96 protein-coding genes, 4 tRNA genes and 1 other RNA gene (1 of these 101 cut by a window edge) are annotated in these 115,108 nt (G+C 60.3%); 35 read left to right on the top strand and 66 right to left on the bottom strand.

Annotated elements, in window-relative coordinates; all coding sequences use genetic code 11:
• Nucleotides 1–1,019, bottom strand: the 5' portion of a protein-coding gene (locus DTJ15_RS05985; RefSeq protein WP_182041017.1) for an alkene reductase. The gene continues 67 nt to the left of window position 1, outside the view; 1,019 of the gene's 1,086 nt are visible here — the first part of the coding sequence; it begins with the start codon at nucleotides 1,017–1,019; its stop codon lies beyond the left edge, outside the window.
• Between the two features lie 160 nt (nucleotides 1,020–1,179).
• Between DTJ15_RS05985 and DTJ15_RS05980 the strand changes: the two genes are divergently transcribed.
• Entirely contained in the window at nucleotides 1,180–1,506 is a 327-nt protein-coding gene (locus DTJ15_RS05980) for a helix-turn-helix transcriptional regulator (protein ID WP_103765261.1), read from the top strand.
• A gap of 23 nt (nucleotides 1,507–1,529) precedes the next feature.
• Here DTJ15_RS05980 and DTJ15_RS05975 read toward each other — a convergent pair whose 3' ends face one another.
• Nucleotides 1,530–1,940, bottom strand: a complete 411-nt coding sequence (locus DTJ15_RS05975; protein ID WP_249109649.1) for a DUF6476 family protein — start codon at nucleotides 1,938–1,940, stop codon at nucleotides 1,530–1,532.
• Between DTJ15_RS05975 and DTJ15_RS05970 the strand changes: the two genes are divergently transcribed.
• Both DTJ15_RS05970 and rpoH read left to right on the top strand, forming a co-directional pair.
• Nucleotides 1,939–2,940: an RluA family pseudouridine synthase gene (locus DTJ15_RS05970; RefSeq protein WP_081562808.1), complete on the top strand. Its 1,002-nt coding sequence runs from the start codon at nucleotides 1,939–1,941 to the stop codon at nucleotides 2,938–2,940. The genes DTJ15_RS05975 and DTJ15_RS05970 overlap by 2 nt on opposite strands.
• A 227-nt stretch (nucleotides 2,941–3,167) precedes the next feature.
• Nucleotides 3,168–4,091 carry an RNA polymerase sigma factor RpoH gene (rpoH, locus tag DTJ15_RS05965; protein ID WP_043558106.1) on the top strand — a complete coding sequence of 308 codons (924 nt, stop codon included), beginning with the start codon at nucleotides 3,168–3,170 and terminating at the stop codon, nucleotides 4,089–4,091.
• 152 nt (nucleotides 4,092–4,243) lie between these two features.
• Here rpoH and DTJ15_RS05960 read toward each other — a convergent pair whose 3' ends face one another.
• Both DTJ15_RS05960 and gap read right to left on the bottom strand, forming a co-directional pair.
• The gene (locus tag DTJ15_RS05960) at nucleotides 4,244–5,437 is read right to left on the bottom strand and encodes a phosphoglycerate kinase (RefSeq protein ID WP_043558103.1); all 1,194 of its coding nucleotides are present in this window, start codon (nucleotides 5,435–5,437) and stop codon (nucleotides 4,244–4,246) included.
• 2 nt (nucleotides 5,438–5,439) lie between these two features.
• Nucleotides 5,440–6,462 carry a type I glyceraldehyde-3-phosphate dehydrogenase gene (gap, locus tag DTJ15_RS05955; protein ID WP_103765262.1) on the bottom strand — a complete coding sequence of 341 codons (1,023 nt, stop codon included), beginning with the start codon at nucleotides 6,460–6,462 and terminating at the stop codon, nucleotides 5,440–5,442.
• Between the two features lie 143 nt (nucleotides 6,463–6,605).
• Here gap and DTJ15_RS05950 point away from each other — a divergent pair, with 143 nt between their 5' ends.
• Both DTJ15_RS05950 and DTJ15_RS05945 read left to right on the top strand, forming a co-directional pair.
• Nucleotides 6,606–7,079: a hypothetical protein gene (locus DTJ15_RS05950; RefSeq protein ID WP_081562809.1), complete on the top strand. Its 474-nt coding sequence runs from the start codon at nucleotides 6,606–6,608 to the stop codon at nucleotides 7,077–7,079.
• Complete coding sequence (locus tag DTJ15_RS05945; RefSeq protein ID WP_086431311.1) at nucleotides 7,069–8,619, top strand: glycosyltransferase family 2 protein; 1,551 nt, start codon at nucleotides 7,069–7,071, stop codon at nucleotides 8,617–8,619. The genes DTJ15_RS05950 and DTJ15_RS05945 overlap by 11 nt, the downstream gene beginning before the upstream one ends.
• Nucleotides 8,620–8,640: 21 nt before the next feature.
• On the opposite strand, the gene DTJ15_RS05940 is transcribed toward DTJ15_RS05945, so the two are convergent.
• The 6 genes from DTJ15_RS05940 to hpnH form a co-directional block, all read right to left on the bottom strand.
• The gene (locus DTJ15_RS05940; protein WP_143539921.1) at nucleotides 8,641–9,621 is read right to left on the bottom strand and encodes a hypothetical protein; all 981 of its coding nucleotides are present in this window, start codon (nucleotides 9,619–9,621) and stop codon (nucleotides 8,641–8,643) included.
• A gap of 172 nt (nucleotides 9,622–9,793) precedes the next feature.
• Nucleotides 9,794–10,156 (bottom strand): arsenate reductase, encoded by a 363-nt coding sequence (locus DTJ15_RS05935; protein WP_043558089.1) that lies wholly within the window; start codon nucleotides 10,154–10,156, stop codon nucleotides 9,794–9,796.
• 93 nt (nucleotides 10,157–10,249) lie between these two features.
• Nucleotides 10,250–10,324: transfer RNA gene (locus tag DTJ15_RS05930), tRNA-Thr, on the bottom strand.
• A gap of 56 nt (nucleotides 10,325–10,380) precedes the next feature.
• Nucleotides 10,381–10,794: an RNA polymerase-binding protein DksA gene (dksA, locus tag DTJ15_RS05925; protein ID WP_043558086.1), complete on the bottom strand. Its 414-nt coding sequence runs from the start codon at nucleotides 10,792–10,794 to the stop codon at nucleotides 10,381–10,383.
• 285 nt (nucleotides 10,795–11,079) lie between these two features.
• The gene (locus tag DTJ15_RS05920; RefSeq protein ID WP_043558084.1) at nucleotides 11,080–12,372 is read right to left on the bottom strand and encodes a hemolysin family protein; all 1,293 of its coding nucleotides are present in this window, start codon (nucleotides 12,370–12,372) and stop codon (nucleotides 11,080–11,082) included.
• A 75-nt stretch (nucleotides 12,373–12,447) separates the two neighbouring features.
• The gene (gene hpnH / locus DTJ15_RS05915; protein ID WP_043558082.1) at nucleotides 12,448–13,647 is read right to left on the bottom strand and encodes an adenosyl-hopene transferase HpnH; all 1,200 of its coding nucleotides are present in this window, start codon (nucleotides 13,645–13,647) and stop codon (nucleotides 12,448–12,450) included.
• A 357-nt stretch (nucleotides 13,648–14,004) separates the two neighbouring features.
• On the opposite strand from hpnH, the gene DTJ15_RS05910 reads away from it, so the two are divergent.
• From DTJ15_RS05910 to hpnK, 4 genes are all read left to right on the top strand, one after another.
• Entirely contained in the window at nucleotides 14,005–14,661 is a 657-nt protein-coding gene (locus tag DTJ15_RS05910; protein WP_166651580.1) for an ABC transporter substrate-binding protein, read from the top strand.
• Nucleotides 14,662–14,833: 172 nt separating this feature from the next.
• Nucleotides 14,834–16,009: a bacteriohopanetetrol glucosamine biosynthesis glycosyltransferase HpnI gene (gene hpnI / locus DTJ15_RS05905; protein ID WP_103765264.1), complete on the top strand. Its 1,176-nt coding sequence runs from the start codon at nucleotides 14,834–14,836 to the stop codon at nucleotides 16,007–16,009.
• Between the two features lie 83 nt (nucleotides 16,010–16,092).
• Nucleotides 16,093–17,517: a hopanoid biosynthesis associated radical SAM protein HpnJ gene (hpnJ, locus tag DTJ15_RS05900; RefSeq protein ID WP_043558074.1), complete on the top strand. Its 1,425-nt coding sequence runs from the start codon at nucleotides 16,093–16,095 to the stop codon at nucleotides 17,515–17,517.
• Between the two features lie 158 nt (nucleotides 17,518–17,675).
• Nucleotides 17,676–18,512, top strand: a complete 837-nt coding sequence (gene hpnK, locus DTJ15_RS05895) for a hopanoid biosynthesis-associated protein HpnK (protein WP_043558072.1) — start codon at nucleotides 17,676–17,678, stop codon at nucleotides 18,510–18,512.
• An 81-nt stretch (nucleotides 18,513–18,593) separates the two neighbouring features.
• On the opposite strand, the gene DTJ15_RS05890 is transcribed toward hpnK, so the two are convergent.
• Entirely contained in the window at nucleotides 18,594–19,580 is a 987-nt protein-coding gene (locus DTJ15_RS05890) for an adenosine kinase (RefSeq protein ID WP_103765266.1), read from the bottom strand.
• Nucleotides 19,581–19,831: 251 nt separating this feature from the next.
• Between DTJ15_RS05890 and DTJ15_RS05885 the strand changes: the two genes are divergently transcribed.
• Nucleotides 19,832–20,332 (top strand): polymer-forming cytoskeletal protein, encoded by a 501-nt coding sequence (locus tag DTJ15_RS05885; protein ID WP_227656499.1) that lies wholly within the window; start codon nucleotides 19,832–19,834, stop codon nucleotides 20,330–20,332.
• 94 nt (nucleotides 20,333–20,426) lie between these two features.
• Here DTJ15_RS05885 and DTJ15_RS05880 read toward each other — a convergent pair whose 3' ends face one another.
• From DTJ15_RS05880 to tsaE, 6 genes are all read right to left on the bottom strand, one after another.
• Nucleotides 20,427–21,113, bottom strand: coding sequence for a GcrA family cell cycle regulator (locus tag DTJ15_RS05880; RefSeq protein WP_249103291.1), 687 nt, complete (start codon nucleotides 21,111–21,113; stop codon nucleotides 20,427–20,429).
• A gap of 146 nt (nucleotides 21,114–21,259) precedes the next feature.
• On the bottom strand, nucleotides 21,260–22,450 hold the full coding sequence (rnd, locus tag DTJ15_RS05875) for a ribonuclease D (protein WP_249109648.1): 1,191 nt from the start codon (nucleotides 22,448–22,450) through the stop codon (nucleotides 21,260–21,262).
• A 121-nt stretch (nucleotides 22,451–22,571) separates the two neighbouring features.
• Nucleotides 22,572–22,901: a thioredoxin TrxA gene (gene trxA / locus DTJ15_RS05870; protein WP_043558061.1), complete on the bottom strand. Its 330-nt coding sequence runs from the start codon at nucleotides 22,899–22,901 to the stop codon at nucleotides 22,572–22,574.
• A 243-nt stretch (nucleotides 22,902–23,144) separates the two neighbouring features.
• Nucleotides 23,145–26,858 (bottom strand): double-strand break repair helicase AddA, encoded by a 3,714-nt coding sequence (gene addA, locus DTJ15_RS05865; protein WP_249109647.1) that lies wholly within the window; start codon nucleotides 26,856–26,858, stop codon nucleotides 23,145–23,147.
• A gap of 2 nt (nucleotides 26,859–26,860) precedes the next feature.
• Entirely contained in the window at nucleotides 26,861–29,932 is a 3,072-nt protein-coding gene (gene addB, locus DTJ15_RS05860) for a double-strand break repair protein AddB (RefSeq protein ID WP_249109646.1), read from the bottom strand.
• Entirely contained in the window at nucleotides 29,932–30,402 is a 471-nt protein-coding gene (gene tsaE, locus DTJ15_RS05855) for a tRNA (adenosine(37)-N6)-threonylcarbamoyltransferase complex ATPase subunit type 1 TsaE (protein WP_283162675.1), read from the bottom strand. The genes addB and tsaE overlap by 1 nt, the downstream gene beginning before the upstream one ends.
• A 190-nt stretch (nucleotides 30,403–30,592) precedes the next feature.
• Here tsaE and DTJ15_RS05850 point away from each other — a divergent pair, with 190 nt between their 5' ends.
• A complete protein-coding gene (locus tag DTJ15_RS05850; protein WP_249103295.1) occupies nucleotides 30,593–31,621 on the top strand; it encodes an NAD(P)/FAD-dependent oxidoreductase in 1,029 nt (342 codons plus the stop codon).
• A gap of 87 nt (nucleotides 31,622–31,708) precedes the next feature.
• Here DTJ15_RS05850 and DTJ15_RS05845 read toward each other — a convergent pair whose 3' ends face one another.
• Nucleotides 31,709–32,002 (bottom strand): putative quinol monooxygenase, encoded by a 294-nt coding sequence (locus tag DTJ15_RS05845; RefSeq protein WP_043558466.1) that lies wholly within the window; start codon nucleotides 32,000–32,002, stop codon nucleotides 31,709–31,711.
• A 135-nt stretch (nucleotides 32,003–32,137) separates the two neighbouring features.
• Nucleotides 32,138–33,958: a translational GTPase TypA gene (typA, locus tag DTJ15_RS05840; protein ID WP_043558056.1), complete on the bottom strand. Its 1,821-nt coding sequence runs from the start codon at nucleotides 33,956–33,958 to the stop codon at nucleotides 32,138–32,140.
• A 153-nt stretch (nucleotides 33,959–34,111) separates the two neighbouring features.
• Here typA and queF point away from each other — a divergent pair, with 153 nt between their 5' ends.
• Nucleotides 34,112–34,600, top strand: a complete 489-nt coding sequence (gene queF / locus DTJ15_RS05835) for a preQ(1) synthase (protein WP_043558053.1) — start codon at nucleotides 34,112–34,114, stop codon at nucleotides 34,598–34,600.
• A 9-nt stretch (nucleotides 34,601–34,609) separates the two neighbouring features.
• Here queF and DTJ15_RS05830 read toward each other — a convergent pair whose 3' ends face one another.
• The 6 genes from DTJ15_RS05830 to DTJ15_RS05805 all read right to left on the bottom strand — a co-directional run bounded on the left by DTJ15_RS05830 (nucleotide 34,610) and on the right by DTJ15_RS05805 (nucleotide 40,924).
• A complete protein-coding gene (locus DTJ15_RS05830; RefSeq protein ID WP_249109645.1) occupies nucleotides 34,610–35,959 on the bottom strand; it encodes an outer membrane beta-barrel protein in 1,350 nt (449 codons plus the stop codon).
• A gap of 168 nt (nucleotides 35,960–36,127) precedes the next feature.
• Nucleotides 36,128–37,660: a carbohydrate porin gene (locus DTJ15_RS05825; RefSeq protein WP_249109644.1), complete on the bottom strand. Its 1,533-nt coding sequence runs from the start codon at nucleotides 37,658–37,660 to the stop codon at nucleotides 36,128–36,130.
• Nucleotides 37,661–37,912: 252 nt separating this feature from the next.
• The gene (locus tag DTJ15_RS05820; protein ID WP_081562820.1) at nucleotides 37,913–39,478 is read right to left on the bottom strand and encodes a peptide MFS transporter; all 1,566 of its coding nucleotides are present in this window, start codon (nucleotides 39,476–39,478) and stop codon (nucleotides 37,913–37,915) included.
• A gap of 58 nt (nucleotides 39,479–39,536) precedes the next feature.
• A complete protein-coding gene (locus DTJ15_RS05815; RefSeq protein WP_156878828.1) occupies nucleotides 39,537–39,683 on the bottom strand; it encodes a hypothetical protein in 147 nt (48 codons plus the stop codon).
• A gap of 153 nt (nucleotides 39,684–39,836) precedes the next feature.
• Entirely contained in the window at nucleotides 39,837–40,766 is a 930-nt protein-coding gene (locus DTJ15_RS05810; RefSeq protein WP_043558046.1) for a DnaJ C-terminal domain-containing protein, read from the bottom strand.
• A complete protein-coding gene (locus tag DTJ15_RS05805) occupies nucleotides 40,766–40,924 on the bottom strand; it encodes a hypothetical protein (protein WP_166651579.1) in 159 nt (52 codons plus the stop codon). Before DTJ15_RS05805 ends, DTJ15_RS05810 begins: the two co-directional genes overlap by 1 nt.
• Nucleotides 40,925–41,043: 119 nt before the next feature.
• Here DTJ15_RS05805 and DTJ15_RS05800 point away from each other — a divergent pair, with 119 nt between their 5' ends.
• Entirely contained in the window at nucleotides 41,044–42,006 is a 963-nt protein-coding gene (locus tag DTJ15_RS05800; RefSeq protein ID WP_249109643.1) for a glycosyl transferase, read from the top strand.
• On the opposite strand, the gene DTJ15_RS05795 is transcribed toward DTJ15_RS05800, so the two are convergent.
• The 4 genes from DTJ15_RS05795 to DTJ15_RS05780 form a co-directional block, all read right to left on the bottom strand.
• On the bottom strand, nucleotides 42,003–43,511 hold the full coding sequence (locus DTJ15_RS05795; RefSeq protein WP_249085860.1) for an efflux transporter outer membrane subunit: 1,509 nt from the start codon (nucleotides 43,509–43,511) through the stop codon (nucleotides 42,003–42,005). The two genes, DTJ15_RS05800 and DTJ15_RS05795, sit on opposite strands and share 4 nt — an antisense overlap.
• 1 nt (nucleotide 43,512) lies before the next feature.
• On the bottom strand, nucleotides 43,513–44,424 hold the full coding sequence (locus tag DTJ15_RS05790) for an HlyD family secretion protein (RefSeq protein ID WP_043558041.1): 912 nt from the start codon (nucleotides 44,422–44,424) through the stop codon (nucleotides 43,513–43,515).
• 14 nt (nucleotides 44,425–44,438) lie between these two features.
• Nucleotides 44,439–44,633 carry a DUF1656 domain-containing protein gene (locus DTJ15_RS05785; protein WP_043558458.1) on the bottom strand — a complete coding sequence of 65 codons (195 nt, stop codon included), beginning with the start codon at nucleotides 44,631–44,633 and terminating at the stop codon, nucleotides 44,439–44,441.
• A gap of 348 nt (nucleotides 44,634–44,981) precedes the next feature.
• Nucleotides 44,982–45,425, bottom strand: coding sequence for a hypothetical protein (locus tag DTJ15_RS05780; protein WP_043558039.1), 444 nt, complete (start codon nucleotides 45,423–45,425; stop codon nucleotides 44,982–44,984).
• A 354-nt stretch (nucleotides 45,426–45,779) separates the two neighbouring features.
• Between DTJ15_RS05780 and DTJ15_RS05775 the strand changes: the two genes are divergently transcribed.
• The 6 genes from DTJ15_RS05775 to DTJ15_RS05750 all read left to right on the top strand — a co-directional run bounded on the left by DTJ15_RS05775 (nucleotide 45,780) and on the right by DTJ15_RS05750 (nucleotide 50,742).
• Nucleotides 45,780–46,898, top strand: a complete 1,119-nt coding sequence (locus tag DTJ15_RS05775; protein ID WP_227656498.1) for an extracellular solute-binding protein — start codon at nucleotides 45,780–45,782, stop codon at nucleotides 46,896–46,898.
• Nucleotides 46,895–47,389: a YcgN family cysteine cluster protein gene (locus tag DTJ15_RS05770; RefSeq protein WP_043558037.1), complete on the top strand. Its 495-nt coding sequence runs from the start codon at nucleotides 46,895–46,897 to the stop codon at nucleotides 47,387–47,389. The genes DTJ15_RS05775 and DTJ15_RS05770 overlap by 4 nt, the downstream gene beginning before the upstream one ends.
• 7 nt (nucleotides 47,390–47,396) lie before the next feature.
• A complete protein-coding gene (locus tag DTJ15_RS05765) occupies nucleotides 47,397–48,068 on the top strand; it encodes a M48 family metallopeptidase (RefSeq protein WP_166651578.1) in 672 nt (223 codons plus the stop codon).
• A gap of 16 nt (nucleotides 48,069–48,084) precedes the next feature.
• A tRNA-Leu gene (locus DTJ15_RS05760) sits at nucleotides 48,085–48,171 on the top strand.
• Nucleotides 48,172–48,284: 113 nt separating this feature from the next.
• A complete protein-coding gene (locus tag DTJ15_RS05755; protein ID WP_249109642.1) occupies nucleotides 48,285–49,952 on the top strand; it encodes an ATP-dependent endonuclease in 1,668 nt (555 codons plus the stop codon).
• 31 nt (nucleotides 49,953–49,983) lie between these two features.
• A complete protein-coding gene (locus DTJ15_RS05750; protein ID WP_249109641.1) occupies nucleotides 49,984–50,742 on the top strand; it encodes a tetratricopeptide repeat protein in 759 nt (252 codons plus the stop codon).
• Between the two features lie 24 nt (nucleotides 50,743–50,766).
• Here DTJ15_RS05750 and DTJ15_RS05745 read toward each other — a convergent pair whose 3' ends face one another.
• From DTJ15_RS05745 to rplM, 3 genes are all read right to left on the bottom strand, one after another.
• A complete protein-coding gene (locus tag DTJ15_RS05745) occupies nucleotides 50,767–51,852 on the bottom strand; it encodes a branched-chain amino acid aminotransferase (RefSeq protein ID WP_249109640.1) in 1,086 nt (361 codons plus the stop codon).
• Nucleotides 51,853–52,066: 214 nt separating this feature from the next.
• The gene (gene rpsI / locus DTJ15_RS05740; RefSeq protein ID WP_043558030.1) at nucleotides 52,067–52,570 is read right to left on the bottom strand and encodes a 30S ribosomal protein S9; all 504 of its coding nucleotides are present in this window, start codon (nucleotides 52,568–52,570) and stop codon (nucleotides 52,067–52,069) included.
• A gap of 11 nt (nucleotides 52,571–52,581) precedes the next feature.
• Nucleotides 52,582–53,052 carry a 50S ribosomal protein L13 gene (gene rplM / locus DTJ15_RS05735; protein ID WP_043558027.1) on the bottom strand — a complete coding sequence of 157 codons (471 nt, stop codon included), beginning with the start codon at nucleotides 53,050–53,052 and terminating at the stop codon, nucleotides 52,582–52,584.
• Between the two features lie 355 nt (nucleotides 53,053–53,407).
• On the opposite strand from rplM, the gene DTJ15_RS05730 reads away from it, so the two are divergent.
• Nucleotides 53,408–55,063 carry a hypothetical protein gene (locus tag DTJ15_RS05730; RefSeq protein ID WP_249089514.1) on the top strand — a complete coding sequence of 552 codons (1,656 nt, stop codon included), beginning with the start codon at nucleotides 53,408–53,410 and terminating at the stop codon, nucleotides 55,061–55,063.
• 53 nt (nucleotides 55,064–55,116) lie between these two features.
• On the opposite strand, the gene DTJ15_RS05725 is transcribed toward DTJ15_RS05730, so the two are convergent.
• A tRNA-His gene (locus tag DTJ15_RS05725) sits at nucleotides 55,117–55,192 on the bottom strand.
• 274 nt (nucleotides 55,193–55,466) lie between these two features.
• Here DTJ15_RS05725 and DTJ15_RS05720 point away from each other — a divergent pair.
• A complete protein-coding gene (locus tag DTJ15_RS05720; RefSeq protein ID WP_043558022.1) occupies nucleotides 55,467–56,921 on the top strand; it encodes a SulP family inorganic anion transporter in 1,455 nt (484 codons plus the stop codon).
• Nucleotides 56,922–56,990: 69 nt separating this feature from the next.
• Here DTJ15_RS05720 and hflX read toward each other — a convergent pair whose 3' ends face one another.
• The 7 genes from hflX to DTJ15_RS05685 all read right to left on the bottom strand — a co-directional run bounded on the left by hflX (nucleotide 56,991) and on the right by DTJ15_RS05685 (nucleotide 64,629).
• The gene (gene hflX / locus DTJ15_RS05715; protein ID WP_249085865.1) at nucleotides 56,991–58,313 is read right to left on the bottom strand and encodes a GTPase HflX; all 1,323 of its coding nucleotides are present in this window, start codon (nucleotides 58,311–58,313) and stop codon (nucleotides 56,991–56,993) included.
• Nucleotides 58,314–58,419: 106 nt separating this feature from the next.
• Entirely contained in the window at nucleotides 58,420–58,647 is a 228-nt protein-coding gene (gene hfq / locus DTJ15_RS05710; RefSeq protein WP_081563414.1) for an RNA chaperone Hfq, read from the bottom strand.
• Nucleotides 58,648–58,658: 11 nt separating this feature from the next.
• Nucleotides 58,659–60,086, bottom strand: a complete 1,428-nt coding sequence (locus DTJ15_RS05705) for a sigma-54 dependent transcriptional regulator (protein WP_248630674.1) — start codon at nucleotides 60,084–60,086, stop codon at nucleotides 58,659–58,661.
• 9 nt (nucleotides 60,087–60,095) lie between these two features.
• Nucleotides 60,096–62,453: an ATP-binding protein gene (locus DTJ15_RS05700; protein ID WP_081562827.1), complete on the bottom strand. Its 2,358-nt coding sequence runs from the start codon at nucleotides 62,451–62,453 to the stop codon at nucleotides 60,096–60,098.
• A gap of 17 nt (nucleotides 62,454–62,470) precedes the next feature.
• A complete protein-coding gene (locus DTJ15_RS05695) occupies nucleotides 62,471–63,211 on the bottom strand; it encodes a helix-turn-helix domain-containing protein (RefSeq protein WP_043558012.1) in 741 nt (246 codons plus the stop codon).
• Nucleotides 63,211–64,260, bottom strand: a complete 1,050-nt coding sequence (gene dusB, locus DTJ15_RS05690; RefSeq protein WP_249109639.1) for a tRNA dihydrouridine synthase DusB — start codon at nucleotides 64,258–64,260, stop codon at nucleotides 63,211–63,213. Before dusB ends, DTJ15_RS05695 begins: the two co-directional genes overlap by 1 nt.
• 87 nt (nucleotides 64,261–64,347) lie before the next feature.
• Nucleotides 64,348–64,629, bottom strand: coding sequence for a hypothetical protein (locus DTJ15_RS05685; protein ID WP_043558447.1), 282 nt, complete (start codon nucleotides 64,627–64,629; stop codon nucleotides 64,348–64,350).
• A gap of 139 nt (nucleotides 64,630–64,768) precedes the next feature.
• Between DTJ15_RS05685 and DTJ15_RS05680 the strand changes: the two genes are divergently transcribed.
• A complete protein-coding gene (locus tag DTJ15_RS05680; RefSeq protein WP_043558005.1) occupies nucleotides 64,769–65,827 on the top strand; it encodes a quinone-dependent dihydroorotate dehydrogenase in 1,059 nt (352 codons plus the stop codon).
• A 30-nt stretch (nucleotides 65,828–65,857) separates the two neighbouring features.
• On the top strand, nucleotides 65,858–67,384 hold the full coding sequence (locus DTJ15_RS05675; RefSeq protein ID WP_043558002.1) for a glycosyltransferase family 2 protein: 1,527 nt from the start codon (nucleotides 65,858–65,860) through the stop codon (nucleotides 67,382–67,384).
• A gap of 99 nt (nucleotides 67,385–67,483) precedes the next feature.
• Here DTJ15_RS05675 and DTJ15_RS05670 read toward each other — a convergent pair whose 3' ends face one another.
• From DTJ15_RS05670 to DTJ15_RS05645, 6 genes are all read right to left on the bottom strand, one after another.
• Entirely contained in the window at nucleotides 67,484–68,914 is a 1,431-nt protein-coding gene (locus tag DTJ15_RS05670) for a sugar porter family MFS transporter (protein ID WP_043557999.1), read from the bottom strand.
• 115 nt (nucleotides 68,915–69,029) lie between these two features.
• Nucleotides 69,030–70,430 carry a sugar porter family MFS transporter gene (locus tag DTJ15_RS05665; protein ID WP_052348889.1) on the bottom strand — a complete coding sequence of 467 codons (1,401 nt, stop codon included), beginning with the start codon at nucleotides 70,428–70,430 and terminating at the stop codon, nucleotides 69,030–69,032.
• Nucleotides 70,431–70,621: 191 nt separating this feature from the next.
• Nucleotides 70,622–71,143 (bottom strand): Fur family transcriptional regulator, encoded by a 522-nt coding sequence (locus DTJ15_RS05660; protein ID WP_043558441.1) that lies wholly within the window; start codon nucleotides 71,141–71,143, stop codon nucleotides 70,622–70,624.
• A 26-nt stretch (nucleotides 71,144–71,169) separates the two neighbouring features.
• Nucleotides 71,170–72,102: an RNase adapter RapZ gene (rapZ, locus tag DTJ15_RS05655; protein WP_373364573.1), complete on the bottom strand. Its 933-nt coding sequence runs from the start codon at nucleotides 72,100–72,102 to the stop codon at nucleotides 71,170–71,172.
• Between the two features lie 96 nt (nucleotides 72,103–72,198).
• A complete protein-coding gene (locus DTJ15_RS05650; protein WP_081562831.1) occupies nucleotides 72,199–73,947 on the bottom strand; it encodes a sensor histidine kinase in 1,749 nt (582 codons plus the stop codon).
• A gap of 59 nt (nucleotides 73,948–74,006) precedes the next feature.
• Nucleotides 74,007–74,783 carry a response regulator transcription factor gene (locus DTJ15_RS05645; protein ID WP_081562832.1) on the bottom strand — a complete coding sequence of 259 codons (777 nt, stop codon included), beginning with the start codon at nucleotides 74,781–74,783 and terminating at the stop codon, nucleotides 74,007–74,009.
• A 367-nt stretch (nucleotides 74,784–75,150) separates the two neighbouring features.
• Between DTJ15_RS05645 and DTJ15_RS05640 the strand changes: the two genes are divergently transcribed.
• The 4 genes from DTJ15_RS05640 (at nucleotide 75,151) to infC (ending at nucleotide 79,597) form a co-directional block, all read left to right on the top strand.
• A complete protein-coding gene (locus DTJ15_RS05640) occupies nucleotides 75,151–75,789 on the top strand; it encodes a nucleotide exchange factor GrpE (protein ID WP_052348887.1) in 639 nt (212 codons plus the stop codon).
• A gap of 26 nt (nucleotides 75,790–75,815) precedes the next feature.
• Nucleotides 75,816–76,775, top strand: coding sequence for a glycosyltransferase family 9 protein (locus DTJ15_RS05635; protein ID WP_081562833.1), 960 nt, complete (start codon nucleotides 75,816–75,818; stop codon nucleotides 76,773–76,775).
• A gap of 200 nt (nucleotides 76,776–76,975) precedes the next feature.
• Nucleotides 76,976–78,922 (top strand): threonine--tRNA ligase, encoded by a 1,947-nt coding sequence (gene thrS / locus DTJ15_RS05630; protein WP_043557991.1) that lies wholly within the window; start codon nucleotides 76,976–76,978, stop codon nucleotides 78,920–78,922.
• Between the two features lie 114 nt (nucleotides 78,923–79,036).
• The gene (infC, locus tag DTJ15_RS05625) at nucleotides 79,037–79,597 is read left to right on the top strand and encodes a translation initiation factor IF-3 (protein ID WP_043557988.1); all 561 of its coding nucleotides are present in this window, start codon (nucleotides 79,037–79,039) and stop codon (nucleotides 79,595–79,597) included.
• Nucleotides 79,598–79,748: 151 nt separating this feature from the next.
• On the opposite strand, the gene metF is transcribed toward infC, so the two are convergent.
• Both metF and DTJ15_RS05615 read right to left on the bottom strand, forming a co-directional pair.
• Nucleotides 79,749–80,627 carry a methylenetetrahydrofolate reductase [NAD(P)H] gene (gene metF / locus DTJ15_RS05620; protein WP_043557985.1) on the bottom strand — a complete coding sequence of 293 codons (879 nt, stop codon included), beginning with the start codon at nucleotides 80,625–80,627 and terminating at the stop codon, nucleotides 79,749–79,751.
• A 26-nt stretch (nucleotides 80,628–80,653) separates the two neighbouring features.
• Complete coding sequence (locus DTJ15_RS05615; protein WP_043557984.1) at nucleotides 80,654–81,622, bottom strand: metalloregulator ArsR/SmtB family transcription factor; 969 nt, start codon at nucleotides 81,620–81,622, stop codon at nucleotides 80,654–80,656.
• Between the two features lie 277 nt (nucleotides 81,623–81,899).
• Between DTJ15_RS05615 and metE the strand changes: the two genes are divergently transcribed.
• Nucleotides 81,900–84,230: a 5-methyltetrahydropteroyltriglutamate--homocysteine S-methyltransferase gene (gene metE / locus DTJ15_RS05610; RefSeq protein ID WP_249109638.1), complete on the top strand. Its 2,331-nt coding sequence runs from the start codon at nucleotides 81,900–81,902 to the stop codon at nucleotides 84,228–84,230.
• 168 nt (nucleotides 84,231–84,398) lie between these two features.
• Here metE and DTJ15_RS05605 read toward each other — a convergent pair whose 3' ends face one another.
• Nucleotides 84,399–84,953, bottom strand: a complete 555-nt coding sequence (locus DTJ15_RS05605; RefSeq protein ID WP_249085870.1) for an MliC family protein — start codon at nucleotides 84,951–84,953, stop codon at nucleotides 84,399–84,401.
• Nucleotides 84,943–85,473: a hypothetical protein gene (locus DTJ15_RS05600; protein WP_043558433.1), complete on the bottom strand. Its 531-nt coding sequence runs from the start codon at nucleotides 85,471–85,473 to the stop codon at nucleotides 84,943–84,945. The genes DTJ15_RS05605 and DTJ15_RS05600 overlap by 11 nt, the downstream gene beginning before the upstream one ends.
• A gap of 148 nt (nucleotides 85,474–85,621) precedes the next feature.
• Between DTJ15_RS05600 and DTJ15_RS05595 the strand changes: the two genes are divergently transcribed.
• Nucleotides 85,622–88,354: a pitrilysin family protein gene (locus tag DTJ15_RS05595; RefSeq protein WP_103765301.1), complete on the top strand. Its 2,733-nt coding sequence runs from the start codon at nucleotides 85,622–85,624 to the stop codon at nucleotides 88,352–88,354.
• 99 nt (nucleotides 88,355–88,453) lie between these two features.
• On the opposite strand, the gene DTJ15_RS05590 is transcribed toward DTJ15_RS05595, so the two are convergent.
• The 6 genes from DTJ15_RS05590 to aroA all read right to left on the bottom strand — a co-directional run bounded on the left by DTJ15_RS05590 (nucleotide 88,454) and on the right by aroA (nucleotide 100,086).
• A complete protein-coding gene (locus tag DTJ15_RS05590) occupies nucleotides 88,454–89,488 on the bottom strand; it encodes a glycosyltransferase (protein ID WP_081562839.1) in 1,035 nt (344 codons plus the stop codon).
• 31 nt (nucleotides 89,489–89,519) lie between these two features.
• Nucleotides 89,520–92,528 carry a glycosyltransferase gene (locus DTJ15_RS05585; RefSeq protein WP_248461072.1) on the bottom strand — a complete coding sequence of 1,003 codons (3,009 nt, stop codon included), beginning with the start codon at nucleotides 92,526–92,528 and terminating at the stop codon, nucleotides 89,520–89,522.
• Nucleotides 92,529–92,536: 8 nt separating this feature from the next.
• Nucleotides 92,537–95,914 carry a glycosyltransferase gene (locus tag DTJ15_RS05580; RefSeq protein ID WP_249109637.1) on the bottom strand — a complete coding sequence of 1,126 codons (3,378 nt, stop codon included), beginning with the start codon at nucleotides 95,912–95,914 and terminating at the stop codon, nucleotides 92,537–92,539.
• 229 nt (nucleotides 95,915–96,143) lie between these two features.
• Nucleotides 96,144–97,853: a 30S ribosomal protein S1 gene (gene rpsA / locus DTJ15_RS05575; protein WP_043558429.1), complete on the bottom strand. Its 1,710-nt coding sequence runs from the start codon at nucleotides 97,851–97,853 to the stop codon at nucleotides 96,144–96,146.
• 254 nt (nucleotides 97,854–98,107) lie between these two features.
• Nucleotides 98,108–98,761, bottom strand: a complete 654-nt coding sequence (locus DTJ15_RS05570) for a d(CMP) kinase (RefSeq protein ID WP_181005183.1) — start codon at nucleotides 98,759–98,761, stop codon at nucleotides 98,108–98,110.
• Nucleotides 98,758–100,086 carry a 3-phosphoshikimate 1-carboxyvinyltransferase gene (gene aroA, locus DTJ15_RS05565; RefSeq protein ID WP_249109636.1) on the bottom strand — a complete coding sequence of 443 codons (1,329 nt, stop codon included), beginning with the start codon at nucleotides 100,084–100,086 and terminating at the stop codon, nucleotides 98,758–98,760. The genes DTJ15_RS05570 and aroA overlap by 4 nt, the downstream gene beginning before the upstream one ends.
• Nucleotides 100,087–100,309: 223 nt before the next feature.
• On the opposite strand from aroA, the gene DTJ15_RS05560 reads away from it, so the two are divergent.
• On the top strand, nucleotides 100,310–100,627 hold the full coding sequence (locus tag DTJ15_RS05560; RefSeq protein WP_043558425.1) for a TIGR02300 family protein: 318 nt from the start codon (nucleotides 100,310–100,312) through the stop codon (nucleotides 100,625–100,627).
• A gap of 79 nt (nucleotides 100,628–100,706) precedes the next feature.
• Nucleotides 100,707–101,273 (top strand): hypothetical protein, encoded by a 567-nt coding sequence (locus DTJ15_RS05555; protein WP_249109634.1) that lies wholly within the window; start codon nucleotides 100,707–100,709, stop codon nucleotides 101,271–101,273.
• On the opposite strand, the gene DTJ15_RS05550 is transcribed toward DTJ15_RS05555, so the two are convergent.
• The 8 genes from DTJ15_RS05550 to DTJ15_RS05515 form a co-directional block, all read right to left on the bottom strand.
• Complete coding sequence (locus tag DTJ15_RS05550) at nucleotides 101,209–101,961, bottom strand: SDR family oxidoreductase (RefSeq protein ID WP_249109724.1); 753 nt, start codon at nucleotides 101,959–101,961, stop codon at nucleotides 101,209–101,211. The genes DTJ15_RS05555 and DTJ15_RS05550 overlap by 65 nt on opposite strands.
• Nucleotides 101,962–101,963: 2 nt before the next feature.
• Nucleotides 101,964–102,530, bottom strand: coding sequence for a recombination mediator RecR (recR, locus tag DTJ15_RS05545; protein WP_043557970.1), 567 nt, complete (start codon nucleotides 102,528–102,530; stop codon nucleotides 101,964–101,966).
• 57 nt (nucleotides 102,531–102,587) lie between these two features.
• A complete protein-coding gene (locus DTJ15_RS05540) occupies nucleotides 102,588–102,911 on the bottom strand; it encodes a YbaB/EbfC family nucleoid-associated protein (protein WP_043557969.1) in 324 nt (107 codons plus the stop codon).
• A gap of 54 nt (nucleotides 102,912–102,965) precedes the next feature.
• Nucleotides 102,966–105,053 carry a DNA polymerase III subunit gamma/tau gene (locus DTJ15_RS05535; RefSeq protein ID WP_249109633.1) on the bottom strand — a complete coding sequence of 696 codons (2,088 nt, stop codon included), beginning with the start codon at nucleotides 105,051–105,053 and terminating at the stop codon, nucleotides 102,966–102,968.
• 76 nt (nucleotides 105,054–105,129) lie between these two features.
• An RNA gene (gene ffs, locus DTJ15_RS05530) (signal recognition particle sRNA small type) lies at nucleotides 105,130–105,226 on the bottom strand.
• A 70-nt stretch (nucleotides 105,227–105,296) separates the two neighbouring features.
• Nucleotides 105,297–107,120 carry a gamma-glutamyltransferase gene (gene ggt / locus DTJ15_RS05525; RefSeq protein WP_408902172.1) on the bottom strand — a complete coding sequence of 608 codons (1,824 nt, stop codon included), beginning with the start codon at nucleotides 107,118–107,120 and terminating at the stop codon, nucleotides 105,297–105,299.
• 29 nt (nucleotides 107,121–107,149) lie between these two features.
• A complete protein-coding gene (gene map / locus DTJ15_RS05520; RefSeq protein WP_043557966.1) occupies nucleotides 107,150–107,950 on the bottom strand; it encodes a type I methionyl aminopeptidase in 801 nt (266 codons plus the stop codon).
• Nucleotides 107,951–108,163: 213 nt separating this feature from the next.
• Nucleotides 108,164–109,162 carry a D-alanyl-D-alanine carboxypeptidase family protein gene (locus DTJ15_RS05515; RefSeq protein WP_052348884.1) on the bottom strand — a complete coding sequence of 333 codons (999 nt, stop codon included), beginning with the start codon at nucleotides 109,160–109,162 and terminating at the stop codon, nucleotides 108,164–108,166.
• A 319-nt stretch (nucleotides 109,163–109,481) separates the two neighbouring features.
• Between DTJ15_RS05515 and clpS the strand changes: the two genes are divergently transcribed.
• Together clpS and clpA are read left to right on the top strand one after the other, a co-directional pair.
• Nucleotides 109,482–109,862: an ATP-dependent Clp protease adapter ClpS gene (gene clpS, locus DTJ15_RS05510; RefSeq protein WP_227431527.1), complete on the top strand. Its 381-nt coding sequence runs from the start codon at nucleotides 109,482–109,484 to the stop codon at nucleotides 109,860–109,862.
• An 83-nt stretch (nucleotides 109,863–109,945) separates the two neighbouring features.
• Nucleotides 109,946–112,276, top strand: coding sequence for an ATP-dependent Clp protease ATP-binding subunit ClpA (clpA, locus tag DTJ15_RS05505; protein ID WP_249109631.1), 2,331 nt, complete (start codon nucleotides 109,946–109,948; stop codon nucleotides 112,274–112,276).
• 19 nt (nucleotides 112,277–112,295) lie between these two features.
• Here clpA and DTJ15_RS05500 read toward each other — a convergent pair whose 3' ends face one another.
• Nucleotides 112,296–112,793, bottom strand: coding sequence for a DUF3465 domain-containing protein (locus DTJ15_RS05500; RefSeq protein ID WP_154981118.1), 498 nt, complete (start codon nucleotides 112,791–112,793; stop codon nucleotides 112,296–112,298).
• Nucleotides 112,794–112,975: 182 nt separating this feature from the next.
• Here DTJ15_RS05500 and DTJ15_RS05495 point away from each other — a divergent pair, with 182 nt between their 5' ends.
• Both DTJ15_RS05495 and DTJ15_RS05490 read left to right on the top strand, forming a co-directional pair.
• The gene (locus DTJ15_RS05495; protein WP_249109629.1) at nucleotides 112,976–113,995 is read left to right on the top strand and encodes an MBL fold metallo-hydrolase; all 1,020 of its coding nucleotides are present in this window, start codon (nucleotides 112,976–112,978) and stop codon (nucleotides 113,993–113,995) included.
• A gap of 160 nt (nucleotides 113,996–114,155) precedes the next feature.
• Nucleotides 114,156–114,950: an N-acetylmuramoyl-L-alanine amidase-like domain-containing protein gene (locus DTJ15_RS05490; RefSeq protein ID WP_249109628.1), complete on the top strand. Its 795-nt coding sequence runs from the start codon at nucleotides 114,156–114,158 to the stop codon at nucleotides 114,948–114,950.
• Between the two features lie 47 nt (nucleotides 114,951–114,997).
• Here the strand turns inward: DTJ15_RS05490 and DTJ15_RS05485 are convergent.
• A tRNA-Met gene (locus DTJ15_RS05485) sits at nucleotides 114,998–115,074 on the bottom strand.
• Nucleotides 115,075–115,108 lie beyond the last annotated feature (34 nt).

The raw sequence follows: 115,108 nt of genomic DNA, 5'->3' as shown, positions 1-115,108 counted from the left end.
TCATCCTGAAGCGGCAGATCGTCCTTCAGGCGGCGCACGAGGTCCGGGTTGGCAATATAGGCACGACCAAAGCTGATGGCGTCAGCCCTGCCATCCGCCACGGCCTTCAGGGCCTCATCCCGTGTATATTCCTGATTCAGCACCAGTGGACGGGTAAAGACCTTGCGGATTTCCGGTGACAGTTTCGGCTGCTCCGTGGCCCCGCCAAACGTGAAGGTGCTGGACGGGTTGGACTCACGGAGTTCCAGCCAGGCCACGCCCAGATCATTCAGCATCTTTGCCGCCGGGATGAAGACGGCCTCCGGGTTGCTGTCAATCGTGCCCTGCACTTCCCCGTTCGGGGAGAGGCGAACGCCGACATGCTCGGCCCCAACTTCCTTGATGACGGCTTCCGTCACTTCACGCAGCAGACGCAGACGGTTCTCGACAGACCCGCCATAGGCGTCCGTCCGGTGATTGGTGCCATCCCGCAGGAACTCATCCAGCAGATAGCCATTGGCAGAATGAATCTGCACGCCATCAAACCCGGCCTTCATCGCATTGCGGGCAGCCCTGGCGTAATCCTCGATGATGCCCGGAATCTCGTCCAGACGCAGCGCACGGGCTTCCTCATAAGGAGCCTTGCCCTCGTAGGTGTGGATGTGCCCGGGTGCCGTGGAAGGAGACGGTGCCACCGGCTGCTCCCCGGTCGTGGAGGAATGGACCATCCGCCCCATGTGCCAGAGCTGGCAGACAATCCTGCCACCCTTCTCATGCACGGCATCGGTGACAGTCTTCCAGCCCTTCACCTGCTCCTCATTCCAGATGCCCGTGGCATAGGCCCAGCCAAGCCCCTGACGGGAAATGCCCACCGCCTCGGAGATGATCAGACCGGCACTGGCCCGCTGGCCATAATACTCCGCCATGATGGGGGTCGGGACGGCATCCTTGCCTGCCCTTGCCCGTGTGAGCGGTGCCATGACGACACGGTTGGCCGCCTTGATGGACCCGAAGGAGATGGGATCGAAAAGTGTTGGCATGGTGTTTTCTCCTGAAAAACATGACCAGACAGATGACGGAGACAGGGACACATGGTGTCACCGCCCGTTCTTCTCAAACGCTAACACTTCCCTTTTGTTCTATCAACATAGAACAATGAAACCTTGACAAACAGCCCCCCGACTCCCGATACACGATCTCATGGCTGCGCTGTATCATCACCCCGCCCCGGAAGACATCACCCTCCTGCTCCTTCTGCGGGCCGTGGCGGACCCTGTCCGTCTGGGCATCATCTGCCACCTGCACGGCCTGAAGGAAGCCAACTGCACGACCCTTCTGCGTGGCAGGCCAAAATCAAGCATGTCGCACCATTTTCAGGTCCTGCGGGAGGCCGGCATCCTGCACACCCGTGTGGAAGGGGTCCAGCACCGCAACACGCTCCGTCTTGACGTGCTGGAGGACCGCTTCCCCGGCCTGATGGCCTCCATCCTGCGGGAATGTCCGACAGAGTTTCCAGAAAAAGACTGACCCTCCAGCGAGGGCCGTCCCCATCAATGAGCGGCAGGCCCCGTCAGGTCCAGCTCTGCCACAAGGCGGGCCTGTTCCGGCTGCCAGAGCAGGATGCGGGCATCGCCCTGCCCTGTCTTGAGCGTGACGGCCAGAAGGCCATCAGGGCGGGCCGTGACGGCCATGACCTGCTCATCCGCCTGCCTGGGCAGCTTCAGCAGGGCTGGCCCTGCCAGAGAAGCAGGCCCTGCCGCCGCCCGTGAAAGCCCGGAAGCCGCCGGAGCGGGTGAAGCCGAAGAGTGGTTCATCATCCGATGAATGATGATTCCCACCAGCAGGACCGTCCCCAGAATGATCATCACCCCCATGATGATGACAGCCGCCACCAGAGCCCTGGGCGTGCGTGGCGGGTTCGACTCGCTGTTTTGTCCCGGCTCGACTAGATTGGGGGCCATGTCCGACTCACTCATCTCCGATTCCCTCCCTGCGGATGCGCCCGCTCTCTTCTCATTCACCATCACGCCCGAGCAGACAGGGCAGCGGGCCGACCGTATGCTGGCAGACGCCATCGGTACCCTCTCCCGCTCCCGTGTCAAAGCCCTGATTGAGACGGGCCACCTTACCTGCAACGGCACGCCCCGGCGAGACCCCGCCTTCGCCCTGCGAGAGGGAATGACGCTGGAGCTGCGCCTGCCCCCGCCAGAACCGGCCCGCCCGCAGGCCGAAAGCATCCCGCTGGACATCCTCTTTGAGGACAGGGACCTCATCGTGCTGGACAAACCAGCCGGGCTGGTCGTCCACCCCGCCCCCGGCAATGAAACAGGTACACTCGTCAATGCCCTTCTTGGCCATTGCGGGCCGGACTTTGAAGGGATTGGCGGGGAAAAACGCCCCGGCATCGTCCATCGGCTGGACAAGGACACATCCGGCGTGATGGTCGTTGCAAAAACCCCCCTCGCCCATGAAGCCCTGTCCGAAGCCTTTGCGACCCGTACGATGGAACGGGCCTATCTCGCCCTGGCGTGGGGCCTCCTTCCGCCTTCAGGCGAGTTTGAAGGGGCGATCGGACGGGATAAGCGGGACCGCAAGCGCATGGCCGTCGTCCCTAATGGCGGCAAACACGCCCTGACACGCTTCACGACGAAAGAAACTTTTCATGCGGGGGTATCGCTCGTGGAGTGCCGGCTGGCCACGGGACGGACGCATCAGATCCGTGTCCACCTGTCCCATAATGGCCACCCCCTGCTGGGCGACCCGGTCTATCTGCGTCGTGTCCCGGCAGCGGCCCGCAAACTGCCCGTGAACGTGCGCCATCAGGCTCTCGACTTCCCCCGTCAGGCCCTTCATGCCGCCACTCTGGGTTTTACCCACCCACGAACAAAGGAAGAACTGCTTTTTTCCGCCCCTCTCCCTGATGATCTCCAGACCCTGATTGAAGCTCTCTCGGAAGGGTGAACCACCTGACTTTTTATTAAGTTTGACTCTCGGCAGGAATCAATTAAAGAATAATAGGACGAAAAAAGTCCTATAAAGAATGGACATGTCTCTATTGCCTTATTTGCGATGGAGATACGGCCTGACCGGCGTTAAAATGCAGGCGCTGGTCTCATCGTTCCTGTAAGGGATAGGCTGGTATGATCTGCCCGCCTCTTCCCCAGTCGGGTGCAAGGAGTCGAAGTCGCATGAAGTCTCCCTCAACTCTTCCCGCCATCGGCCCGGAGACCAACCTTTCCCGTTATCTTCAGGAAATCCGGCGGTTCCCCCTTCTCACCTCCGAGCAGGAACTCGCTCTTGCCCGCCGCTGGCGTGACAAACACGACAGCACGGCGGCTCATGAACTGGTAACATCCCACCTGCGCCTTGTTGCCAAGATTGCCATGAGTTACCGGGGCTATGGTCTGCCTGTCAGCGAACTGATCAGCGAGGGCAATATCGGCATGATGCAGGCTGTCCGCCGTTTTGACCCGGAGCGAGGCTTCCGGCTGGCGACCTATGCCATGTGGTGGATCAGGGCAGCCATTCAGGAGTACATCCTGCACAGCTGGTCTCTGGTGAAAATGGGCACGACCGCTGCCCAGAAGAAGCTCTTCTTCAACCTCCGCCGCCTGAAAGGGCAGATGCAGGCTTATGAGGAAGGCGACCTGCAGCCAGAGCAGATTGATCATATTGCCAAAACACTGGGCGTGCCGGAGCAGGATGTCATCTCCATGAACCGCCGCCTTACGGCACCTGACCACAGCCTGAACGCCCCGCTCCGTGCAGATGGCGAGCAGGAATGGCAGGACTGGCTTGTGGACCAGAACGAGAATCAGGAAGACACGCTGGCCGAAAGCGAGGACATGAGCGGGCGCAAGGCTCTGCTTGCCGAAGCCATGCAGACGCTCAATGACCGTGAGCGCCACATTCTGACAGAACGCCGCCTGAAGGAAGACCCCTCCACGCTGGAAGAACTCTCCCATCATTACGGTGTCTCCCGTGAGCGCATCCGTCAGATTGAAGCCCGTGCCATGGAAAAATTGCAGAAAGCCATGGCCTCCGCCGTCAAGGAACGCCGCAGGGAACAGGGCTTCTCCGAAGAAGAGGTGGCCGAAAAAGTCAAAGCCTGATCCCCACCTCCTCCTTCAGAACTGCACTGAACAGAACGCAGCGGGGCCATACCCTGGCTGCGTTTTTTCATGCAACAGGAAGAAACAGTAGACACAAAAAAGGCGGCGTCCCGAAGGACACCGCCTCTCCCGTAAAACCAGCGAAACCGATCTTACTTGGCGCGCAGCACCTCAACACCCGGAAGGGTCTTACCCTCCAGCCATTCGAGGAAGGCACCGCCAGCCGTGGAGACATAGCTCATACGGTCAGCCACGCCAGCGTGACGCAGGGCAGAAACGGTGTCACCACCGCCAGCCACTGTCAGCAGCTTGCCTTCTTCGGTCAGCTTGGCAGCGGCACGGGCCACTTCCACGGTTGCCTTGTCGAAAGGCTCGATCTCGAAAGCACCCAGCGGACCGTTCCAGACAAGAGTCTTCAGGTCAGCAAGATGTTTGGAGATCAGCTCGGCTGTCTTCGGGCCAGCATCAAGGATCATGGTGTCTTCCGGCACCTTGTCCACCGGCACAACCTCGGAGGCGGCACCTGCCTTGAACTCACGGGCCACGACGGCATCCACCGGCAGGACCAGCTTGCAGCCTTTTTCCTTGGCGCGGGCGGCAATCTTGCGAGCCGTCTCATGCATGTCGGATTCCTGGAGGGACTTGCCAACCTTCACGCCTTCAGCAGCGAGGAAGGTGTTGGCCATGGCCCCACCAATGAACAGAACATCCACCTTGTCCAGCACGTTGCCGATCAGGTCCAGCTTCGTGGAAATCTTGGACCCGCCAATCACGGCGCCGACAGGGCGCTTCGGGCTTTCCAGCGCAGCGGAAAGAGCCTTCAGCTCAGCTTCCATCAGGCGACCAGCATAGGCCGGCAGCAGATGGGCCACGCCCTCTGTGGAAGCATGGGCACGGTGGGCAGCAGAGAAAGCATCATCCACATAGATGTCCCCGTTGGCAGCCAGTGCCTTGGAGAATTCGGGATCGTTCTTCTCTTCCTCAGCGTGGAAACGTGTATTCTCCAGCAGGAGAACCCCGCCATCCTTCAGCGCATCCACAGCCTCTTTGGCCTTGGGGCCCACGCAGTCCGCAGCGAAGGCGACCGGGCGGCCAAGCAGCTCACCCAGACGTTTGCCAACCGGTGCCAGCGACATCTCGGGAACGACCTTGCCCTTGGGCCGGTCGAAATGGCTGAGAAGGATGACCTTGGCCCCCTTCTCAGTCAGCTCACGGATGGTCGGCAGCACACGCTCGATACGGGTCGTATCGGTAATGGCACCCTCATGCATGGGGACATTCAGGTCAGCGCGGAGAAGTACGCGTTTGCCACGTACCTCCGCCTTATCAAGCGTGCGAAAAGCCATGATCAGAGTTTCCCGAACAGAGATGCCGTGTCGGACATACGGTTGGAGAAGCCCCACTCATTGTCGTACCAGGCACAGATACGGACCAGCTCACCACCATCAACCAGCGCTGTCTGCGTGGCATCAAAGGTGGAGGAGAACGGAACGTGGTTGAAGTCGTGGCTCACCAGCGGCTCCGTGTTGTAGCCGAGGATGCCCTTCAGGCGGCCTTCGGAAGCCTCACGGATGGCCTCGTTGACCTCCTCGACGGAGGACGGCTTGCGCTTCGGCACGAAGTCCAGGGAGACGAGGGAGACGTTCGGCGTCGGCACGCGGATGGCCGTGCCGTCCAGCTTGCCCTTGAGCTGCGGCAGAACCAGACCAACGGCACGGGCAGCACCCGTGGATGTCGGAATGATGTTGACAGCAGCGGCACGGGCACGACGGGGATCCTTGTGCAGCGTGTCGATGGTGCGCTGGTCACCTGTGTAGGAGTGGACGGTCACCATGTAACCACGCTCGATGCCGAACTTTTCATCCAGCACGGAAGCAACCGGGGAGAGACAGTTCGTCGTGCAGGAAGCGTTGGAGACGATCTGCATGCCCGGCTTCAGGGCGTCGTTGTTCACGCCGTACACGATCGTGGCGTCAGCATCCTTGCCCGGAGCAGAAACCAGCACATGCTTGGCACCGGCCTTCAGCAGGGCAGAAGCCTTGTCACGGGCCGTGAAGAGGCCTGTGCATTCCATGGCCACATCAACACCCTGGAGCGGAATCTCTTCCGGGTTGCGCTGGGCTGTCACCTTGATCGGACCGATGGTGCGGCCCTGGTGGGTCTTGATGAGCAGATCACCATTGACGACCTCGACCTCAGCCGGCAGACGACCATGAACGGTATCGTACTTCAGAAGGTGAGCGTTGGCCTCCACGGAGCCGAGATCGTTGATCAGAACCGGCTCGACGTCAGTGCGCCCGCTTTCGATGATGCCACGAAGAACCAGACGCCCGATACGTCCGAACCCGTTGATTGCAATTTTAACGGCCATTGGTCGCTTCCTCCGTAATTGGTAGCTAAAGGACTCCTTATCCATAGCACCACTGCCAGAGAGCAACAGAGGGAAAATGAAGTTTTTGAAGCAGCCCTGCTTCCCTCTTGCGTCATGCCCGGCTTCCTGTAACCTGTTGTTTTATGATGGCTCTCTCTGTCCCCCGCTCTCTTCTGCGATTCCGCTCCACTGCCCTGCTTCTGCTGACGGCGTCCCTCTGCGGCTGCAATCCCATCGATCAACGCACGTTCGATGCGCAGGCTGGCAGGCCTCCCAGAACGGCCACCCCGGCCCTGCCTGCTCCCGCCCCGGAAAAACCGGCCTTTCTCCAGATTGCTGGCGGCACGCCAGAACGGGATTACGGGCCAGCGGTGGAGAAAGCCACCAAACTTGCACTGGGCCGCAAGAGCAACATCCTGTTCATCATCCAGGGCATGGCTCCCATGCAGCAGACGCCTGAGGCCGAGAGGCAGTCCCTCCAGCAGCTGACAGAGACGCTCGTCAACCCGGTCGCCAGCCATGTTCTGGCAGCCGGTGCCCGCCCCATCCAGCTGGAGATGAAAGTCGGCTCCAGCCCGACCGTCCAGAACAACATGGTCCGTATTTATGTCCGATAGGCACCCCCGTCTCACATGTGCCGTCCTTCTCAAGCAGGCAGACCATACCCTGCCGGGGTGGCTGGCATGGCACCTGGCCCTCGGGATTGAGCATATCGCCATCATTGATGCTGGCGCTTTTGATAATGTGCGGCAGATTGTCCAGAGTCTCCAGCAGGACTGGCCCCTCTCATGGCACCCGGTGGAGCTCCGGGAAGAGCTGAGCCCGGAAGGACGGCGCCTTGAGCTGACCCGGCAGGCCATCACCCACCTCCGGCAGATCACCCAGAACATGCCTCGGGACGTCCAGGAGGAAGCGGAGGGCGACACCATTCCCGTAGAGGACTGGATCATCATTCTGGATGCGGATGAATATCTGTCTCCTACCCGCGAACTGGCACGCCTGTTCCCCCCATCCACGGATGAAATCGCTGCCATGGCCATACATTGGCGGATTTATGGCAGCGCCGGGCATGTTCAGCCTCCTCCGGGGCATGTGGTGGCCAACCATCTCTGGCACGCCATGCCCTCTTTTGCCGATCACCGGTTCGTCCGGCTCATGGCCCGGCTGGACCAGCTGCCCACCCCAGCCAGACTGACCGATGCGCATATGCTGGGCCTGCTGCCGGAGCAGATCATCCGGGCGGATGGAGAGCCCTACCAGCCCGACAGGGAAACCCTTCCAGAAAAACCCTGGGCCGGTGGCTGCATCCAGCATTACATCTGTGCACTGGCCCATGGTGAGGACGAACTGCCTCCCCCCATGCGGGCCCACTACAACCGCAACGAGCAGGTCACCCCTCCACAGGAACGTGACCTCCGGGCCATGCGCGTGCTCTCCAACCGGATGCGGGAAAGCGCACTGAAGGCGGGGCTCTCCCGTTTGCAGAAGCTCGTGGAGCCGCAGCTTGAAGAAGCACGTCTGCATTATCAGGAAGATGCCACAGCACTGGGCATCCGGGACCTTGTGCAGCACGGAACCTTCCAGTACGAGCGGATACGCCCCTCCACCCAGAGTGGCCTGCTGCTGAACAACCAGTTTTCAGCCCGCTATGAAGCCGGACAGACCGTCCTTCTCCGCTTCCCTGAGGGCAGACTCCTGACGGGGGACCAGTCGGACCACCACGAACCACTCATCGGGTTCTGGCTGAAGAGCACTCCGCATCTTCTCACTCTCCATGAGCAGGACAGGTCATCCTTCACACTTGGAGATGCACCCTGCCCGTTTGGCATGGCCAGCCTGCGCATCACCTTCAACACACAGAGGCAGGCCATCCATCTGCCACACGAAACAGGCCATGCCAACATGCCGCTGGAGCTGATACCGACCAGCACAGCGCCTGCCTGCCTCTTCACACCGCTACCCCCCGTTGATGAGCCGGAGGGCCTGAGCGTGCACGGGCTGCTCACATGGCTTGCCGGGCACCCCGGCCTTCCACCACATGACCTGGCACGGGCACTGCTTCTGCTATCTCCGGATTCTGCTCAACATTTGCACAATCTGGCTCCCATGCTGGGGGAATTTCTTCCATTACGGCCCCGGCCTGAATTCCTGCCCTGAGGCCCCACAGGAAAGGGGGGCTCAGCCCCCCTGAAAAAGATGGTGCAGGCCCCACAGGCTGGCTGCAACCAGCCCCCCGCCGAGACACAGCCCTGCCAGAAACAGAAAAAGTGGTGATGGGGAACTGGTCTCCCCGGGACGCTCTGCCAGGGCAGCAAGACTGGCCCGCAAGGCTGCCAGCTCTTCCTGATGTGCCCGCTCTTCATCCTGATGCTGCCGCACCACGCTGCTCTGCTGCCTTATGAAGGTCGCCGCCTCCACAGTCGTCCGGAAAAAACAGTCGACCATATGCGGCAGAATGGCAGAAGGCAGCCCATCATCTGCTGCGGCGTCATAGACCAGAACACGATAGGCCGGACAGTGCAGCAGCGCCTTCATGAACATGGCGGACTCCGTCTCCACCGCCTGTGCACCGGCAATGACCAGAAAAACGATATCCTCTTCCACCCCATGCAGAGACTGGCCTGCTGCCCCATCACCCTGCACGGCACGGAATGTCACGTTCCGTTCTGTCCAGAAACCACCAAGGGCCTGCTCCATGCTCTTCAGCCGGTCCACCCCGACACCAATACCCAGCAGCAGCATCCGCGCCCCTTCACGGGTTGGAAAGCTGCGCCGCTGGGGCGGCGTCCCTCGCAGAAACTGCAACAGCTCTTCCCGCTGCCTGTCGGCCTTCTCTTCTGCATCCCGCCCGACGGCCAGAACCTCAAAACGGGGCATGACCTGTCCCTGATGCAGATGCGCCCTCAACAGGCCGCAGACACGCACACGTTCTCCCGCATGAAGCCCGTCTCCCTCCAGCAGGGAAGGGGAGATGTCCAGCAGAATGGCCGTGCCCGTCTTTTCATCCAGCAGGGGCGTACTTTCCCGACGGCGCCAATGGTCCGGCCGCACCTCCCCAATCACCCCTCTGACAGTAACGGGCATCTGCCAGTCTTCAAAACGGGCGCATATCTCCGAAAGGCGGCGTCGGAACAGGAGCTGTACCTGCTCGGGCGCCATGACAGGAAAACCCTTTTCCGGCCTCACCGAAGGAGCCACAGAGGACCGCCGTGAAAACACCTCCATAACTGCACCTCCTTCTCAAAAATAAAGGCCCCGAAACTGGAGCCTTCTCTATCATCTCATGAACGGAACGGCGAAGAGCCTTCCCTGCATGCCTGAAAAACCATGGTCAGGCTGTCGGAGCGAACAGCCCTTCATAAAGCTCGGGCCGGAACCCCACCGTAACGGTCTTTCCGCTCTCAAGCACAGGGCGACGCACCAGGGTTGGATGCTCCAGCATCAGCGCCACGGCACGGGCTTGTGTCAGGTCCTGCTTCTGTGCCTCATCAAGACGGCGAAATGTCAGGCTGGAACGATTGAGCAGCTTCTCCCACCCTACAGCCTCAACCCAACCTTCCAGCAGGGCAGCTGTCAGCCCGTCCTTGCGAACATCATGATAGCGGACGGGAATCCCCCGGTCCTCGAGCCACTTCATGGCCTTCTTCACCGTAGAACAGGTCTTGATCCCGTACAGGACAACCGTATCAACCATAATGACCGTGCCTCTCCAGCAAGGAAACAGAAGACATCATATTATCAGGAAAAAACAGGAGACAGATAAGAGGCTTCATCAAAAACTGAAGAATGGTGCTGCTGGCGAGGATTGAACTCGCGACCTCTCCCTTACCAAGGGAGTGCTCTACCACTGAGCTACAGCAGCACTGCTGTCCCATGGCGGGTTAACTAACCTGTTCGCCCCCGCCATGCAACCCCTAATCAGTCGTCCCGATAAATCTTTTCGTGCCGCTCGTGCCGTTCCTGCGCCTCCAGCGACAGGGTGGCAATCGGACGGGCCTCCAGACGCTGGAGCCCTATCGGCTCACCCGTTTCCTCACAGTAACCGTAAGAACCATCCTCAATCCGGGCCAGAGCCATGTCGATCTTGATGATGAGTTTGCGGGCACGGTCCCGGGTCCGCAGCTCGAAAGCCCGGTCCGTCTCCACGGTGGCACGGTCTGTCAGATCAGCCTCACGTATCCCACCCTCGGAAAGGCTGGCCAGAGTTTCCCCCGCCTCCTTGAGAAGGTCCATCCGCCAATGCAGCAGCTTCTGCCGGAAATAGGCAAGCTGCCGTTCATTCATGAACTCTTCATCATCGGAAGGGCGATAGTCAGGTGAAAGCGTGATCATGCAGAACTCCCTCTCGCAGAGCTTCCCTCACCTCACCGCTCCAAAGCGAGACGGGCAGAGAAGTCGGATGCCCGGGTTATATCGACCCCACCAGATAACGCCAAGACAGAGAACCGCTTTTTTTTAAATGGATACTCCCTGTCATCCCCAGAATATTGGCAGATTCCTCCTTCCCCTATTTTATGAAATATAATTCACAAGAGACATTCATTGTGAATTTACAAAAATTATACTTGTAATTTAATCCATATTAACTGATTTTCCCCAGCATATAAGGGGGATTTTTCAGTTCTTCGCCAAGGCCCAACGGCTGGCCCGGACCCGCAGAACACGCCGCCGCTCCATTTCCAGCACCTCAAAAAGCCAGCCAGAGAAAACCACCTTGTCCCCCTTGGCAGGCACCCGACGCAACAGGGCCATGAGAGCCCCTCCCAGAGTATGATAACGGCCATCATCCGGTGGTACGGCGATATCCAGACGGACACAGACATCATCAATCGGCATGGTGCCATCAAGGATATATTCCTCCTTGCCACCGGATTCAGAATTTTTCTGTGCGGCCACGTCCAGCGCCTCATCACCAATAATGGCCTCGAACACATCAGAGGGGGTCACGATCCCTTCGAAAGAGCCATACTCATCAAAGACAAACACGATCCCGAGGGAAATCCCCTTGAGGCGCTCGATCATCCCCTGTGCGGTCAGACTGTCCGGAATGGCAGGCGGGGTCCGCAATACAGCGTCCACGGACAGGGGCAGACCCAGCAGAAGCCTGTCCATCACATCCTTGGCCAGCATGACACCGACAGGATGGTCCACATCACCATCACAGACCACAATGCGCCCGTAAGATGACTGGCGCAGTTTCCTGGCCAGTGTTTCCTCATCAGCATTGCGATCGACCCAGAACAGCTCGTTGCGGGGAGTCATGATGGCCCGGACGGGGCGATCCGCCAGACGGAGCAGACGCTCGATGATGGCCCGCTCCTCCGTTTCCAGTATTCCGGCCTGCATCCCCTCCTGGAGGACAGCCTTCAGCTCTTCCTCCGTCACCGTCACACGGGGCATGGAGCCAAGGCCGATCAGCCGCAGGACCATGTCCGTCGTTTTGCTCAGCAGCCAGACGACCGGCCTCGTACACCAGGCCAGCACCACCAGGGTGGATGAAAGATGGATGGCAATGGTTTCCGGGCGCCGCAGGGCTATCTGCTTCGGCACAAGCTCACCAAAGACGAGCATGGCAAAAGTGATCGCCGCCACGACACTGATGATGGCCAGCTCCCCCGCAAAAGGCTGTGGAATGGCCAGATGTTCAAAAAAATGCTGAACTCCCTCCTCCAGCTGGCTGCCCCCGAAGGCACCTTCCAGAATGGAGACCAGGGTCATGCCGATCTGCACTGTCGGCAGGAAATTCTGAGGGTTTTCAGCCAGCTTCAACGCCCGCTCCGCACCGGCAACCTTTTTCTGTGCCAGATTGGAGAGCCGGGCCCGCTTGGCCGAAATAAGCGCAAGCTCCCCCGTGGCGAAAACGCCATTAAGGAAAATCAGAAGAACAATTGTCAGGACAGGAATCATCATGAGGCCATCCTGCCCTGATCTGCCCCATGCCACAAGGACAGACGGGACAGTCAGGGCAGGAAGACAGGGCGTGCCTTACTTGGCAGCCGGAGCAGCCGGGCCTTCCATACGGCCATTGATGCGGACACGCGGCCCACGGGCCGGCTTCTTGCCGCTTTTGGCTTCTTCGCCTTCGATACGTTCGAGCTGGCGGGCCACTTCATCATCGTAGCCATAAGAGGCCGGACGCTGGTTGGCCAGAGAGATTTCCGGAGCCATCGGCTTTTCCGTCTCCGGTCCCTGAAGAGCCACCTTGATGAAGTGCAGCGGGCGGCGGACCGCGTCCATCACGGCCGTGGACTCGTACCCGGAATGGACCATGCAGTCGGCGCATTTTTCATAAGCACCTGTGCCGTACTGGTCCCAGGCCGTGTCGTCCATCAGCTCCTTGAAGGTCTTGGCATAGCCTTCACCCAGCAGGTAGCAGGGGCGCTGCCAGCCAAACACGGTACGCAGCGGCTTGCCCCACGGCGTGCAGTGATAGGTCTCGTTCCCGGCCAGGAAGTTCAGGAACAGCGGGGACTGCGTGAACCGCCATTTGTGGCCCTTGCCAAGGCGGAAGATGTCACGGAACAGCGTCTTGGTCTTCTGGCGGTTCAGGAAGTGTTCCTGATCCGGCGCACGCTCATAGGCGTAACCCGGAGCCGTCATCACGCCATCCACGCCCAGCTTCATGACCTCATCAAAAAAGGCAGCCACACGCTCGGGCTTCACACCATCAAAAAGGGTGCAGTTGATGGAAACACGGAAGCCCTTGGACTTGGCAAGCTTGATGGCCTTGACCGCACGCTCGTACACGCCTTCCTGACAGACGGACGAATCGTGCATCTGCTGGTCACCGTCCAGATGGACATCCCATGAGAAGAAAGGAGACGGCTTGTAGTCGTCGATCTTCTTCTCCAGCAGAAGGGCGTTGGTGCAGAGATAGACATACTTCTTGCGGGCCACCAGACCTTCAATGATCTGCGGCATCTCCTTGTGCAGCAGCGGCTCGCCACCGGCCACGGCGATCACAGGGGCGCCCGCCTCGGTATCAGCATCCATGCACTCCTGATAGCTCATGCGCTGATTGAGGATCTTTGCGGGGTAATCAATCTTGCCACAACCTGCGCAAGCCAGATTGCAGCGGAACAGCGGCTCAAGCATCAGCACCAGCGGATAGCGCTTGCGTCCTGTCAGGTGCTGCTTGAGAACGTACCGTCCAACTCGGACAGCCTGCATCAATGGTACGGCCATTATAATCCTCTGATCATTCTCTCCATCGGGGCTGCATCACGGTATCAGGACACCCGTGCCCAGCCATGGAACATCCCTCCATGACCGGGACCCACCACGAAACCTGCCGGTTCCTTCGCAGAAGCAGCCGGGAATTGCAAGCACAAGAGAAGCTCCCTCCCCTGGTTGTCACAGGCTCCCGGCACCACATGCACCCGCTATAACGCCGACAGACTCGTTCATTCAATGATAATGCGCTATACTGCCGCCCCGACTGTAGCAGATTCACCACAGTGACGCGGCATCCTACAGGGACCCCGTGCCAAGAGTCTCATGGCCTCTTGCATGGACAGGAACATAGGAGGAAAGAACATGCACATGAAACGTTGTCTTATGTTTTCCATCAGCATGATGGCCTTGCTGGCAGGCGTCCCCGCCGCCATCGCCCCTATCTCCGCCCATGCGGCCGGGCGCACCCCCGCCGCCGCCCCGGCAGGGGCAGCCACACCACAGGCCCCGATCAGTGGCCTCTACAAAGCACTTGAGCAGTCCGAACATTCCGGGGCTGGCATCGGCAAGCGCAGCGCCATGATCGCCCCGCTGGTTGACCAGGCCTTCGACATGGATGCCATCCTCAAGCGTTCGGTCGGCCTGCATTATGACCAGCTCTCCGCTGATGAACGCAGTGCCCTCATCAATGCTTTCAAGCGGTTCACCGTGGCCCGCTATGCCTCCACGTTCAAGCCTGGGACGAATGCCGTTTTCACTGTCAGCCAGACTACGGAAGAAGATGGACGCACCATCGTCCACACGACCATCGGCAACAGGAATGACTCCGCCGAATCAGCCACACCCATTGACTATGTGATGGTCAAAGGCCCGAATGGCTGGCGCATCGTGGACATCCTGCTGGATGGCCATATCAGCCAGGTTGCCGCCCAGCGTTCCGACTTCAAGACCATTTTCAGCCAGAGTGGCGCCAATGGCCTGGCTCGTACGCTGACAAAGAAAGCGGATGATTTTCTACAAGACTAAAACCGGATTGCATGGCTTTTTTCTTTCCAGCTCTCTCTGACAACGTATCAGGCCATCAGAAACGTCATGACATGGCTGGCAGAGCTGTTCTGCCAGCCAGGCAGACGACCATGATACCCCTCTGCGGAGCTCTTCCACACCAGTTCCATCATTCCTGCGGACACTCCTGCTGATGCCCTCACTGCTTGCGATCGCCTCTGCCGTAAGCGGCATCTTTTCACTGGCTGGGCATCTCCAGGGGGCCATCGGCACCGGGCTGCTGCACCGTTTCCGCCGGACAGCCCATATTCCCGATGAAACATTGAGCCCCCTGCACCATGATGGCACCCTGCCAGCCGTAACCATCATGAAACCCCTTCACGGGGACGAGCCGCTGCTGGAAGAGGCTCTGGAAAGTTTCTTCAGGCAGGATTATCCGGCGCCCCATCAGATCGTCTTCGGCCTTCAGGATGAACACGACCCGGCACTGGCCGTCGTCCGGCGCCTCCAGAAGCGCTACCCCGAACGGGACATATCTGTCGTCATCGACCAGACAGAGCACGGCCCCAACCGCAAGGTGGGCAATCTCATCAACATGTTTCCTGCCTGTAAACATGATGTCCTGATCATTTCTGATTCCGACATCCATGTCAGCGCAGACTACACGGCCAGCATCGTACGGGCACTCCAGCAAGACGGCGTGCAGCTTGCCACAACCCTCTATGCAGGCCTGCCCGCCAGCAACACGCTCGTCCGCAAGCTGGGGGCATGTGGCATAAATACAAACTTCCTTCCCGGTGTCATGATGTCCCGCCTCATGGGGCGGCAGGACTGCCTGGGGGCCACCATGGCCCTGCGGCGCAAGCATCTGGAAGACATCGGCGGACTGGAAGCTCTTGTCCAGCATGTGGCTGATGACGCCGTGCTGGGGCAGCTCATCCGCCACAATGGCGGCAGAATTGCCCTGGCACCCACCATCTGCCAGACAACCGTTGCCGAAACGGGCCTGGGGGCCCTCTTCCAGCATGAACTGCGCTGGGGACGGACTGTCCGCAGTGTGGAGCCTGTCGGTTATGGTCTTTCCGCCCTCCAGCTGCCGCTCTTCTGGGGCAGTCTCTGTGTCCTTTTTGCACCAGCCCGGTTTTTTTCCTGGGCACTGCTGGGCGGGGGGCTGCTCTGCCGCAGTGCCATGACATGCCACATCGGACGGCTGACAAACTGCGCCATGCCCGGCCTTTTCCCCCATCTCATCTTCCGGGACTGGCTGTCGGCCGCTGTCATGGTTGGCAGCGCCCGTGGCACGCAGGTGACCTGGCGGGGGCAGTCGCTGCACATCTCCCGTGGCAAAAAACTTCCGAAGTCCCTATAACAAGCTCAATTAACCTTGTGTGCCCCTTTTCCCGTCAACGAAACCGGCGTTGACAGGCCCGACATTATCAGGAGTGTCCGTTCATGTTGAGAACACTGTTTCTGCAGCCCCCATCTTTTGATGGCTTTGATGGCGGTGCTGGCTCACGCTACCAGGCAAAGCGGGAAATCCGCTCCTTCTGGTACCCCACGTGGCTGGCCCAGCCTGCAGCAATGGTGCCTGGCTCACGCCTGATCGACGCTCCCCCGGCCAAGATGGGCATGGGCCCCATCCTTGAGGATGTGAAGAATCGTGATCTGGTGATCATGCACACCTCCACGCCGTCCTTCCCGTCTGACGTCCGTGTGGCCAAGATGCTGAAGGAAACCAACCCGAAGCTGAAGATCGGCATGGTCGGAGCCAAGGTGGCTGTCCAGCCTGACGAAAGCCTTGCACAGGGCAGCCCGATCGACTTCGTGGCCCGCAATGAATTCGACTTTACCATCAAGGAAATTGCCGAAGGCAAGCCCCTTGCCGAGGTGGATGGCATCACATGGCGCAATGAGAATGGTGAGATCATCACCAACAAGGACCGCGCCATGATTGAAGACATGGACAGCCTGCCTTTCGTGACGGAAGTGTACAAGCGTGACCTGAGAATTGAAGATTACTTCATCGGTTACCTGAAACACCCGTACATCTCCATTTACACGGGCCGTGGGTGCAAGTCCCGCTGCACCTTCTGCCTCTGGCCGCAGACAGTGGGCGGGCATCGCTACCGCACACGCAGCCCGGAGCATGTGGCAGCCGAGATCAGGCTTGCCATGAAATATTTCCCGCAGGTGAAGGAATTCTTCTTTGATGATGACACCTTCACCGATGACCTGCCCCGTGCCGAGGCCATCGCCCGGGAGCTTGGCAAGCTGGGCGTGACGTGGTCCTGCAATGCCAAGGCCAATGTGCCTTACGACACGCTGAAGGTGCTGCGGGACAATGGGCTGCGCCTGCTTCTTGTCGGGTATGAAAGCGGCAACCAGCAGATCCTGCACAACATCAAGAAGGGCATGCGCATCGAAACGGCCCGTGAATTCACGAAAAACTGCCACAAGCTGGGCATCAAGATTCACGGAACATTCATCGTTGGCCTGCCGGGTGAGACAAAAGAAACCATCCGTGAGACCATCGAATATGCCAAGGAGATTGACCCGCACACCATGCAGGTGTCTCTGGCAGCTCCCTATCCGGGGACCTTCCTGCACAAGCAGGCCTCTGAAAATGGCTGGCTGAATGAAGACGAGGCTGAGCTGATTGATGAGAACGGCGTGCAGATCGCCCCGCTGCATTACCCGCATCTCTCCCATACGGAAATCTTCAAGAGCGTGGAAACCTTCTACAAGGAGTTCTACTTCCGCCCCTCCAAAATTTTCGCCATCGTCAAGGAAATGATTACGGACCCACAGATGCTCAAACGCCGCCTGCGTGAGGGTGTGGAATTCTTCCAGTTCCTCCGTCAGCGTCACTCCTCCTGACACTGGCCTGAAGCGACTGAACAGGGAAAAGGCGGCCTCACCAGAGGCCGCCTTTTTCATGACATGCCCTGACATTCACATAAGAGCCTGATTGAGGCATCATGCGGGCCCACTGCCACACAGGGCCACCCTCTCACCTTCCTCCCACGAGCCAGACCATGACAGTTTCCTCCCCCCGCCGCGTCATTTTCTCTGCTGATGATTTCGGCATGAGCGTGGAAGTCAATGAAGCAATCGAGGAAGCCCACCGCAACGGTCTCCTCAGCACAGCCAGCCTCATGGTGGCCGCCCCTGCCTTTGAGGATGCCCTGCGGCGGGCAAAAAGACTGCCCAACCTGCGGTTGGGGCTTCATCTGGTCGTCATTGAAGGGGATTCCCTGCTGCACCTCCCCATCATTACGGACCAGAAGGGCTGGTTTGGCAGCAATCAGCTACAGCTGGGCCTCCAGTATTTTTTCTCGCCCACCACACGTGCTGCCCTGAAAAAGGAAATCCATGCCCAGTTTGAGCAGTTCGCCCGTACAGGCCTGCAACTGGATCATGCCAATGCCCACAAACACATGCACCTGCACCCAACCATCGGGCAGATGATGATCCAGACGGGCAGAACCTACGGACTGCGAGCCATCCGCACTCCCATGGAACCTGCCGGCCCACTGGGGGAAACGCCCAGCCTTGGCGACCAGGCCCTGGAGCAGTGGACCCGTGTCCTGCGCCACCAGATTCGCCGCGCTGGCATGAAAACCAATGATTCCTGCTTTGGCCTGCGCTGGTCCGGCCATATGACACCAGAACGCATCCACAGACTGATCCCACAACTGCCATCTGGTATCAGTGAAATCTATTTTCATCCGGCAAAAGGCCAGAACAGCCAGATGGCAAGCCTCATGCCCGGCTATCAGCCCGAACAGGAACTCGCCACACTCACGAGCCCTGCGACAAGAGAGCTGCTCGCTGCCCACAACATACAGACCACCACATGGGGTGCTCTCTGACCCTCCCCATCCACAACCTTCAAAAAAGGCCAGCCCTCGAACCGCAGGGCTGGCCCTTTCTCTATCCCGGCTGCATGAGCCTCAGGCTTTCAAGGCGAAGCCTTCATCAGGGCGGCCTCCAAGACGGGCAATGACATGGCCTGCGGCCTCATTCCCCAGCGTGGCGCACTCCACCAGAGACCGCTTCCGGCCATATCCAGCCAGAAAGCCAGCAGCGAAAGCATCCCCGGCCCCCGTCGTATCAACAACCTTCACAGGCTTTGTCGGAACATCATGCCGTGTAGCACCAGCCTGCACGACAGCCCCTTTCTCACCCCGTGTCACGACACCCAGCGCCACATCCCCAGAGAGAGCCTTCAGGGCCTCATCAAAATCTTCCGTCTCGTAAAGGGCCAGGATTTCCCCTTCATTGGCAAACAGGATATCAACCGATTCCGACACAAAAGAACGGAACGCCGCCTGATGACGCTGGATGCAGAACGCATCTGAGAGTGTCAGGGCCACTTTGCGCCCCGCCTCATGGGCCAGACGGGCAGCCTGATAGAACGCCTCCTGCGCCTGCGGACGATCGAACAGATACCCCTCCAGATAGGTGATGGCCGAGCCAGACACGACATCGGCCATCACATCCTGCGGGGTGAACTCCACACAGGCGCCCAGATAGGTGAACATGGTACGCTGACCATCCGGCGTAATCAGCACAATGCAACGGGCCGTCGGGATTCCCTCTTCCCCGGCGAGCGGAACAGACGGAAAGGCAATGCCCTGCGCCTTCATGTCAGACGTGAACTCTTCACCAGCCCTGTCAGCAGCTACCTTGCCCAGATAGGCCGTTTTCGTTCCCATACGGGCAGCCACAACGGCACTGTTGGCAGCCGAGCCCCCACCGGCCACCTGCTCGACACGAATACGCTGTTCGATCCGTGCCATCGTGGGGGCATCAATCAGGGTCATGCTGCCCGGAGTGGCACCAAACTCGGCCAGCATCTCGCTGCTGACGGTGGCCAGCACATCCACAATGGCATTGCCAATGCAGAGAAGGTCATATCTGGGAGCAGTGGAAGACATAAACGGCGACTTTCTTTCGTTTTCAGGCGATCAGCCTGATACCATAACGCCCGTGGCGGGCATATCAATGCCTCTTTGCCACCCGGCATTGACAGGTTATGAAAAAGCCCCCTTTACTGGTCCCGCCACCTGGCCAGAAACATCTTCTGGCTCTATCCGGGTCGTACACCTGCTGGAACGGTGTTCCGGCATCATGTTTCAACCGCTCTGCCGTGATGCAGCCCACTCCAACCACCCGACCAAAGGAAATCATGTCTCTTCCCACGCCTCCCTCCCCCATGCCCGGTTCTGCGCCCCGCCAACGGGCTTCCTCCAGCCGCTTCAGTGGTCAGGACAAAGGCGGCTACACCGATAATGCCCGTACGCTGGTTGTCCATAATGGCATCACCATCCGTGGTACTGTCGAAAACATCGAACGCCTCATCATTGAAGGCACGCTTGAGGTAGACCACCTCACCGTCAAGGAGCTCGCCATCGCCCCAGACGGCTGCTTCCGTGGCAAGGTCGAGGCAGGAAGTGCAGAAGTCTCCGGTACGCTGGAGGGCGAACTGACCGTTCGCAACACGCTCACCATTCGGGCCAGCGGACGCCTGCTTGGTGATGCGGAATGCCGTCGCCTGCAGGTGGAAGAAGGCGGGCAGATCACCGGCAAGCTGGGCATGATCACCGCACCACTGCCTGGCACGAAAGACCATCCCCACAACCACCCCCATGAAACGGCCGAGGCCCCAGCAGGCAAGCCCAAGGGCTGACCTGCCCCCTCATCATCTGGAAACGGAAAAGGCTGCCATTCCTGCACGGGATGGCAGCCTTTTTCATGACAGCCCGCAAGCCGCAGTCACGCTCTCAGTGACGACGATCCCGAATCTTCACATAAGCAATGGCGGCATGTTCCGCACAATAAGGCTTGCCGGGCAGTGGTGTGGCACCGCAGAAATGGAAGTCTGGCGTGCCGGGATCTCCGAGAGGCCACTGGCATGTCGGCCCCTGCCGCAAGGTGCGATCGATCGTATCACGCACACGCCGCGGCGGAGCCACCTTACGCTGGGCGACCGGCGCTGCCGGACGTGCCGCTGGCTCGGCTGCTTTGGGATTTTCAGCAGGAGCCGCTGCAGCTGCTTTCGGAGCTGATGCCTTGGCTGGCTTTTCGGCTCCGGCCGGTCTGTCCGCCTTGACACTGGCTGGTTTTGCCGGCTCCTCCGCAGCAGCAGGAGACACTTTCACCACCTTGGGAGCCGCAGCCTTTTTCTTCTCCACAGGCTTGGCAGGCGCTGCGGAGGCGGCCTTCTCCTCCACAGCCTCAGATGTGGCCTCGGCCTTGCGGGTCCGGGTACGTGCCGGTTTGGCAGAGCCCTCCGCCGCGGCCTTGTTGCGGATGGGAGACGGACGAGGCGGCAACCCAAGGCGATGAGCCTTGCCAACGACCGCATTCTTCGTAATAGAAAGCTGACGGCCAATCTCAGCCGTTGAGAGACCCTGCTCCCAAAGCTCCTTGAGCCGCGCGATCAGCTCATCTGTCCATTCCATAGCCATCCACGTTTTCTCCACTCGTTCCCACAGCACACAGCCATGGCGGTCTCCCACCATGCTTAGCAGAAACCGGGCCAACCCAAAACCGGCCCCATCTCCTCACCTGCCGTGTGGCTCATCCACCAGCGCAGTTTCCGGGCAACAGGGCTTCATCCCCTGTCCACGACCTGCAACTGGCCTTTACTGACAAACAGAACCTTCTCCCCCCGGAGCAGGGCCTGCGCCTCATGCCCGAACAGTTCGGCCCGCCACCCTTTGAGGACCGGCAGGTCCGTCTCCCCCTGCGCCAGACGCTCCAGCTCATCCGAGGAGGCAATCAGCCGGGCTGCCACGCGCCCTTCCTCACTCCGGGCCGTAAGAAGAACCTTGAGCAGAGCCAGCACACCGGAAGGCGCACGGGGCCGCTCCGCCTTGCGTTTGTGCGGCAGTTCCGGCCGCTCGCTCTCCGGGCACTGCTCCCCCTGCTGTACGGCAGCCAGCAGATCACGCCCCAGATCACTTCTGGCAAAATCAGCCGTGACACCACGGATCCGTGCCAACGTCCCGCTATCATGCGGACGGGCCACGGCAATCTCCAGCAGGCTTTCATCACGAATGATTCGCTGGCGGGGCACATCCGCCTGCTGGGCCGCTTCTTCCCGCCATGCAACCACCTCCCGCAGGACAGCCAGTACCTTCCTGTTGCCTGTGCGGGGTTTCAGCTTCATCCAGAGCCCTCTGGGATCCGGCCGGAAGAGGCTGACTTCCCCCAAAGCCGCAAGCTCATCCTTCACCCAGGGCAGGCGGCCCTGTTCCTCCAGCTGGCCCAACAGCTTTTCATAAATGACCCGCAGATGGGTCACATCCGCACTGGCGTAGGCGATCTGCGCCTTTGAAAGAGGCCGGGCTGCCCAGTCGCTGAAACGGTGTGACTTGTCGATGCCCTGGCCTGTCATGGCAGACACGAGATTGTCATACCCGACCTGCTCACCAAACCCGGCCACCATGGCCGCTACCTGCGTATCAAACACATTGACGGGCAGCTGGTCGAATAAATGGAGGAAAATCTCAAGGTCCTGCCGGGCAGCATGAAAAACCTTCACGCACGCAGGCTCTGCCAGAAGAGCCGCCAAGGGAGACAGGTCAATGCCCGGCACACAGGCATCAATCAGGGCAACATCCTCACAACCACCAAGCTGGACAAGGCACAGGCGGGGCCAGTAGGTTCTTTCCCGCACAAACTCCGTATCCACCGTCACGAACGGTTCGTGACGCAGCTTCTCACAGAGGGATGCTACCCCAGCCGAGGTAGTGATCATGACAGGGGCAGGAAAATCGGGCTTTTTTGACATGGCGGCCATTCTACACCGTCTGCCGGAAACTGACCATCTCCCTCATGCGCTCCCCCTTTATGAAAACGGCCCGGCAGCAGGGTAACCCCTGCCATCCGGGCCTCATGCCATCCGCCATGGCAAAACGGCATCAATCGATATGGGCCTCCAGCCATGCCTTGAGCTGGCTCTTCGGCAGGGCGCCCATCTGCTGGGCAACCGGCTTGCCTGCCTTGAAGAGGATCATCGTCGGAATGCTGCGCACACCGAAGGTCGTCGGGGTCTCCGGGTTGGAGTCGATATCCACCTTTGCCACCGTGACACGGCCCTTGTAATCCCTGCCGATCTCATCCAGCGCCGGGGCAATCATACGGCAAGGACCGCACCATTCTGCCCAGAAATCCACCAGAACAAATCCCTCAGCCTTCAGGACATCCGCCTCAAAGCTCTGATCCGTCACAGCTACTGTATGCTCGCTCATGATATGATCCTTCCCCACACAAACACGATCTCACCTGTAGTGTCTCTGCCATAGATCAGACGCAGTGACCAGCAGCACACCCCACCATGACCGGGGCCTCATACGCCCTCATGCAATCATGACTTCTCCGGTACTGTTACCTTCGCAGATGGACCATCTACTTGAGAAACAGGTATTGCCGTGCAGCGTAATATGTTTTCTCTATGATAAACAGAGGGTAACAGACATCATGCCATGCCCCGGTCATCGGGGGAGGTTTTCCTGTGCATCCAGCAGAGACTCCGGCAGCGCCGTCACGGCAGGCCCATCCACCCAGACAATGAAACACCGCACGGGACAATGGGAATACAGCCCCTGCATGACACGCCGGTAGCTGGCCATCTGCCCCAGATAGGCCGATGGTACACGCTCCGGCCGGGATGGGGGGCGGCCCGTCTTGTAATCGCAAAGCCAGACCGTCTGTCCATCAAAGCGGAAGCGGTCCACCTGCCCCAGCACGACCCGACCCGACCCGTCCCCCGGGCGGCCCAGCGTACCGGACACACCCTGCTCGGCCCGGCTCCCCGGCCCGAAAAGCGGCGCAAGAACATCCATCTCCACGACAGAAACCACATGCCCTGCCAGACTGGTCACGTCCTCCTCCGCCAACCCCGGCATGGTATGCCGCAGCCATGCTTCGGCCTTCAGCCGCCGCTCTGATGCGGGCAGGTCCGGCAGGAACTGGAGCAGCCTGTGGACCAGCGTCCCCCGCTCCATGGCATCCTGACGGCGACGGGCCGGCTGTGGAATGACCAGCCCCTCCCGCATGATCTCCAAAGGGGACCGGGCCGCAGGCAATGGCCCATAGGCCGCCGCTTCCGGTCGGCTTGGGGCCAGAGGACGGGCCAGGGCATCCTCATGGGGGGCAGGGGTCACCTGCCAGTCCGGTGCCTGTCCCATCCAGGCAGGCAGAGCAGGCCGGACCGGCGCCGCATCGGGACGTATCCCCGCTACTGCCGAAGCCATGACGGGCATCTCCAGCACAAGACTTTCCCCCTCCCAGTCTCCTGCGAAAGGTTCATCCTTCACCGTCAATCCCATCCGGAAGAGACTCTCCAGATCATCATGCCCATCCCCGGACGAACCGACAGCCTCCTCTCCCAGTTGCTCTTTCAGACGGTTCATGCCAGCCAGACAATGATCATACCAACAGCTCTGACTGCTGTTCTTCTTTGGCTTCCAGCCACAGATGAGCAGCGCATCACTGGCACGTGTCAGGGCCACGTAGAGCAGACGGTTCTTCTCCTCCTTCTGGCGGGCCTGCTGGTGTGCCAGAAGCTCCCGTGTCCGCTCCGTCCCCATCTTGACCTGTGGTATCCAGAGCGGCCCATGTAACGCATCATCCGCAAGGCCACCCTCCGGCATATCGGCATCCAGCTCTGTCCAGAGCAGAGGGTCAGGCCGGCCAGCCGTACCTGTCATATCAGGCAGAATGACCAGACGGGCCTGCAACCCCTTGGACCGATGGACCGTCATGATGCGCACGGCATCAATCTCGGCCTCCACCTCACGCTTGCTCTCCACCGTACTGGCACGCAGCCAGTGCAGGAAACCCTGGAGGGATGGCGGATGCTGGGTTTCATATGTCAGGGCGACCGTCAACAGTTCATCCACCGGTTCGGCAGCTTCAGCACCAAGACGGGCCAGAAGGCGGGTCCGTCCCCCCTGCACACCCAGCGCCTGCATGAGAATCTCGTAGGGTGAATCATAATCCACACGTTTGTAGAGGGCCTGCAACCGCTCCCATGCCGCCCGCCATTCCGGCCGCTCCTCATGCCGCCGGGCCAGAAGACTCCAGAGCGGCATCCCGCCCCGCCCCAGCTCACGCCGCTGCCCATCCGCCGTGGCCAGGGCCATGAGAGACTCATCACTCAACCCACCAAGGGGGGATGTCAACACGCTGGCAAGGCTCAGATCATCCTGCGGCAGAAGCAGCGCATCACAGAGGGTCATCAGGTCCTGCACGGCTGGCTGCTCCACCAGCCCGCTGCTGATGAAGCTGGCCACCGGCACATCCCGTGCCTTCAGGGCCCGAATCAGCGCCCGCAGGAAGGCGGAGCGCTTGGGCACCAGAATCATCACCTCTCCGGCCTTCAGCGGGGCCGTGTCCGACTGGAGCGGACGGCCGATCTGCGCCCGTATATGCGTGGCCAGCGCATCGGCCAGACGCTGCTGGGTGCTACGCTGATCCTCGTTCTTCTCCGGTGCACGCCATGGATCAGGCACTTCTCCGGCTGTCCCATCCACAGGTACCAGAGGCCACAGCTCCACACGCCCCCCACCACCGGACCGGGCCGAACGGTGGATGAGCCTGCCATCTTCCCCCGGCTCCCGCAGGCCGTCCCGTGCAGCCTCTCCCGCAAAAACGGCATCAACAAATTTCAGAACCGGCGAGAGGGACCGGAACGACACATTGAGCTGAGGTTCCTCCCAGAGAAGACCGGCATTCTTCACACGGCGAGCGAATTCCTGCCGCCATTTGTGGAACTGTTCCGGCTCTGCGCCCTGGAAACTGTAGATGGACTGCTTGAAATCCCCCACCGCAAAGATGGTCCGGGGACGAGGCATGTCCTCCCGCACGCCGGAACCAGAGAAAAAATCTGTCGTCAGGGCCCCGGCAATTTCCCATTGCAGGCCGGAATTGTCCTGCACCTCATCCAGCAGAAGATGATCTATACCGCCATCCAGCTTGTACAGCACCCATGCTGCCCCCGGCTCCCGCAGGACAGCCCTCGTCCGGGCGATCAGATCATTATAATCGACCGTGCCACGGTTTCTTTTCTCATCGGCAAAACGCCCCATGACCGGCAGGGCAAGGGACAGAAAAGCCGTGTTGATCTCCAGAAGCCGCTGGATACGGATACGCTCCTGCATCTCCTGCTGGCGTCTGGCTTCATCCAGAAGACGCTGTACCAAATCGGGGGCCGCCTTGCGGGCCTTGGCCCCCAGATGGCGGCTCATGTCCATGACCCCGCCTTCCTTCGTGAACAGGAGCGACAGCAGGAAGGCATCATCCCGCTCGGCAGGATTGTCACACTCCAGCCATCTCAGGAACGTTTCGAACTTTTCCCTTTTGGAAGGCGCCAGCTGCGGCAAAGCTGCCTGAATGTCCGCCCGCCATGCCGCTTCATCTTCCAGCTGGCAGGCTTCGACCTTCAGAATCTCTGAAAACTCGCTCCCTACATCAAGAAGCCCCTGATAGGCCTCTTGCACCCGCTCCGGCCACATCTCCCAAAGCCGCAACAGGGGCTGAAGCAGACCTGACTGAGCATTGAACTGCCCAAGCAGGCCCATCAGCCTGTCAAAACCGGTCAGGCCTGCCAGAACCTGCACAGGGTCCTGATTCTGCGCCAGACTGTCCTCCAGCGCACGGCGAAGGGCCATCTGTCCGTCCGCCTCTTCCATCAAGACGAAATGCGGGTCCAGCTCTGCCTCCAGTGGGAAGCGCCGCAGAAGGGACTGGCAGAAGGCATGAATGGTTTCAATCTGCAAACCGCCCGGCGCATCCAGCACTTTCAGGAACAGCCCACGGGCACACTCCCGCGTAGCAGCCGTGTTGGGCACATCCAGTGCAGTCAGTGCCTCTCCCAGTCTTTCATCTGAAAGAGACACCCAGCGACCGAGATGGCTTTGCAGACGATGCGCCATCTCAGCGGCAGCGGCTTTCGTATAGGTCAGGCACAGGATGCGGGAAGGCTCCGACCCGTCCAGAAGGACAGGCTGCCCATCCTCACCAATCTGTTCCAGTGGCAGCATGAGACGTAACAGCCGGTCAATCAGCAGCTTTGTCTTCCCCGACCCTGCCGAGGCCGACACAAAGACGGAAGCAATGGGATTCGACGCCTTTTTCTGTGCCGCATTGGCCTCTTTCAGGGCCCGTTGATGGTTATCCTGTCCCTGTGATGCAAGCTGGATCATTCTTAATCGTCTCCTGCCAGACGCCATTCCGCCACACGGGCAAGCTGGGTGTAATCGCTGTAACGGTGCTCTTTCCCTGCCCATGGCTGAGACCGGTAAGGCCGGGATGGATCGTCATAATCCGTCAGAAGAGTCCGCAGCTGCTCAAGAGCCGGGCCAACCAGATCACCCAGCGTCACTTCTGCCCTCACGGAGGGAATGACCACTTCCTTGCCGGGTTCCTCTCCGCCGCTCAGTTTCCAATAGGCCAACGCGTCCGTTTCCACGGCAGGCAGGCCTTCGAAAGCACCCTCCTTCAGAAAGGCAGCCTCCAGCACCAGCTGGGATGACCAGCCTGCGATCACCTCGTTGCTTTCAGGGGGTGTTCCTGTCTTGTAATCAAGGATGCGCCCCGTGGTGTCCTCCTGCCCCGGCGTATTCCACAGATCAATCCGGTCGGCCCGTCCTGTAATATGGAAGTCACCACCCGGCAGGCCCCGTAGCGTATATGCCAGAGAGACCTCTGTGTGAGACGTACAGTTCAACCGCCCTACACGACGCCACTCCTCCTGCGCCAGTACCCAGTCGGCAATACGATGCAGGCGAGGCCGCCACCAGCTGGCAAGAGCCGGATTCACCAGGGCATCATCAAGGGCATCATCAAAATGACGGTGCAGAATCTGTGCCGCATGATCCGGCCATGTACCGGGATGCTCCCTGATCATGCGCTCCAGAGCCGTATGGACGATCTTCCCGTAATCGGCGTGTTCCGCCCCTTCTTCCAGCGGGGCCAGAACCTTCAGCCCCAGCACATGACGGGCATAGATGGTGTAGGGGTCCAGCTTGAGCGTATCCAGCTGGGTAATGCTCAGCCGCCGGGGGCGCAGAGGCAGGGGAGGCCGTGGCTCGGGGGGGGCTACGGGCTTTGCCTCCCCGGCAGGCATGTCCAGCATGGTCTGCCACGCCAGTGCCGGGTGAACGGGAAGCGTGATCTGCCTCCCTTCCAGAAACGCTGAAAGGCGCATCAGCCACCGGGCCGGGACGGCGGGTGACCCTTCCCGCCGCTGGGCATTGGACAGGATGACCTGCTCCGACGACAGGGCAGCAGATACAAAGTCATGCGCCTGTGCACCAATCCGCCGCTCCGGTGACGGCAGGCCGACACGCTGGCGCATCGGGCGGCTCATCCACGGGCCGGATTCCGCTGCGGGAGGCCAGCTGCCTTCATTCAGCCCTCCCAGAATGACGGTATCAAAAGCCAGCAGGCGGGCTTCCAGCACGCCATAGATGGAGATTCGGGGATGGGCGAGTTCCACACCCCCCTGGTAGCCCCGCAGCCCTGTCAAAGTCTTGCCCGCCATGCTGGCCGTCAGAAACCCCTCCAGTGCTCTCAGGGGCTGGGGTGGCAAGTCCCCCGTATGGCTCATCAGCTCCACGAAATGCCGGGACAGGGCCCCGCCATCTTCCCCCAGCCAAAGACGGGACCCAGGGCGGGGCTGGTCAGCCTCGTACCCCTCACCCTCCACCGCTGCGAGCTGTTCGGCTGTCTCCAGAAGGGCAGCCAGAAGCTCTGGCACACGGGCGGTTGACTCCAGCCCCAGCAGGGGCCTGAACGCTTCTTCCATCCTGTCCAGAAATATTGCGAGGCGTTCCGGGCTGTCTGGTGCATCGGCCTGATAGCCATTATCCGTCTGCTGCGCCTCCTGCAAAGCCTCAAGAGCATGGCGCAGTCCATCCAGCCCCGGCTGGGGAGCCGGCCCCCGTAGCAGCCGCCTTTCCAGAAGGCGGGCACTAGCCCGGGCACGGCCGGGACTCCCCCCCAGAGCTGCCAGCGGATGCTTGAGAACGGACAGCAATGCCACCGGGCTGAACCGGGCCGTCACGGCCTGGGCGATCAGCCGCAGGAATACGGCCGCAGGGGTACGGACCAGCGGCTCTCCTGCACTATCATCCGCATGGATACCAAAACGCAGAAGCTCCGCCCGGACACGGTCGGCCAAACCACGATCCGGCGTCACAAGAGCACCGGAACGCCCCGGCTGGCTGGCCACGTCCCGCAGGATCAGGGCAATGGCCTGCGCTTCCTGCTGCGAATCCGCTGCTGGCAGCAGACTGATGCCAGAAGGACGGACATCACCCACCGGCTGCCCCCAGCAGGCAATGCCTGCCTCTGGCAACATGACATGCTGGAAAAGATTTTCCCGCTCCGGCCGCAGCGGATATCCCCATATGGCAATATCCGCCCGATTTATCCCGGCCCGGGACAGGAATTCACGAAACAGGGCCTGTGGATGGGTGGGAGGAAGCTGGTTCCACCACTCATCCTCCATGCCGCAATCCAGCCCCTGAAAGACCACCATGCCTCGTGGCAGGACCGCCACAGCCTCCAGCGCCGTGGTCACCCCGGCAGACCCATCCACAAAGCCTACGGCCCAGAGCGGATAATCCGGCGGCATATCCGCCCAGAGGCGGGCCTGCGCCTCAATCAGGGCGACCTGACGGGCCATGATGTTGCTACGCTCTTCCTCCCGTAGAATGGCAGGCCATGCTTCCGTGACGATCCGAAGGAACTCCAGCGTCTTCTGCCAGTGTCCGGCAAAATCATCAGCCACGGCTTTCGGCAGGGCTTCATATAAGTCCACACCATTCCGCTCGGCATCATCCATCAGCTCTGCCAGAGCCTGCGCCAGCGGCCAGACCCGGTCGATCGTACCGCCGTCCCGGCCTGATACGGTCGTGAAAAAAGGTGCCGCCAGAATCAGCCGGGCCAGAATGGCCAGCCGGAAAACCGGTCCCACAGAAGGCGGAACAGTCTCATCAACCGTCATGGGAAACAGGCTCTGCTGCTCCACATCTCCCAGAGCCACGATGGCAGGCAGCAGGGCCGGACGGCCATCCAGAACCCGCAGGAAGGCTTCCATCAAGGCACGGGCCACACGGCGGCCAGGCACCAGAATCGTGCCATTGTCACCACCGCTGCGCCCGTCCGGGCCAGCCTCCACCCCCACACGCTCCAGCCAGTTCTGCACGACCGTATCCAGAAACGGACAGGATGCCGGAATGGTTGCAATATTGAGCGGATGTGCCTGTCCCATCAGCCTTTCCTCCTTTCAGAAAAAGAGGACAGGGCCTTCAACCGTTCCTCCGGCCAGCCATGCAGGGTCACGATGCGGGCCTCCTCGCCGGTCCCCTGCGCAAATGTCAGATGCAGGGCCCCGGCTGGCAGCATATCCTCAGCACGATCGGGCCACTCCACCAACATGATGCTTTCACAGGCATCATCCCATGAGAGTTCATAAAGTTCATCCGGCCCGGAAAGTCGCCAGAGGTCATAATGGAACACCGTTCCGGCTTTCGTCTCGTAAGGCTGGACAAGCGCAAAGGTCGGGCTGGGGACCTCCAGAGCCTCATCACCAGCCATATGGCGGATCAGTGCCCGGGCAAACGTACTTTTGCCGGCTCCCATCTCACCCTGAAGGGCCACACAGTCCCCCTGTCGCACCATGTCCGCAAGATGCCGTGCCAGAAGCACTGTCTGCTGCTGAGAAGAAAGATGCACGTCCATCAGACACAACGCCCCGTATCGCTACCCGTAACAGGCGCCAGCATTGCTGAAGCCTCCCCCGGACACAAGAGGGAGCCCCACAACCCCCGGCCGTTTCTCTCAGCAGAACCAGCCAATGGGGCCTGTTCCAGGCTCACATGGCCAAACAAACCTCTACTCGAGCGGCAAAAAAATGCTTATGAATACCAGCATGACACATGCAGCTTCTTCCCACACGACAGATGTCGCCATCATTGGCGCAGGCCCCACGGCACTTTTTGCCGCCTTTGAATGCCGGATGTTACGCTTGGACTGCATCCTGACGGATGTTCTGGACAGTGTGGGCGGGCAATGTGCGGCCCTGTACCCGGAAAAACCGATCTACGACATTCCGGCCCATCCCTCCATCACCGGAGGTGACCTGATTGCCGCCCTTGAAGAGCAGATCGCTCCCTTCAACGTGCCCCGCCTTCTCGGCAGCCGGGTCAGCCATCTGGAAGGTGGGCCGGGGGCCTTCACCCTGAAGAATGAGCGTGGCGATACTATCCATGCCAAGGCCATCATCATCGCTGCCGGTGCTGGTGCCTTCGGGCCAAACCGCCCTCCGCTGGACGGGCTGGACGCTTATGAGCGCAGCGGGGCCGTGCAGTATTATGTGAAAAAACGGGCCGACTTCACCGGCAGGCGCATCGTCGTGGCCGGGGGCGGAGATTCTGCGCTGGACTGGGCCCTCTCCCTCTCCGACATTGCCGAAAAAGTCTATCTCGTCCACCGGCGGGACCGCTTCCGTGGGGCACCGGAGACACTGGCGCAGATCGAGGCCAAGATCACCGCCGGGGCCATCGAAAAAGCCGTTCCCTACCAGCTGCACGGCCTGAAGGGCGAAAACGGCCAGCTGACCCATGTGGACCTCATCGCCATGGATGACACGGTCCGCTCTCTGGAAGCGGACGTGCTGCTGCCTTTCTACGGTCTCTCAACCGACCTTGGCCCGGTGGCCGCATGGGGGCTGGAGACACAGCGCAGCACCATCCCCGTGAATCCCGCCACCATGCAGACCAGTCTGGAAGGCATCTTCGCCATTGGCGACGTGGCCCAGTATCCCGGCAAGATGAAGCTGATCCTTCAGGGCTTCTCGGAGGGAGCCGTGGCCGCCCATGCGGCCCACCATGTCGCCCATCCTGACAAGGCCCTGCGCTTTGAACATTCCACAAGCCGGGGCCAGCCGGGCACGCCCTGATACGGCTCCCCCACCCACCGCCCATGAAAAAAGCAGGTGCCCTATGACGGGACACCTGCTTTTTTTCGTCTGCCGGATGGTCCCCGTTCAGGCAACGCCCTTCAGGAACACGACCCTGGAGGCACCACCTTCAACAAGGGTTTCGATGGCCTTGTTGAACACACGGCCATGCTCGGTCCCCATATGGGCCTTGAAGGCCGCCTCATCCCGGTAGCTTTCCTCGACATGGAACAGGTCCGGCTCATCTTCCAGCGTGTACACCACGAACCGCACGCAACCCGGCTCGGCCCGCACGTTCTCGGCCAGAGCCGTCAGCAGGCTGGCCACCTTCTCCCGGTGGCCGGGCAGGGCTTTCATGGTCGCATAGAGACTCTTGGTCATGACATTTTCCCTTCTTCCCTTGTGAAGCCCCGCCATCATGCCACAGAGGGGCAGACATCTGATACAGCCTGACATGGAAAAAGGCCGGAGCAGACGCCCCGGCCTTTTTCATGACCCAAAACGGAAGTCCGGGCCTCAGCCCTTCGCACCACGGGCGGCACGCTTGCGCTCGTGCGGGTCCAGATAACGCTTGCGCAGACGGATGGCAGACGGCGTGACCTCCACCAGCTCATCATCCTCGATGTAGGCAATGGCCTGCTCGAGGCTCATCTTGCGGGGCGGAACCAGCACGACGGCATCATCCTTGCCGGAGGCACGCATGTTCGTGAGCTTCTTCTCACGCACGGCGTTCACTTCCAGATCATTCTCACGGGAATGCTCACCGAGGATCATGCCGGTGTAGATCTTCTCACCCGCATCCACGAAGAGCGTCCCACGATCCTGAAGGGAGAAAAGCGCATACGGAGTCGTCGCACCATCCTCGGCAGAGATCAGGGAGCCGTTGCGGCGGCCTTCAATCGCACCAGCATGCGGCTGGTAGGAGTGGAAGAGACGGTTCATCAGACCGGACCCGCGGGTATCGGTCAGGAACTCGCCGTGATAGCCGATCAGACCACGGGAGGGGATCATGAAGGTCAGGCGGACCTTGTCACCACCGGACTGACGCATGTCCTGCATTACGCCCTTGCGCAGGGACATCTTCTCCACGACCACGCCGGAATAAGGCTCGTCCACATCGATGACGACTTCCTCGAACGGCTCTTCCTGCTCACCCGTTTCCGGATTCTCACGGAACAGCACACGGGGACGGCCGATGGTCAGCTCGAACCCCTCACGGCGCATGTTCTCGATCAGCACGCCCAGCTGCAGCTCACCACGACCGGCAACCTCGAAAGCCTCGCTTTCCGGGCTGTCCGTCACCTTGATGGCCACGTTGCCTTCCGTCTCCTTGAAGAGACGGTCACGGATCTGGCGGGACGTCACCTTCTTGCCCTCACGACCACCCAGCGGACCATCATTGATGCGGAAGGTCATGGAAAGGGTCGGCGGGTCGATCGGTGTGGAGGGCAGCGGCTCCTCGATGGACGGCTCGGCCAGCGTGTCGGGAATGGTGGCCTCGGAGAGACCGGCAATGGCCACGATGTCACCCGCTTCGGCTTCCTCGACGGGCACACGGTCCAGACCACGGAAGGACAGAAGCTTGGTGATGCGGCCTGTCTCGACCACGCTGCCATCAGCCCGCAGGGCACGGATGGGCATGTTCACCTTCGCACGGCCCTGCTCGATGCGGCCTGTCAGGATACGGCCAAGGAAGTTGTCGCTCTCCAGAATGGTGGAGACCATGGCGAACGGCTTGTCCTTGTCCAGGCCCGGGCTGGGCACATGCTTCAGGACGAGGTCGAACAGCGGGTGCAGGTTCTCACGGGGGCCTTCCAGCTCCGTATCCGCCCAGCCCTGGCGGCCGGACGCATACAGCATCGGGAAGTCCAGCTGCTCGTCATTGGCGCCGAGGGCGGCGAAGAGGTCGAACACCTCGTCATGCACCTCGTCCGGGCGGGCGTCGCCACGGTCCACCTTGTTGACGACAACCATCGGGCGCAGACCACGGGCCAGGGCCTTGCCCAGCACGAACTTGGTCTGCGGCAGGGCACCTTCGGCGGCATCCACCAGAATCACGGCCCCATCGACCATGCTCAGGATGCGCTCCACCTCACCACCGAAGTCGGCATGGCCCGGGGTGTCGATGATGTTGATGCGGGTGTTCTTCCACACGACGGAAGTACATTTGGCCAGGATGGTAATCCCGCGCTCACGCTCGAGATCATTGCTGTCCATCGCACGCTCGGTGACGGCCTGATTCTCACGGAAAGTGCCGGACTGCTGGAGCAGCTGATCCACGAGTGTTGTTTTCCCATGATCGACATGGGCAATAATGGCAATGTTACGGATGTCCATGGACGATCTTTCAGGAAGTGACAGATTGGGACAGAATGGTGCCCTTACTGCACCGAAACTGATTTTTTTGCAAATCCGAACCGTGTATCAAGCCATGCAGCATCGTATTTCATGCCTTCATCTTTCTCATTCCAGCAGAAAAGGAGCCGTTTCATGACCACCCATCCCCCCAAAGGCCCCACCGCCCCCGGCACGGAAAGCCTCAGCCAGCTTGGCCGACAGACCGTACAGCCGGAGTCGCCTGAAACCGCCGAGCTGGAGCGTGTCCCGGCTCCCCATAAAGGGCGGCGTTATGTTGTCCGTTTCACCGCTCCGGAATTCACCTCCCTTTGCCCGGTGACGGGACAGCCGGACTTTGCCCATATCGTCATCGACTACATCCCACGGGACTGGATCGTGGAGAGCAAGTCCCTCAAGCTCTACCTCACCAGTTTCCGCAATCACGGAGCCTTCCATGAAGACTGCTCGGTAACCATCGCCACACGCCTTGTCGAACTGCTGGACCCGGAATGGCTGCGCATCGGGGCCTACTGGTACCCTCGTGGCGGGATGCCGATCGACGTCTTCTGGCAGACAGGCCCCGCCCCGGACGATGTCTGGATTCCCGCACAGGATGTGCCCGGATACCGGGGGCGTGGCTGAAATTCCCCCTCAGAAACCGAGCGTCACGTCTCCGCCAATCAGAATACGGTTCTGATGCCGGAAATCCGCAAAAGGCCGGGTGTTGTTCAACGAACGGTCAAACCGGATTTCCGGACGGATCTGAAGCAGCTTGACATGATGGCCGATATTCGGCCGCCACACGGCATTGAAGGACAGGTCGCCATACGTCGTTGCCGGGGCGCTGTAGGTCCGGGCGGGCAGGCCGAGCAGTGACCGGCCATAGCCTGTGTCCTCCGGGTACTGCACGACAAACTGGCCCGTGCTGTCCCGATAGACTTCCGCCCGGGCATTGAAGGTCAGGGTGGATGTTGCCGCATAGGCTCCCCAGATGACGCCGCTCCATGTATTGGCATCCAGCCCCTCATCATGAACCTGCGTGGCCTCGGCTGTCAGGCTCCATTTGGGGTTGATCTGCCATGTGGCGCTGAGGTCGTTCCAGAAACGCTGCGCCTCATGCGCCCTGTGGCTGCCCAGCGCACGGCGGGGGTCTTCCGGCCCGACACGCAGCAGATAGGTCAGGGACAGGGCACCTCCTGCCAGCTGGCTGGCATTGAAGCCCACATAACCGGCCGGTTCGCCATTGTTGTTGCCCCGGCCAAATGATTTCTGGTTCCCGGCATCCATCCCGAACAGAACAGCGTAATGCGAATTCAGGTGCCACTGCCCATAGAAGCCGACATGCTCGAACGGATTGGAATACTGCGCCGTATAGGACATGGTGTAGAAGGCCCGCCCTGCCGGATTCAGCACCTCCACCCCCATGGGGGAGGACAGGATGCCCAGCTGCATATCCAGCCCGTCTTTCGTCAGCCACGGCATATGCAGGGCGATGTTGGCCTGAATGGGGGTAAGCTGGTAGCGGTGATGATCCAGCCAGCGGTCTGAAATCCCCGTGATGACGTAAGCTCTGGCATCAGAACCATAAAGCATCTGGATGTTCGCCCCCAGCCCGTAACCGTCACCAATCGGGTCAACGGGTTTGGTGATGGTCAGGGCGACCTGATTGAGCATCCCCGTATCACTGTGGGACTGGAGAAGCTGACCGAAATTCATGCCATTTCCAGGATGGCCGGTATTGGCCATGGCCCCGCCCTCAATCTGGAAACCGACATCAATGTCGGAAAACCAGCTCTTCCCGGCCGGTGCGGCAGGCTGGACGGCACTGGGGGCCGCCACCGGGGCAGGTGATGGAGCTGCCGGAACGGAAGAAGAGGACGTGCCGGCCAGCGTGGCCTGAACGGGGCCCCCCTGCTCGCTGGGAGCGGCCTGTGCGCCTTCCAGCCATGACACAGCTCCACCGCACACCCCGACCACCAGAAGATACTGCCAATACCGCATTGAGCCACCCCACCTATTGTTCCGGTATCGTAAGTATATCCACCTTCTGAAAAGCGGGACAATATCCAGAACAGACAGAATGGGATGAAAAGTGATATTCTGCTGCCGAAAATGAAAAAAGGCCGTCCCAAAGACGACCTTTTGTGACCTGCAGCAGGCGGGATGACCTCAGAAAGAAATGGCTGATTCCAGATCAATCAGCATGGCATCCTTGTACCGTTTCAGAGCACCGGGACTCCAGAGATACTGCAAGCCGGGCCGCAGCAGCAGCCAGCGTGTGGGCCAGTATCCATAATTGAGTTCGATGGCTTCTTCCGAATGCGGAGCATACAGCCCGGCACCCCGGCCCGTGTGCTGGAGATGTTCGATCCAGTGTGTGACCTTCGGATTGGCCCAGAGGGCCTTCATGCCAAGGCTGATTGTATCATTGGGGCGGCTGGCGAACGTTCCCTTCCGGGTAATACCCGCCGTCACAAAATAGGGCGCAATGGCCGTGCGGGGATCGCCCCATGTGAAGGAGGCAAAAAACGCCGTTCCCCGGTGCGGGTCCGCTCCATCCCGCTGCAACATGCGGTCAAACTGGAACCACCCACCAAACCGGCCCCTCACCTTAGAGACGGGCGCATCCTGCGCCGCAGAAGCCGGAATGTAATATGTTCCCATCTGGCCATAGACGTTCTTGACCTCGGACGTATCCCAATAGCCGCCGATCTTCACGTTCGTCTGTAACGGGCCGCTATAATCATCCGTCCCGCCCCGATGCCAGCCCAGCTGGAACGGCAGATAGGTACCTGTCGCCCCGTGCAGGTTCATCTTCCAGCCATTCCGCACGCCGGTGATCGTCGGGTCCACACTGTAGGCCCCGAACTGCACCAGATAATGGTCATTCCCCGCCGGATACAGCTTGATCCACGCACCGGGATGGGCCGTCGGATAGAAGCCGTAACCCGAATTCATGGCAATGGACTGCGGCATCCCGCAGATGCCGTTGTTCTGGAACTGGCAGTACAGGTTGGCCCCCCAATAGGTGGAAGACTGCTCGAAGTCATTCTCCGTGTTGATCTCACCAACCTCGGTATGTACGTACTTGTTCCAGTGCATTTCCCAGCTGAGGCGGCCAAGGCGCATGGTCTCACCGGCCCCGTAAATTTCCATCGGGCTGTCAACAGCCGGCAACGTGTTTCCCAGCCCGGCCCCCTGACGGGCCAGTGTCAGGAAGTGCAGTGTGCCCGCATTGAAGGCAACGCCCAGCAGCTTCTTCAGGTTGAAATCCAGAGACAGGGCCTCTTCATCCGCATAGCGGACCGCACGGGATTTCCCCCCGAACGGATTGCCTGCGGTGTCCTGAAAGTAACGCCCGCCGATCGTCACGCCATGATCGGCCAGCCAGCTCCGTGCGCCCCAGGGGTCACCAAAAAACCCATCCTGATTGGCAAAATCGTGCCAGCTGTTGGGGAAAAGCCCCTTCTGCTTCTCTGGTGAAGCCTGCTCACTGGCCCCGCGGGAGAAGACGTCACCCGGGATCGGGAGAGGCACGGACCCGAAAGCACGCTGCTCATCCCTTGCAGGCGCACCGTAATTCCGCTCCTTCAACAGCTCATCCCTCTGGGCCGTCGTGATCTCCCCACCTGCTGCCGCTTTCTCCTTCACGGCAGCCGGCCCGGCAGCATCCTGCGCAAAAACGGCATGGCCTCCCAGCATCCAAGCGACACCTACTGCTGCTGTACCAGCCTTTTGCCACATTCCACGCATAGATTAGCCTTCATAGCCGTTGATCAGGACAGGAACCTGAAGGCCAGATGCGCCATGGCAGCCTTCAGCACGACAATGCCAGACAGGCCACAAGCGGCACTGCGGCAAAGGATGACACCGTCCCTTTATATAAATTTTATCGCTGACTTCCAGTGGTGAAATCTGTCTATACCAGATCAGTCGTCATCCACCTCTTCAAGTTCATGTGACCGTTGCCGGTTTATTTACCGTCCAGCTACGATGCTGTTGCCCGAGGCGGCGGGTCAGCGGCAGAAGCAGGGCCAGCACAACACACAGCCCCACACACCCCAGAAACAGTTCCCGGAACAGGGCAGCATAACCCGCCAGGCTGCCCCCACCATCGGCCGGAACACTGGCGAGATCAGCCACCAGGCTCCCCAGATACATGCCGACCCCCCAGAGCAGGAACAGGGCCCCCATCAGCACTGCGCTGACACGGGCCGGGGCATAACGGGCCACAATGGCCAACCCAAGACCGATGGTCAGCAGCTCCCCGAGGGACATGGTGCCATACCCGGCCACCATGACCCACGGCGAAACAAGCCCCGTGCTATGGCCAGCGGCCAACCACCAGATGCAAAAAGCCAGAGCGACCAAGCCATAACCGAGCAGTATCTTGATGGCGGGTGAAGCATCCTGCCCCCTACCCGCATGACGACGGTACAGCCATGCCAGCAGCGGGCTGAACAACATGACAGCGATCGGATTGAGCGCCTGGAACTGGCCTGCCGACATGGTGAACAGCCGCCATGACCCCAGCTGGTACACGCCAGAGACATCCCGCATGGCAAACAGTGTCAGGGAGGTCTGCATCTGCTGGTAGAAGATCTGGTAGGCCATTGTCTGAGCACAGAGGATGTAGGTCAGCAGCAGACCGGGCCGTTCACCGTCCTTCGCCCGCACATAAAGCCAGACCCAGAGCAGAAGAAGCCCCACCCCTGCCAGAATGATGCAGAGCTGGACCAGCGCCGGGCTGTACAGCACCCATGTGCAAAATCCCCAGACCACCAGCAGGGCCAGCAGGATTCCAGCGCCCAGCGCCCCTTTCAGCACGGGAGTGGAAAGACGCTCCACCAGAGGAACAGGCATGGAGGATGGCCCATGCCGCCGGACTGCCTCAACCGCCCGTGCGGCAAGAAACCTCCGCATACGCCCGGCCCGCACTGCATAATAGCCAAGCCCGACCAGCAGCCCCCCGGCACAGGCCAGAAAGGCCACAGCCGCCCCATAGCGCTGCTGGAGCCACGGCATCAGCAGCATGGAGACGGTCGACCCAACATTGATGGCCATATAGTAGAGTGTGAAAGCGGCATCCAGTGCCGTGCCATCCCCGGCGTAAATGCGCCGAACGAGCGTCCCCGCATTGGGTTTGAACAACCCGTTGGAGAGGGCAATCAGTGTCAGGGCCGGAAGGAAAACAGCCTGACTGCCAAGAGACATGGCCAGAAGACCATATCCGGCTGTCAGCCCGAAGGCCCCCACCAGCATGGTGGGTCTTGTCCCGAGGCACTGATCCCCCAGAAGCCCCCCCAAAACAGGAAGACTGTAGATGAAAAATCCCAGTCCCCCCTGCATGAGGTTAACGTCATGATCCCGCATGTGCAGCTGGGTGACCATGAAAACGGTCAGGACAGCCTGCATGCCGTAATAACCGAAACGCTCCCACAGCTCGATGGCCATGACGACAGCAAAAGCCTGCCGCCGTGCGACAAAAAAGGACGCCGCAGAATGTTGCTGATCGGTCATGAGGGCACGCTACTCCGTTACGGGAAGGACACTGGCTCCCTCCTCACTAGCGCAAAAATCAGCCCCCTGCGAGGTGGAACCCATCCACATGGGCAATCCCCACCAGGCCCAGCACACACAGGGCCACAACAAACACGATGGCCACCAATGCTCCCAGAACGCTGGACTGTCTGACACGCAGCCAGAAAGACATCCCCCAGACCATGGCTAACCCGTCCTTTCCCCGCCACTCCCAACCCCTTGCAGGGCCATCACCAACACACCAGAGGCAGGCCCTTCACATCCCAAAGCGGGACAGAGGGCCTGCCTTCCTTTTTCACCACCCTGCCACACACCACACTCCAGCAGGGACTGGCCCTCAGCTCTCCGTTTTCTCCTCGGCTTCACGCCGCACGAGGGCTTCCAGCTCCGGCGAAATGGTCCCCAGCACAACACGCAGGGTCACCAGCAGATTTCCCGCCTCATGCCGTTTATCCGCCGCAATACCACGACCAGTCAAACGCAGGACCGTGCCACTGTCAGAATGTGGCTTGACCTTCAGCGCCACCGTTCCACCCGGGGTACGGACATGCACCTTGCCACCCAGAATGGCCGTATGGAGGTCAACATCCTGCGTGACACGCAAATTCCGCCCCTCACGCCTGTAATAAGGGTCTTCCGCCACATGAATCTTCAGCAGCACATCCCCGGCAGGGCCGGGCCGACCATCCATGCCGGGCTGCCCCGGCTGACCTTTCCCCCGCAAACGAAGCGTCTTGCCATCCTCGATGCCCGCAGGAATGGTGACGGACACCTCACGCCCTCCACCAAGGCTGACATCACGCCGGGTACCAAGAGCACATTCCTCCATGCTGATACGCAGCTCGCCATGCAGGTCCTCGCCCCGCCGGGGACGGGCAGACCGGAAACCACCGCCCCCGCCACCAAAGGCACCGAAAATGTCCCCCAGATCCTCCGGATTGAAACCACCGCCCGAGAAACCGCCAAATCCGCCAAAGCCACCACCTGGGCCACCGGCCCCGGCACCGCCACCAAAACCGCCCCCGCCAAAGGGACCCCTCATCTGGCCATCCGCATCGATCTCGCCACGATCGAACTGGGCGCGCTTCTCCTCGTCACCGACAATCTCGTACGCCTTGCCAATCTCCTTGAAGCGCTCCTCCGCCTTGGTATCACCGGGGTTGCGGTCAGGGTGATACTGCTTGACCAGCCGACGGTAGGCGCTGCGGATTTCCTTCTCCGACGCTGTACTGCTTACGCCAAGAACCTTATATGGGTCAGTCGCCATTACTGTCCTGTATCCTCCAGATCCGTATCATCCAGCAGGTCGATCAGCACGGCCAGAACCCTGCTTCTGGAATAGCCAGCAGCTTCCGCCTCCCTGATGAGGGTCTGCACCCGGGGGCGCAGGAAATCGGCGGCTGACTGTACTGGTGTGCCTGTCATGGAAAAAACCTTTCTTTCCCAAAGAAGTGGTGTGCCTGTAAGGTAAGGTCAATAGAGAATGAATTTTTGCCCGTGCATTTCCCGACACTTTCCCAGACCTTGCCGAAAGACAGTTCTTCATGCTGCATGCTGACAGCCCCTCCCCTGCCAACCTTTCCCGCCGCCTCATCATTACAGGCAGCGACAGCCGTTATTTTCCCCTGCTTCAGGAGCTGGTCGCTTCCATCCGCCGCTTCCCGGAGCTGGCCGGGCTGCCGGTCGCCTGCATTGATGGCGGGCTGAAGCGGAAACAGGTCACATGGCTGGAGCAGAATGGCATCACTGTCCGTACCCCGAGAGCCTTTCCTCATGTCTCACGATGGGCCATGCGCAGGCGTCCCAATCTGGCCATCGAACTCTCCAAGATGTGGCTGGACCAGCTCTTCCCGGAGCATGACACGCTGGTATGGATCGATGCAGATGCCTGGGTGCAGGACTGTCAGGCCGTGGAGCTTCTCTTCCAGGCCGCCGAGCAGACGCCGCACGCTCTGGCCATCACGCCGGAACTCTTCCTGCACAAGCCGCTGTTCCGGCTGCGCTGGCTGCCCTTCGGCCTCGTGCAGCTCCGCACCATCCTGTACAAGAATTCCCGTCTGGCCCGGCTGCCCCGGGCGATATGCCGTCATATCGGCGTGCGCCCCACCCTCAATGCCGGTGTTTTCGCCCTCTCCCGCACGGCTCCGCACTGGCCCCGGCTCCGCCACTGGCAGGAAGAAGCCCTGCGGCACGGCAAGATATTCAGCTCCGGCCAGCTCGCCATGGCCCTGACAAGCTATCACGATGGCTACGCCACCGCCCTGATGCCTGCCGGATGCAACTATCTGGGACCGTGGCAGATCGACTCACGAACGGGCCTGCTCTGCGAGGTCACTTTTCCGCACCGCCCTGTCGGCATCGTCCATCTCGCCGGGCACGACGCCATGCGGCTGGACCCGACCGTGACGATGGACGTGCCCGACCGGGCAGGAGGAACACATGCCCTCAACCTGCGGTTCAGCACGATGCAGGCTTACCGGGACACCCGCCAGCCAGATATGACCTAACGGCTGAAGGCCCGCAGGATCATGTCCTTGCTCTCATGCTGTTCCACCTTCAGGGTGGTATTGGAAAGTTCCCGCCCCTGCCAACCGGCACCGAAGGCAATATAGAGCGAGATGGCATCATCCATGCGCTTGCCGGTAGCCGACACGGCGGCCACCCGGCGGGACAGGTAGGTCTGCTGGGAGTTGAGAACATCCAGATAGCCCGTCAGCCCGGCGGCATAGAGCTTGCGGGCACGGGACAGGGCCAGACCGGCCTGCGTGGCGGCCTCCCGTTCTTCCCGCACCAGCTCGCTGTCCTGATGCCAGTCATCGAGGCTGTCTTCCACTTCCCGAAAAGCATTCAGAACGGTCTGACGATATTGCAGGCGACTGGCCTCCGCCTCACTTCTGGCCTGGGCGATCTGGGCGCTGTATTTACCCCCATGCAGGATGGGCAGGGAGGCCATCATCATGACATTCCAGCTCATCCCTCCAATCTGGAACGCCTGATAGGCGGCAGAGGCATTGGGATTGAAGGTCAGCGGGATGCTGAAATTGGGATACAGATTGGAAATCGTGATTCCGATGCGGGAGACGCTCGCCGCATAGCGCCGCTCGGCCGAACGGATGTCAGGCCGGTTGGTCAGCACGGCGGAAGGCAGCATAGCCGGGAACGGGGGCAGGGTCGGGATGGGCCGCCGCTCTTCAAGATCAGGCTGTTCCTTACCGGGCATCTCACCCATCAGCACGTTGATGGCATGGATGAGCTGCTCCTGCCGCGCCCGCAAGGGGGGCAGACGAGCCAGCTCGGCATGTTCTTCCGTCCGGGACTGGGCAATGGCCAGCGTATTGCCGACGCCATTATTGAAGAGCCTCTCCACCAGCTGGGTACTGTCCCGAGCCGTGCGGATGGAATCCTCTGTCACGCTCATGCGGGTCTGGATGGTCCGCAGCTCAACATAGTCTGTCACCAGCTGGCTCAGCAGAGAGAGCAGCAGCCCCCGCCGCTCCTCGATGCTGACTTCCACCAGCCTCTTACGCTCCTGCACCTGCCGGGAGATATGGCCAAAAACATCAATCTCCCAGCTTGCCCGGGCACCATAGGTCAGCACAGACGCATGGGGGTGATTATTCGGGTTGCCCGGGCGCAGGGGCCAGTTGTCAACATTGATGGAGTAGCGGTTGTCTCCCCCACCCGCATTGGCATCCAGCTGGGGATACCAGTTGGCCTGTGCCTGCCGCCGGACAGACTGCTCGGCCAGAACATGCTGGGTGGCCACCTGAAGGTCGTAATTCCCTCTGATGGTCTGCTCCACCAGTCTGTCCAGAACAGGATCGTGAAACTGCGCCCACCAGTCCCGGAGGTTGGCTTCCGTCTCGGCAATTTCCTCCTTGGTGGCGGGGTGGGGCTCACTGGCAAAATGGCCCGGCACTTTCATCCTGTCCGGCCTGTATTCCGGTCCGACCATGCAGGACGTCAAGAAAAGACAGCTGCTGACAACAAGGGGAACAAACCGCATCTTCATCTCACAGGTGATCCTGCAGCCATGTCGTCAACAGCCCCCTGCCTCCGGCTTTTGCCTTCCCCACCGCCACGGTGGCTGTCATGCCTGCAGACAGAATGACCTCTGGCGGCATCTCATCAATTTCAATACGCACGGGAATACGCTGAGCCAGCCTTACCCATGTGAAGATCGGATTCACATCTGGCAGGCCGAGCCTGTCCGACATGCCGTTTGCATCATTGATGCCTCGGCCAATACTGACGACATGCCCCCGCAGGACATGACGATATCCCATGAGCTTGATACGGGCCTCATCACCAACATGCACACCATGCATCTTGGTTTCTTCAAAATAACCATAGACCCAATAGCTGTTCGCATCGATCACGGCCATGCGGGACTGTCCAGCCGTCACATAATCACCGACACGCAGATTGAGATTGGTCACGTAGCCATCCACGGCAGAATAGACCGTGGAACGCTGGAGATTGAGCAGGGCCGTATCGAGGGCAGACCGGGCTTCTTCCAGCCGTGCCCGGCGTACTTCCATCTCGGAGTCGAACACATCCTGTTCCTCACGGGACACGACGCCACCAAGCCCGCGCCGCCTCTTCGCATTCATGACGCTCAGCTTGTAATCTTCCGTCACACCCGCCAGACGGGCCCGTGCCTCATCGATCCTGAGCCTGAAACGCAGTGGATCCACCGTGAAAAGCGGATCCCCCTTATGAACGAACTGGTTGTCCACAACCGGAACAGATACGACCGTTCCCGACACTTCAGGCGTGGCCGTAACGACGTAAACACGGACACGACCATCACGTGTCCAGGGATCAAGGACATAAAGGTCCCACACGACATACCCCAGACCAATAGCCAGAGCGATGATGATCAGTGTCAGCAATGGACGTACAAGACGCCGAAACCAGTTCATACCCCCGCTCCACCTCAGACGAAAATAACCAGAAGACAGAGAACACAGACATACAGGGCAATCTCGAACAGGGCGACATGCCAGAACCAGCCCAATGCTCCGAGACGCCACAACACATAGCGCAGGGCCAGAGTCACCAGCACTGCGCAGACAGCATAAACAGCTATTGGAGAAACGAACACTCCGCAGAGGCTGACTTCCGAAAGCATCATGCGCCGCAATCCCCGAAAGAACGGGACCGTGCGGGTGATGTGTCTGATGCTTTGCTCACGTTGTTCCCTATCGCACCTGCAAAAGGCCCGGTGTCCGTCCAGACGGGCCGGACTCTGCTTCCTCCCGAAGGTACCATGCCGGGTATCCATCCAGAGGACGACACGGCACCACCGCCAGGCCATCTTCCCGTTTCAACCACAGAGGCAGAAGCAGCTCTTACCACTTCTTAACGTCAATTACAGGCGTCTGACCAGATGAAACCCACCTGGAAACAGAAAGCCCATAGCAGAAGCGGCCCCTGAAGGCCGCTTCTTTTGTCTCATATGCCTATGGAACCGACAAAATCACTTTTTCCGGCGTGTGAAGACACCTTTGGCCATACGCCATGCCTGCCCACCCGCATAACGGCCCACCGGACCACTGGCGAGACCAAGCAGGGACGTCAACGCAAAGCTCTGCTTCAGCTCATGCATCTTCCTGTCCCGCTCCATGCGGGCGCGGGCCTCTGCCAGGCCGGAATGACCGGCACGCACCGCCAGAAGCAGGAAAATGATGAAGAACAGCAGGTCTATCCCCAGTACACAGGTAGCAGACAGCAGAAGACCCAGATGGCAGACCTGCCTGAAAAAGGCCCAGAACACTCCGTGCAGGGTAATGGCTGCAAAGCCGAGAAACACGAGAGCCACAACAAGGAAGCACAGCCGGATACCGTGCCGTTTTGCACATTCCCTGAAAATTTTTCCCTGGGCAGCGAGCACTGCCTGACCAAGTTCCAGTAGACCATTCATGATACGACTGCTGCCCCTTCCAGATTCATGAAAAACACCAAGGCCCTTGCCAGAGGGAGGACAGAACACACCCCTCCACCGACCATTCCCTCACCTATAGCACTGCACGGGAAAAAGCCAAAGCACCTCACGAAGCGGCGCTACCCACCCCTCATTAAAGGTTGAATGGAAAATATTTCCCTATTCTATCAAGAAAAAAAGGCATAAAGATGTTCTGATTCTTTTTTCTTCTCCCCTCTGTAACGAAGTTTCAAGAATCATCATGTAATATCCTTTCATCTCAACCACTTCCATGCATTTATCCTGTCCATTGAATCCCACCGCCACCTCAAGTCCGTACGGTGCCGCTACGTCATGAAAACAGTCCGCCCCCGGAGCTGCCAGAAACACCCCTCACTGCCCCACACGGGGCACCGTCTGTTCCGTTCCATCATGCGGGCGGTTTGTCCTGTCAGGCAGTTCCTGGACAAAATTCATCCATCCATCGGGCGTTTGCCTGCACTCTGTCTGGCCCTCACAGCCATGGCTGGCGCAGCCCCTGTCTCCGCCATGGCGGATGCGGCCAGCACACAGACCGACCCTGCCCCACAGGACAGGACCTATTACTGGGCCATTCCAGAGCATGATCTCATCGGCCCGATACTGCGTGATTCCACCTCCATGAATCTTGCTTTCCTGAGCCGTGAAGGACGTGGACTGGACGAAATAGAACAGCAGGCCCTTGCCTATCCACAGACCGTACAGGCCATCATGCTGAACAGCACGGAATCGGCCATCGCCTGTGCACGAGCCTGGTTGCAGCCCCTCCATGCCCTGGGCCGTTGTGGTCGGCCGGCCGGTTTTTTCCGCAATGTCCTCTTCTGGGATACATCCCGCATCACCACCCCACCACATTGGCCAACATTGTGGGATGTTGCCCGCTATCCCGGACAGCGAGCCTTCTTCCAGGGCCCCCGCATGACGCTGGAGATTGCCCTGCTGGCCGATGGCGTCCCCCCCAACCAGGTCTACGCCCAGCTCTCCACCCCGGCAGGGATCGACCGGGCCTTCCACAAGCTCAACCAGCTGCGGCCCTACATAATCTGGTGGCGCTCTCCCTCCGAGGCCTACCATATCCTCCAGAAACAGGCCGTGCTGATGGGAATCACCCCCGGCGCCATCATTCTCTCTCCCAAGGCAAGGAACACACTGGTGCGACCTTATCAGGCAGAGATGGGCAACGTTCTGTACAGTCCCGCCATGTGGGCAATTCCGGCGACACTGCCCACTGAGCAGGCCAACGAAATCCGCACCCTCCTGCTGAAGAACCCACCACACCTGCCCTATCCTCCTTCCCCCATTCCTGCCGAATCACTTGAAATCAGCGACGGTTTCTGGGCAACACATGAGCTGCTGCTGAGTGAGCGCTTTAACGCATGGCTCACCCACACTCCTCTTTCCAGGCCCCTGACGACAGAACAGACCACACGATGACAGATCACCTTCCCTTCTGGCGGACCACTTCCCTTCAGGACATGACAGCCAGCCAATGGGAATCTCTCTGTGACGGCTGTGGCCGCTGTTGCCTGAACAAGCTGCGGGACGAAGACACCGATGAGATCATCTGGACGGACGTTTCCTGCCGTCTCCTTGATACCCAGACATGCCGCTGCACCGACTATGAGCGACGCCAGAAAAAAATTCCGGACTGCATCTCCCTGACCCCGGCCCTGCTGGACGACATCGACTGGCTGCCCCCGAGCTGCGCCTATCGCCTCCTGCGGGACGGGTTCGACCTGCCGGAATGGCATCCCCTTCGCAGTGGAACGGACGACACCGTGCTGAAGGCCGGCGCCTCGGCCAGTGGCCGCTGCATCAGCGAACGCCGGGCCGGCCTGCTGGAAAACCACATCGCCGACTGGCCCGGTACCTGGCCGGAGGGCGCCCCACCCTGCGTTGCGCTCCGTCAGAATGGTAACAGCTGACACTCCCGTGCTTCTTCCACCCGTTCTCTGGCGCATGTCCTCCCGGGCCCGGCGGATCATTCTCCGTCTGGACCTCCGCCGACGGGCCATTGTCATCACCCTCCCTGCCGGAGCCACCCGCCAACAGGGGCTGCGCTTCCTCCAGAGCCAGTCACAATGGCTGGCACAGGCCATGGCAGACCTCCCTCCTCCGGCAGTCGATCAGGGCCAGATATGGCTGGAGGGGCAGGCCATTCCCATCCTCCCCACCATAATACTGGATGGCCGTACACGCCTGACAGACAAAGGGCTGCATGTGGGCCACCCTCCCGAAGAACATGCCCGCCATCTGCTCTCCTTTCTGAAGCGCCGTGCCGAAAGCCTGTTCCCGCCCCTCTTCCGGCAACAGAGCCTCCGTATGGAGGCCTCACCAGCAAAATTCAGCCTGCGGGATGTCAAAAGCCGCTGGGGCAGCTGCACAAGGCAAGGGCGCATCATGCTCAGCTGGCGGCTCATCATGGCTCCGCCGGACATCTACACCTACGTGATGGTGCATGAGCTCGCCCATCTGCGCCATTTCAACCATGGGCCGGCCTTCTGGGCGCTTGTGGACCAATACGCCCCGGGCGGACAGCCGGGCCGCAAAAAAGCTGAAAAATGGCTTTCACAGAATGGTGCTCATCTGCTGGCCATGATATAAAACGCCCGCTTCCTCTGCGCGCTTGGCGGAATGGTAGACGCACGAGACTTAAAATCTCGAGTTCGGTCAGAACGTGCGGGTTCAAGTCCCGCAGCGCGCACCAGAGAAGGCGGGAGGGCTTCATTTCCGCAAAAGCATTCCTGTCGATCTTTGAAGGATGCTATAATCAGCTTCCCGGGGAAAAACGTTTCCTCATGAAAACACGATGATATTGTCATGATCGAAAGCATAAAACTCAAGTTTGGATCCGGTGCCGGGGAGCCACCACTAGAATTCAGACCAGACAAGATCACAATTTTTGTTGGTCCCAACAATTCAGGAAAAAGCAGGATACTTGGAGAAATAAAAGACCAGTACCGTGACCGGGTGATAATGGAAGAAGCCCTATTTTCAGATATAACGGATGATGAAATATACGAAACATTCATTAGAGAAACACCTCTCACTTCCCGTGAAGAAGTAGACGAAGCTTACAAAAATAATGCCTCAGTGTTCACCAAGAATGGTTCAGGAAAATTACATATCAAATACGCTTTTGATGCTTTAAAGAAGCACCAAAACCTACCACAGCATAGTAACAACTTACCTTCTTTTTATCTATCTTCACGTACAATATTTCTTGACGGAAAAGGCCGCACGAACCTCATCGAAAACCAAGACATGGGCGACCTTCAGAAAGATCCGGTATCCAGTTTCCAGAAACTTTTTCAGAATAACGAATTACGAAAGAAATTTCGTGAGGTAATTTTCCAATCCCTAAAATATCACGTTGTAATTGATCCAACACTGGGGGGAAAACTTCGTTTAAGACTGTCTCCTGCCCCCCCTCCCAGCGATGAAATAGAGAAGGGCCTGGACACGCCATCCGTTACCTTTCATAAAGAGGCCCAGCTACTTACGGAGGCAAGTGACGGGGCCAAAGCCTTTGTCGGCATCCTGTCCGAAATAATGGCAGGGGATCCCCATCTCCTGATAATGGATGAACCCGAGGCCTTTTTACACCCGCCTCTTGCTTTCAAACTAGGACTTGAAATAGCAAAACAGCTTCAGCAGAATGCTGAAAACAAGCAAATGTTTGCAGCCACGCACAGTCCCCACTTTCTCATGGGATGCATACAGGCTGCCGTCCCAATAAGCATAGTCAGACTGACATACCATAAAAATCATGCCACTGCCCGAATACTTGATAATAATCAACTATCCGATCTAATGAAGAAACCTTTACTGCGTTCGACAGGTGTAATGGAGGGACTCTTCTATGAAAGTGTCATCATAACTGAAGCTGACTCAGATCGGGCCTTCTATCAGGAAATCAATGAACGTCTGCTGGAAGTTGGGAGAGGGGTACCCAACTGTCTCTTCCTGAATGCTCAGAACAAACAGACCATTCCTGAAATAATGGCTCCGTTAAGAAAAATAGGCATACCAGCAGCAGCCATATGCGATATTGATTTTTTCAAGTGTGGAAACAACGAACTGAACAAGTTCTTGAAGGCCTCACATATCCCAACAGCGAGAGAAGATACAATAAGAATGGAGAGAAAAAAAATAGATGAAAAATTGCGCCAGAAAAATGAAAATTACAAAACAAATGGAGGAATAAATCTTCTTGATGAAGATGACCTCGTCTTTTCCAAAGAGCATATTACTTACTGGAAAGATTACGGTATTTTCATCATTCCCCACGGAGAACTGGAGGCATGGCTGCCTGATCTGAACATACCTGGCCACGGTTCAAAATGGCTGGTCTCTGCATTTGAGAAAATGGGAGATGATCCAAATACAGATGGCTATGTCAGACCAGAACAAGGAGACGTCTGGGATTTCATTGATCAGATCGCAGAATGGCTGGATAATCCCAACAGACGAGGAATTCCTCCATAGTCCCTCCAGTTCAACAGAGTTAAGGAACATCATGGTTTTCAACCGGCTTAACCAGTTCTTCACCGACTCTTCAGCCTGTCGGCCACGAAAACCTGACCTGCCGGACAATCTTGCAGAAATCTACCAGAAGGCACGGAACGGCCATGTACTGGAGCAGGTTCTCTGGGGGAAAGCCCTGCTGGACAGCGAGTATGTCCCCCGGGATGTGGACAAAGCACGGGAGTGGTTCACCATTGCGGCTTCTGCCAGTTATGGCCCGGCCCACAACATGCTGGGCCGCTGTTCACAGTTCGGCTGGGGGTGCCCGCTGGATCTGACAGAAGCTGTCCGCCATTACAGCCGGGCTGCGCAGCTGGATGACCTGTGGGGCATCTACAATCTCGGCATCTGCCACATGCGGGGCCTGGGAGTGCAGGCAGACCGGCGAACCGCCTTCCTTCTCTTCCGTCGGGCAGCTCTGCGAGGCCATGCGAAGTCCATGAACCTGCTGGCCCGTTTCATTGAGGAGGGATGGGAGACCCCCGCCAATCCCCTTGCCGCTCTGGAATGGTATCAGCGCTCTGCTGACGGAGGCGATTACCGGGGGCAGCATAATTATGCTACCGCCCTGATGGGTATGGGGCAGCCGGAAGATGCTCTGCGCTACTGGCGCATGGCCGTAAAGGACGCCACGCCAGATATTCTTCAGGCCATGCAGCGGGAACTGGAAAGGCCCGGAGCCCCACAGGACCCGGACCTCATGGAAACACTCAGGCAGCGGCTGAAAACAGTCCTGCCGGGCGATGACTGACAACACCCGGCCTGCGCTCTTCCCTCACAGGGAAACGGTATGAACCCAGCCGAACGGGTCCGCTTCCTCACCACGCTGGAGAGCGCACAGGGCGTTGCGCAGCTTCATGGTAACCGGCCCAGCCGTTTTCCCATCACCAAATGCCACGGAGCCAGCATCCCGGCGGAATTCGCCAATCGGTGAAATGACTGCCGCCGTGCCGCAGGCAAAGGCCTCCGTGATCTCACCAGCAGCGGCAGCCCTGAAGACATCATCTATGGCCAGAGGCTCCTCAACCATGGTCAGGCCCATCCTGCGGCCCAGCTTGAGGATGCTGTCCCTCGTGATGCCTCGCAGAATCGTCCCACCAAGCGGTGGTGTGACCACACTGCCATCCTTGCGGACGAACATGACGTTCATGCCGCCCATTTCATCAATGAAGCGGCGTTCCTTCGCATCAAGGAACAGCACCTGGCTACAGCCATGGTCCGCCGCCTCCTGCTGGGGCAGCAGACTGGCTGCGTAATTGCCCCCACATTTGGCCTCACCCGTGCCACCGGGAGCCGCCCGTGTATACTGCTCCGACACCCAGACCGGGATGCTGCCATTACCACTGAAATACCCCCCTACAGGGCTGGCCAGCACGACGAACAGATATTCATTGGCCCGTTTCACGCCAAGAAACACTTCATTGGAGATCATGAACGGCCGCAGATAGAGGCTCTGCTCCGGATTGGTGGGCACCCAGTCATGATCCACCTTCAGCAGGGCCTTGATGGACCCGAGGAAGAGCTCCTCCGGCAGCTCGGCCATGGAAAGGCGGCGGGCTGACGCCGCAAACCGGGCAGCATTGGCCTCCGGCCGGAACAGCGTAACAGCCCCCCCCTTGCCACGATAGGCTTTCAGCCCCTCGAAAATCTCCTGCCCATAATGCAGGACGGTCGATGCCGGGTCGATCTGCAAAGGCTGACGAGGAATAATTCTGGCGTCATGCCAGCCCTTTTCATCCGTATAACGGATGATGGCCATATGGTCCGTAAAGACACGCCCGAACTTTGGGTCCACCATCAGGGCCTGCCGCTGCTCGGCTGATGTAGGGGTCTCTGTCCGTTCAATGCTGAACTCTGCCATGATGCTTCCTGCCTTCCCGGTCGGTTCAAAGATGTCACATTTCGGAATTTATGTGCTGTTCCGTCAAGAGACTAATATATGGAATACTATGTCTTTCAAGACCATATTTTTGAAACTTTATTTCATGAATGCCAGACATGCACCATAAAAAAACCCCCACCCGGCAGGGTGAGGGTTTTTCCGGCGCAGGCCAGTTTTCCGTATGGCTGAAAGATCAGCGCTTGGAGAACTGGAAGGAACGGCGGGCCTTGGCCTTACCGTACTTCTTACGCTCGACGACACGGCTGTCACGCGTCAGGAAGCCAGCCATCTTCAGCACACCACGCAGCTCCGGCTCGTAGTGGGTCAGGGCACGGGAGATACCGTGACGGACCGCACCAGCCTGACCGGAAAGACCACCGCCAGTGACCGTGCAATACACGTCAAACTGGTTGTAGCGATCTGTCAGCAGGAAGGGCTGGGTGATCAGCATGCGCAGCACGGGGCGTGCGAAATAGTTCGTGACCGGGCGGCCGTTGACGGTGATCTCACCCTTGCCAGGCTTGATCCACACACGGGCGACGGCGTCCTTACGGCGGCCCGTTGCGTAGGAACGGCCCTGCGCATCACGCTTGGCTTCATAGACGGGAGCTGCATTGGCAACAGCAGGAGCCGCATTGGCCAGGTCCTGCAAAGTGCCGGTAAGCTCGGCGGCGGGGCGCTCTTGAGTTTCTGACATGATGACAGGCCTTACTGACGTTTCAGGGTATTCTTGCGGTTCAGGGAAGCAACGTCCAGCTTGACGGGCTTCTGACCCTCATGCGGGTGCTCCGTGCCGGCATAGACGTACAGGTGCTTCATCTGGGCGCGCTGGAGCGGACCACGGGTGATCATGCGCTCGACAGCCTTCTCCACGACCTGACCGGGGTTCTTGCCCTCGAGACGCTGAGTGATGGTGCGCTCCTTGATGCCACCCGGATGGCCGGTGTGGTAATGGAAGAGCTTCTGGCCGACCTTGTTGCCTGTCAGGGCGATCTTCTCGGCGTTGATGACGACAACCGCATCACCGCAATCAACATGCGGGGTGTACTGCGGCTTGTGCTTGCCGCGCAGACGGTTGGCAATGATGGTGGCGAGACGGCCCAGAACCAGCCCTTCGGCATCGATCAGGATCCAGTTTCTCGTCACCTCCGCGGGTTTCAGCGAAAGTGTGGTCTTCATGACGTATCATTTCCAGTTTGAGATGCCACGGACAATGCGGCATCAGGAAAAGGACTGCCCCGACGATGCCGGCTCCGTAAGAGGCCAGACACCCTGAAAGCCGGAAACAGATTCAGGATGTGGGCGTTATTGCGGGAGACGGGAAAAAGGTCAAGCCCTTTAATTCTGGACCATTGCGCCACAAGCGGCAGAGAACAGCCATTTTTTATGATGTGGTATTAAAATACCGCAAAATAATCCCTTCTTTCTGCCTCCTTCCGGCAGCAGACAGCTCCATCCCCATTTGCTCATGCCTCTGCCAAAGGGTATTGTGCCGGTTCGCATATCAAGAGTGCCCAAGTGAGGTAAGTGCAGCATGCAACGGTTACGGCTTCCCCTCTGTCTGGCCCTCCTCATCCTGATTCTGGGGGGACTGGGCATCTACCGCGAGGCCGGAATCCGTCTTTCCCACGCACTGGACCGGTTCCGGGCTGCCCTGCCTGCCGGGGCGGACTTTCATTACAGCGAGGTCCGGCCCGCATTCCTGCTTGGCGGGGTGACCCTGTATGATGTGTCGTTCCATTATCAGGCGACAGATTTCCACGCCCGGCGTGTCCGTTTCGGCTACCCCAAGCTGCTTTCCAGCGGAACCCTGAGACTGGCCAGCCTCCTGCTGGATTCACCCAGCTATACCGACCAGACACACCACATCACGGCAGACGAAGCGTCGTTCCATCACCTCCATATCCCCTCCTCGGCAGAAACGCTGCATGAAGGTCATGGCGAAGCGGACAGCATGCGCTCCCTGGCAGCCATCATGTCGTTTGAACCGGAAGACGTGACAGCCCTGCGCTTTGAACAGATGCAGCTGACAAAACTGCGTGTCTCACCATCAGAAAACGCCCCGCCCATTGCGGCTGGCTCCGCAGTTGCACGCCCGTTCACCATAAAAACACTGTCGGCTGACAACCTGATCGTTGAAGGCTACGGGCAGGGACTCCGTGTCCATACACTCATGAACGGCCTGTCCCTCTCCGTTTCCCTCCCCGGCGGCAAAAACAGCCTCTTCCCGCCAGTATTGCAGCAGATCCTCCTGCCCGGGAACACGGACGCCACGCCCGGGGCCAAATCTCCCATGGAACTGAATCTGGCCCTCCAGCATCTGGAAGCCAGAGAAGGTTACATCCAGTGGCTGAAGCGCCCCTTCCAGCATGCAGGCAACCCGGCAGAAACATTCTGGCAGGACCCGGCAGCAACCCTGTGGGAAAAGCCTGGCAAACTGGAAATCAACGGCCTGTCCCTTCTCTTCAGCCGGACAGACCTGCGACGGACCCTCATCCTCACCCATCTGGCAGGCGAGCGGCGGGCCGGAGAGAATGATGATCTCCGCACGGAGGGAGACCTGTCCGGCCTGACGACCCGGCTCTCGCCCCCCCCCTCACTGCTGGCCTCTCCCGTGGCTCTGCCGACGGATTACCACATCATTGCCACCTCCCGGAAAAGGATGGGGGAATGGGACGAGACCCTCCAGCTCCGTACCCTTTTTGGCAAGGACAGCCCCGCCCTGATGTCCGTGGTCTTCAGTCTGCCTGACATCAATCCGTTCCATCTGGGCGATGACAGCGTGTCACGCTTCCTCCAGGCTGGGCAATGCCTGGGGACAGAGCTGACCGTGCAGGGGCTGGACATCTTCTCCTATTACGGCATCCTGACCCACCAGGCTGAAGCCTCCTCCGAAACGGACAAACCAGCCGATGGAACGGGCACTGCCAAACCCACACTGGAGTCTCCAAAAGGCTCCATGATGGCCGAACAGGGGTATGTCGTTACACCCCGCTTCAATGTTCTGGCCCTCCAGAAACCCATTCTGGCCCCTGTACTGGATTTCCTGCTGGCACCCGAACGGCGGACCCTCACCTTCAAGACCGGGCCGCTCTCTCTGGAGGAACTGGCCCATATCCCGAGCGACAGCAGCGACACGGCCAAATTCGACCGGCTGCATGTACTGAGTGTCACAACGCAGGACCAGTAAAGGCTCAGGAGAGCCTGCCTGCGTCACTCGACATCACGTTTTAGGGGAAATGCTGGGGCGAATGACGGGATTCGAACCCGCGACCACCGGTACCACAAACCGGCGCTCTACCAACTGAGCTACATCCGCCACACAGCGACCTGACATTTATTAAATCCTGCTTCTGCCGTCCAGCCCTCAAAAGCATTTTTGTCATATTTTTTTAGGACGTACCCCCTCCGGGCCGAAAAACCCGCCATCATGGGCCGATATCCGGTACGACATGGCCACAATGCTTCACAGCCTCCCGGCAGCCGCCTATAGTTGCCGCACAATTGGCCGCACCGGGCCGCCAGTACGGTGACCATGGCAGAACCTTGTATCTGCCCCACAGCCTCAACAGAGAGAAGGACCAGCCGCATTCATGGCCAGTGATTCCTACATCCAGCAATGGACCCAAAGACCCGTCAGGGAAATATTGGCAGGCATGGTGGGCACGTTCGCCCTCATTCCTGAAGTCATCGCCTTTTCCTACATTGCTGGCGTGTCACCGGCCGTCTCGCTGTTCGCTTCCTTCGTCATCTCCGTTTCCATCGCCATCTTCGGAGGCAGGCCGGGCATGATCTCCGGGGCCGCCGGGTCTGTTGCCCTGGTGCTGGCACCGCTCGTCCATGCCCATGGCCTCCAGTACATGCTGCTGGCCACCCTGATGGCCGGGGGCCTGCAGGTCATCTTCGGGCTGCTGCGCCTCCACTCCCTGATGCGCTTCGTCTCCAGCGAGGTCCGTACCGGCTTCGTCAACGCCCTGGCCATTCTCATCTTTTCCGCACAGGTCCCGCAGATGCTGGGAGTGAGCTGGCAGACCCATCTGCTCATCATCATCGGGCTGGTCATCATCTATCTTCTGCCCCGGCTCTCCAAGGCCATTCCCTCACCGCTCATCTGCATCATCGTACTGACGGCCATCACCATCATCCATCCGATGCCGGTCCGTACCATTGCGGACCTCGGGGCCCTGCCGACAGGCCTGCCGCAGTTCACCCTGCCACAGCTTCCCCTGAATGCTGAAACGCTCACCATCACCTTTCCGTATGCCCTGGCCGTGGCGGCTGTCGGACTGCTGGAATCCCTGATGACTGCCAGTGTGGTGGATGACCTGACGGACACGCACGGCACACCACAGAGAGAATGTACCGGGCTGGGAATCTCCAACATTTTCGTCGGCCTGTTCGGCGGGATTGCCGGATGCGGCATGATCGGCCAGACCGTCGGCAACCTGCGCTATGGCGGGCGTGGGCGGCTCTCCACCTTCACGGCAGGGGCCTTCCTCCTGCTGCTGATGGTCGTGCTGCACCCGTGGGTGGCCCGGGTGCCGGTCGCCGCCCTCGTGGCCATCATGATCATGGTGTCCGTCAGCACCTTCGCCTGGGGCAGCCTGAAAGACCTCTTCCACCACCCCAAGCTGACCAGCCTCGTGATGCTCGTCACCGTCGGCGTGGTCGTGCTGACCCACAATCTGGCGGCTGGCGTGCTCGTGGGCGTCCTGCTCTCCGGCCTGTTCTTTGCATGGCATACGGCCCGGCTGGTGCAGGTCCGCTCCACGGAAGAACATGACATACTGACCTACCACATACAGGGTCAGATCTTCTTTGCTTCAGCAGACCTGATGGCCGAGGCCATGACCTACACCACCCATGCCCACCGGGTGACGCTGGACCTTTCCCACGCGCGCTTCTGGGACATCACGGCCGTGCAGGCCCTCGAGAAGATTGTCGAGAAATTCCGCAAGCACGGCAAGGAGGTGACCGTCTGCGGGCTGGATCATGCCCAGCATGGCATCCTCACCGAGCAGTCCGACGAAAAGGCTTTCACCATCTGAAGGAGGCCCGACCTCGGCCTCCGGATACGGAAAACCCCGGCAGGATGACCTCGCCGGGGTTTTTCATGATCAGCCCTCCTGTTCCAGCATGAGGGGCAAGGCTGGAAACTGCCGGACAAAACGCTGCTGATCCGCCGGGAACAGACGGACCCGGAGATGCAGTCTCTCCTCATCATCCAGCCGTTCCATCACCTCCCCATGCTCATGAAGCCATGCCAGTGCGGCACCATCCGTGACAGGAACCTGCACCGAAAACTGCTTCATGGACCGTGTCATGAAGGCATCCAGAGCCTCCATGAGGTCCGGCAGCCCTTCCCCCGTCAGGGCGGACACGGCCACGCTGCCCTCACGGCGGGGCACGGCTTCCGTACCGCCCAGAAGATCGGCCTTGTTCAGCACCTCGATCGTCCGTTCCGGCCACGCCTCATCCAGCATCCCGTCGGCTGTCATGTCACCCAGAACGGACAGCACGTCCTCCCGCTGGGAGGCACTGTCCGGATGGGCGACATCACGCACATGCAGGATGATGTCTGCCTCCGCCACCTCTTCCAGCGTCGCCCGGAAGGCGGCGATCAGCTCGGTCGGCAGGTCGCTGATGAATCCCACCGTGTCGGACAGGATGACCCGACGGCCTGAAGGCAGGGTCAGGTTCCGCATGGTCGGGTCCAACGTGGCGAAGAGCTGGTCCTGCGCATGGACACCCGCCCCGGTGATCCGATTGAACAGGGTGGACTTTCCCGCATTGGTATACCCCACCAGAGCCACGACCGGGAACGGAACCTTGCGACGGGCATGGCGGTGCAGACCACGGGTCCGGCGGACCTGCTCCAGCTCCTTCCGCAGCTTGACCAGACGTTCATCCAGCATCCGCCTGTCCGCCTCGATCTGCGTTTCACCCGGGCCACCAAGGAAGCCGAACCCACCACGCTGCCGCTCCAGATGCGTCCAGAGCCGGACAAGACGGGACCGCTGATATTCCAGATGCGCCAGCTCCACCTGCAACACACCCTCCCGTGTCGCAGCTCTGGCTCCGAAAATATCCAGAATCAGGCCGGTCCGGTCCACCACCTTGCAGCCCATCTCTTTTTCCAGGTTGCGCTGCTGGGCGGGCGAAAGACGGGCATCGACCACCACCACGCCCACGGACTCCGCCTTGACGATCTCTGTCAGCTCCTCCAGCTGCCCCGCACCGAGGAGGGTCGCCGGGCGCTTCGTCCGCAGCGGATAAATGGCCGTATGGACGATCTCCAACCCGATGGAGGCCGCGAGCCCCACCGCCTCCTCCAGCCGGGCTTCTGCGGCTCGGCCTTCAGTGAAGGCCTGCTTCTCCGCAGGGAGAATGACGGCGGCGAGGGTGGGCTTGCGGGCGGTTTCCTTGGGCTGACGTCTCAAATCCGGAACATCCTGTCTTCAAAATCCTGTATCGGCCTTCTTCAGGCCCGCCTCATATGGGAGGGAGCCCTGCCAGACACAAGCACCCCCGGAAGAGAGGCACCAGTCAGGGCAGGTCCGAAAGAGCCGCCACGGGCATGATGGTGCTGATCGCATGTTTGTAGACGAGCTGCACATGCCCGTCCCGGCGGAGCAGCACACTGCGACCATCAAACCGTGTGATGACCCCCTGAAGCTTGACACCATTGACCAGAAAAACCGTCACCGGTTCTTCCCGCTGCTGCACATGGGCCAGAAACTGCTCCTGCACGTCGCCTGTTCTCTGTTCTGACATGGATTCCTTCATCATTTCCCACCCTGCCCGTCACGTTCGGACGGGGCAGCAGACCGATCTTCCTGTGTTACACCAAGCTGCTTGAGTTTGCGGTGCAGTGCGCTCCGCTCCATGCAGACAAAATTGGCTGTCCGGCTGATATTGCCACCAAAACGCATCAGCTGGACCTGCAGATACTGTGTCTCGAACTGGTCCCGAGCCTCCCGCAAAGGCAGGCTCATCACATCAGCACCAGCTGTCAGGCAGGTCATGGAAGGAGCCCCCTCCCGGACTGCCTCTGGCAGCATGTCTGCCCGTATGACGTGCGGGGTGTCACCATCCCCACCGGGGGCCAGAATGAGCATCCGTTCCATCAGGTTCCGCAGCTCACGCACATTCCCCGGCCATTCGTAAGTCTGGAGACAGGCCAGAGCATCCACGGCAAGTGTCCGGACCGGCAGGCCGGAAGACCGGGCACAACGTTCCAGAAAATGCTGCGCCATGACCGGAATATCTTCTGGTCGCTCCGAAAGAGCCGGAACCTGAAGGGGCACGACGGCCAGCCGATAATACAGGTCCTCCCGGAAACGGCGCCGGACAATTTCAGCCTGAAGGTCCCGGCTGGTGGTCGCCAGCACCCGGACATCCACCTTCACGCTGTGATTGCCACCCAGACGCTCGAACGTATTGACCTGAAGCGCCCGCACGATCTTGCCCTGTGTCTCCAGCGGCATGTCGGCCACTTCATCCAACAGCAGGGTGCCCCGATGGGCACGCTCCAGCAGGCCCGGACGGCCCGGCCTGTCACCGGCTCCCTCAACCCCGAAAAGTTCTTCCTCCAGATGCTCCGGGGCCAAAGCGGCACAGTTCAGCACCACGAAAGGGCCCTCCGCCCTTTTGGATTCAGCGTGGATGAGCCGGGCCACCACCTCCTTGCCCGCACCGGCAGGGCCGGTGATAAGAACACGGGAATTGGTAGGGGCCACACGGTTGATCTGCCCCCGCAGCGCATTGACGAGCGCACTGTTGCCCATGAGCGTGCTCTGCTCTCCGGCTCTCAGGCGCAGCTCGGCATTTTCCTTGCGCAGCCGGGCTGCCTCCAGCGCCCGACGGACAATGACCAGAAGACGGTCCGACTGGAAGGGCTTCTCCAGAAAATCATAAGCCCCCTGATGCAGGCTGGAGACGGCCGTCTCGATCGTTCCGTGCCCGGAAATCATGATGACAGGCACATCCGGCTGCTCCTCCCGGAACAGACGCAGCAGGGCCATGCCGTCCAGACGGGAGTTCTGGAGCCAGATGTCCAGTATCACCAGCGAGGGCCGATTCTCCCGGAAAACCCGGATGGCCTCATCAGCCTCCGCAGCTCCACAGGTCACGTAGCCATCATCCTCCAGAATCCCGGCAAGCAGGAGGCGGATATCCGGCTCGTCATCAACGATCAGAATTTCATGCTCCATGGGATACCTTCATGCTTTGCTCACGCCCTCTGCTGCAAGCCCCCTGCCCACCAGCGGGAGGATGAGTGCCACCAGGGTGCCAGCCGTTCCCACATCTCCGGTACCGGCAAGCACCCGGCGCTCTTCCTCTGTCAGGGACCGCAGGTGCAGCCGCCCCTTATGGGCCTCCATCGCCCGGTGAACAATGGCCAGCCCCAGCCCGGTCCCCTTCTCCTTGTGGGTCACGTAAGGCTCTGTCAGACGCTGATGCTCCCCAGCGGGCAGCCCCACGCCGTTATCAGCCACACCAATGATTGCCGCTTCATCCTCAAGCGTCAAGCGGAGGACAATCCAGCCCAGCACGGGCTGGTCCACCCCCAGGCGCCGCCCTGTCATCAGGATGGCATCTGCTGCATTCTGTAGCAGGTTGATAAGAGATTGACCAATCAGGCGATGGTCACACCGCACCATGACCGGCCCACCAGCCGGGACATCCAGCCGATACGCTATCTCCGGATGGGCATTCTGCTGGAGGAACAGCGCCTCACGACACAGGCGGACAAGGTCATGCTCGGCCATCTCTGGCTGGGGCATACGGGCAAAGGATGAGAACTCATCCACCATGCGCCCGATATCCCCTACCTGCCGCACGATCGTGCTGATGAGCTGATCGTAGATTTCCGGATCGCTGGTAATCTCCCTGTAAAAACGCCGTCTCAGCCTCTCAGCCGCCAGCTGGATGGGGGTCAGTGGATTCTTGATTTCATGGGCGATGCGACGGGCCACATCGGCCCAGGCGGCCTTGCGCTGGGCTACCTGAAGGAGGGTGATGTCATCAAAGGTGACAACATATCCCCCCCGGCCTTCATGCCCGTTCTGCTCCGCCACGGCAGAGACGAGCAGGGTCCGTCCGGCTCCGGCACCACCCCCGCCTCCTGGCCCACCCGGCGCCCGGGCACTTTCAGTATCGATCTGGATTTCAGCCCCATGCTCCTTCTCGGGATGCTCTTTCACAGCCTGAAGCAGAGTGGCGAATTCGGGCACATGATCGACCAGAGGGCACCCCTTGGCCTGTTCCAGGTCCCGCTGAAGAATGGAGGAGGCAGCCCGATTGGGAAGTTCGACAGTCTGGTCATGGTCCAGCCCGATCACACCGGCAGACACACCAGCAAGAACGGTCTCCGTGAAACGCCGCCGTTCGTCAATCTGGTCATAAGCCTGCATCAGCTCAGAACGCTGGCTGGCCAACTGGCTGGCCATCAGGTTGAAGGCACGGGAGAGGGCCACCAGCTCATCCTCGCGAAGGCCACGGCTTTCCACAGGGACCCGTGCCGTCAGATCCCCCCGGGAAATGCGACGGGCTGCCCGGATCAGAAGGCTGAGGGGCCGGGTGATCCTGTTGGCCTGGGACAGGCCGCTGAGCATTCCCACCGCCAGCACCAGCAGACCCATCAGCGCCAGAATCACGATGAGTGTCAGCTGGGTCTTGCCACGGTTGTTGAGCATCCGCTGATAATCCTGCACCAGCGTGTCTGTCCGTGTCATATGGTGGAGGATGTCCGGGTCCACTGGCCGGGTAATGACCAGCATGAGACCAGAATTGCCCCCCAGCGAGACAACCCCCCGCACCAGCTGCGCCTCTGGCTGGTCCAGAAGCACGACTTCTCCTGTTCTGGCCATGGCCGCCACAGACCGGGGCGGCAGCTCCTTTTCCGGGTCCCCTGCCCGGATGGCCATGAGCCCCCCCGTAGCGATGATCCTGTAGGTGATCGGATTGAAAATGATCGCATCATTCAGTCCCCGTTCCGTCACCTCATCTTCCAGCAGGGCCTGAAGGCGTGGCTGGTCGTGGAACAGGTCCGTCCCGTGGGCGAACATCTCGTCGTTCTGGACTGTCAGAAGCGTGTTGGCCAGGGCAAAGGCCTCTGTCCTCGTATTCTCATTATGCTCCCGCAGATATCCTGCCGCTACGGAACGGGCCTCGCTCAGGGCCGTGTTGACCCGGTTTGAAAACCAGATCTCCACACCATAATGGAAGAACAGGGCCGAAAGGGCACCGACCATCAGTGTAGGCGCCACGGCCACCACGCCAAACAGCATGACAAGCTGGCTGTGCAGCCGGGCCCCGGCCTGCCCCATGCGCCGTGCGGCCAGCATCCGGCCGATCTGCCGTACCCCGGCAGCACCGATGAGCATGAGCGTGATGAAATCCAGCAGGAAAAGCAGGGCCTGCGCCCGTGGTACCCGGGCCAGTGAAACACCACCCGCAAGGACGATGAATGTCACGAACGTGAGGACCAGCGCCACGACCGTCAGCACCACCACGCCATCAGGGCTGGTCAGACGCCCGAGAGAGGCCCGCATCCTGCTGGCAAGACGTCTGATCATCACGGTATCTTTCCTGCTCAACGGTCCCCCGGCTTCGCTCCGGGCCGGGGGACAACGATATGAAGTTCCCTGATGCGCTTGCGCAGGGTGTTGCGGTTCAACCCCAGCAGAGCAGCGGCACGGAGCTGATTCCCACCCGTATGCTGGAGGGCCATGGTGATGAGGGGACGTTCCACTGCTCCCACCACGCTGCCATGCAGGTTGCAGCTGCCCGCCTCCAGCCCTGCCCGTACATAACTGCGCATGACCGGCTCGAACATCGCTGCCAGCCCCCCGCTCCGGTCACCGGAAAGAGCCCGCACGGCCCGCAGACGTTCCGGCCCGAGGCACTGCTCCATCGGCAGGGAAGCCAGCCAGTGCCGCAGGCCATCCTCCAGCCCTCCGTGACGCAACAGGGTCGCCTGGTCATGCCGGCTGGCCACCACGATACGCACGGCCTCCTCCCGCCGTGCCGGCGGCCTGTGGGCCAGAACAGCCGCAAAACGCTTCTGGAGTGTCGGGCACAGGCAATCCAGCTCATCCAGAAGAAGCGTGCCGCCACGGGCCTGCTCCAGCCAGCCATTGCCTGCCGTACCAAACAGCCGCTCCTCCCGCAGGGCACGGGGAACAGCCGTCAGCCCCGCAACGACAAAAGCTCCGCCTGCACAGGAACTGTGGGCGTGAATCCTCTGGGCCACGTCCAGACGCTCCTGCGAGCTGGCACCATGCAGGAACAACGGGCGCAGCGCACGGACTGCCCGGGCCGTCGGCTCACCCATCACGCCACATGCCGGGCAAGAGCCCCTTCCCGATCACGCACGATGCCAGCCGCGATGGCGTCATCATAGAACCGCTCCAGCAGAGCAATGACAGCAGGAGCGGAATCCAGCCGGTTCACCTCCGCCCGGAATGCCGCCGACCCCGGAAGACCGGCGGAATACCAGGAGACATGCTTGCGGGCGAGGCGCAGGCCCGGTCGCTCCCCAAAATGGTCCATCATCATGTGATAATGTTTCAGGACAATCTCTTTCTCCGTTGCGAGATCGGGGTCTGGCACGTCCACGCCGCTCCGCAGGGACTGGGTCAGCTGGGCGAGGAACCAGGGCCGCCCATAGCAGCCCCGCCCCACCATGATGCCGTCCGCCCCCGAATCCGCCAGGGCCTGACGGGCCGAGGCCATGCTCACGATGTCACCATTGACGATCACCGGAAGCCTCACCGCCTCCTTGACCCTGCGGACAAACTTCCAGTCCGCCCGGCCATTGTAGAACATCTGGCGGGTCCGACCGTGCACCGTGATCATGCGGATGCCGACATCCTCGGCAATACGGGCCAGGACAGGAGCATTGAGATGCTCATGGTCCCATCCCATCCGCATCTTCAGCGTCACGGGGACATCCACCGCCTTCACTGTCGCCTCCAGCAGGCGGGCGGCGAGAGCTTCATCCCGCATGAGGGACGATCCGGCCATCTGGCCGATGGCCACCTTCTTGACCGGACAGCCGAAATTGATGTCCACGACATCCGCACCACCCGCCACGGCGATCTTTGCTGCCTCTCCCATGGCCTGCGGGTCACACCCCGCCAACTGTACGGCATTGACACCACCAGCCCCGGCGCTGCGGGCCATGCTCAGGGTCCGCTCATTCTCCCGTACCATCGCCCATGAAGCGATCATCTCCGAAATGACAAGCCCCGCTCCCAGCTCTCTGGTCAGCCTGCGAAACGGCAGGTCCGTGACGCCGGACATGGGAGCGAGGATGACAGGGTCATCAATCACGCAGCCCGTCCCCAGAGTGATGGGCGGCAGAGGAATCGGCATTGGCATGGATACGGGATACCTGTCAGGTTTTCGTGGAGCAGACCGGGGCGGGATTTTACAGTTACGGCCTTCAAAGCGCAAATGGCGGCTGCCTCACCCCTGCCTGCGCCGCCGGGCCCGCCTCATGGAAAGAATCTCCCGGTCATGACGCTGTTCCCCAGCCGGTGTGACCTCAAAACGTCCGTCATCCCTCTGCCGGGCCAGCCCCATGCCAGCCAGCCGCAGCAGGCAGGACCGGTCCTTGAGAGGGGCCCGGAAATCGGGCATCCGCCCTTCCGGCGGGGGGCCGACCGGGCGGCCCGTTTCACCGCTCAGCACAAGCCGGTGCAGGGCCGAACGGCAGCAGGTTTCCAGGTACAGGTCATCCCAGCTCATGGCTCCGGCTCCCGTTTCATCGACATGGCGCAACTCCCTCTCTGCAAAGCCACACAACAGTCATCAATACCGCAAATTGTCTTGACAAGAACGACCATGCGTTCTGAAAGGTTCTTAACTGTCAGTAAGGGAAGAGTGAATGCTCGATATCGGAAAAACAGCCACGTGGCTTCTGCGCCGTCTCAACCCTGAAACTGCACATGAGCTTGCCATCCACAGCATTGCCCACGGCCTCGCCGGTCGCGGCAAACCCGATCATTCGGCCCTCCGGACGGAAGCTCTGGGTCTTTCCTTCCCCAACCCGATCGGCCTTGCAGCAGGGTTCGACAAGAATGCCCGGGCCGTGCGGGGGCTGGCCAGACTCGGCTTCGGCTTTGTGGAGACCGGCACGGTCACACCCCGGCCCCAACCGGGCAATCCCCGGCCCCGCCTGTTCCGTCTGGTCGATGACCACGCCATCATCAACCGCATGGGCTTCAACAGCTGTGGGATTGACCGGTTCTGCCAGAACCTGACACCCCTTTTCCGCCCGGACGGGAATGGCACCGTAAAAGCCGCCGGTGTTCCGCTGGGAATCAATCTGGGCATCAACAAGACAGGGGCAGACCCGCTTGTGGACTACCCCGCCCTGGTAGGCCGGACGAAATCCTACGCCGATTATATCACCATCAACCTCTCCTCCCCCAACACCCCCGGCCTGCGGGACCTTCAGGCTACCGACATGCTGGCCCGCCTGCTGGATGCCATACAGACCGCCCATCCCGACCGCCCCCCTTTGCTGGTGAAGCTTGCCCCTGATCTTGAAGATGACGCCTATGGCCCCATCCTCCAGACGGCACTGGACGGTGGCGCTGATGGTCTCATTCTCACCAACACCACGCTGGCCCGTCCCGCCAGCCTGACGGACCCTCACCGTGAGGAGGCCGGAGGCCTCTCCGGTGCGCCACTGGCCGAACGGGCCCGCCATGTGCTCCAGCTCGTGAGCGACCTGAACAATGGCCGCCTCTGCCTCGTTTCTTCCGGCGGCATCGAAACCGGAAAAGACATTCTCGAGCGTCTGAAAATGGGGGCGGACCTCGTACAGGTCTACACGGCCTTCATCTACGAAGGGCCCGCCGTCCTCACCCGGCTGAAGCAGGAGCTGCTGCACGAGATGAGCCGCTCCGGCATCCGCACCCTCGCCTCTCTCCGGCGCTGAATCACCGTAACGCAGGGGCCACGTAGCACCATGAAGACTGCTCTGGTCGGCATCGTCAAAAACGAAGCACACGACATACTGTACTGGCTGGCCTGGCATGCCCTCCTCGGTGTGGACAGTTTCATCCTGTTTGATGATGATTCAGATGATGGCACGAGGGATCTCATCACGGCCGCCAGCCTGCACTGGGATGTGCGCCTTTTCCATATCCGTGAGCACAGCCTTGACCTGTCCAGCCAGGACCATGCAGAGCGCCAGAGACAGGTCTATCTTGATGCCCTGTCGGCCATTGCCATGGATGAACAGTCTTACGACTGGGTGGGTTTTCTGGATACGGACGAATATGTCAGGCTGTACGCCCACGAAACCCTGCCGGAATTTCTGGAATCATTGCCTGCCGATGCCGGTGCAGTAGCCCTGCACTGGCAGGTTTATGGCCATGACAACCACATCACGACACCCAGCCTGCCGCCTTTCCACAGTTTCAGCCGCCACAGCACGGCGGGAGAGGCCATCAACCGGCATGTAAAGAGCTTCATCCGCCCTCATTGCTGGAAGAAAGGCAAATGGGTCAATGTCCATTATTTTGCGCTGGCCGAAGGGCGTTATGTCACCTCATCCGGTGCGCCTGTTGCCTGGTCTGCCGTACCCGGCATTACGGTGGGGTATCCTGACTGGGCTGTTGCCAGCCTGATGCATTTCCAGCGGCGCAGTCTGGAACAGTTCGTCAAACGGGTCCTCAACCGCAAAGACCTCCAGCTCACCCTTTCAGACCACCAGCTGGCCCAATGGAACGACATTGAAGACACGGTCCCCCGTGAAAAGACGTCGGACGTTCTGCGCTGGGTCAGGCCGGTCATCACGGCAGGGGCCATGACCGTGCTGGAAGAGATGCGGCGTCAGCACCCTCCCATCCCCGGCCTGACTCCCCCCTCAACCCGGCAGAATCCGGCTGGCTTCCGGGTCTTTTCCCTGCATCCGAAGGATGCCCGCCATCCCGGTCTCGTCAATGATCTGCTCCAGGACCTTGGCAGTGCCGAGCAGCAGGGGGGTGAGTTCCAGCTTTTCCTGATCCAGAGCCTGATCCATCCCGAAGCCGCCTTTCTGTTCGGCCTAGATGAAAAGGACAGGATACGGGACTTCTTCATCCTGCATGATGGCCGCCTCACCGGCCTGCCCCGCTACGACATCCTGCCTGTCATCGAACAGACAGCCATTGCCCTGAGGCAGCATGGGGGCCAGAAACGTTTTCTCTGCTCTCCTCCCACGGAACCAATGGCGCCTGACAGGCAGGCCGTCAGCCTTTGGGAATGTTTCATCACCATTCCTCAGGAGACCACACCCTCAGGGGCCTCCTGGTTGAGCCTGTCGCCCTTCAACCTGCTGGAGATGGCTCTGGGCGCTCCAACCTTCACGCTGGACACCATTTCCACCCTGACAGCCATCGACCGGGAAACCACCGTATGGCTTCTCCCTCTTCTGGCCCTCCATTTACAGGCGCCACAATACAGGGAACTGCACAGCCATCTGGGCGCCTTGGCCCCCTTCATCCTGTAAGAACAGGGAGGGCAGGCCCATTCCCTTCATTGAAAAAGGCTCACCAGAGGACTGGTGAGCCTTTTTTCTCTTCGTGCCAGACAGGCTGACCGCCATGGCTCAGCGCCCAAGTTTGCGCAGCTTCACGCCACTCATCAGCCGTTCTTCAATCTTGGCCAGAGACATGCCTTTGGTCTCCGGCACGTACAGATATGTCAGACCAATGAAAATGAAGTTCAGAACGGCCAGAAGCCAGAACGTGCCAGAGGCCCCAAAGGCCTCCATCAGCGGCAGAAAGCTGACACTCACGCCCATATTGGCCAGCCAGTTCATCAGGGTAGAAGCGGACATGCCGAAATTGCGCCCCTGAATGGGCTGGATCTCTGCACACAGCACCCACATGAGCGGCCCCGCCGACATGGCATGACCAGCGCAGAAAACCATCAGCACGAACACGGCGATCATCTGGGAAGCCTGCTCCGCCATACCCTCATGCAACAGGGCTGCAAGAGCCCCCATTGTCAGCGCCATGACGGCAAAACCGACATAAAGAATGGGCTTGCGGCCCCAGCGATCCACCAGACCAACCGCCACGAACGTGGCCAGCATGTTCACCAGCCCGATGATGGCCGTACACCAGACCTGCGCATGTGTATCAAAATGGGCAGCCTGAAGAATCTTCGGAGCATAAAACATGACGATGTTGATGCCCGCCAGCTGCTGCATGGCCTGAAGGCCAATACCCAGCAGCACGGAACGACGGAAATTGCTGTTGCGCTTCAGCAGTGCCCACCCTTCCTGCTTCGTTTCCAGCTGCTGGCGGATGGCCTGAATCTCCTTGGCGGCCTCCAGCGGGTCATCCCGCAGGTCCAGCAGGATTCTCCGCGCCTCCTTGTGGCGGCCTTTCATCACCAGCCAGTGCGGACTGTAAGGCAGGAACAGAACCCCGATAAGAAACAGCGTTGCCGGGAAGGCTGCAAAAGCAAACATGCTCCGCCAGCTGCCACGATAGGAAAAATAGGCATCAGCCAGAAAAGCCACGAATATGCCGATCGTCAGCATAAGCTGGTAGGTGGAGATCATCGCACCACGGGTATCTTCACTGGCAATTTCAGAAAGATAGAGCGGCGCCGTAAAGGCGGACAGCCCGATGGCATAGCCCATCACAACCCGGAAGGAGATCATGGAGGCGACAGACCAGCTCAGGAAGCAGCCCAGTGCCCCAATCACGAACACTGCGGCCCCGCAGATCAACGCCCGCTTGCGCCCGACCTTCTGGGCCAGCTTGCTGGCACTCACCGAGCCAAGGGCCGCACCGGCCATCATGGCACTGACAACCCATGAGAGCGCCAGTGTGGAAGGATGAAACTCCCGGGAAAACAGATCCAGCGCACCGGAAACCACGCCGATATCAATACCAGACATCAGCCCCGCAAGGGCCGCAACACCACCAATGACAAGAATCTTGAATTTCGTGGGATCGAAAAATGACGCATCGTCATCATCGCCTGTCCCTGGGGATACAGAACGGGGATCAACTTCATCTACCATGTAAAGGGCGCAACCTCCCTGATGCAGACCAGCCCCACCGGCCAGACACGAAACCGGGCAGAAGAGACGGACTGTCCCTCCTGCCCGGCAGTGCATGAACAGGGCTGATCTTCAATCAACTACCAAGATCACGCAGTTTTACACCACTCATGAGGCGCTTCTCAATAGTTTCCAGCGAAACATCCTTTGTTTCTGGAACGAAGAGATAAAGTAACACGACACAGATGGCGTTGAATCCGGCAAACAGCCAGAAAGTATTGGGGCCGCCAATCAGCTCCAGCACACTGAGGAATGTCGTGCCGATAAGAAGGTTGCTCAGCATGTTTGTCCCGGTAGAGATGGAGATGCCAAGGCTGCGCCCTGCGGCAGGCTGGATCTCCGAGCAGATGACCCACATGAGCGGCCCGGCGGACATGGCGAACCCACCCACGAAGATGATGATCATGCCAAGAGCCAGAAGCTGAAGAGCAAGGGTCGTCGTCCCGTACCACAGCAGGAAGGCAAGAATGGCCATGCTGGCTGCCATGCTGGCATACCCGGCATAGAGGATCGGCTTGCGGCCCCAGCGGTCGGAATAACCAACGGCCACAAATGTCATCAGCACGTTCACAAGGCCGATCAGCGCCGTACACCACATCTGGGCCTCAAGGCTGAAATGGGCTGTCTCCAGAATACGCGGGGCGTAGTACATGATGATGTTGATGCCAGCGAACTGCTGCATGACCATCAGCAACATGCCCAGTCCGAGGGAACGGCGGTAGTTGCTGTTGGTCCGCAGCAGCTTCCAGCCCTCTTCCTTGGTCTGCAACTGCTCGCCAATGGCCTTCAGCTCCTGCCGGGCCTGGGACGGCGCATCACGCAGCTTTGTCATCGTCTCCAGAGCCTCTTCCTCACGGCCCTTGAGCATCAGCCAGCGTGGGCTCTGCGGCAGGCAGAGGAAAATCACCAGAAACACGACAGCCGGCACGGCCTCTACCACCATCATGGAGCGCCATGCACCGGAGGGGGCGAACCAGCTGTTGGAGAAGAAGGCCAGGAAAATACCGATCGTCTTGAGCAGCTGGTACAGCGAGACCATGGCACCACGCTGTTCCGTCCGGGCTACCTCGGAAAGATAAAGTGGCGTGCAGAAGTCGGAAAGGCCCATGCCCATGCCCACCAGCACACGGCAGATGATCATCATGGTGATGGACTGGGAAGCCGCACAGCCAGCCGCCCCTATGGAGAAGAAAGCCGCAGCGGTCGTCAGCGTGTATTTGCGGCCCAGACGCTGGGTCAGCTGTCCCCCTGTCAGGGCGCCAATCGTGGCGCCGACAAGCATACCCCCAACAATCCACTCCAGCGCCACGGTGGAGGCATGGAACTCGATACCAAACGGCCTCAGCACACCGGAAATTACCCCGATGTCCATACCGCACATCAGCCCCGCCAAAGAGGCAAGAATGCAGATGAAGAGCACTCTCCGCCTGGCAGCGGGATCCACAGCAGACCGTGGAGATTCAGCTGTCCCGTTCATAACAATCGGACCTTTATTACTGGAGGGAAAACTCCCTGAAGAGAATCTTCCATATCATAAAAAACAATTTAACCTACGCACCATGACTGACCACAGGATCACAGTTCTGAGAGGTCGCATAACTCCCTGATCTACCTGATCTTTCAGAAAGACAAACCATATGTCTGCATGGCAGGAAAACAGGGCAGGCCTTAATTTTCCCTTACCTTCCTTTCTCCGGCGCAACGGGCACAGACTCCCTCAATCTCCACCGTGGCGGCCTCAGCCCGAAACCCCTGCCCCCGGGCAGACTGCAACAGCACCGCCGCCACAACATCCTGCTCCAGCTCCTGCACCTGACCACAGCTCCGACAGATCAGGAACTGGGCCCTATGGGCACCCCACGCACCATGGGACGTGCAATGCTCTTCACAGTCCAGCCGGTGATGACAGCCCACAAAGGCGCTCAGGCGCTCTATCCGGTGGATCAACCCCTGCTCCAGCAGAAAATCCAGAGCCCGATAGACGGTCGGCGGCACGGCCCTCGGCTGATAGGCCCGCAAAAGGGAAAGAATATCGTAAGCGCCCAGCGGTCTGGTTTCCGAAAGAACAAGTCCCAGAACCAGGCGGCGGACCGGGGTCAGTTTCTGCCCGTGATGTCGGCACCAGCAAGTGGCCTCTTCCAGCCGGGCCATGACATCCCGGCTGAACGCCGGCCCGCCCGGTTCCTCCATCCTGTCCGGCTTCCCATGCGCCGCCTTCATGCCGTACCATCCAATGGTGGCACGGCCCAGCGGCATGAGGCCAGTCCGTTGCGGGCCAGCTCCCGATGCAGCACCATCACCGGGGCCCGAAGCTCCCCGATCATCGGGTCGGCTGCCAGGTCCTGTGCCAACGCCTCCACGACCGTGACGGAACGATGCCGCCCCCCGCTACAGCCAACGGCAATGGTGACGTATTTTTTCCCTTCCTGCGCAAAACGGGGCAACACGGTCTGCACCAGCCCCAATACATGGCTGTAAAAAGGCTGGTAGAACGGATCCGCCTTCACATACTCCGCCACGCTGGCCTCCAGCCCCGTATGGGGCCGCAGCTCCTCATCATAATGCGGATTTCTCAGGAAACGGGCATCCAGCACGATATCTGCCTCCCGCGGCAGACCTGCCGGATAGGCAAAAGACATGAGTGCCACGGACAGCATGGTCCCAACCCCGGCACTGAAACGGGCCTCGATCATCTGGCGCAGGTCCGGCAGGGGCAGGTCACTGGTATCTATCACGAAATCAGCCACGGCCCGCAGCGGTTCCAGCAGTCCGGCCTCCTGCTCCAGCGCAGGGCGCAGGCCACCTTCCCCGGCGAGAGGATGGCGCCGCCTTGTGGCGGTGAACCGGCGTAGCAGGACATCATAATCCGCCGTGGCAAAAACCAGCTGAGCCGAACAGTCTGGTTCACGACGGGCCAGTGTCAGAAAATCCACGATCCGATGGGCATCAAACCCCCGGCTGCGCACGTCCACCCCGATGGCCAGACGGGACCCTGTCCGGGTAATCAGCGCCTCAAACAGGTCCAGCGGCGGATTGTCCACCACCTCGTAATCAAGGTCTTCCAGCATATGAAGGATGGAGGCCTTCCCGGCGCCGGAAAGACCCGTCACCAGAACAATACCCCGTGAAGACCGGCCCTGCATCCTCATACCCATGACCTGTTTCCCTGCATCACGCTGGCGGAACTGCCAGCGCAGTGGAGCATATCACAGTCTCCAACCCACAAGAAACAGACCCCCGCCTGCCTACTCCGGAACAGGCGGAAGTGCCGCAGCCGTAAAGCGGGGCAGACGGATGACAAAGCGGGCCCCACAGATGCGGCTCTGCTGGGTTTCCGGATCCAGCTCTTCCCGGTTCTCTGCGTGCAGGGTTCCCTCGAAGGCCAGAATGATCTGCCGGCTGATGGCCAGCCCCAGGCCGGAATGCTTCCCGAAATTCTCCCCGGGGGGACGTTCCGAGTAAAAGCGCTCAAATATGCTGTCCAGCTTTGCAGGCGGTATGCCAGGCCCGTCATCCTCCACGGCAATCTCTATGGTCGGGCCACCGGGGTAGATGGTGCCATCTTCGGCCAGCTTCGGCAGCCCCTTCATGACACGGACAGCAAGCCGGATGATACCATCCGGCGGGGAAAAGGACTTCGCATTGCCGATCAGATTATGCAGGACCTGGACAAGCCCATCCCGCCCGACCATCACATTGAGGGGTTCTTCCCCTTCCGGAATGGACAGCACCAGCCTGGCAGCATGCTCCTTGCGGGTGGCCTGGTTCACCTCGACAAACAGCTCCAGCAGCGCCACGACATCAACCACCACACGCCCGCCCCGCTTGAGCTCTCCCTCAACCCGGCTGGCAAAGGAAATGTCCGCTATCAGCCGTTCCAGCCGCTGGACATCCCGCCCGAGGATACCAAGCAGCCGGTCCCGGGCCTGAACATCCGCAATGCGGGGCAGGGTATCCAGAGCCGAGCGGATGGAAGACAGAGGATTCTTCAGCTCATGGCTGACTTCCGATGCAAAACGTTCCACATCATCCATTCTGGCCCACAGGGCCAGTGCACTCTCACGCAGGGTCCGGGCGAGTTCACCAATCTCATCCCGGCGGCTGAGCAGAGCATAGGGCAGACCATCCACCCGCCCCTGCCCGGGCTCACGCATCTCCCGCGACCGCACGACAAGGCGACGCAAGGGCCGGGACAGTGTCATCGCAAAATACCACGACAGCAGGACGGCAGCTCCCATGCTCATCAGCATCATGATGACGATGACCCATCGCACCTTGATGATGGCCCGATCGATATCCGCATTGTGACGGGTCAGCTGAAGGACGCCGACCGTCTCCCCATTCACCACGACGGGCGCCACAACGGTCATGACCAGCTCATGCTGGGCAGTCTGCCGAATATAGGGTGGCAGGTCCTCCCGGGCACTGAGATGGACATCCTCACCCGTATCCTGCCCGAAATTCTGTGATGTCGTCGAATTGTCCAGAGGGACATCCCCCTCTCTGGTCCTGAGAGGAATCAGGGACAGGACCCAGCCATAAATACGGTCAACCACATTGACATTCGGCTGCCAGCGGGTGCCGGATGCCGTCAGGACGCCGCCCCTGGCGCTTTCTGTCAGCAAGGACCCGTTGGGCGCATAAAGCCGGACCTGCGCATTGCGGCTGAAACGGATCATGTCATCCAGAAAAAGGTGGGCCACCTTCGTATCCAGCTCGACCTCCCCGCTTTCAGGATCGACCTTCTGCGCCTGCTGGAGAACAGAGGCATAAATGCGGGCCTGCTCCCGCAGGCTATCCACACTGTCATTCAGCAGCGTGTTGCGTACCTCATTGATGGAAAGAAGCAGCCCCCCCATGAACAGCAGCGGCAGAAAATTGACCAGCAGAAGCCGGCTCGTCAGCGGCGAAACCCAGCGCCGCAGCCGCACGGCACGCAGATACTCCCAGGTGCTCCGCAGGGGGCTTATCAGCTCGTCATGCCCGGTAATCATGACAGAACCCTGCCAGTGCCGACAGACATGATCTCTCCAGGGCAGGCCATAGGATCACCTCACTCCCGATAGCGGTACCCGACACCGTAAAGGGTCTCGATATGATTGAAACATTCATCCACCCGACGGAACTTCTTGCGGACCCGTTTGATGTGACTGTCGATCGTACGGTCATCAACATAAATGCTGTCCCCATAAGCCGCATCAATCAGCTGGTCGCGGGATTTCACCAGCCCCGGACGCACGACAAGTGCCTTGACGAGCAGAAACTCGGTAACTGTCAGCGCCACCTCCTGACCATTCCAGAGGCACTGGTGCCGGGCTTCATCCAGCGCCAGCGCACCGCGGACCAAGATGCTGCTGCTTGCCCCAGCCTCCCCCGTGATTTCCGCCTGACTGACCTCATGCCGACGCAGCAGGGCACGGATCCGCTCCACCAGCAGGCGAACAGAAAAAGGCTTGGTAATATAATCATCCGCCCCCAGGCGCAGCCCCATGAGCTGGTCCATCTCTTCATCCTTGGAGGTCAGGAAAATGACAGGCAGGCTGCTCGAACGCATGCGCAGCCGACGCAGAAGCTCCATCCCGTCCATGCGGGGCATCTTGACATCCAGCACCGCCAGGGATGTCGAGCGGGACAGGATACCCTGCAGGGCACTTTCCCCATCCGTATAGACATGAACCGTGAAACCCTCGGCCTCCAGCGTCATCTGAACAGATGTCAGAATGTTCCGGTCATCATCCACCAGGGCAATGACCGGAACCTGCTGGGCCTTGGAACCATGTTTCTCTTCCGTGTGAGACGGAACCACGGGAGGGAAAGTGGTCTTCTTCATGCAAACTCCTGTGCCTTGCAACATAACAAGCAACAAAAAAATCTCAACACAAAGTTAAGACTGTTTACAGCAAATATTAACAGGAAGACGACTGCCAACACATGCCACTATTCTGACAACATTATACATTGAATCCCGGTAATTCCGCTAGCCCATTATGTAAATTGTGTTTTTTTACGCTGCCATCCAAAATTCAGCGCCACCCTTCCCCAGCACTACCTCCCCCCTTGCTTTTGCCGCATGGGACACTATCTCCTAGAGGCACGAAAGGAGCGCATCCTGCCGCTGCAATCACGAAAACCCGAAAGGGCATAGTGAGTCGAGTCCGCAGGAAATGTGCTCACGAAGACGGAAACAGGGTCACGATATGACAGAACAGACTTCTCATACCGACATGCCACAGACCGATACCACACAGCACGAAGCCCAGCCGCACAACACGGCATCCCAGGCCGAGGCGCATGAGGCTCACGCTACGGAAGAACAGGCCGGGACCGGCACTGCCGAGGAGCGCATTGCCGCCCTTGAAGAGAAACTGGCTGAGATGGAAGACCGCTGGAAGCGCTCCGAAGCGGACAACCAGAATCTCCGTGCCCGCCACAAGCGCGAGATTGAAGACACCCGCCATTACGCCGTTCAGAAATTCGCCCGTGATGTCGTCGAAGCCGCCGAGAACCTGCACCGTGGCCTGTCCGCCCTGCCCCCGCATGAAGAGGGCGAGGATGCCCTGATCACCCGCCTGCGGGAAGGATTCGAAGGGACAGAGCGCTCCTTCCTCTCCATTCTGGAACGGAATGGCATCACCAGACTGGACCCGACACACGGACCGTTTGATGCCAACCTGCATCAGGCCATGCAGGAGCAGGAAGTCGACCACCTTCCGCCCAACCATGTCGTGCAGGCATGGACGCCAACATGGATGCTGAAAGACCGCCTGCTGAAGCCAGCCATGGTCATCGTCTCCAACGCTTCCTCAACGGGTCAGCCTCCCGAAAAGAAGGACTGATTCCCGGAACGATCACCCGGAGCCTCATGCCGCAGAAGATACTGATCATCCGTCATGGTGCTCTGGGAGATCTCTTTCAGGCGTTTGGAGCCTTTGCCTCCATCCGTCATGCTTTCCCCCACGACCATGTCACTCTCCTGACAGCCAGTCCCTATCATGATCTGGCCTCGTGCTGCCCGTGGTTCGATGCCATCGCCACGGATGACCGGCCTCCCTTCACCAATCTGCGCCACTGGCTGAAAATCCGCCACATCCTGCGACAGATGGACATGGTGTTTGACCTCCAGAATTCCGGCCGGACAGCCCGCTATTTCCATCTTGTCCGCCCCGGCACTGTTTGGTCCGGCCAGAACAGGCGGGCCAGCCTGCCCCATCTCAATCCACAAGCCCGCCAGATGCACACGCTCGTGCGGCAGGCCGATCAGCTCCGGGCGGCTGGACTCCCTTCCCTGCCCCGTACCGTCCCGGAATTTCTCAAGAACCGAGGCCCATACCTGCCCGCCCCCTATGCCGTGCTCGTGCCCGGGGCCGCACCACACCGCCCGGCGAAACGCTGGCCTGCCCTCCATTTTGCCACGCTGGCACAGGCTCTCGACACGTGGGGCTGCCAGCCCGTCATCATCGGCAGTACGGCGGACCGCCCACTGGCAGACATCATCCGCTCCCGGGTTCCGCAGGCACTGGACCTGACAGGCCGGACGGACCTTCCCGCTCTGGCCGGGCTGCTCCACCGTGCCCTGCTCTGCATAGGCAATGACACCGGCCCGCTGCACATGGCCGCCACGATGGACTGCCCAACCCTGACCCTCTTTTCCGCCGACAGTGACCCGAGACGCTGTGCCCCCCTCAGCATCACGCCCGGGCAGAGCCGGGTACTGGACTGCCCCGACCTCTCCACCCTGCACCCGGAACGGGTTCTCAGACTGCTGGAAGACTGGGGCCGACCCCTCATGCAGGCCCGCCTGACACTTCAGAGGCATGGTTGATCGACAAAACGTGACCAGCCGACCCTGCCCCGAAAACTGGCAGGAACCGGCAAAAAACCGCCCTTCCTCCATCTGGCTGCATATTAGGGCTTGCAGGACAGCGCCATAAAAGGCCATTTTCGCCCCATCTCTGTCTGCTGCGCCTTTCCTTTCATACAAGGGCAGCATCCTCTTCTGACCAACAACCAAGGAGTTCCTCCATGCCCGCCATTACCCTGCCCGATGGAAGCATTCGCACCTTCGATGGGGCAGTGACCGGGACAACCATCGCCGAGGCCATCGGGCCGGGTCTCGCCCGTGCCGCCATGGCCATGGAAGTTGATGGCAAAGCCGTGGACCTTGGTTTCACGATCAGCAAAGACAGCACCGTCCGCTTCATCACCCGCAAGGATGATGACGTGCTGGAGATGATCCGCCACGATGCCGCCCATGTCATGGCCGAGGCCGTGCAGGAGCTCTGGCCGGGAACGCAGGTCACCATCGGCCCGAGCATCAAGGATGGTTTCTATTACGACTTCTTCCGGGACAAACCCTTCACACCAGCCGACTTTGAAGCCATCGAAGCCAAGATGGCCGAGATCATCACACGGGGCGATGCCTTCACCCGTGAGGTGTGGGACCGGGACGAGGCCATTGCCTTCTTCGAGAAACGTGGTGAAAAGTTCAAGGCCGAGCTGATCCGGGACCTGCCGGAAAGTGAGGAAATCTCCATCTACCGTCAGGGCGAATGGCTGGACCTCTGCCGTGGGCCACACCTCCGCAGCACGGCGGATGTCGGCAACGCCTTCAAGCTGATGCGGGTGGCCGGGGCCTACTGGCGTGGTGACCACCGCAACCCCATGCTGACCCGCATCTACGGCACGGCATGGCGGGACAAGAAGGAACTGAAGGCCTATCTCCTGCGGCTTGAGGAAGCCGAAAAGCGGGACCATCGCCGCATCGGCCGGGACATGGACCTCTTCCACATTCAGGAAGAGGCGGTCGGCCAGATTTTCTGGCACCAGAAGGGCTGGCGCCTCTACACGGCGGTGCAGGATTACATGCGCCGTGCCCAGAACCGGAATGACTATCAGGAAGTCCGCACCCCGCAGCTGGTGGACCGGACCCTCTGGGAAGCCTCCGGCCACTGGGACAAGTACCGTGAGCACATGTTCATCGCCACGGTGGAGGATGAGGACAAAACCCTCGCCCTCAAGCCGATGAACTGCCCCTGCCATGTGCAGATTTTCCGTCACGGCCTGCGCTCCTACCGTGAACTGCCACTACGCATGGCGGAATTCGGCGCCTGCCACCGGTACGAACCGTCCGGCTCCCTGCATGGCATCATGCGGGTGCGGGGCTTCACGCAGGATGACGCCCACATTTTCTGCACGGATGACCAGATCGCCGAAGAAACGGCCCGTTTCGTCACCATGCTGGGCGAGGTCTACAGGGATTTCGGCTTCGAGAGTTTCCGTGTGAAATTCTCCGACCGTCCCGAAACCCGTGCCGGGTCTGACGAGGTGTGGAACCGGGCCGAGGGGGCCCTCAAGCGGGCCTGCGAAATGGTCGGCGTGGAGTATGAGCTGAATCCCGGTGAAGGGGCCTTCTATGGTCCGAAACTGGAATTCGTCCTGACCGATGCCATCGGGCGTGACTGGCAGTGTGGCACGCTCCAGGTGGACTACGTCCTGCCGGAACGGCTGGATGCCTCCTACATCGGTGAGGACAGTGCCCGCCACCGCCCTGTCATGCTGCACCGTGCCATCCTTGGCAGCTTCGAACGCTTCCTGGGTATCCTGATCGAACAGTATGCAGGCAAGTTCCCGCTCTGGCTGGCCCCGACGCAGGTTGTGGTAGCCAGCATCGTCACCGATGCCGCCGATTATGCGCTCGAAGTCACCGAACGTCTGCGCAAGGCCGGTCTTCATGCCGAGGCGGATGTCCGCAATGAGAAGATCAACGCCAAGGTGCGTGAGCACAGTCTGGCCCGGGTGCCGGTCATGCTCGTGGTCGGCCGCCGGGAAGCGGAAGAAGGCACTGTCAGCGTCCGCCGTCTTGGTGAACAGGCACAGAATGTGATGGCTGCCGATGAGATCATCGCCGCACTGGTGGAGGAAGCCACACCGCCGGATATCCTGCGGGCTGCCTCCCGGAAAACGGCCTGATCTCTCCTGCGTCTGCCCCCTTGCACCATACCGGTGCGGGGGGTATGAATCTGAACAGGTAGTTTGAGTCCCGTTGCTCTTTCATCAGTGATGGGGCCGCAGCATCAACAGGAGATGACCATAGCTAGACCGCCGTTTCACGCCGCCCCGAACCGCGATGGGCCACGTGTCAATGAAGAGATCCGGGTGCCGCAGGTACGTGTTATCGACGCCGAAGGCGAAATGATCGGCATCATGCCGACGCGTGAGGCTCTTTCCCGTGCTTTTTCTGAAGGACTGGACCTGCTGGAAATCAGCCCGACGGCGGAGCCCCCGGTTGCGAAGATCCTCGATTACGGCAAGTTCAAGTACGAACAGCAGAAGAAACGTAACGAAGCCCGCAAGAAGCAGAAGGTCATCGAGATCAAGGAAGTGAAGGTCCGCCCGGGTACGGGTGAGCACGACTTCCAGACCAAGGCCAAGGCCGTCCGCTCCTTCCTGGAGGAAGGTGACAAGGTCAAGGTTTCCCTGCGCTTCAAAGGACGTGAAGTGGCCCATCAGGACCTCGGTGCCAAGATGATGCATCGCATCCGTGAGTCCGTGGAAGATATTGCCAAGGCCGAACAGATGCCTCGCCTTGAGAATCGCCAGATGATCATGATTCTGGCCCCGAGCAAGCAGCGGGACACCAAATGATGTTTCCGGCCACCCTGTCCTGAAGGTGGCTTGAGACATGCTCCATGAAAACCCCCGGTCCTGCATGGCAGAGCCGGGGGTTTTTACCTTCATGACCCCACGTTGCAGCGCCCCTCCGGTGAAGAAGGAGCGCATGAGTACGGGAACACCCTCAGGCCACGTTCTCCACCAGAGCATGGCAGCGCTGGCGGCCCAGCAACGTGCAGAGAGTTGACGTGGGTGCGCTCTGATTGAGCGTGTAGAAATGGAAATGCTCCACCCCTTCATCTCTCAGACGCTGGCAGATGCGGTCTGTCACCACGGCACTCAGGCGGGAGCGGATCGGAGCCAGATCATCCACCCCCTCAAACAGGGCTTTGAGTTCCTCCGGCACGGAGGCACCGCACATCCGGGCAAAGCGCCATGCCTGCGACGCCCGACCTATGGGCAGGATGCCCGGCACGATGGGCCTGGTGATTCCTGCCTTCACGGCACGATCCCGAAAACGCAGAAAACTCTCGGGGTTGAAAAAAAACTGCGTGATGGCCCTGTCTGCCCCGGCATCAAACTTCTCCTTGAGATGATCGATGTCTGACTGGGACGACTCCGCTTCCGGATGAGTCTCCGGATAAGCTGCGACAGAAATCTCGAAAGGAGCAACCTTCTTCAACCCCGCCACGAGGTCTGCTGCATAGCGGTAGCCCTGCGGGTGTGGCACGTAGGGCGTTGCCGCCGCCCCTTTTGCCACCGGCGGATCCCCCCGCAAAGCTACGATATGCTTCACTCCATTGTCCCAATAGGCTCTGGCCACATCGTCCACCTCTCCCCGGGACGCATTGACGCAGGTCAGATGCCCCGCAAGAGGAGTCGATACCCTGGCCAACATCTGCCGCAAGGTCTCCAGAGTCCGTTCCCGTGAGGAACCGCCTGCCCCATAGGTGACAGACATGAAGCGGGGCTCATAAGCCGTGAGCCGCTGGGCGACACGCAGCAGAGCTGCGGATTTTTCATCCGTTTTCGCCGGGAAGAATTCAAATGAGACCTCAGGCATGATGCCAGTTCCTTTTACATACGGTTCTACGTAACCCTTGATTGCTGATCCAACGGCAAGCGGCCCATCCAGAGCTTCACCGTCAATTCTCCATCGAGAGAGACAGGGGGGTCTGCTTCCAGCCCTGCCGCCTCGAACCATTGTTTCATGCGGTCATCACTGAAGCCGAGATACATGTGGGCATCCCGTGTGCGGAGTTCCTCACGGTCATGCAGGGCAAAATCCACCACCAGCAGACGCCCGCCGGGGCTGAGAATCCGGGCCGACTCGGCAATGACGGCGGCCGGGTGCTGCGCATAACGCAGCGCCTGATGCAGAATGGTCAGATCAGCCGAGCCTGCAGCCAGTGGCAGGGCATAGAAATTGCCCTGCCGCAGCTTGATCTCTTCTCCATCCGCCGTCCGGTTCTCTTCCAGCTTGACCCGGGCCAACCTCAACATGGAGGGGCTGCGGTCAAACCCGATGGCGCTTTCACACTGCGGGGCCAGAAGCTCGAGCATGCGCCCTGTCCCCGTCCCGATATCCACAACACGCCCGAGCGGTCCATCACCCACCAGTTTCACGATGGCCGACTCGACCGATTCTTCCGAAACATGCAGGGAGCGAATCGCATCCCACTCCGCTGCATGAACCTCAAACCAGTCCTCGGCCTCACCCATGCGGACATTCCGCACGGCCTGGAGGCGTTGCCGGTCCGCCCGGCCCATCTCGTCATCATCCTCCTCGTGATAACGCCGCCAATGGTCCAACGCTGCAAAAATGGGCTCCAGGTCATTCTCGTCCCCAAGGGCAAGAAAAACCCAGCTCCCTTCTTTGCGGCGCTCCACCAGTTCGGCCTCCGCCAGCACCTTTACATGCCGGGAAACCCGCGGCTGGCTCTGGCCCAGAACCTGGGCCAGTTCGCCAACTGACAACTCCATTTCGCGCAGCAGGCGCAAAATTCTCAGACGCGTCGGCTCTGCAAGAGCCTGAAAGATTATAAGAGCACGATCCATGCAGACTATATATAATGACTTCATTATATATGCAATATCTGTTGACACATTTAAAAAGCCCTGTCACTTCTGGTTCCCGAAGCACAGCCCGGCCTGTCTCCCCACCCCGTGCAGGGGATGGACCGGACGCTTTTCCCGGCTGCCTCCCGGAGGCAGTCCCGATCTCATCGGTGGGGCAGATACCGCCCGCCCGTTTGCCTTTCTCCCCCGGCGGCACATCCCGCAGGGTGGTGGAAGGCAAATGGAACGGTGCCCACCCAACGCCAGGAGGCATGTCATGACCGTACGCGTCGCAACACTGGGCTTTCCCCGTATCGGTGGTCGCCGTGAACTGAAAAAGGCTCTGGAAAGTTTCTGGGCCGGCAACAGCAGCGAGGCCGAGCTGCTCCAGACCGCCGCCAGCCTCCGCAAGGAGAACTGGACCCGCCAGAAGGAGCAGGGAGCGGACATCATCCCCTCCAACGATTTCTCCCTCTATGACCATGTGCTGGATACCAGCGCCCTGGTCGGGGCCGTGCCGGATATCTATGGCCACAAGGGTGGCAAGGTGGACCTCACCACCTATTTTGCCATCGCCCGTGGCCGTCAGGTCGCCGGTGGGGAAGAGGCCGGGGACCATGCCCACGACTGTTCCTGTCATCACCATGCCGCCACCGATGTTCCCGCTGCGGAAATGACGAAGTGGTTCGACACGAACTATCACTACCTCGTGCCGGAATTCAAAGAAGGGCAGAGCTTCAGCCTCTCCTCCACCAAGATCATTGACGAATACAGGGAAGCCAAGGCTCAGGGCATCGAGACACGCCCTGTCCTGCTGGGGCCGGTAAGCTTCCTGCTGCTGGGCAAGGCCCACGGTGCCGCCTTCAACAAGCTGGACCTGCTGCCGGGGCTGCTCTCCGTCTATACCGAGGTGCTGCGTGAGCTGCGTCAGGCTGGGGCCGAATGGGTCCAGATTGATGAGCCGACCCTGGTGCTGGACCTTGATGATGCCACCCGCAAGGCTTTTGCCCTGGCCTATCAGAGCCTCACCAGTGCCGTTCCTGACATCAGGCTGCTGCTGACGACCTATTTCGGCGGGCTCGGTGACAATCTGGAGACAGCCCTGTCCCTGCCGGTTCATGGCCTGCATGTCGATCTGGTCCGTGCCCCGCACCAGCTGGAGGACGTCGTTGCCAAGGCACGCCCGGACCTGCTGCTCTCCCTCGGCGTGATTGATGGCCGGAACATCTGGAAGGCCGACCTTTCCAGAATTCTGAAGCACATCGCTCCGGTTGCCGCCAAGCGTGACATCATCGTGGCCCCGTCCTGCTCCCTGCTGCACACGCCGATTGATCTGGAGCGTGAGACGCAGCTGGATGCCGAGGTGAAGAACTGGCTGGCCTTTGCCGTGCAGAAGATTGCCGAACTCGCCACCATCGCCAAGGCCCTCAACGAAGGCCATGAGAGCGTGAAGGCCGTTCTGGACGCCTCCGATGCTGCTGCCGAGAGCCGCCGCACCTCCACACGCATCCATAATCAGGATGTGAAGAAGCGTGCCGCCCAGAAGGATGCCAAGCTGACACAGCGTCAGTCCGCCTTCCCTGTCCGCCAGAAGGCGCAGGAAGAGGCCCTGAAGCTGCCGCTCTTCCCCACCACCACCATCGGCTCCTTCCCGCAGACGAAGGAAGTGCGTCAGGCCCGTGCCCGCCACGCCAAGAAGGAACTCTCCACGCAGGATTACGTGGCCTTCCTCCAGAAGGAGACGGCATCCGCCATCAAGTGGCAGGAAGAAGTCGGGCTGGACGTCCTCGTGCATGGCGAGTTCGAGCGCAACGACATGGTGCAGTATTTTGGTGAGAAGCTTTCAGGCTTCGTCTTCACCAAACATGCCTGGGTGCAGTCCTACGGTTCCCGCTATGTCCGCCCGCCCATCATCTTTGGTGATGTCTCCCGCCCGGCAGCCATGACGCTCGACTGGTGGCAGTATGCACAGTCCTGCTCCAGGAAGCCGGTCAAGGGGATGCTGACAGGCCCGGTCACGATCCTGAACTGGTCCTTCGTCCGTGACGATCAGCCACGCTCGGAGACATGCCGCCAGATCGCCTTCGCCATCCGTGACGAAGTGCAGGACCTGGAGAAGGCTGGCTGCCCCGTCATCCAGATTGACGAAGCCGCCCTGCGTGAGGGTCTCCCCCTGCGCCGCAAGGACTGGCAGCATTATCTGGACTGGGCCGTGGAAAGCTTCCGTGTCACGGCCAGCGGCGTGCAGGACAAAACGCAGATCCACACCCACATGTGCTACTCCGAGTTCAACGACATCATCCAGGCCATCGCCGACATGGATGCTGACGTGATCTCCATCGAGACGGCACGCTCCAAGATGGAACTGCTGGAAGCCTTCACCGATCACAAATACCCTGCCGAAATCGGCCCGGGCGTGTATGACATTCACTCCCCCCGTGTTCCGTCCGTCGAGGAAATGGTCGAGCTGCTGCGTGCGGCAGAGAAGAAGGTTGCCCGCCGCCAGCTCTGGGTGAACCCGGATTGCGGCCTGAAGACCCGCAACTGGAAGGAAGTCCGCCCGGCCATCACCAACATGGTCAAGGCTGCCGAGATCCTGCGTGGCTGAAGGCTGAAAGAGATGGAATCCGGCTTCGTTACCTAGCACGATCCATCCAATGAAGCCGGGTTCCGGGGGGCGATTTAAAACAGTCTCCCCCACATGGAAAGGGCTCCCTCTCTGGGGAGCCCTTTTCTGTATTTCCGCTTCCATTGCTGCAGGGCATCTGCCCCATGCTCAATGATCAGCCGTTTTCCCACCGGAAGGGACGACATGGCAGGAAAAGAACACATCATCCTTCCCCTCACGGGCAAACGTGACCTCATCACCCTTCGACCACCAGCTATAGCTGCCTGCCACATATTTGGCACCATCAGCCGCCACGACATTGGAAAACACCAGCACACGACCATCCACGGGCAGAATGGCCAATGCCATGATATCTGCTGTCAGATAGGTCACCGTGAAACGGCCAGCAGGCAGGGAAGTCCGCAGGGACCGGACATCGTCACCCGCCTTCTTCTCATCCAGGCTGCATGTATAATCGACATCCTGCCGCCCCACGACCTCATCGGCCGGCAGGGGAATCAGGAGATGATTCTCGGCCTTCCGGGCTGGGACGGCCTTTTTGCGGGGTGATGGACCAGGCTTTCTGTCCTGTACCGGTGCGACAGACTGAGCCTGGAGAGACGCAGCCGTTTCATCACCTGCCACGGCCTCATGCCCCCCAGTCCAGACCACGCCCAGCAGCAGCCCACACAGGGAGGCTACCTTCATCCGGTCATATGCCATCAGTCACGACTCCTCTCAGTTCGACACGACGTCTTGCGGCCCTGCGTTCTTCCTCCGGCGGACGGGGCTGGCAGGCCATGAAATACAGACCCGTCACAAACGCCAGCTGCGACAGCAGGCCCAGACGGTTCCACAACCATGTGGCCGGAGAAGACGGAGCCATGAAAACGGATATGGTCTCATAAACCAGAAAGGCCAGACAGATCAGCCGCAGGCTGCGCATCAGCGGGCGCAGGGGATTGAGCGTGTTCGGCCTCACCAATGGGCGGAACCGCTGGAAGCCGACAAACAGCACGATACTGCACAGAAGTACCAGAACGGACTGGACACTCTCGCTGATGGAGGCCCCGTACATCAGCAACGGTGCCAGAAGGCAGGCAAACTGGAGAACGACGGACCCAAGCTCAAAATTGATGCCGATGCTCCAGGCAGACATGGCACCTGGCAGACGGTCCGCAACGGGCTGGAACAGCCTGTCCAGAATGAAATCATCCAGTGCCTGAAGAACCCCCTCCTTCATCCTGTCTCCTTTTCTCTGATACCATGCCATCTTGGCGTGGCCTGACTCCTGGCCGGGAGTATAACAGAACACACCCCTTGACGATATGTAACCAACACACCGAAAACAGACACAGACCCTTCCCCTGCTGAAAGGATGCGCAGCCCTCATGGCTCTACCCGCTTCACTGTTCCGTCCGGCCCTGCTTGCGGTCACACTGCTGACCACCAGCCTCACGGCCCTGCCCGCCCTGGCCGAAACGCCTCCCCAACCGACCCGGACCCCAGCGGCACCAGCTGCCCTGACCACAACCGATGAGGAAGGCGTTACCCGGGCGACCCTGAAGAACGGCCTGCGTGTCATCATCGTCCAGAACCATCTGGCCCCGGTCGTGCAGACAATGATGAATTACGAAGTCGGGTCCGTGGATACCCCCAAAGGGTTCCCCGGTACGGCCCATGCGCTTGAACACATGATGTTCAATGGCTCGAAGTCCCTCAGCCGGGACCAGCTGGCCACACTCAGCGCACGGCTCGGCAACAACGACAATGCCGATACGACAGCAGACGTCACCCAGTATTACTTCACCGCCCCTGCCAGTGATCTGGACATTCTCCTGCGTATCGAAGCAGGCAGGATGGAGGGCCTGACTCTGAGCGGAGATGAATGGGCACATGAGCGCGGTGCCATCGAGCAGGAAGTCTCCCGTGATCTCTCCAGCCCGATCTATCGTTACCTCTCACAGGTACGAGGCCTGCTCTACAAGGGGACACCATACGAAGCCGATGCTCTGGGCAGCCGCCCGTCCTTCGATGCCACGACGGTCGATCAGCTGCGGCAGTTCTATGAAAGCTGGTACGCCCCCAACAATGCCGTGCTGGTCATCACCGGGGATGTGGACCCGACCGAAACGCTGAAGAAGGTTGACGCCGCTTTTGGTTCCCTGCCAGCCCGCACCCTGCCAGAACACCCACGGGTTGTGCCGAAACCTGTCGCCAGCCAGACCCTGTCCCTGCCAACGGACCTGCCAGCTGGACTGGTCACGCTGGCATGGCAGATGCCCGGGCAGCGTGACCCCCGCTTTGCCGCCGCCACGCTTCTGGCCGACGTGCTGGCCAGCCAGCGGGCTGATCTCTTTGCCCTCGTCCCGCAGGGAACAGCACTTGAGACCGGCTTCATGTATGCACCAGAAGCCCAGGGCGGCATTGCCACGGCCTATGCGGTCTTCCCGCAGGGTGGCAATCCAGACCCGGTCCGGGTGAAGATGGCCTCCATTCTGGAGCATTACCGCTCCTCAGGCCTGCCGGCAGACCTCATCGAAGCGGCACGGCGGCGGGAAATCGCTGCGCTGGAATTCAACGCCAACAGCATCAGCGGACAGGCGGAAAGCTGGTCCCAGGCTGTGGCCATCCAGCACCTGCACAATCCCCGTGACATGATCCGGGCCTTCCAGACCGTCACCAAAGCCGATATTGATGCCCTGGCACAGGAATGGCTGGACCCCAACCACGCCATCAGTGCGACGCTGACACCCAGCAACTCTGGCAAGCCGCTGGCAGATAAAGGCTTTGGTGGTGCCGAATCCTTCACCAATCCGCCCAAGGAGCATGTCACCCTGCCGGACTGGGCAGAGCAGGCTCTTGCCCGGCTGACCCTGCCCCCAGCCTCCCCCCAGCCTTATGCCACCACACTGCCCAACGGCCTGCGGCTGATTGTCCAGCCCGAGCATGTAAGCCATACAATCGAGCTGTATGGCAGCATCCGCCAGAACCCCGCCCTGGAGCAGCCACAGGGCAAGGAGGGTATAGCCTCCCTGACGGACCGGCTTTTCCTCTATGGCAGCACGCAGCATGACCGGCTCTCGCTGGCCCGTGCCCTTGATGACATCTCTGCCGAAGAAGAAGCCGGAAGCAGCTTCAGCCTCAGCACCCTGACAGATTCCTTCACCACAGGCCTGTCCCTTCTGGCAGAGCACGAGCTGCACCCAGCCTTCCCGGCCCAGGCCTTCGTCATCACACGGGAGCAGGAAGCCCGCAGCCAGCAGGGCACGCTGCAATCCCCCGCCTATCGCTTCGGCCGGGCTGTCAAGAAAGCACTGGTCCCGGCAAAGGACCCGACCCTGCGTGAAGCCACGCCAGAGAGTATCCGGGCCCTCAGCCTCAATGATGTGAACACCTATTACCGGCTGGCCTACCGGCCAGACCTGACAACCATCGTCATCATCGGGGACATTACGCCAGAGGATGCCGTACAGAAAATCACGGCTGCCTTTGGCAGCTGGCAGGCCAGGGGACCGGCCCCGCAGATTGACCTGCCGCCAATTCCCCCCAGCCGTGCCAGCAGAACGGTGGTTGCCGACCCCGGGCGCTCCCAGGACAAGGTGACACTGACAGAAACACTGGGCCTGACCGTCACCAACCCGGACCGTCATGCTCTGGCCGTCGGCAACACCATTCTGGGTGATGGCTTCTCATCCCTCCTGATGCAGGACCTCCGTGTCCGTACAGGGTATGTCTACGGTGTTGGCAGTGCACTGAATTACAGCCGCACACGCAGCAGTTTCTCCATCACCTTCGGAGCGGACCCGGCCAAAGTACCCGCCGCACAGGCCCTGGCCATCAAGGACCTGAACCGGCTGAGGACAAAACCTGTCTCTGACGAGACGCTGGACCTCGCCAAAGCCAGCCTTCTGCGCAGTTTCCCGATGAGCCGGGCCAGCTTCGATTCCCTTGCCGGTCTCTGGCTCTCTCTGATTGATCTCGACCTGCCGCTGGACAACCCGGACAAGGCCGCCAAAGCCGTTTATGAAATGACAGCAACGGATGTGCAGAAAGCCTTCGCCCGGTGGATCCGCCCGACAGACCTGGCCCGCATCATCATGGGGCCCGCACCGGCACGATGAAGGGCAGTCATTCAACCCCCTGAACAAAAAAAGGGCACCCCCACGGGTGCCCTTTTCCATGCCTGCCACACGTCAGCGTGACCCATGGCGCACTGCAGGTCAGAGCAGGCCTTCATCCATCAGATAATTCACGGCCTGGAGGATGCGGTTGCCATACAGATGCTCCTTCATGGTCCGCTCCTGCGCCTTCCTGGCCATCTCGAACCGCAGGTCATCATCCCGCAGATACCGGTTCACGATCTGCTCGAAATCATCACGGTTCGAGAAAACCGGAATCTCGTCTGCTTCATAATACCGGCGCAGCTCATAGGTTTCCTCATGAAAAACCTGGAAAGCCCCGGCCGCCGCAGCCTCGAACGTGCGTGGGCCCGGCGTGGACGGGGAAATCATGAAGCGCTTGTTCTCAAAATGCAGGGAGCGGCCCAGATTCAGCACCAGACGTGAGCGGCTATACAACTCGATGAGCTGCTGTTTCTCAATCCGGGCATCTGAGAAGCCCACACCCATCTCACCCCAGCCCGGCCCGATGATACGGATATTGAGCTGCTGGAGCACCGGCATGAGGTTGCGCACGACCTCCTTGCGGGAACTGAAAGCCACACCGCAGAAGAGAACATCAATGGTCTTGTCCGCCTGCCGGTCGAGCGGCACATAGTGCTGTTTGGGGCAGGCCCCCAGCGGCAGATGGAACACCCGGTCACGCTGGTAGAAATTGTGCCCCCAGCGGTCGCAGGAAAAGATCACATCAAAATCATTGGCGATCTGGTAATGGGCATCCTGCTCATAGGGGTCTTCCGTGGCCCAGAAGGTCGTCACGGCACCAACCTTTTTCGCAGCCCGTGAGACCTCTCCGAAATAGGTGCTCTCCGGCAGGTAAGACCCCATGGCAAACACCAGGGCCGGCTGAAGGGTATGGATGGCCGAGGCAGCGGCCGTCACATGCACGGACACCACGTTCCCTTTGCCAAAGCAGTCTTCCAGTCCCTCCATGATGGTGGCACGCACCTGGGCATTGGCGTGGCTCTCATAACGGCCACCGCTACAGAGCAGCACTTTGTGCTCTTTTCTTTTGGGCCTGTTCTTCTTCCGGCTGTCCTTGTCCTTCACGGCGGTCTGCCCTTCACCTGCGCTCATCTGTCACTCCCCCACAACGCCTTGCCCCATGTCAGTTCAGGGAGGCATCCACAATCTGTTTCAATCTATGTCTGAACTGCCCCAGATCGGTATCCCGTTTCACAGCCTCCAGGGCAGACTGGCGGATACGCTGCCAGAGTGTTTCATCATCATACAGCTGCTCCACCGCTGCGGCAAAACCTGCCGGGTCCGTTCCCGGTGCGCTCAGCAGGCTCTCCCCAGCCTGCCAGCCCACCTCCTCCCGAAGCAGATCCGTCACGACCATGGGCAGACCCCGGGCAGCAGCTTCATGCACCTTGAAGGGCAGACCACCGGCAAAGCGTGTCGGCGCCACAAACACCCGGTACCTGTCAAACAGTGCACCAAGATCATCCACCGCTCCCAGAATCTCGACGCGGTCATGCTGTCCCAGCGGGGTCATGTCCACGGCAGGATGAACATACCCGGCAATGTGCAGGCATACATCTTCCGGCAGCGCCTTCAGCAAAGGCAGGACCTCTTCGACAAACCACGTCATGCTGTCGTAATTGGGCGAGGCCTCGCTATGGAAGGCCCCAAGGAAGAGGATGTCCCGCCGCTCCCCATAAGGCCGGGATGTCGGCTCGACTGCCATGCCATGCCCCAGAACCATCACATTGGGATAGCCCGCCCGGCGGATCAGCCCGGCATCATGCTCTGTCACAGCCACGATCTGCTGGCAGTAATGGGCACAGCGCAGCTCCTCCGCCAGCAGCCGGTCCTGCTCTTCCTCCCAGGCTTCCGGCGCAAGCTCCGGAGCCGGGCTGCCATCAGCCATCAGGCCCGTCACCTGCTGCTGAAGGAGAGTTCTCGGGGCCGCCACCACTTCCGTATCCAGGACGGAGCCACAATGCGGCAGGAAGCGGCTTGCCTCATTCAGCAGAGGCAGAAGGCGGGCCATGTTGTGGGTCCGCCCGACCCAGAGCAGGTCATAATACCCGGCCCGTTCCTCCAGAAACTCCAGCAGAGTGGACATGTCCTGATTGAAGACCAGCTCCACCTCTTCCGGGAAGTCCCGGTAAAGCAGGAAGGGCGGTATCTGCTCCCGCATGACGGGAAAGACCGTCACATGATAATCCAGCGCCACCAGCGCACGGACAATATCATTGGAACGCACATAGCCTGAACCCAGACCCCGCAAGGGGATCCGATCCTCGATCAGCAGGACACGCTGCCGCTCCGGCCTGCGCCGCTCGCGCCCCAGCAAGGCATTGCGGATATGCTGGGGCTGCTGCTGACGCAGGAACTCCTGATGCTGCTGGGCAAAGACCTTCCAGTGCCGCTGGATGAGCTGATGGGAGCCACTCTGCCCGGAACTGCCGAACTCCAGATGCTCGACCATCGCCAGCGGTTCATAGACAATCCGGGCCCCGATCTTCTGGAGCCGGACACACAGATCCGTATCCTCGAAATAGGCAGGCCAGTACCGGGTATCGTACCCACCAAGACGCCGGAGCAGCCCTGTCCTGACCAGCAGAAAAGCTGCCGAGCCATAATCGACCTCCCGGCTGAAGCTGGCCTCGGGAATGTTGGGGTCATCCTGCCGCCGGTATCCATAGGTCGCTCCGTCCCTCCAGATGATGGACCCGGCTTCCTGAAGGAAGAGATTGGTCCGCACCAGACGGGCTGCCACGGCCCCGGTTGTTTCCTGACGATACAGGCGCTTCAGCGCATGGTGCAGCGCATCGGGATAAAGCCGTATGTCATTGTTGAGATACAGCACAGCCGGTGCCGTGACATGCTCCAGCGCCTCATTGCAGCCCAGCAGATAGCCGATATTGGTCCTGTGCCGAAGGATGATCGCCCCCTCGACAAGCTGTTCCAGACCGGATGTCTCATCACAGGAGCCGGAATCCACAATGATGAGCTCGATGGCTCCATCATATCCAGCCCGCAGGGACGCCAGAGCCTGAAGGGTGAGGTCGATCTGGTCATGCACGACCATGATGACACTGACTTCCGCCATGCCCCGCACCCGGAAATCCAGCTTCTGACGGGCGAGGGCAGGCAGATGCAGGGCCGCATCATCCCGGAACAGCTGGCGGGTCTGGTCCTCATCAGGAAGAGGGTCCTCACATCCCACTGGTACGGCATGGCCAGCCTTTTCCGCTACCAGACGGGCGAAGGGACTGTCATAGACACCACCCTCACAATCAGACCAGACGAGAGGATGGCGTTTATAAAGCGCCAGATCAATTCCCTCTGCTGGTGAACGTCCCTCATGCGCCCCGAACAGAACGAAATGTTCATACCCATTCCGCAATCCCCCGGCACCGACGGAAGGAAGAATATCCGGCGATGTCCTGCGGTAATAGGCCTCATCGAACCAGGGCGACGGATTGAAGGCCTCCGGCGTTGGATTTGTCAGATAATGATGCAGCGCATTACCATAATCCCCGGCCTCGATGGCTTCACGCACCTGCGGGTAGGTTTCCAGATACCAGGGAGCATCAAAATACCAAGAAAGTGGCGCAGCATCTGCGATATAGGCCGGCAGAACCAGCCATGAGGCCAGCAGCCCCTCCGGGCCGAACCACTCCTCATGACGGCCTGCCATTTCCTGAAGCAGCGTCACATCCACAAAGGGCCCCGCCCTGAACCCATGCGCCTCACCATGGGAGAGGTAATGGTCATACCCGTTGCAGAAACCACGCTCCGCCAGATGACGGTCTGTCAGCTCCAGATATCGACGGCGATAGGCCACCTCATCAAACAGCCAGTGTGGCGAGAAGCGATGATACCCCTCTGACCGGTAATGCTCGAAGCCGGACTTCCAGCGTTTTTCCAACAGGCCACGTCGCACTTCAGGATAGGCCTGCCGATACCATATCTCATCAAAATACCGGTTGGGCGAATGCCCCCTGTGGCAGCCAATCTCCTCGTAGAAACGCTGCGCATCTTCATAGCCATGCTGGAGCATCAGCTCCTGCGCATCAGGGTACCGCAGCAGATACCACTGCGGCTGGAACTCAAGCCACTGGGGTGACAGTCCCCCCAATGGCCCACCGGCCCTGTCCGCCACGCCAGAACTCATTGCCGGGACTGTCGGTCAGAAAGGTCCAGCACCAGCTGCCGGATACGCTCCTGCTGCTCGTCGGTCGGCATTTCACGGTAAAGCACCTGGCAACGGCCCCCTTCCATCTGCATGCAGATATCCGTCACGACCGTCCCGAAAATCTCTCCGATGATATTCACCAGAGCCAGATGCCAGACGCCGCCCATTGGGCTGACACGTCCCTTCCATGGTCTCAGGAGCCCTTCAAAGCCAGAGCAGAGTGGCGCATCGTGATGGGCTGTCCGGACATCATCCCGGGCAAAACGGGACATGGCGAAAAGGACGATCTCATCCGTCTCCTCACTGACCATGGCAGCGTACACCGTACCAGACCGGCCCTGCCCCGCCATGAAGCTCCAGCCCCGCAGGACGACCCCCCCCCACTCCTCAGGCGGCACGACCAGCGTCGTATCCTCATTGGCTGCCAGAAGCTCCAGACGGTCCATGAAATAGAACTGCGTCCCCTGCTCCTGCGCAAAGAGGCGCCCTCGCGGGAAACGGGTCAGCGGAACACCCCGCAGGACATTGTCATCATTCACGACCCTGTAAAAATCGTTCAGAATCACATCATTGTCCGGACGGAAGGCCCTGATGCTCTTGACCTTGCTGCCCTCGACCTCCAGGCCATAGGCCAGCAGCTGGAACGCCCCACGGCCATTGATGGAGTTGACAAGGCCGATCCTGTACCAGCCCTCGCACCATTTACCCCGGAGCGCCGCCTTGACGGAAAAACCGGACCGGCGCGGCACATCGGCACCGAACAGTTCCGAAATGTCCCCCCGGCTTTCCCGCTCGCTCTTCAGGAAGATCAGCGGGCTCCGCTCATCTTCACTGATCAGCACGACATGCAGCTGTCCCGCCGTCGTGACACCAGGAATGAACAGCCAGCCACGGAGATGGAATTCATCAGCCGATTTGAAGGTCTTCTCTGCCCCTTCAACAAGCACATGGTGGCAGATGTCATCCAGATAACAGTTGGCCCCCTGGATGGCGAACCAGTCATTGATGTGCGATGGCAGATTGATGGCCAGATCCCGCACCAGCGGGGGATCAAAAATATGACGGGGCGGCGCCTGGTTCTTCCAGGAAGAGATGGGCAGAAGGCCAAGCTGCCCGGCATCCAGCATCAGGTCTGACACACCGAGAAGACGCTTTGGTGCGAGCTCCCTGTAAAGGCTGAGCAACCCGGCCGTATAATCTCCTTCATGCGTCCAGAGATCAGGCGTGATGGCCTCCATCATCTTCCGGCGGATATCCTCCGAAGACCGCAGAAGCTCCAGACGTTCCAGCACAACGTCTGCCCGGCTGACCGGTACCTTGAAGCCATTGACACCATCCGTCACACGGTCATCCAGCGCCCCGATTTCCGTCACGATGGGCACCAGCCCGTACTGCCATGCCTCGGAGAGGGAGATGCAGTAGGTCTCGGGCCATATGGAGAGAAACAGCGCCACATCGGCCTGTTTCATGACATCCGTATTGCCGACTTCGTACCGCCCATGCACCGTTACGTTCGGGCGTTTCATCCCCTCCAGCACCGGCTGATAATCCGGATGGACATAGCCCAGAATGTGGAAATGGAAATGATCAGGATGGGCCGCCTCTATCAGGGAAAGGATGGTATCCGCTCCCTTGGTCCGGGCGAAATTGCCAACAACAGCCACGCCCAGCGGGCGTTCTTCCAGCGGCCTGTAAGCGTTGGGCACAACCGGCACCGTCACGTCGGGGCTCGGGATCCCGTTGACCAGACTGATCTTCCTGTCCAGCACAGGGTAGATCCTGTGCATGAAGTCCCGAGAATGGGCCGTACCGAACATGATGGCATCAACGTGGTGCAACATCCGGTCGATGAAGGCACGGCGGGTCTGTTCCCCGCCATACTCGATCCCTTCCGCCTGCTTCAGCATGATATCCATGGCCAGAACGGAACCAAACTGGTCCTCCACATGCCGCATCTCCTGATTCAGCAGGTTGTAGCGGGATGACACCAGCCAGAAATCATGCGCCGAGAACAGGACGCCTGCCCCACTTGCCTTGGCAATGAGCGGCAGGGAAAGAGCGTGATGCCCCAGATGCTGGAAGTGAACCACATCGATATTGTACTGGCTCAGCACACTGGAGAAGAGCATCTCTTCCTGCGCATCGCAGACGACATCATCCCAACTGCATTCCGCAATATCGAAACGCTCCAGCTCATGCCCGTTGGCAGACAGGAGGCGGCAGTTCGTCCCCCGCCGCAGCCAGAAGAAAAACTCCACCTCCCGGCCCAGAAAGGAGCAAAGCTCCCGCTGGTAAACCTCAACCCCACCCCAGACCTGCTCATGAATGGTGGAGTGGGTGCACATCAGCACCCGCAGGCGGTTGCGGCGTGGTGTCGGCACCACACTGGCCGGAGCATGGCATGTGAACTCCGCCTGCGTGACTTCACGGATGAACTGGAGACGATGCGCATAGAGATGCTGCCCGATGACCGACTTCTGCGCCGCCAGGGCGGAGTCCTGCCGCAGCTCATGATCCCGCAGCAGTCGGGCGATGCTCTCCACCACCTCATCATCATCATGGGCCAGATGAACGCCATCCACACTCCTGAAGTGCTCGACATCCATGCCACGGGCCACTTCAACCACCTGCGCTGTCCCTGCGAGGCCAAGCTCAAAATAGCGTGGACCAGGCGCCGTCGCCTGGCTGACATCACCATGGCTGGCATAGTCCCGGAACATGGTCAGCGTCACAGCACTGGCATTGGCGAAATCAATAAAGGCCTCATGGCTGACAGGCCGCTGGAGGGCCAGTGCAGCAATATCGTCCGGCAGCGGGGGAAGATATTCATTGCCCGGACAGACAAGCTTCAGCCTTACATCAGGAAAGCTGGCCAGAACACGCCGGAGAGTCCGCACCCGGTTGGGCCACATCGTCCCGGCAAAAAACAGATCATACTCACAATCAGCCGCAGCCCGCACGGACCGCTCATGCAGGCTGGGACTCGCAGCCAGCGGCAGATAATGCCCCTTGCCCTGATAGACTGACACGGAGGCCGGATCATTGGTGAAAACATGGTCAAACAGCGGAGCCAGCTGACCGTTTATCTCCTGCATGAAGGGGTCTTCAAATGTCCAGAGAATCACGGTCTTGAAGGCGGGGCGCACACGGCGGATCAGGGCCTGATTGATGCGCTGGCCATCAATACAGAGCAGGGTGTCATGCTGGCCGGAGGCCGCCGCACTGGCCAGACTCATATTGTCGGCAACGACAATGTTTTCTTTCCCGAACAGCTCTTCTGCCGCACGCTGTATTGCCAGTGTCAGATAGGCATTCGGGTTATGGGTATGATTCGTGTTGTAGATAATCGCCATTGCCAACCCTGAGTTCCAAGAAAAACCTATCTTCAAGTCTGGCCGCACCAGACAGACCGTAAGAACGGCTTAATTACAGAGGACGAGCCAGTCTGAAGCGCAGCTCCAGTAAAGATTTACCACCAACATAATTACAAAACAATAAAAGGGCGGCCAAATGGCCGCCCTTTTACCGCTTTGAATCCATGAAGAAATGTTACCATTCCGCCATGGTCCGAAAATGAGCTTCTCAGTCCTCGGAGCTACGACGACGGATGGCCGCACCAAGGATATCACCGAGAGATGCACCGGAGTCAGAAGAGCCATACTCACTGATGGCCTGCTTGTCTTCCTCAACCTCACGACCACGGATGGTCAGAGACAGCTTGCGGGAAGAACGGTCCAGACCGACCACCTTGGCATCGACCTTCTCGCCAACAGCGAAGCGTTCCGGACGCTGCTCGCTCTTGTCACGGGCCAGCTCGCCACGACGGATGAAGCCTGTCAGGACATCATCGACCTTGACCTCGATCCCGTTGCTCTGAACAGCCGTCACAACGCAGGTGACGACATCACCCTTGTTGATGCGGTCCAGCACATCGGCGGCCGGGTCTTCCTGAAGCTGCTTGATACCCAGGGAGATACGCTCCTTCTCGGCATCCACGTCGAGAACCTTGGCCTGAACGACCTGGCCCTTCTCGTAACGCTTCATGACCTCTTCGCCGGACTCGTCCCAGGACAGGTCGGACATGTGGACCATGCCGTCGATGTCGGCGGACAGGCCGATGAACAGACCGAACTCGGTGATGTTGCGGATCTCGCCTTCGATGACAGAGCCAACCTTGTGCTCTTCAGCGAACTGCTCCCACGGATTCCGCTGAACCTGCTTCAGGCCCAGGGAGATGCGGCGCTTGGCGCTGTCCACATCCAGAACCATGACCTCGACCTCCTGGGAGGTGGCCACGATCTTGCCCGGATGGACGTTCTTCTTCGTCCAGGACATTTCGGAGACGTGCACCAGACCTTCAACACCCGGCTCCAGCTCAACGAAGGCACCGTAGTCCGTGATGTTGGTCACGCGGCCCGTGAAGCGGGCATTGACCGGATACTTGACGGCCACGTTCTCCCACGGATCAGCCTCAAGCTGCTTCATGCCCAGGGAGATGCGCTGCGTGTCGGAGTTGAAGCGGATCACCTGCACGCGGACAGGCTGGCCGATCTGCAGAGCTTCAGACGGATGGTTGATGCGCTTCCAGGCGATGTCGGTGACATGCAGCAGGCCATCAACGCCGCCGAGGTCAACGAACGCACCGTAATCGGTGATGTTCTTGACGACGCCATCGAGAATCATGCCTTCCTTCAGGCCCTGGATCAGCTCGGAACGCTGCTCGGCACGGGTCTCTTCCAGAACGGCGCGACGTGACACGACGATGTTGCCACGGGCCCGGTCCATCTTGAGGATCTGGAACGGCTGCGGCTGGCCCATGAGCGGCCCGACGTCACGCACGGGGCGGATGTCCACCTGGCTGCCCGGCAGGAAGGCCATGGCGCCGCCCAGATCAACCGTGAAACCACCCTTCACGCGACCATAGATCGTGCCGTTGACACGCTGGTTGTGGGCAAAAGCGCTCTCCAGAGCGGTCCATGCCTCCTCGCGGCGGGCTTTCTCACGGGACAGAACGATGGAACCGTCACGGTCCTCGTAGCGCTCGATGAACAGCTCGAACACATCACCCGGCTTCACATCCGGGGTTGTGCCAACAGGGCCGAACTCGCGCAGGGCAACACGCCCCTCGCTCTTCAGGCCGACATCGACGATGGCGTGATCGTCTGTCAGACGGATGACACGGCCGCGGACAACGGTCCCGTCAAACGCACTGTCACTGCCCAGTGTTTCATCCAGCAGGGCAGCAAAATCTTCTTTACCGTGTTCCGGTGTATTCTGAGTGGCAGAAGCCATGTATTTCCAGCATTCCAGAGTGCCGCAGCCAGTGCCCGGCACCCAGCCATGCGCCGTCTCCCTCTGCCCAAAAACACAGTGATGGGCTCCAAAAAACGACGTCTCCCCCCGACCCCACAGCCCGGAGCGGAAGTCATCACAAATCGCAGATCCCCCACCCCGCGGCAGGGGATTCATGACACCACGGGCTGTGCGGCGTCATACCCCCTCACCAACACGCATAAGGGGGGGACTGTCAACAGCGAAGATATGAATCAGCGCCGGATGATGCCCTTTTCCTGCAGAATCTGGCAGACACGGTCCAGCACGTCGGCTGCATCCAGATCATCCGTTACAATCTGCACGGCATCCTCGGCCGGGCGCAACGGTGCCGTCTCGCGGGAGGCGTCCTGCTGATCCCGTGCATTGATGGCCGCCACTTCCTCAGCCAGCTGGGCCGGAGACGTGCATGGCTGACCATGCCGCTGCACATAACGCCGCTGGGCCCGGACCTCTGCCGAGGCCGTAATGAAGAATTTGGCGGTGGCATCAGGAAACACGACCGTCCCGATATCACGACCATCCACCACGGCACCCCGGGCCCGCCCGAAATGACGCTGCCGCTCCAGCAGAGCTTCCCGGACCTCCGGGTGCCGGGCCACGGCGGAGGCCGCCCGGTCCACCTCCGGCTCCCGCAGGTCGGTCCGGCGCATGTCCTCCGGCACGAGCTGACGGGCCTGCTCCGGCCCGTCATGAGCCGGATCGCCCCCCTGGTCCAGCACCCGGCGGGCCACGGCCCGATACAGCAGCCCCGTATCCAGATAAGGCAGCTCCAGCGTGTCCGCCAGCTGGCGGGCGAGCGTGCCCTTGCCTGCGGCGGCGGGGCCATCAATGGCGATGACCGGATATTTCATGCCCCGCCGGCTCATGCCTCCAGCCCCGCACCAAGACCATTCATCAGGGATACGAAACCGGGAAAGCTGGTCTCGATGAAGGCCGTATCATCAATATGGACCGGCTTCTCAGCCACCAGCCCCAGCACGGTGGCGCTCATGGCCAGACGGTGATCCATGTGGGTCTGGACCTTCCCACCACCAGGCAGGGTTTTCTGCCCCTCGATGATCAGATCATCTCCTTCGACATGCACCTTCGCCCCATTGGCCTCCAGCAGCGCCACGGTGGCGGCCAAGCGGTCACTCTCCTTCACCCGCAGCTCGGCAAGGCCCCGCAGGCGGGATGTACCCTCCGCAAACGCACAGGCCACGGCCAGAACCGGATATTCATCAATCATGGAGGGTACCCGCACAGCTGGAACATCCACCGCCTTCAGCCGCCCCGCACGAACATGCAGGTCTCCGATGACCTCCCCCCCTTCAATCCGCTCATCACGGACCTCCAGGGACGCCCCCATTTCCTTCAGGGTTTTGAACAGGCCGGTCCGCAGTGGATTCTGGCCCACTGCCTCCACGACAATCTCCGAACCCGGCACCAGCAGGGCCGCCACGACGGGGAAAGCCGCTGATGACGGGTCCCCCGGCACCAGCACGTCCTGCGCCACGAGGCGGGCCGGGCCTTTCAGCGTGATGCGCCGTCCGGCTCCGGGCAGCTCCTCGACCTTCACCTCCGTGCCGAAATGACGCAGCATGTTCTCGGTATGATCCCGGGTCGGGGCCGGCTCTTCCACCACCGTTTCCCCCTCGCAGTTCAGCCCTGCCAAAAGGATGGCGGATTTCACCTGTGCCGAGGCCACCGGCAGGCGGTAATGCAGCGGTTTCCCCTTGCCCGTTCCTTCCACGGCCATGGGCAGCTTCTGGCCCGCACGGGTCACGAATCGTGCCCCCATCTCACCCAGCGGAACGCTGACACGCCCCATCGGGCGGCTGCGGAGGGAGGCATCACCCGTCATGATGCTCATGAAGGGATGCGTCGCCAGAACACCACTGAGCAACCGGGCTGCCGTACCGGAATTGCCCATGTCCAGCACATCGGCAGGCTCTTTCAGCCCATCCACACCACAGCCATCGACAATCCAGCGGCCCTCTTCCCGGACGACCTTTGCCCCGAGGGCACGCATGGCCTCTGCCGTACGCAGCACGTCCTCACCTTCCAGCAGGCCGGAAATATGGGTCCGCCCTTCGGCAAGGGCGGCGAACATGAGCGCACGATGGCTGATGGACTTGTCTCCGGGAACACGGACCCGCCCGGCCAGCCCAGCCGGGGCAGAGGAGACTTTCAAGGGACGCTGTGCTGTCATAATCCTGCTTCACATCATCAAGGGTGGGATCATCCAATAGGACCAGACTACTCCATCCATCTGGAAAAGTCTGTCCCCCCATGCGGCAATTCTGCCAGCAGGAACGGACCCCGAGGCAGAGCTCCGCCTCTTCTGCCACCACATGGAGAAATATTTGACAGCGGGACATTTCGGTGGCATGGCCCAGTCACTTCTCTTTTGTGGCAACATGGGCTCCAGCATTATGGCAAAACCAGAACTCGGTCTGAAACGGACATGCGTTGACTGCAATGCACGCTTCTATGATCTCAACCGCGTACCGGCTGTCTGCCCGAAATGTGGGACAACCCAGCCCGGAAACCTCTCCCGCCTGAAGAAAGAGGACGAGCTGGCCGACGAGAAGGACAAGAATCTCGCCCAGGAAGAGCACGAGGATGATATGGACATCGACACTGGCGATGATGACGATGTCATCTCCGGTGATGATGATCTGGATGACGATGATGACATCAGCCAGGATATCGAGGTCTCGACCGACAAGGATGACCGGGACGATTCATAAAGGGCTCTCCCTGTTCTTCCCATGCAGGAGCCGCACCCCCACCCGGGTGCGGCTTTTCTGTCTGGGGATTGGCACCTGCATGGCCGGCATTGTGCAGGCCCATGCCGCAGCTCCCCGCCCAGCGACAGCAGAGGCCCTCGCACACGAGCTGGACCAACGGGCCAGTGCCACAGCCACCCTGCAACAGCACTGCCCCCGCCCCATTACAGCCCATCTTCTGGACAGAGCGGCGCCCCCTGCCCTCCAGCGGGACGCCAGACAGGCCCTGCAGGCCTCCCCAACAACACGACTGGTCGTCCGGCACGTCCAGCTTCTCTGCGGGCGGGCAGTATGGTCAGAGGCATGGAATCTATACCTGCCCGACCGTCTGACGCCAGACGCCCGCCGGAAACTGGCCGGAAGCCATGTGCCTTTCGGCCAGGCCGTTGGTGAGACCATCTTTTCCCGGCAGCGTCTTGGAAGCCGCTTCACAGGGCTGCCCGCAGGCGTCGTGCTGGAAAACCGGGCCATCCTCCACCGCAGGGTGGATCAGCGTGGTTTTTCCTATCTTGTTGAACGCTACAAAAAGGCGGCCCTTGAGATCAGGACGCCGCAGGCGACCAGTTCAGATGTTGCCCGCCATCAGGTGCCAGCATCTGTCCCGTGACAGATGGCAGCATCAGGAACATGCGGGCAATGGCAGCAATTTCATCCGGACCCGCACCCCGCTGAAGGGGTGTGCTGCGGCACATGCTCTCGAAATGGTCCAGAGACTGGCCTGCGGCAGGCAGGACAGGCCCCGGCCCGATGGCATTCACCCGAATGCGGGGTGCCAGCCCCAGAGCCATGCTGCGGGTCAGGCTCCATAAGGCAGAGCGGGATACGGTATAGCTGACAAAATGAGGCGTCAGATTCCAGACACGCTGGTCCAGCATGTTGAGGATCAGCCCCTCCGCTCCGTCCGGCAAGGAAACGGCCATAGCCTGGGACAGAACAAACGGAGCACGCAGGTTCGGCTCCATATGTGCATCCCAGCTTTCACGGGTCACGCCGCCCAGTTCATCCCGTTCAAAAACGGACGCATTGTTGATGAGAACGCCAACCGGCCCCAGCCTGGCCTCAACCTCCGCCAACAGGGGCAGCAGAGTAGCCTCCTCCGCCAGATCAGCCTGCACGACACAGCCACGACCATCAATCTGCCGCAGCAGGGCCTCGGCCTCATCACGGCTGTGGCGGCAATGGATGGCCACGGCAAAGCCTTCCCGAGCCAGCATCTCCACCATCGCCCGGCCGAGGCGACGGGCTCCCCCCGTTACCAGCGCAACACGGGGCATATGGGGCGACAGACCAAACATGCTCACAGAACCTTCCGGGATGACATGGCGGCCGCCAGCGTGCCTTCATCCAGCACATCCAGCGCTCCTCCCATCGGCATGCCGTGACCCAGACGGCTCACCGCCACCTTGTGAGGGGCCAGTTTTTCCTGCAACCAATGGGCCGTGGTCGCACCATCCACCGTGGCTCCAAGGGCAAGAATGACCTCTTCCACCTCGCCTGACTGCACACGCTCCATGAGGCCCGTCAGATTGAGGTCTTCCGGCCCACAGCCTGAAAGGGCCGACAGCACACCACCCAGTACCTGATACCGCCCCCGATGCATTCCGGACCGCTCCAGCGCCCAGAGGTCACCAACACTCTCCACCACACAGATGACTGATGGATCACGCTGGGGGTCTGCACAGAGCGAACAGGGTGTACAGCTGTCCAGGTTGCCGCATTGCGGGCAGGTATGGATCGACTGTGCCGCCGCCTGCATGGCAGCAATCAGGGGCTGGAGACGTGCCTCTGGTGCCTGGAGGAGCGCCAGAGCCGCCCGACGGGCCGAACGGGGGCCAAGGCCGGGCAGACGGGCCAGACGGGACATCAGGGTTTCGATTTCGGGGCTTATGCGCACGTCAGACCCTCATCCTCGCTCCGGCTTTCAGAAAGGCAGGTCCATGCCCGGCGGCAGCTGGAGACCACCGGTGACCTTCTTCATCTCCTCCCGGCTCATGGCTTCCGTTTTGCTGCGGGCATCGGCAAAGGCAGCGACGATCAGGTCCTGCATGGTCTCCATGTCTTCCGGATCAGCCAGTTTGGGGTCGATCGTGATGGACTTGAGCGCCCCCTTGCCCGTCAGGGTCAGCCGTACCAGCCCGTTGCCGGCCTCACCGTCAACCTCCGCACTCTCCAGCCTGGCCTGAACCTCTTTCATGCGGGCCTGCATCTGTGTGGCCTGCTTCATCATGCCAGCAAGATTTTTCATCACGTCACTCCTTGGTTACAGAACTGGGCCGGGGCCATGGTGACCTCTGACGGCTCAGTAAAACTCATCCTCATCAGGGTAATCGGCATCCGGCGGGGCAAATTCAAAATCAGGCGGCACGTCTTCCCCCAAAGGCACCACCGTCTCCGGCGGCAGGCCGTAATCATCCAGAGTATGATCCCGCACCTCACCAATCTGGGCATGCGGAAACCGCTGCATGATGGCCCGGACCAGCGGATGCTGCCTGGCCTTGTCCTGATGCAGGGCGATGATTTCTGCCCCCTGCTCGTCCAGCGTCGCCTCACCCTGTTCTTCGGAGGCAACCACCTGCCAGCGGCCGGGATAGAGCCTGTCCAGCAGGGCTGTCAGGGCACGGAAGGCCTGCCGCTTCTGATCCCGGTCATTTTCAGCCAGACGGAGCACGAGACGGGGCGGCTCGAACTCCACGACATGCCCCAGATGCCGCAGCGTTCCGTGGAGACGGGCTTCCTTCTGCTGCCCCACAAGCGCAACCAGCTCCCGCCAGCTTCGGGGCATGGGCGGAATGGCCTCGCCCGCACCGCCATCATCCGGCCCCGGCCCTTCATCACGGGCCGACACGGCTGTGCCATTCTCCGTGGCCAGACGCAGGGGCTGCCTCGCAGGGACCGGTTCCGGAGCAGGCCCGTCCAGCTGCGGCTTCAGGACGGTACTGCCCTGACGGACCACATCACTCCCCCCGGCCATCGTCCCAGCCCCCTGCACGAAAGCTGAAGGCCCACTTCCCTCCTGCCCCCGGGGAACGGAAGACCGGGACACGGATGAGGACACGCCCCCTGCTGGAGCCGTCCCCCCGCCATGAGCGGCAGATGAAGCGGCATTTCCCTGCGGACCGGACCGTCCCTCGGTCTGGATGGCACCGGAAGACGATGCCTCCTGCATCTGCCGGATCAGCCTGTCCGGCGTGGGCAGGAGACTGGCATGACAGAGACGGATCAGCACCATCTCGGCTGCCTGCTGCCGGTCCGGAGCGGCTTCCACCTCGGCCAGCCCCTTCAGGAGCAGCTGCCAGGCCCGCCCCAGAACCGTGACCCCCACATGATCCACGATCACCCCGCCACGGACCTTCTCCATTTCCGGCAGTTCTGGGCCGTCACGCAGTTCCGGCAGGGCCTTGATGCGGGAGAGAAGGTGCAGCACGTCCATCAGGTCCGTCAGCAGGACGCCCAGATCAGCCCCACGGGCATAAGCCCGCCCGGCAATCTCCAGCACGGGCGCCACCTGCCCGTGCAGGGCGGCCTCCAGCAGGTCGAACACCATGCCACGGTCCGCCAGCCCCAGCATGTCCGCCACGCTGGCCGTATCGGACGCTCCCTGTGCGATGGCCTGATCCAGCAGGGACAGGCCGTCACGCACGGAACCGTCAGCGGCTCTGGCAATGAGGGCCAAAGCCCCCTCTTCCAGCTCCGCCCCCTCCTTGCGGGCGATGCGGGCAAAATGCTCGGCCAGCATGGCCTGCGGCACACGCTGGAGGTCGAAACGCTGGCAGCGGGACAGCACCGTGACAGGCACCTTCCGCAGTTCGGTCGTGGCAAAGATGAAGGTGACCTGTGCCGGAGGTTCCTCCAGCGTCTTCAGCAGCGCATTGAAGGCATTGCGGGACAGCATGTGCACTTCGTCAATCACGAAGACCTTCATGCGGGCCTGCATGGGGCGGAACCGGGCGGCCTCGATGATCTCCCGCACATCATCCACGCCCGTGCGGGAGGCAGCATCCATCTCCAGCACATCAGGATGACGGTCTGCCAGAATGGCCTTGCAGTTGGGGCAGACACCGCAGGGATCAGCCGTCGGGCCACCCCTGCCATCCACGCCGGTGCAGTTCAGGGCACGGGCGATGATCCGGGCCGTGGTGGTTTTGCCCACGCCCCGCACCCCTGTCAGCATGAAGGCATGGGCCACACGGCCCACGGCAAAGGCCCGGCGCAGGATGCGGACGAGGCTCTCCTGACCGATCAGGTCATCGAATGTCTGGGGACGGTATTTGCGGGCCAGAACACGGTAGGGTGCCTTCTGTTCCGAAGGAACGGCATCCACTGGGGCAGCATCGGAGAAAAAACCGGCTCCGCCTTCGGGTGGGAGGGGAATGTCTTCTTCGCTCACGGCTGCAACGTGCCTCCCACAGCTTTCATCGTCTGGAAAGGACGCCCCGGAGGCACACGGGCCTGCACGGCAATCGCAAGGAGACCGGACACCCGACCCGACACGAGCCCACTACGGCTGCTCCCTTCCGGGCCTGACCGGGTTCGCAGGTCAGCCGCCCGGGGCCGATCTCCCAAGCGGGCTTCTAGCACAGGAACAGGGGGGGCAGGCAAGCCCTTACTTTCCACCACACCCCATGCCCTTTCAGGGGGCGACAGCCGCACCACCGGGATGCCGGGGGTCCGCCACGCCATAGAACGGGCCGATCCCCTTCCGGGCCGGGTCCTGACCATCCAGCCGGGGCCCCCCGACCAGAATCGCCTCCGTGATGCCCCACGGACGATGGGGGATGAAATGGTACCCTTCCTGTTCCAGCGTCTTCTGCACGTCCGGACTCAGGGCGCCCGTCTCCATCTCCACATCATCGGGCTTCCATTGCTCATGCAGGCGGGGCAGATCGACCGCCTGTGCCAGGTCCAGCCCATAATCCACCACGCCCAGCAGGCTGGACAGCACGATGGTAGGAATGCGGGAGCCACCGGGGCTGCCTGTGACCATCACGACATGCCCGTTCCGGCTCACGATCGTCGGGGACATGGATGACAGGGGCGTCTTGCCCGGCGCAATGGCATTGGCCACAGAACCGACAATGCCGAACATGTTCGGCTCTCCCGGCTTGATGGAGAAATCGTCCATCTCGTCATTCATCCAGATGCCGGTGCGCCCCCCCATGACGCCCGCTCCAAACCAGCCATTGAGCGTATAGGTGGTGGACACCGCCATGCCATGGGAATCGATCGTGGAAAAATGGGTCGTCTCGTGCTTCTCCACGGCCGGGCCGGAAGTCGGCACGCTCCTGCCGGGGGCCGGACGCCCGACCTGAAGCGTATCGGATGGCACGGCCCTGTCCCTGGGCAGGGCGGCCCGTATCTGCCCGGCGTAAGTGGGGTTGAGGAAATAGGAAACCGGATTGACGACAAAGGCCGGATCACCAAGGTCCCGCCTGTCGGAATAGGCATGACGCATGGCCTCCAGCTCCAGCTGGACGGCAGGCGCACTGTGCAGGCCAAGGCGACCCATGTCATACCCGGACAGAATGTTCAGCACCTCGCACAGGGCCACGCCACCACCGCTTGGCGGAGGTGCCGTCTCGATCTGATAGCCACGATACTGGCAGGTGACCGGCTCCATGAAGCGTGGCTTATAGGCACGAAAATCCGCTTCCGTCAGGAAGCCGCCACCCAGACGGGAGGCCCGGAGGATTTCCGAGGCTATGGGGCCACGATAAAAGGCGCCCCTGCCATCCCTGGCGATCAGTTCCAGCGACCGGGCCAGACCGGGCTGGACCAGCCTGTCCCCCACGGCCAGCTCCGTCCCGTCAGGCCGCAGGAAAATGCTACGGGCATACTCATCCTGCCGGAAATAGTCGGTGGACGTGTGCAGAAGCTCCACGTCACCTTCCTCCAGAACGAAACCGTCCCGGGCCAGGGCGATGGCCGGGGCCATGTCCTTCGCCCGACTCAGCCGTCCCCAGCGCTTCCGCACGGCCTCCAGCCCGGCGACCGTCCCCGGTACGGCCACGGCTTTCCAGCCCACCGTGGAAAGACCCGGTTTCACCCGGCCTTCTTCATCCAGATACATGGCAGGCTGGGAACGCAGGGGTGCATGTTCCCGGAAGTCGATGAATACCGCAGGACCATGCGGGGGGCGCAGTGTCATGAAGCCGCCACCGCCCAGATTGCCCGCCGCTGGATAGACCACGGCCAGCGCATAACCGACGGCCACGGCAGCATCGGCGGCATTGCCGCCCTCACGCAGAATCCGTGCCCCTGCCTCGGAGGCCAGATGCTGGGCAGAGACGACCATGCCCGCCTCCCCCTTCACCAGCGTGCCGGGGCGGGTGGTGTCCGGCCCATAGGCCAGCGGGTCATGTGCTGCACTCAGCGTCTCGGCCTGGGACAGGGCCACGCTGCCCAGCACCATGCTCCCCAGAGCCAGCCGGGCAGCCAGTTTACGCAATGCCATCATGACGGGCTTCCTTGTCCACGAAACAGATTTCAGAGGGCGTAAGGCGGTTTCGTATAACCACGGGGCGACAGGGTGAAGATTTCATACCCGTCTTCCGTCACACCCAGCTGATGCTCGAACTGGGCGGACAGGGAGCGGTCCCGTGTCACGGCCGTCCAGTCATCGGCCAGCACTTTCACGTCCGGGCGGCCAAGATTGAGCATCGGCTCGATGGTGAAGACCATGCCCGCTTTCAGTATCGTACCCTGGCCGGGCCGGCCATAATGCAGGACGCTTGGCGCCTCATGGAAGTTGCGGCCAATCCCATGCCCGCAGAAATCCCGCACCACGCCAAGGCGGTGCTTCTCCGCAAAGCTCTGGATGGCATGACCGATATCGCCCAGCGTGGCCCCGGGCCGCACCTGCTCGATCCCCAGCATGAGCGCCTGATAGGTCAGGTCGATGAGCTTCTCGGCCTTGCGGGGCGGCTTGCCCACGACATACATGCGGGACGTGTCGCCATACCAGCCATTCAGGATGGAAGTGACGTCAATATTGAGGATGTCCCCCTCCTGAAGGCGTCTGTCACCGGGAATCCCGTGGCAGACAACATGATTGAGGGAAATGCAGCAGGATTTCGGGAAACCGTGATAGTTGAGCGGGGCTGGCGTTGCGCCATGCTCCAGCGTGTATTCATGTACAATCCTGTCCAGCTCACCTGTCGTGATGCCGGGACGTACATGCTCGGTGATCATGTCCAGCGTGGCGGCGGCCAGCTGCCCGGCTGCCTTGAGATGCCTGAAATCGTCCGTCGTGTAATGCTGGATGCTGCGCCCGTCCTGAGAAGACATGAAGTATCGTAATCCCTGTTCTTGTTCTGTGATGTGCTGTCGGCTCGACCATGATGTCGGAACTGCCCGCAGAATGCGCCCTGCCCTGCCCCAGTGCAAGACCCTCTCAGACACGGCCAAGTGACCGCCCCTCAACTGCCGGAAGCGGAACAGCCTGCCAGACAGAAAAAAGCCCCTCCGGCCATGGGGGCGGAGGGGCTTCCGGCTGTAGCCTCAGGAGCGATGATGCCCCCGGCGTGAGGCCCATGAATGATGCAGCCCCCGTGGAGCGCCGTGAGACCGGTAAGTGACCAGCACGACTCCCCGCCGCAGATGGGAACGGTGCGCCACCCGGCTGCCACCATGCCGGGCCAGGGCGTAATAATGACCCGGCTGCTTGAGCAGCGGCAGCGGGGCCTGCCCGGAAGCGGAAAAACCATCATCCAGCAGGGAAATCATTGTCTGGTTCCGGCTTTCATTGCTGGAAGCCCCCAGCACGACGCCAATCAGCCGCACCTGCCCCTGCTGGGCAGAGCTGACAAGATTGTGCCCTGCCAGATCGGTATAACCGGTCTTGAAGCCATCTGCCCCCTGATACACCCCAAGGAGCGGGTCGTGGTTGGGGATCATGTGACGGCGGAACGGGAATTCACGCACGCCGAAATAATGGTAATACTGGGGGAAATCCCGCATCAGGGCCCGTGCCAGCACGGACAGGTCCCGGGCCGTGGTGACCTGATCCGGGTCGGGCAGGCCGGAGGCATTGCGAAATGTCGTATGGGCCATGCCGAGCCGCCGGGCCTGATAGGTCATCAGTGCGGCGAAGCGGGTCTCATCCCCACCCCCCAGGTACTCGCCCAGCACGCAGGCCGCATCATTGGCAGACTTGGTGACAAGGGCCAGAATGGCCTGCTCCACCGCCAGATGCGTCCCCGGGCGCATACCCAGTTTCGATGGGGCCTGCATGGAGGCATGGATGGAAACCGGCATGCTGTCCTGAAGGGTGATGCTGCCCCGCTCCAGGGCCTGGAAGGTCATGTACAGCGTCATCATCTTTGTCAGGGAAGCGGGATAACGCTGGAGGTCGGCATCCGACTCGGACAGGACGGCTCCTGTCCGGGCATCAATGACCAGGGACGATACATGTCCGGCAAACTGCGCCCGTGCCGTACCGGAGAAAGCAGCCAGGGCGACCACACACGAAAACAGGGTACGACTGAAAAACGGGCGCATCAGAAGGAATCATCCCCAGTTTGTCTGGAATCCATAAAAACCGTGCAACTCTAGTCTTCAGTACCTGAGAATGTCCAGATTTTTCCACCAGACATGCCAGATATCCTCCCGGCCCATAAAGTTGAAAAAACGTTTTCACCACAACCCTGTTATGAACCAGAAAGGCAGCAGGCAGCATGACCGGCAGAAAAACGCCATATGCCTCTGTATCATGATGGGGCCAACGCCATCCCGTCAGAGCATCACACCATGCCCTTCGTGCATTTTCCTGATACAAGAAAATAAGTCATATTTACCAACCAGTTCAGGAGCGTCCCCCATGCAGCACAGGCCACATGCCATGACATATGGGCTTCCCATGGCCTCTGCCATAGACGATACCGGCATGGCCCTGCCTGTCCACGCTGCCCGGGAAGACACACTGACATCCCGCAAGACGGATATCGCCTACCCCTCCATGTACAATGTCATCCTGCTGAATGATGACTACACCCCCATGGATTTCGTGGTGTTCGTGCTGGAACAGTTCTTTGACAAATCCCCCGCAGAAGCACAGGCTATCATGCTGGAGGTCCACAACCGGGGCAGCGGAGTCTGCGGGATTTTCACCTATGAAATTGCAGAAACGAAGGTCGGACAGGTCATGGACCTTGCCCAGAAGAACCAGCACCCTCTCCAGTGCACCCTTGAGAAAGCCTGAGGCCATCGCCACTTGATATCCTGACAGATTTCTGTACCGCCGCTTCATCATTCTGACATTCCTTCATGGCACAAGGAGCGCCTATGTTGTCCTCCACACTTGAACAGACGCTTCAGCGTGCGCTCCTCCTTGCGGGTCAGAATCACCACGAATTCATCACACTGGAACATCTCCTCTTTGCTCTCTGTGATGACCGTGATGCCATGGCGATCTTTTCAGCATGCCGGATCGACCTTGAGCTGCTCCGGCAGGATGTCGACCATTTTCTCCTGCATGAGCAGCAGGCCATCATCCGCCCCGAGCTGGACGATGCCCCCCAGCCGACAGCCGCCTTCCAGAGGGTGATCCAGCGGGCGGCAGTCCATATCCAGAGTGCAGGCCAGGCCATCATGACAGGAGCCCATGTACTGGTCTCCATGTTCGCCGAGAAAGAAAGTCACGCCGTTTTCTTCCTCCAGCAGCGGGGCCTGACACGGCTGAATGCCATCCATGCCATGCGGCATGACGACGTGGCAGACATCCCGCCGCAGACTGGCCAGACCGGCCGCAGGACCAGGGCCTCCCGCAAAGATGGTGGAGAAAGCAGCGAACCTGCCGAGGCCGACCAGAAAGAGGCCCTCCAGACCTACTGCACGGACCTCAACGAGCGGGCCCGCCGTGATGGAATCGACCCGCTCATCGGTCGGGAAAAGGAAGTGGAGCGGGTTGTCCAGATCCTCTGCCGCCGGACAAAGAACAACCCCCTGCTGGTTGGTGATCCCGGTGTTGGCAAGACCGCCATTGCCGAAGGGCTGGCCCAGAGAATCGTGAAAGGCCAGGTGCCCGCCATCCTGGCTGATGCCCGCCTGTACAGCTTGGACCTCGGTGCCCTGCTGGCCGGTACACGCTACCGTGGCGATTTTGAAGAACGCCTGAAGACCATCATGAGCGAACTGGAGCAGAAGCCGGGCAGCCTGCTCTTCATTGATGAAATCCACATGCTCATCGGGGCGGGCGCCACGACCAATGGCTCCATGGATGCCTCCAACCTGCTAAAACCGGCTCTGGCAACCGGGAAGCTGCATTGCATCGGCTCCACCACCTATCAGGAATATCGGCAGCATTTCGAGAAGGACCACGCCCTGACACGGCGTTTCCAGAAGATTGATGTCACCGAACCCTCACAGACCGACACGATCCGCATCCTGCGGGGCCTGAAGGAACGGTATGAGGAGCATCACGACATCCGTTTCACAGACCCGGCCATCCGCAGTGCTGTGGAGCTGTCGGTCCGATACATCCATGACCGGAAACTGCCTGACAAAGCCATCGACATCATCGATGAGGCCGGCGCCGCCTGCCGCCTCCTGCCCAGCAGCCGCAGACGGCGCACGGTTGGTGTTCGAGACATCGAAGCAACTGTGGCACGCATTGCCCATATCCCTCCCCGTCATCTCTCCGCAGATGACAGGACTTCCATCCGCCATCTGCCCGCCGACCTCCGCAAGGCCGTCTTCGGCCAGGATGAAGCACTGGATGCGCTCTCTTCGGCTGTCATGCTCTCCCGGGCCGGGCTGCGGGATACGGAAAAAACTATCGGTAGCTATCTCTTCTCCGGTCCAACAGGTGTTGGCAAGACGGAGGCAGCACGGCAGCTCGCCCAATCCCTGGGGATCAAGCTAATCCGTTTTGACATGTCGGAATATATGGAAGCTCATTCCATCTCCCGGCTGATCGGTACACCACCGGGCTATGTAGGGTTTGAACAAGGTGGCCTGCTGACCAGCGCCATAGACCAGACACCCCATGCCGTCCTACTACTGGATGAGATTGAGAAAGCCCATCCAGACCTTTTCAACATCCTGCTTCAGGTCATGGATCATGGCAAGCTGACGGACAATACCGGCAAAACGGTGGATTTCCGCAATGTCATTCTCATCATGACCAGCAATGCCGGAGCCAGTGATCTTTCCAAAGAAGCCATCGGCTTTGCACGCACTGCCCGCTCCGGTGATGACGAGGAAGCCATCAAGCGGCTTTTCTCACCCGAATTCCGTAACCGGCTGGATGCCATCATCCCCTTCGCCCCGCTGACACCCGCTGTGGTGGCCCACGTCGTAGAGAAATTCCTTGCCCAGCTGACCACCATGCTGGCGGCCAAAAACGTCTCCCTGCACCTCACCGCCGGTGCCCGGGCATGGCTGGCTGAACGGGGTTACGACCGGACGAATGGAGCCCGCCCGCTGGGCCGCCTGATCCAGAACCACATCAAGAAACCATTGGCCGAGGAAATTCTCTTTGGCAGGCTGACAGATGGGGGAACCGTCAAAATCGGGGCACGTGATGGCCAGCTGACCTTCACCATCTCCGCTGCGCCTGCGGCACCATCAGACAGAAAGGGCCGCAAACGGGCAGGAACACTCACCCCGGCCTGACACCGGGGTGGGCCGGTCTTCAATCGTAACGCTGACCGTTCACGCTGACATAGCCCGGCCACGGCCAGTGACGGCCCGTGCCATGATGGGTCCAGTCCAACCCCTGACGGCCAGGCCCATCATAATAATACCGCCCCTGCACCTCGACCTGGTCTCCGGTCTTCACCCATGGCCATGACGGGGCCTTCATCTCATCCAGATTGGACACCACACGGATGGGCTGGCCGCCCGCAACGGACATCAGAAAATAACCATGCATCCCGCTTCGGCTGCGACGGGCCCGGAAGACCTTCACAACGGTTCCGCAGACATGCTCTGGCAGGTCCAGATGCTGCCCATAGGGCACCTGCCGATGGGCAAACTGCTGGGCGTATCCTGCCTGATCCTTTACAAACCGGGCATTGTCACACTGTGCCGGCATGGTGGCTTCTGCCTTTGCCGGATGGCTCAGGGCCATCACACCAGCCAGAGCCGCAAGCATGCCTGCCCTCATCATGACGGGATGAAAAAACCGCATATCTTCTCCTTTTCCTCCCCCTTCCCCCACGGGCGAGGCAGGAGTATCCTTGGAATGTTTCATCATTACTGGAACAATTGCCAGACATGATGCCCATTCATTACCGGATGACCCCTTAACGGCTCAACCATATTCGTGGCCGGGCGTTCCACCACCACCTTACCGTCAGGGAGGGAAAAACCATGCCTCTACATCACCTGAAAACGCTCCGTGACCGACTGAAAACCAGCCGGGCTGGAGCTGGGGAAACGCCTGTCACCTTTGCTGACAGCAACCCGGTTTTCGAGATCGTGGCCCTCGGTGTGCGGAGTGGTGTTGCAGATGGCAATCTGTCCTCCTACCTGATCCGCCCTCTGGGCACGAATGAGGCCGTCATCTGCGATGCAGGCACTCTGGGGCACGGGCTGAAACGGGCCGAGGCCCGAGGTGTCCTGAATGACATTCCCATCATGCCCGATTCCGCCCTTGGCCGGGCCGGTCATGTGCTCAAGCAAACTGTCCGGGCTTATCTCATCAGCCATGCCCATCTCGACCACGTGGCTGGGCTGGTTCTTTCCTCTCCCGAGGACACAGCAAAACCCATCTACGCCCTGCCGCAGACCAATGCCATCCTGTCAGACCATCTCTTCAATGGCCGTGTCTGGGGAGCCATGGGGGATAGAGGGCCGGAGCCCCATATTGGAAAATATACCTACAAAGACATGCACCCTGGCAAAAGCCAGACCATTGAAGGCAGTGGGCTGACCATCACAGCGTGGCCGCTCAGCCATGCCAGTACAACATCCACGGCTTTTCTGATCCAGCATCACGGGCGGGCTATCCTCTATATGGGCGACACACAGGCCGATCAGCCTGACGGACCACAAAACCTGCACGAGCTCTGGGAGGCCATCGCACCACTGGTTCGGGATAAAAAACTCCATACCATCATCATGGGTGTGACCTATCCAGATGAGCAGCCAGATAACGCCCTGTGCGGCCAGCTCCGCCCGAAAGACCTTCTGCAGAGCCTGCGTGACCTCGGCCATGTCTGTGGAGGACGCCATCATATCCGTGGATTACGGGTCCTCGTCGGCCATGTGAAGGAAACCTTTCATGAAGGCGGCAACCCCGTCCAGCATCTCTACCGGGAGCTACAGGATGGCAATGACATTGGCATTCACTTCATGATGGCAGAACAGAGCGCACGCTACCTTGTCTGACGGGTATCGTTCCAACAACCAAATGAAAAGACGGGCCTTCCTCACCGGCCTTGGTGTGGGAGGCCTGACTTTTTCAGGCCCGGCTCTGGCGAAGATAACCGGGCCCCATCATACACGACATGAGCACCGGTCCCATCACTGCGAGACCGCCCCTACCGTCATGCCTTCTGACGCACCACCTCTCAGCGCTCTGTCAGATACGACCCGCCAACAGATTTCCCGGCTCATCCATATCGCTCCGCACAGATCACGGCAGGAGCGCATCGTCCTGATCTCACAGGCCATGAAGGGCACGCCCTATCTGGCCCAGCCGCTCATTGGCTCTGCCACCACACCAGAAGAGCTTGTTCTTTCGTGGCGGGGTGTAAACTGCATGACATTCGTGGAAATTGTTCTGGCTGCCAGCATGAGCCTTACTGTGGAACAGTTCATCCATGCACTAATCGCCACACGATACAGCCACCATCATGTCAGCTTTAGGGAACGGCGGCACTTCCTGAGTGACTGGCTACATGGGGCGCCTGTTCTCTGCCGTGATCTTGGCCCCTGTTTTCCCTATGCGCGAACAGTAGAGAAAACACTGAACCTAAAACTTCCTTCGCCGGATAACGGGCATGATACATCCAGTCCGCCTACGGATCGTTATGTGCCGGGTCTTCCTGTGAAAAGACGCCACATTACCTATCTGCCCACACGCCCTTTTCTTGACGATCTACAGGCCGGTGGTGTTCGCAGGATTGTAAAAACAGGCGATGTTATCGGTATTTACAGCCCATTGGCAGGGCTGGATGTCTTCCACATAGGCTTGGCAATCTGGCAGAACCACAGCCTGTACTTCCGCAACGCCTCATCCCTGCCGGAACATCGTTATGTTGTGGATACACCTCTAGACCACTATCTCCAGCAACGCCGAGGAATCGTCCTATACCGACCTATGCAAAGGAATGGAGAATAACCCACGGGAGGACCATGGCTATCTGGCGGTATCTGATTTTGTGGGTATGGATGCGGGGGTAGGATTTGAACCTACGACCTTCAGGTTATGAGCCTGACGAGCTACCGGGCTGCTCCACCCCGCGTTGGTGGGTGGTTTTTATGGGTGTGGGTGAGCGA

Origin of the sequence: Parasaccharibacter sp. TMW 2.1891, assembly GCF_023337675.1 — a bacterium.
Taxonomy (GTDB): Bacteria; Pseudomonadota; Alphaproteobacteria; order Acetobacterales; family Acetobacteraceae; genus Bombella; species Bombella apis.
The sequence above is the reverse complement of the archived record's forward strand: the minus strand, read 5'-3'. Positions and strand labels throughout refer to the sequence as shown.

What these genes read in the sequence shown, in the direction of transcription:
- DTJ15_RS05980 (WP_103765261.1), top strand. Translation starts at nt 1,180, where the DNA reads ATGGCTGCGCTGTATCATCACCCCGCCCCGGAAGACATCACCCTCCTG.
- DTJ15_RS05970 (WP_081562808.1), top strand. Translation starts at nt 1,939, where the DNA reads ATGTCCGACTCACTCATCTCCGATTCCCTCCCTGCGGATGCGCCCGCT.
- DTJ15_RS05975 (WP_249109649.1), bottom strand. Translation starts at nt 1,940, where the DNA reads ATGGCCCCCAATCTAGTCGAGCCGGGACAAAACAGCGAGTCGAACCCG.
- rpoH (WP_043558106.1), top strand. Translation starts at nt 3,168, where the DNA reads ATGAAGTCTCCCTCAACTCTTCCCGCCATCGGCCCGGAGACCAACCTT.
- DTJ15_RS05960 (WP_043558103.1), bottom strand. Translation starts at nt 5,437, where the DNA reads ATGGCTTTTCGCACGCTTGATAAGGCGGAGGTACGTGGCAAACGCGTA.
- gap (WP_103765262.1), bottom strand. Translation starts at nt 6,462, where the DNA reads ATGGCCGTTAAAATTGCAATCAACGGGTTCGGACGTATCGGGCGTCTG.
- DTJ15_RS05950 (WP_081562809.1), top strand. Translation starts at nt 6,606, where the DNA reads ATGATGGCTCTCTCTGTCCCCCGCTCTCTTCTGCGATTCCGCTCCACT.
- DTJ15_RS05945 (WP_086431311.1), top strand. Translation starts at nt 7,069, where the DNA reads ATGTCCGATAGGCACCCCCGTCTCACATGTGCCGTCCTTCTCAAGCAG.
- DTJ15_RS05940 (WP_143539921.1), bottom strand. Translation starts at nt 9,621, where the DNA reads ATGGCGCCCGAGCAGGTACAGCTCCTGTTCCGACGCCGCCTTTCGGAG.
- DTJ15_RS05935 (WP_043558089.1), bottom strand. Translation starts at nt 10,156, where the DNA reads ATGGTTGATACGGTTGTCCTGTACGGGATCAAGACCTGTTCTACGGTG.
- dksA (WP_043558086.1), bottom strand. Translation starts at nt 10,794, where the DNA reads ATGATCACGCTTTCACCTGACTATCGCCCTTCCGATGATGAAGAGTTC.
- DTJ15_RS05920 (WP_043558084.1), bottom strand. Translation starts at nt 12,372, where the DNA reads ATGATGATTCCTGTCCTGACAATTGTTCTTCTGATTTTCCTTAATGGC.
- hpnH (WP_043558082.1), bottom strand. Translation starts at nt 13,647, where the DNA reads ATGGCCGTACCATTGATGCAGGCTGTCCGAGTTGGACGGTACGTTCTC.
- DTJ15_RS05910 (WP_166651580.1), top strand. Translation starts at nt 14,005, where the DNA reads ATGAAACGTTGTCTTATGTTTTCCATCAGCATGATGGCCTTGCTGGCA.
- hpnI (WP_103765264.1), top strand. Translation starts at nt 14,834, where the DNA reads ATGCCCTCACTGCTTGCGATCGCCTCTGCCGTAAGCGGCATCTTTTCA.
- hpnJ (WP_043558074.1), top strand. Translation starts at nt 16,093, where the DNA reads ATGTTGAGAACACTGTTTCTGCAGCCCCCATCTTTTGATGGCTTTGAT.
- hpnK (WP_043558072.1), top strand. Translation starts at nt 17,676, where the DNA reads ATGACAGTTTCCTCCCCCCGCCGCGTCATTTTCTCTGCTGATGATTTC.
- DTJ15_RS05890 (WP_103765266.1), bottom strand. Translation starts at nt 19,580, where the DNA reads ATGTCTTCCACTGCTCCCAGATATGACCTTCTCTGCATTGGCAATGCC.
- DTJ15_RS05885 (WP_227656499.1), top strand. Translation starts at nt 19,832, where the DNA reads ATGTCTCTTCCCACGCCTCCCTCCCCCATGCCCGGTTCTGCGCCCCGC.
- DTJ15_RS05880 (WP_249103291.1), bottom strand. Translation starts at nt 21,113, where the DNA reads ATGGCTATGGAATGGACAGATGAGCTGATCGCGCGGCTCAAGGAGCTT.
- rnd (WP_249109648.1), bottom strand. Translation starts at nt 22,450, where the DNA reads ATGGCCGCCATGTCAAAAAAGCCCGATTTTCCTGCCCCTGTCATGATC.
- trxA (WP_043558061.1), bottom strand. Translation starts at nt 22,901, where the DNA reads ATGAGCGAGCATACAGTAGCTGTGACGGATCAGAGCTTTGAGGCGGAT.
- addA (WP_249109647.1), bottom strand. Translation starts at nt 26,858, where the DNA reads ATGATCCAGCTTGCATCACAGGGACAGGATAACCATCAACGGGCCCTG.
- addB (WP_249109646.1), bottom strand. Translation starts at nt 29,932, where the DNA reads ATGGGACAGGCACATCCGCTCAATATTGCAACCATTCCGGCATCCTGT.
- tsaE (WP_283162675.1), bottom strand. Translation starts at nt 30,402, where the DNA reads ATGGACGTGCATCTTTCTTCTCAGCAGCAGACAGTGCTTCTGGCACGG.
- DTJ15_RS05850 (WP_249103295.1), top strand. Translation starts at nt 30,593, where the DNA reads ATGACACATGCAGCTTCTTCCCACACGACAGATGTCGCCATCATTGGC.
- DTJ15_RS05845 (WP_043558466.1), bottom strand. Translation starts at nt 32,002, where the DNA reads ATGACCAAGAGTCTCTATGCGACCATGAAAGCCCTGCCCGGCCACCGG.
- typA (WP_043558056.1), bottom strand. Translation starts at nt 33,958, where the DNA reads ATGGACATCCGTAACATTGCCATTATTGCCCATGTCGATCATGGGAAA.
- queF (WP_043558053.1), top strand. Translation starts at nt 34,112, where the DNA reads ATGACCACCCATCCCCCCAAAGGCCCCACCGCCCCCGGCACGGAAAGC.
- DTJ15_RS05830 (WP_249109645.1), bottom strand. Translation starts at nt 35,959, where the DNA reads ATGCGGTATTGGCAGTATCTTCTGGTGGTCGGGGTGTGCGGTGGAGCT.
- DTJ15_RS05825 (WP_249109644.1), bottom strand. Translation starts at nt 37,660, where the DNA reads ATGCTGGGAGGCCATGCCGTTTTTGCGCAGGATGCTGCCGGGCCGGCT.
- DTJ15_RS05820 (WP_081562820.1), bottom strand. Translation starts at nt 39,478, where the DNA reads ATGACCGATCAGCAACATTCTGCGGCGTCCTTTTTTGTCGCACGGCGG.
- DTJ15_RS05815 (WP_156878828.1), bottom strand. Translation starts at nt 39,683, where the DNA reads ATGGTCTGGGGGATGTCTTTCTGGCTGCGTGTCAGACAGTCCAGCGTT.
- DTJ15_RS05810 (WP_043558046.1), bottom strand. Translation starts at nt 40,766, where the DNA reads ATGGCGACTGACCCATATAAGGTTCTTGGCGTAAGCAGTACAGCGTCG.
- DTJ15_RS05805 (WP_166651579.1), bottom strand. Translation starts at nt 40,924, where the DNA reads ATGACAGGCACACCAGTACAGTCAGCCGCCGATTTCCTGCGCCCCCGG.
- DTJ15_RS05800 (WP_249109643.1), top strand. Translation starts at nt 41,044, where the DNA reads ATGCTGCATGCTGACAGCCCCTCCCCTGCCAACCTTTCCCGCCGCCTC.
- DTJ15_RS05795 (WP_249085860.1), bottom strand. Translation starts at nt 43,511, where the DNA reads ATGAAGATGCGGTTTGTTCCCCTTGTTGTCAGCAGCTGTCTTTTCTTG.
- DTJ15_RS05790 (WP_043558041.1), bottom strand. Translation starts at nt 44,424, where the DNA reads ATGAACTGGTTTCGGCGTCTTGTACGTCCATTGCTGACACTGATCATC.
- DTJ15_RS05785 (WP_043558458.1), bottom strand. Translation starts at nt 44,633, where the DNA reads ATGCTTTCGGAAGTCAGCCTCTGCGGAGTGTTCGTTTCTCCAATAGCT.
- DTJ15_RS05780 (WP_043558039.1), bottom strand. Translation starts at nt 45,425, where the DNA reads ATGAATGGTCTACTGGAACTTGGTCAGGCAGTGCTCGCTGCCCAGGGA.
- DTJ15_RS05775 (WP_227656498.1), top strand. Translation starts at nt 45,780, where the DNA reads ATGAAAACAGTCCGCCCCCGGAGCTGCCAGAAACACCCCTCACTGCCC.
- DTJ15_RS05770 (WP_043558037.1), top strand. Translation starts at nt 46,895, where the DNA reads ATGACAGATCACCTTCCCTTCTGGCGGACCACTTCCCTTCAGGACATG.
- DTJ15_RS05755 (WP_249109642.1), top strand. Translation starts at nt 48,285, where the DNA reads ATGATCGAAAGCATAAAACTCAAGTTTGGATCCGGTGCCGGGGAGCCA.
- DTJ15_RS05750 (WP_249109641.1), top strand. Translation starts at nt 49,984, where the DNA reads ATGGTTTTCAACCGGCTTAACCAGTTCTTCACCGACTCTTCAGCCTGT.
- DTJ15_RS05745 (WP_249109640.1), bottom strand. Translation starts at nt 51,852, where the DNA reads ATGGCAGAGTTCAGCATTGAACGGACAGAGACCCCTACATCAGCCGAG.
- rpsI (WP_043558030.1), bottom strand. Translation starts at nt 52,570, where the DNA reads ATGTCAGAAACTCAAGAGCGCCCCGCCGCCGAGCTTACCGGCACTTTG.
- rplM (WP_043558027.1), bottom strand. Translation starts at nt 53,052, where the DNA reads ATGAAGACCACACTTTCGCTGAAACCCGCGGAGGTGACGAGAAACTGG.
- DTJ15_RS05730 (WP_249089514.1), top strand. Translation starts at nt 53,408, where the DNA reads ATGCAACGGTTACGGCTTCCCCTCTGTCTGGCCCTCCTCATCCTGATT.
- DTJ15_RS05720 (WP_043558022.1), top strand. Translation starts at nt 55,467, where the DNA reads ATGGCCAGTGATTCCTACATCCAGCAATGGACCCAAAGACCCGTCAGG.
- hfq (WP_081563414.1), bottom strand. Translation starts at nt 58,647, where the DNA reads ATGTCAGAACAGAGAACAGGCGACGTGCAGGAGCAGTTTCTGGCCCAT.
- DTJ15_RS05705 (WP_248630674.1), bottom strand. Translation starts at nt 60,086, where the DNA reads ATGGAGCATGAAATTCTGATCGTTGATGACGAGCCGGATATCCGCCTC.
- DTJ15_RS05700 (WP_081562827.1), bottom strand. Translation starts at nt 62,453, where the DNA reads ATGATCAGACGTCTTGCCAGCAGGATGCGGGCCTCTCTCGGGCGTCTG.
- DTJ15_RS05695 (WP_043558012.1), bottom strand. Translation starts at nt 63,211, where the DNA reads ATGGGTGAGCCGACGGCCCGGGCAGTCCGTGCGCTGCGCCCGTTGTTC.
- dusB (WP_249109639.1), bottom strand. Translation starts at nt 64,260, where the DNA reads ATGCCAATGCCGATTCCTCTGCCGCCCATCACTCTGGGGACGGGCTGC.
- DTJ15_RS05685 (WP_043558447.1), bottom strand. Translation starts at nt 64,629, where the DNA reads ATGAGCTGGGATGACCTGTACCTGGAAACCTGCTGCCGTTCGGCCCTG.
- DTJ15_RS05680 (WP_043558005.1), top strand. Translation starts at nt 64,769, where the DNA reads ATGCTCGATATCGGAAAAACAGCCACGTGGCTTCTGCGCCGTCTCAAC.
- DTJ15_RS05675 (WP_043558002.1), top strand. Translation starts at nt 65,858, where the DNA reads ATGAAGACTGCTCTGGTCGGCATCGTCAAAAACGAAGCACACGACATA.
- DTJ15_RS05670 (WP_043557999.1), bottom strand. Translation starts at nt 68,914, where the DNA reads ATGGTAGATGAAGTTGATCCCCGTTCTGTATCCCCAGGGACAGGCGAT.
- DTJ15_RS05665 (WP_052348889.1), bottom strand. Translation starts at nt 70,430, where the DNA reads ATGAACGGGACAGCTGAATCTCCACGGTCTGCTGTGGATCCCGCTGCC.
- DTJ15_RS05660 (WP_043558441.1), bottom strand. Translation starts at nt 71,143, where the DNA reads ATGGAGGAACCGGGCGGGCCGGCGTTCAGCCGGGATGTCATGGCCCGG.
- rapZ (WP_373364573.1), bottom strand. Translation starts at nt 72,102, where the DNA reads ATGAGGATGCAGGGCCGGTCTTCACGGGGTATTGTTCTGGTGACGGGT.
- DTJ15_RS05650 (WP_081562831.1), bottom strand. Translation starts at nt 73,947, where the DNA reads ATGATTACCGGGCATGACGAGCTGATAAGCCCCCTGCGGAGCACCTGG.
- DTJ15_RS05645 (WP_081562832.1), bottom strand. Translation starts at nt 74,783, where the DNA reads ATGAAGAAGACCACTTTCCCTCCCGTGGTTCCGTCTCACACGGAAGAG.
- DTJ15_RS05640 (WP_052348887.1), top strand. Translation starts at nt 75,151, where the DNA reads ATGACAGAACAGACTTCTCATACCGACATGCCACAGACCGATACCACA.
- DTJ15_RS05635 (WP_081562833.1), top strand. Translation starts at nt 75,816, where the DNA reads ATGCCGCAGAAGATACTGATCATCCGTCATGGTGCTCTGGGAGATCTC.
- thrS (WP_043557991.1), top strand. Translation starts at nt 76,976, where the DNA reads ATGCCCGCCATTACCCTGCCCGATGGAAGCATTCGCACCTTCGATGGG.
- infC (WP_043557988.1), top strand. Translation starts at nt 79,037, where the DNA reads ATGACCATAGCTAGACCGCCGTTTCACGCCGCCCCGAACCGCGATGGG.
- metF (WP_043557985.1), bottom strand. Translation starts at nt 80,627, where the DNA reads ATGCCTGAGGTCTCATTTGAATTCTTCCCGGCGAAAACGGATGAAAAA.
- DTJ15_RS05615 (WP_043557984.1), bottom strand. Translation starts at nt 81,622, where the DNA reads ATGGATCGTGCTCTTATAATCTTTCAGGCTCTTGCAGAGCCGACGCGT.
- metE (WP_249109638.1), top strand. Translation starts at nt 81,900, where the DNA reads ATGACCGTACGCGTCGCAACACTGGGCTTTCCCCGTATCGGTGGTCGC.
- DTJ15_RS05605 (WP_249085870.1), bottom strand. Translation starts at nt 84,953, where the DNA reads ATGGCATATGACCGGATGAAGGTAGCCTCCCTGTGTGGGCTGCTGCTG.
- DTJ15_RS05600 (WP_043558433.1), bottom strand. Translation starts at nt 85,473, where the DNA reads ATGAAGGAGGGGGTTCTTCAGGCACTGGATGATTTCATTCTGGACAGG.
- DTJ15_RS05595 (WP_103765301.1), top strand. Translation starts at nt 85,622, where the DNA reads ATGGCTCTACCCGCTTCACTGTTCCGTCCGGCCCTGCTTGCGGTCACA.
- DTJ15_RS05590 (WP_081562839.1), bottom strand. Translation starts at nt 89,488, where the DNA reads ATGAGCGCAGGTGAAGGGCAGACCGCCGTGAAGGACAAGGACAGCCGG.
- DTJ15_RS05580 (WP_249109637.1), bottom strand. Translation starts at nt 95,914, where the DNA reads ATGGCGATTATCTACAACACGAATCATACCCATAACCCGAATGCCTAT.
- rpsA (WP_043558429.1), bottom strand. Translation starts at nt 97,853, where the DNA reads ATGGCTTCTGCCACTCAGAATACACCGGAACACGGTAAAGAAGATTTT.
- DTJ15_RS05570 (WP_181005183.1), bottom strand. Translation starts at nt 98,761, where the DNA reads ATGAGCCGGCGGGGCATGAAATATCCGGTCATCGCCATTGATGGCCCC.
- aroA (WP_249109636.1), bottom strand. Translation starts at nt 100,086, where the DNA reads ATGACAGCACAGCGTCCCTTGAAAGTCTCCTCTGCCCCGGCTGGGCTG.
- DTJ15_RS05560 (WP_043558425.1), top strand. Translation starts at nt 100,310, where the DNA reads ATGGCAAAACCAGAACTCGGTCTGAAACGGACATGCGTTGACTGCAAT.
- DTJ15_RS05555 (WP_249109634.1), top strand. Translation starts at nt 100,707, where the DNA reads ATGGCCGGCATTGTGCAGGCCCATGCCGCAGCTCCCCGCCCAGCGACA.
- DTJ15_RS05550 (WP_249109724.1), bottom strand. Translation starts at nt 101,961, where the DNA reads ATGTTTGGTCTGTCGCCCCATATGCCCCGTGTTGCGCTGGTAACGGGG.
- recR (WP_043557970.1), bottom strand. Translation starts at nt 102,530, where the DNA reads ATGTCCCGTCTGGCCCGTCTGCCCGGCCTTGGCCCCCGTTCGGCCCGT.
- DTJ15_RS05540 (WP_043557969.1), bottom strand. Translation starts at nt 102,911, where the DNA reads ATGAAAAATCTTGCTGGCATGATGAAGCAGGCCACACAGATGCAGGCC.
- ggt (WP_408902172.1), bottom strand. Translation starts at nt 107,120, where the DNA reads ATGATGGCATTGCGTAAACTGGCTGCCCGGCTGGCTCTGGGGAGCATG.
- map (WP_043557966.1), bottom strand. Translation starts at nt 107,950, where the DNA reads ATGTCTTCTCAGGACGGGCGCAGCATCCAGCATTACACGACGGACGAT.
- DTJ15_RS05515 (WP_052348884.1), bottom strand. Translation starts at nt 109,162, where the DNA reads ATGCGCCCGTTTTTCAGTCGTACCCTGTTTTCGTGTGTGGTCGCCCTG.
- clpS (WP_227431527.1), top strand. Translation starts at nt 109,482, where the DNA reads ATGCAGCACAGGCCACATGCCATGACATATGGGCTTCCCATGGCCTCT.
- clpA (WP_249109631.1), top strand. Translation starts at nt 109,946, where the DNA reads ATGTTGTCCTCCACACTTGAACAGACGCTTCAGCGTGCGCTCCTCCTT.
- DTJ15_RS05500 (WP_154981118.1), bottom strand. Translation starts at nt 112,793, where the DNA reads ATGCGGTTTTTTCATCCCGTCATGATGAGGGCAGGCATGCTTGCGGCT.
- DTJ15_RS05495 (WP_249109629.1), top strand. Translation starts at nt 112,976, where the DNA reads ATGCCTCTACATCACCTGAAAACGCTCCGTGACCGACTGAAAACCAGC.
- DTJ15_RS05490 (WP_249109628.1), top strand. Translation starts at nt 114,156, where the DNA reads ATGCCTTCTGACGCACCACCTCTCAGCGCTCTGTCAGATACGACCCGC.